This is a genomic window from Xenorhabdus poinarii G6 (assembly GCF_000968175.1).
In the GTDB taxonomy this organism is placed as follows: domain Bacteria; phylum Pseudomonadota; class Gammaproteobacteria; order Enterobacterales; family Enterobacteriaceae; genus Xenorhabdus; species Xenorhabdus poinarii.
The window spans coordinates 1,730,146-1,845,488 of sequence record NZ_FO704551.1; the positions used below are offsets into that span (position 1 = coordinate 1,730,146).

Annotated in this window: 100 protein-coding genes, 1 tRNA gene and 5 pseudogenes (2 of these 106 only partly in view); 53 read left to right on the forward strand and 53 right to left on the reverse strand. The window is 43.0% G+C overall.

The window, feature by feature from the left end:
• From XPG1_RS07975 to pntA, 4 genes are all read right to left on the reverse strand, one after another.
• A protein-coding gene (locus tag XPG1_RS07975; protein ID WP_045958615.1) for a hypothetical protein crosses the window boundary here: on the reverse strand, positions 1-202 show its 5' end (the start). It extends 1,043 nt beyond the left edge of the window; 202 of the gene's 1,245 nt are visible here — the first part of the coding sequence; its start codon is at positions 200-202; its stop codon lies beyond the left edge, outside the window.
• Positions 199-399: a hypothetical protein gene (locus XPG1_RS07980; protein ID WP_045958616.1), complete on the reverse strand. Its 201-nt coding sequence runs from the start codon at positions 397-399 to the stop codon at positions 199-201. The genes XPG1_RS07975 and XPG1_RS07980 overlap by 4 nt, the downstream gene beginning before the upstream one ends.
• A gap of 704 nt (positions 400-1,103) precedes the next feature.
• Positions 1,104-2,492, reverse strand: coding sequence for a Re/Si-specific NAD(P)(+) transhydrogenase subunit beta (gene pntB / locus XPG1_RS07985; protein WP_045960573.1), 1,389 nt, complete (start codon positions 2,490-2,492; stop codon positions 1,104-1,106).
• Positions 2,493-2,517: 25 nt separating this feature from the next.
• Positions 2,518-4,053, reverse strand: a complete 1,536-nt coding sequence (gene pntA / locus XPG1_RS07990) for a Re/Si-specific NAD(P)(+) transhydrogenase subunit alpha (RefSeq protein WP_045958617.1) — start codon at positions 4,051-4,053, stop codon at positions 2,518-2,520.
• A gap of 367 nt (positions 4,054-4,420) precedes the next feature.
• Between pntA and ydgH the strand changes: the two genes are divergently transcribed.
• The 6 genes from ydgH (at position 4,421) to XPG1_RS08020 (ending at position 13,095) form a co-directional block, all read left to right on the forward strand.
• Complete coding sequence (ydgH, locus tag XPG1_RS07995) at positions 4,421-5,374, forward strand: DUF1471 family protein YdgH (RefSeq protein ID WP_045958618.1); 954 nt, start codon at positions 4,421-4,423, stop codon at positions 5,372-5,374.
• Between the two features lie 372 nt (positions 5,375-5,746).
• A complete protein-coding gene (locus XPG1_RS08000) occupies positions 5,747-7,138 on the forward strand; it encodes a basic amino acid/polyamine antiporter (RefSeq protein ID WP_045960576.1) in 1,392 nt (463 codons plus the stop codon).
• An 841-nt stretch (positions 7,139-7,979) separates the two neighbouring features.
• Positions 7,980-8,498: a fimbrial protein gene (locus XPG1_RS08005; protein WP_045958619.1), complete on the forward strand. Its 519-nt coding sequence runs from the start codon at positions 7,980-7,982 to the stop codon at positions 8,496-8,498.
• A 172-nt stretch (positions 8,499-8,670) separates the two neighbouring features.
• Positions 8,671-9,357 carry a fimbrial biogenesis chaperone gene (locus XPG1_RS08010; RefSeq protein WP_045958620.1) on the forward strand — a complete coding sequence of 229 codons (687 nt, stop codon included), beginning with the start codon at positions 8,671-8,673 and terminating at the stop codon, positions 9,355-9,357.
• An 88-nt stretch (positions 9,358-9,445) separates the two neighbouring features.
• Positions 9,446-12,028, forward strand: coding sequence for a fimbria/pilus outer membrane usher protein (locus XPG1_RS08015; RefSeq protein WP_045958621.1), 2,583 nt, complete (start codon positions 9,446-9,448; stop codon positions 12,026-12,028).
• Between the two features lie 53 nt (positions 12,029-12,081).
• Positions 12,082-13,095, forward strand: coding sequence for a fimbrial protein (locus XPG1_RS08020; protein ID WP_045958622.1), 1,014 nt, complete (start codon positions 12,082-12,084; stop codon positions 13,093-13,095).
• A gap of 79 nt (positions 13,096-13,174) precedes the next feature.
• On the opposite strand, the gene XPG1_RS08025 is transcribed toward XPG1_RS08020, so the two are convergent.
• Genes XPG1_RS08025 through XPG1_RS08040 form a run of 4 tightly spaced genes read right to left on the reverse strand, consistent with a single transcriptional unit; the run spans position 13,175 to position 17,827 of the window.
• Positions 13,175-14,425, reverse strand: coding sequence for an HlyD family secretion protein (locus tag XPG1_RS08025; RefSeq protein WP_045958623.1), 1,251 nt, complete (start codon positions 14,423-14,425; stop codon positions 13,175-13,177).
• Entirely contained in the window at positions 14,418-15,881 is a 1,464-nt protein-coding gene (locus XPG1_RS08030; protein WP_045958624.1) for a TolC family protein, read from the reverse strand. Before XPG1_RS08030 ends, XPG1_RS08025 begins: the two co-directional genes overlap by 8 nt.
• Positions 15,874-17,097: an ABC transporter permease gene (locus XPG1_RS08035; RefSeq protein WP_045958625.1), complete on the reverse strand. Its 1,224-nt coding sequence runs from the start codon at positions 17,095-17,097 to the stop codon at positions 15,874-15,876. The genes XPG1_RS08030 and XPG1_RS08035 overlap by 8 nt, the downstream gene beginning before the upstream one ends.
• A complete protein-coding gene (locus tag XPG1_RS08040; protein WP_045958626.1) occupies positions 17,090-17,827 on the reverse strand; it encodes an ABC transporter ATP-binding protein in 738 nt (245 codons plus the stop codon). Before XPG1_RS08040 ends, XPG1_RS08035 begins: the two co-directional genes overlap by 8 nt.
• A 353-nt stretch (positions 17,828-18,180) precedes the next feature.
• Between XPG1_RS08040 and XPG1_RS08045 the strand changes: the two genes are divergently transcribed.
• Positions 18,181-18,465 (forward strand): hypothetical protein, encoded by a 285-nt coding sequence (locus tag XPG1_RS08045; RefSeq protein WP_045958627.1) that lies wholly within the window; start codon positions 18,181-18,183, stop codon positions 18,463-18,465.
• 50 nt (positions 18,466-18,515) lie between these two features.
• On the opposite strand, the gene XPG1_RS08050 is transcribed toward XPG1_RS08045, so the two are convergent.
• Complete coding sequence (locus XPG1_RS08050; RefSeq protein WP_045958628.1) at positions 18,516-19,457, reverse strand: helix-turn-helix transcriptional regulator; 942 nt, start codon at positions 19,455-19,457, stop codon at positions 18,516-18,518.
• Between the two features lie 87 nt (positions 19,458-19,544).
• Between XPG1_RS08050 and XPG1_RS08055 the strand changes: the two genes are divergently transcribed.
• Positions 19,545-20,051 (forward strand): carboxymuconolactone decarboxylase family protein, encoded by a 507-nt coding sequence (locus XPG1_RS08055; protein WP_045958629.1) that lies wholly within the window; start codon positions 19,545-19,547, stop codon positions 20,049-20,051.
• Between the two features lie 100 nt (positions 20,052-20,151).
• On the opposite strand, the gene XPG1_RS08060 is transcribed toward XPG1_RS08055, so the two are convergent.
• Entirely contained in the window at positions 20,152-20,739 is a 588-nt protein-coding gene (locus XPG1_RS08060) for a LysE family translocator (protein WP_045958630.1), read from the reverse strand.
• A gap of 433 nt (positions 20,740-21,172) precedes the next feature.
• Entirely contained in the window at positions 21,173-25,093 is a 3,921-nt protein-coding gene (gene hrpA, locus XPG1_RS08065; protein ID WP_045958631.1) for an ATP-dependent RNA helicase HrpA, read from the reverse strand.
• Positions 25,094-25,411: 318 nt separating this feature from the next.
• Here hrpA and XPG1_RS08070 point away from each other — a divergent pair, with 318 nt between their 5' ends.
• On the forward strand, positions 25,412-26,050 hold the full coding sequence (locus XPG1_RS08070; RefSeq protein ID WP_045958632.1) for an FMN-dependent NADH-azoreductase: 639 nt from the start codon (positions 25,412-25,414) through the stop codon (positions 26,048-26,050).
• Between the two features lie 173 nt (positions 26,051-26,223).
• Positions 26,224-27,219, forward strand: coding sequence for a 2-hydroxyacid dehydrogenase (locus tag XPG1_RS08075; RefSeq protein ID WP_045958633.1), 996 nt, complete (start codon positions 26,224-26,226; stop codon positions 27,217-27,219).
• 361 nt (positions 27,220-27,580) lie between these two features.
• On the opposite strand, the gene ghoS is transcribed toward XPG1_RS08075, so the two are convergent.
• The 5 genes from ghoS to XPG1_RS08100 all read right to left on the reverse strand — a co-directional run bounded on the left by ghoS (position 27,581) and on the right by XPG1_RS08100 (position 30,692).
• Entirely contained in the window at positions 27,581-27,892 is a 312-nt protein-coding gene (gene ghoS, locus XPG1_RS08080; protein ID WP_045958634.1) for a type V toxin-antitoxin system endoribonuclease antitoxin GhoS, read from the reverse strand.
• A gap of 216 nt (positions 27,893-28,108) precedes the next feature.
• Positions 28,109-28,546 (reverse strand): cysteine cluster protein YcgN, encoded by a 438-nt coding sequence (gene ycgN / locus XPG1_RS08085; protein ID WP_197541123.1) that lies wholly within the window; start codon positions 28,544-28,546, stop codon positions 28,109-28,111.
• An 18-nt stretch (positions 28,547-28,564) separates the two neighbouring features.
• Entirely contained in the window at positions 28,565-29,221 is a 657-nt protein-coding gene (locus tag XPG1_RS08090; RefSeq protein WP_045958636.1) for a fumarylacetoacetate hydrolase family protein, read from the reverse strand.
• A 51-nt stretch (positions 29,222-29,272) separates the two neighbouring features.
• A complete protein-coding gene (locus XPG1_RS08095; RefSeq protein WP_045958637.1) occupies positions 29,273-30,358 on the reverse strand; it encodes a lytic murein transglycosylase in 1,086 nt (361 codons plus the stop codon).
• A 52-nt stretch (positions 30,359-30,410) separates the two neighbouring features.
• The gene (locus XPG1_RS08100; RefSeq protein ID WP_045958638.1) at positions 30,411-30,692 is read right to left on the reverse strand and encodes a YcgL domain-containing protein; all 282 of its coding nucleotides are present in this window, start codon (positions 30,690-30,692) and stop codon (positions 30,411-30,413) included.
• A gap of 184 nt (positions 30,693-30,876) precedes the next feature.
• Here XPG1_RS08100 and minC point away from each other — a divergent pair, with 184 nt between their 5' ends.
• From minC to minE, 3 genes are read left to right on the forward strand one after another with little or no spacing between them, the layout of a single operon-like run.
• Positions 30,877-31,560: a septum site-determining protein MinC gene (minC, locus tag XPG1_RS08105; protein WP_045958639.1), complete on the forward strand. Its 684-nt coding sequence runs from the start codon at positions 30,877-30,879 to the stop codon at positions 31,558-31,560.
• Positions 31,561-31,583: 23 nt separating this feature from the next.
• Positions 31,584-32,396, forward strand: a complete 813-nt coding sequence (gene minD / locus XPG1_RS08110; RefSeq protein ID WP_045958640.1) for a septum site-determining protein MinD — start codon at positions 31,584-31,586, stop codon at positions 32,394-32,396.
• A 3-nt stretch (positions 32,397-32,399) separates the two neighbouring features.
• Complete coding sequence (gene minE / locus XPG1_RS08115) at positions 32,400-32,669, forward strand: cell division topological specificity factor MinE (RefSeq protein ID WP_045958641.1); 270 nt, start codon at positions 32,400-32,402, stop codon at positions 32,667-32,669.
• Between the two features lie 190 nt (positions 32,670-32,859).
• Here minE and rnd read toward each other — a convergent pair whose 3' ends face one another.
• The 4 genes from rnd to yoaA all read right to left on the reverse strand — a co-directional run bounded on the left by rnd (position 32,860) and on the right by yoaA (position 38,988).
• Positions 32,860-33,984: a ribonuclease D gene (rnd, locus tag XPG1_RS08120; protein ID WP_045958642.1), complete on the reverse strand. Its 1,125-nt coding sequence runs from the start codon at positions 33,982-33,984 to the stop codon at positions 32,860-32,862.
• A 109-nt stretch (positions 33,985-34,093) separates the two neighbouring features.
• Positions 34,094-35,782, reverse strand: coding sequence for a long-chain-fatty-acid--CoA ligase FadD (gene fadD / locus XPG1_RS08125; RefSeq protein ID WP_045958643.1), 1,689 nt, complete (start codon positions 35,780-35,782; stop codon positions 34,094-34,096).
• Positions 35,783-36,267: 485 nt separating this feature from the next.
• Positions 36,268-36,963: a tRNA (adenosine(37)-N6)-threonylcarbamoyltransferase complex dimerization subunit type 1 TsaB gene (gene tsaB / locus XPG1_RS08130; protein WP_045958644.1), complete on the reverse strand. Its 696-nt coding sequence runs from the start codon at positions 36,961-36,963 to the stop codon at positions 36,268-36,270.
• 108 nt (positions 36,964-37,071) lie between these two features.
• On the reverse strand, positions 37,072-38,988 hold the full coding sequence (gene yoaA / locus XPG1_RS08135) for a DNA repair helicase YoaA (protein WP_045958645.1): 1,917 nt from the start codon (positions 38,986-38,988) through the stop codon (positions 37,072-37,074).
• Between the two features lie 100 nt (positions 38,989-39,088).
• Between yoaA and XPG1_RS08140 the strand changes: the two genes are divergently transcribed.
• Positions 39,089-39,433, forward strand: coding sequence for a RidA family protein (locus XPG1_RS08140; RefSeq protein WP_045958646.1), 345 nt, complete (start codon positions 39,089-39,091; stop codon positions 39,431-39,433).
• Between the two features lie 96 nt (positions 39,434-39,529).
• On the opposite strand, the gene mdtI is transcribed toward XPG1_RS08140, so the two are convergent.
• The 3 genes from mdtI to zwf all read right to left on the reverse strand — a co-directional run bounded on the left by mdtI (position 39,530) and on the right by zwf (position 42,218).
• Positions 39,530-39,862, reverse strand: coding sequence for a multidrug/spermidine efflux SMR transporter subunit MdtI (mdtI, locus tag XPG1_RS08145; RefSeq protein ID WP_045958647.1), 333 nt, complete (start codon positions 39,860-39,862; stop codon positions 39,530-39,532).
• 1 nt (position 39,863) lies between these two features.
• Positions 39,864-40,235 (reverse strand): multidrug/spermidine efflux SMR transporter subunit MdtJ, encoded by a 372-nt coding sequence (mdtJ, locus tag XPG1_RS08150; RefSeq protein WP_045958648.1) that lies wholly within the window; start codon positions 40,233-40,235, stop codon positions 39,864-39,866.
• Between the two features lie 507 nt (positions 40,236-40,742).
• A complete protein-coding gene (zwf, locus tag XPG1_RS08155; RefSeq protein ID WP_045958649.1) occupies positions 40,743-42,218 on the reverse strand; it encodes a glucose-6-phosphate dehydrogenase in 1,476 nt (491 codons plus the stop codon).
• 481 nt (positions 42,219-42,699) lie between these two features.
• Here zwf and XPG1_RS08160 point away from each other — a divergent pair, with 481 nt between their 5' ends.
• Together XPG1_RS08160 and pyk are read left to right on the forward strand one after the other, a co-directional pair.
• Entirely contained in the window at positions 42,700-43,548 is an 849-nt protein-coding gene (locus XPG1_RS08160; RefSeq protein WP_045958650.1) for a MurR/RpiR family transcriptional regulator, read from the forward strand.
• 306 nt (positions 43,549-43,854) lie between these two features.
• Positions 43,855-45,297, forward strand: coding sequence for a pyruvate kinase (pyk, locus tag XPG1_RS08165; RefSeq protein ID WP_045958651.1), 1,443 nt, complete (start codon positions 43,855-43,857; stop codon positions 45,295-45,297).
• Positions 45,298-45,375: 78 nt separating this feature from the next.
• Here pyk and lpxM read toward each other — a convergent pair whose 3' ends face one another.
• The 3 genes from lpxM to znuA all read right to left on the reverse strand — a co-directional run bounded on the left by lpxM (position 45,376) and on the right by znuA (position 48,764).
• Entirely contained in the window at positions 45,376-46,344 is a 969-nt protein-coding gene (gene lpxM, locus XPG1_RS08170) for a lauroyl-Kdo(2)-lipid IV(A) myristoyltransferase (RefSeq protein WP_045958652.1), read from the reverse strand.
• A gap of 123 nt (positions 46,345-46,467) precedes the next feature.
• On the reverse strand, positions 46,468-47,790 hold the full coding sequence (gene mepM, locus XPG1_RS08175) for a murein DD-endopeptidase MepM (RefSeq protein WP_045958653.1): 1,323 nt from the start codon (positions 47,788-47,790) through the stop codon (positions 46,468-46,470).
• Positions 47,791-47,810: 20 nt separating this feature from the next.
• On the reverse strand, positions 47,811-48,764 hold the full coding sequence (gene znuA / locus XPG1_RS08180; protein ID WP_045958654.1) for a zinc ABC transporter substrate-binding protein ZnuA: 954 nt from the start codon (positions 48,762-48,764) through the stop codon (positions 47,811-47,813).
• Positions 48,765-48,795: 31 nt separating this feature from the next.
• On the opposite strand from znuA, the gene znuC reads away from it, so the two are divergent.
• Positions 48,796-49,599: a zinc ABC transporter ATP-binding protein ZnuC gene (znuC, locus tag XPG1_RS08185; RefSeq protein ID WP_045958655.1), complete on the forward strand. Its 804-nt coding sequence runs from the start codon at positions 48,796-48,798 to the stop codon at positions 49,597-49,599.
• A complete protein-coding gene (gene znuB / locus XPG1_RS08190; RefSeq protein ID WP_045958656.1) occupies positions 49,596-50,381 on the forward strand; it encodes a zinc ABC transporter permease subunit ZnuB in 786 nt (261 codons plus the stop codon). The genes znuC and znuB overlap by 4 nt, the downstream gene beginning before the upstream one ends.
• A 154-nt stretch (positions 50,382-50,535) precedes the next feature.
• Here znuB and XPG1_RS08195 read toward each other — a convergent pair whose 3' ends face one another.
• The 7 genes from XPG1_RS08195 to aspS form a co-directional block, all read right to left on the reverse strand.
• On the reverse strand, positions 50,536-51,321 hold the full coding sequence (locus tag XPG1_RS08195; protein ID WP_045958657.1) for a class I SAM-dependent methyltransferase: 786 nt from the start codon (positions 51,319-51,321) through the stop codon (positions 50,536-50,538).
• 284 nt (positions 51,322-51,605) lie between these two features.
• A complete protein-coding gene (gene ruvB / locus XPG1_RS08200) occupies positions 51,606-52,613 on the reverse strand; it encodes a Holliday junction branch migration DNA helicase RuvB (protein ID WP_045958658.1) in 1,008 nt (335 codons plus the stop codon).
• Positions 52,614-52,629: 16 nt separating this feature from the next.
• Positions 52,630-53,247, reverse strand: a complete 618-nt coding sequence (ruvA, locus tag XPG1_RS08205; protein ID WP_045958659.1) for a Holliday junction branch migration protein RuvA — start codon at positions 53,245-53,247, stop codon at positions 52,630-52,632.
• A 78-nt stretch (positions 53,248-53,325) separates the two neighbouring features.
• Entirely contained in the window at positions 53,326-53,847 is a 522-nt protein-coding gene (gene ruvC, locus XPG1_RS08210) for a crossover junction endodeoxyribonuclease RuvC (RefSeq protein WP_045958660.1), read from the reverse strand.
• A gap of 119 nt (positions 53,848-53,966) precedes the next feature.
• On the reverse strand, positions 53,967-54,710 hold the full coding sequence (locus tag XPG1_RS08215; RefSeq protein WP_045958661.1) for a YebC/PmpR family DNA-binding transcriptional regulator: 744 nt from the start codon (positions 54,708-54,710) through the stop codon (positions 53,967-53,969).
• A 30-nt stretch (positions 54,711-54,740) separates the two neighbouring features.
• Positions 54,741-55,175, reverse strand: a complete 435-nt coding sequence (gene nudB / locus XPG1_RS08220) for a dihydroneopterin triphosphate diphosphatase (RefSeq protein WP_045958662.1) — start codon at positions 55,173-55,175, stop codon at positions 54,741-54,743.
• Positions 55,175-56,944, reverse strand: a complete 1,770-nt coding sequence (gene aspS / locus XPG1_RS08225; RefSeq protein ID WP_045958663.1) for an aspartate--tRNA ligase — start codon at positions 56,942-56,944, stop codon at positions 55,175-55,177. The genes nudB and aspS overlap by 1 nt, the downstream gene beginning before the upstream one ends.
• A 268-nt stretch (positions 56,945-57,212) precedes the next feature.
• Between aspS and XPG1_RS08230 the strand changes: the two genes are divergently transcribed.
• The 3 genes from XPG1_RS08230 to cmoB all read left to right on the forward strand — a co-directional run bounded on the left by XPG1_RS08230 (position 57,213) and on the right by cmoB (position 59,601).
• Positions 57,213-57,611 (forward strand): MAPEG family protein, encoded by a 399-nt coding sequence (locus tag XPG1_RS08230; protein WP_045958664.1) that lies wholly within the window; start codon positions 57,213-57,215, stop codon positions 57,609-57,611.
• Between the two features lie 236 nt (positions 57,612-57,847).
• On the forward strand, positions 57,848-58,633 hold the full coding sequence (gene cmoA / locus XPG1_RS08235; RefSeq protein WP_045958665.1) for a carboxy-S-adenosyl-L-methionine synthase CmoA: 786 nt from the start codon (positions 57,848-57,850) through the stop codon (positions 58,631-58,633).
• Positions 58,630-59,601 carry a tRNA 5-methoxyuridine(34)/uridine 5-oxyacetic acid(34) synthase CmoB gene (cmoB, locus tag XPG1_RS08240; RefSeq protein ID WP_045958666.1) on the forward strand — a complete coding sequence of 324 codons (972 nt, stop codon included), beginning with the start codon at positions 58,630-58,632 and terminating at the stop codon, positions 59,599-59,601. The genes cmoA and cmoB overlap by 4 nt, the downstream gene beginning before the upstream one ends.
• A 106-nt stretch (positions 59,602-59,707) precedes the next feature.
• On the opposite strand, the gene cutC is transcribed toward cmoB, so the two are convergent.
• Positions 59,708-60,457: a copper homeostasis protein CutC gene (cutC, locus tag XPG1_RS08245; RefSeq protein WP_045958667.1), complete on the reverse strand. Its 750-nt coding sequence runs from the start codon at positions 60,455-60,457 to the stop codon at positions 59,708-59,710.
• A gap of 111 nt (positions 60,458-60,568) precedes the next feature.
• On the reverse strand, positions 60,569-61,123 hold the full coding sequence (locus XPG1_RS08250; RefSeq protein ID WP_045958668.1) for a VOC family protein: 555 nt from the start codon (positions 61,121-61,123) through the stop codon (positions 60,569-60,571).
• Positions 61,124-61,268: 145 nt separating this feature from the next.
• On the opposite strand from XPG1_RS08250, the gene argS reads away from it, so the two are divergent.
• Positions 61,269-62,999: an arginine--tRNA ligase gene (gene argS, locus XPG1_RS08255; RefSeq protein WP_045958669.1), complete on the forward strand. Its 1,731-nt coding sequence runs from the start codon at positions 61,269-61,271 to the stop codon at positions 62,997-62,999.
• A 95-nt stretch (positions 63,000-63,094) separates the two neighbouring features.
• Here argS and murJ read toward each other — a convergent pair whose 3' ends face one another.
• The gene (gene murJ / locus XPG1_RS08260) at positions 63,095-64,630 is read right to left on the reverse strand and encodes a murein biosynthesis integral membrane protein MurJ (protein ID WP_045958670.1); all 1,536 of its coding nucleotides are present in this window, start codon (positions 64,628-64,630) and stop codon (positions 63,095-63,097) included.
• A gap of 86 nt (positions 64,631-64,716) precedes the next feature.
• Positions 64,717-65,208, reverse strand: coding sequence for a GNAT family N-acetyltransferase (locus XPG1_RS17040; RefSeq protein WP_366301110.1), 492 nt, complete (start codon positions 65,206-65,208; stop codon positions 64,717-64,719).
• A gap of 348 nt (positions 65,209-65,556) precedes the next feature.
• On the opposite strand from XPG1_RS17040, the gene XPG1_RS17520 reads away from it, so the two are divergent.
• Positions 65,557-65,847 carry an MFS transporter gene (locus XPG1_RS17520; RefSeq protein ID WP_269450591.1) on the forward strand — a complete coding sequence of 97 codons (291 nt, stop codon included), beginning with the start codon at positions 65,557-65,559 and terminating at the stop codon, positions 65,845-65,847.
• A gap of 297 nt (positions 65,848-66,144) precedes the next feature.
• On the opposite strand, the gene XPG1_RS08275 is transcribed toward XPG1_RS17520, so the two are convergent.
• Positions 66,145-66,951: a Thoeris anti-defense Tad2 family protein gene (locus XPG1_RS08275; protein WP_045958672.1), complete on the reverse strand. Its 807-nt coding sequence runs from the start codon at positions 66,949-66,951 to the stop codon at positions 66,145-66,147.
• 509 nt (positions 66,952-67,460) lie between these two features.
• Entirely contained in the window at positions 67,461-68,270 is an 810-nt protein-coding gene (locus XPG1_RS08280; RefSeq protein WP_045958673.1) for a Thoeris anti-defense Tad2 family protein, read from the reverse strand.
• Between the two features lie 793 nt (positions 68,271-69,063).
• Here XPG1_RS08280 and XPG1_RS08285 point away from each other — a divergent pair.
• The 19 genes from XPG1_RS08285 (at position 69,064) to XPG1_RS08375 (ending at position 95,984) form a co-directional block, all read left to right on the forward strand.
• Positions 69,064-71,238 carry a type VI secretion system Vgr family protein gene (locus XPG1_RS08285; protein ID WP_045958674.1) on the forward strand — a complete coding sequence of 725 codons (2,175 nt, stop codon included), beginning with the start codon at positions 69,064-69,066 and terminating at the stop codon, positions 71,236-71,238.
• A gap of 23 nt (positions 71,239-71,261) precedes the next feature.
• Complete coding sequence (locus XPG1_RS08290) at positions 71,262-73,853, forward strand: DUF2169 family type VI secretion system accessory protein (protein ID WP_045958675.1); 2,592 nt, start codon at positions 71,262-71,264, stop codon at positions 73,851-73,853.
• On the forward strand, positions 73,850-74,917 hold the full coding sequence (locus tag XPG1_RS08295; protein ID WP_045958676.1) for a pentapeptide repeat-containing protein: 1,068 nt from the start codon (positions 73,850-73,852) through the stop codon (positions 74,915-74,917). Before XPG1_RS08290 ends, XPG1_RS08295 begins: the two co-directional genes overlap by 4 nt.
• A gap of 14 nt (positions 74,918-74,931) precedes the next feature.
• Complete coding sequence (locus tag XPG1_RS08300) at positions 74,932-75,552, forward strand: DUF3540 domain-containing protein (protein WP_045958677.1); 621 nt, start codon at positions 74,932-74,934, stop codon at positions 75,550-75,552.
• Between the two features lie 10 nt (positions 75,553-75,562).
• A complete protein-coding gene (locus tag XPG1_RS08305) occupies positions 75,563-75,955 on the forward strand; it encodes a DUF4150 domain-containing protein (RefSeq protein ID WP_045958678.1) in 393 nt (130 codons plus the stop codon).
• Positions 75,956-75,999: 44 nt separating this feature from the next.
• The gene (gene tssJ / locus XPG1_RS08310; protein ID WP_084717354.1) at positions 76,000-76,596 is read left to right on the forward strand and encodes a type VI secretion system lipoprotein TssJ; all 597 of its coding nucleotides are present in this window, start codon (positions 76,000-76,002) and stop codon (positions 76,594-76,596) included.
• Positions 76,589-77,935 carry a type VI secretion system baseplate subunit TssK gene (gene tssK, locus XPG1_RS08315; protein WP_045958679.1) on the forward strand — a complete coding sequence of 449 codons (1,347 nt, stop codon included), beginning with the start codon at positions 76,589-76,591 and terminating at the stop codon, positions 77,933-77,935. Before tssJ ends, tssK begins: the two co-directional genes overlap by 8 nt.
• An 8-nt stretch (positions 77,936-77,943) precedes the next feature.
• Entirely contained in the window at positions 77,944-79,188 is a 1,245-nt protein-coding gene (locus XPG1_RS08320; RefSeq protein ID WP_045960580.1) for a DotU family type VI secretion system protein, read from the forward strand.
• A gap of 3 nt (positions 79,189-79,191) precedes the next feature.
• Positions 79,192-82,905, forward strand: coding sequence for a type VI secretion system membrane subunit TssM (gene tssM, locus XPG1_RS08325; protein ID WP_045958680.1), 3,714 nt, complete (start codon positions 79,192-79,194; stop codon positions 82,903-82,905).
• Between the two features lie 41 nt (positions 82,906-82,946).
• Positions 82,947-84,032 carry a type VI secretion system protein TssA gene (tssA, locus tag XPG1_RS08330; protein WP_045958681.1) on the forward strand — a complete coding sequence of 362 codons (1,086 nt, stop codon included), beginning with the start codon at positions 82,947-82,949 and terminating at the stop codon, positions 84,030-84,032.
• 189 nt (positions 84,033-84,221) lie between these two features.
• Positions 84,222-84,752, forward strand: coding sequence for a type VI secretion system contractile sheath small subunit (tssB, locus tag XPG1_RS08335; protein WP_045958682.1), 531 nt, complete (start codon positions 84,222-84,224; stop codon positions 84,750-84,752).
• 3 nt (positions 84,753-84,755) lie between these two features.
• Entirely contained in the window at positions 84,756-86,258 is a 1,503-nt protein-coding gene (gene tssC, locus XPG1_RS08340; RefSeq protein ID WP_045958683.1) for a type VI secretion system contractile sheath large subunit, read from the forward strand.
• 150 nt (positions 86,259-86,408) lie between these two features.
• The gene (locus tag XPG1_RS08345; protein ID WP_045958684.1) at positions 86,409-86,900 is read left to right on the forward strand and encodes an Hcp family type VI secretion system effector; all 492 of its coding nucleotides are present in this window, start codon (positions 86,409-86,411) and stop codon (positions 86,898-86,900) included.
• Positions 86,901-86,975: 75 nt separating this feature from the next.
• Positions 86,976-88,682, forward strand: coding sequence for a type VI secretion system-associated FHA domain protein (locus tag XPG1_RS08350; protein WP_231853071.1), 1,707 nt, complete (start codon positions 86,976-86,978; stop codon positions 88,680-88,682).
• A gap of 98 nt (positions 88,683-88,780) precedes the next feature.
• Positions 88,781-89,338: a type VI secretion system baseplate subunit TssE gene (tssE, locus tag XPG1_RS08355; protein WP_045958685.1), complete on the forward strand. Its 558-nt coding sequence runs from the start codon at positions 88,781-88,783 to the stop codon at positions 89,336-89,338.
• 27 nt (positions 89,339-89,365) lie between these two features.
• A complete protein-coding gene (tssF, locus tag XPG1_RS08360) occupies positions 89,366-91,240 on the forward strand; it encodes a type VI secretion system baseplate subunit TssF (RefSeq protein WP_045958686.1) in 1,875 nt (624 codons plus the stop codon).
• 9 nt (positions 91,241-91,249) lie between these two features.
• Positions 91,250-92,293 (forward strand): type VI secretion system baseplate subunit TssG, encoded by a 1,044-nt coding sequence (gene tssG / locus XPG1_RS08365; protein WP_436286823.1) that lies wholly within the window; start codon positions 91,250-91,252, stop codon positions 92,291-92,293.
• 68 nt (positions 92,294-92,361) lie between these two features.
• A complete protein-coding gene (gene tssH / locus XPG1_RS08370) occupies positions 92,362-94,995 on the forward strand; it encodes a type VI secretion system ATPase TssH (RefSeq protein ID WP_045958688.1) in 2,634 nt (877 codons plus the stop codon).
• A gap of 23 nt (positions 94,996-95,018) precedes the next feature.
• A complete protein-coding gene (locus tag XPG1_RS08375) occupies positions 95,019-95,984 on the forward strand; it encodes a serine/threonine protein kinase (RefSeq protein WP_052708274.1) in 966 nt (321 codons plus the stop codon).
• A 5-nt stretch (positions 95,985-95,989) separates the two neighbouring features.
• Here XPG1_RS08375 and rimJ read toward each other — a convergent pair whose 3' ends face one another.
• Complete coding sequence (gene rimJ / locus XPG1_RS08380; protein ID WP_045958689.1) at positions 95,990-96,577, reverse strand: ribosomal protein S5-alanine N-acetyltransferase; 588 nt, start codon at positions 96,575-96,577, stop codon at positions 95,990-95,992.
• A 203-nt stretch (positions 96,578-96,780) separates the two neighbouring features.
• Between rimJ and XPG1_RS08385 the strand changes: the two genes are divergently transcribed.
• The gene (locus XPG1_RS08385) at positions 96,781-97,341 is read left to right on the forward strand and encodes a lipoprotein (protein WP_045958690.1); all 561 of its coding nucleotides are present in this window, start codon (positions 96,781-96,783) and stop codon (positions 97,339-97,341) included.
• An 87-nt stretch (positions 97,342-97,428) separates the two neighbouring features.
• Here XPG1_RS08385 and XPG1_RS08390 read toward each other — a convergent pair whose 3' ends face one another.
• Both XPG1_RS08390 and ghrA read right to left on the reverse strand, forming a co-directional pair.
• Positions 97,429-97,971, reverse strand: a complete 543-nt coding sequence (locus XPG1_RS08390) for a TorD/DmsD family molecular chaperone (protein WP_045958691.1) — start codon at positions 97,969-97,971, stop codon at positions 97,429-97,431.
• Positions 97,972-98,049: 78 nt separating this feature from the next.
• Positions 98,050-98,997 carry a glyoxylate/hydroxypyruvate reductase GhrA gene (gene ghrA / locus XPG1_RS08395; protein WP_045958692.1) on the reverse strand — a complete coding sequence of 316 codons (948 nt, stop codon included), beginning with the start codon at positions 98,995-98,997 and terminating at the stop codon, positions 98,050-98,052.
• Between the two features lie 312 nt (positions 98,998-99,309).
• Here ghrA and XPG1_RS08400 point away from each other — a divergent pair.
• The 3 genes from XPG1_RS08400 to XPG1_RS08410 all read left to right on the forward strand — a co-directional run bounded on the left by XPG1_RS08400 (position 99,310) and on the right by XPG1_RS08410 (position 100,675).
• A tRNA-Ser gene (locus XPG1_RS08400) sits at positions 99,310-99,399 on the forward strand.
• Positions 99,400-99,890: 491 nt separating this feature from the next.
• Positions 99,891-100,196, forward strand: coding sequence for a hypothetical protein (locus XPG1_RS08405; protein ID WP_045958693.1), 306 nt, complete (start codon positions 99,891-99,893; stop codon positions 100,194-100,196).
• Positions 100,196-100,675 (forward strand): type 1 glutamine amidotransferase domain-containing protein, encoded by a 480-nt coding sequence (locus tag XPG1_RS08410; RefSeq protein ID WP_052708275.1) that lies wholly within the window; start codon positions 100,196-100,198, stop codon positions 100,673-100,675. Before XPG1_RS08405 ends, XPG1_RS08410 begins: the two co-directional genes overlap by 1 nt.
• A 4-nt stretch (positions 100,676-100,679) precedes the next feature.
• Here XPG1_RS08410 and XPG1_RS08415 read toward each other — a convergent pair.
• Positions 100,680-101,746: pseudogene (locus XPG1_RS08415) on the reverse strand (ISAs1 family transposase).
• A 61-nt stretch (positions 101,747-101,807) separates the two neighbouring features.
• On the opposite strand from XPG1_RS08415, the gene XPG1_RS08420 reads away from it, so the two are divergent.
• Positions 101,808-102,152, forward strand: a complete 345-nt coding sequence (locus tag XPG1_RS08420; RefSeq protein WP_052708276.1) for a type 1 glutamine amidotransferase family protein — start codon at positions 101,808-101,810, stop codon at positions 102,150-102,152.
• 158 nt (positions 102,153-102,310) lie between these two features.
• On the opposite strand, the gene XPG1_RS08425 is transcribed toward XPG1_RS08420, so the two are convergent.
• The 3 genes and pseudogenes from XPG1_RS08425 to XPG1_RS19280 all read right to left on the reverse strand — a co-directional run.
• Positions 102,311-103,216 (reverse strand): LysR family transcriptional regulator, encoded by a 906-nt coding sequence (locus XPG1_RS08425; protein ID WP_045958694.1) that lies wholly within the window; start codon positions 103,214-103,216, stop codon positions 102,311-102,313.
• A 124-nt stretch (positions 103,217-103,340) separates the two neighbouring features.
• Positions 103,341-103,425: pseudogene (locus XPG1_RS18405) on the reverse strand (IS6 family transposase); the annotation flags it as partial.
• Positions 103,426-103,529: 104 nt separating this feature from the next.
• Positions 103,530-103,679, reverse strand: a pseudogene (locus XPG1_RS19280) (IS701 family transposase); the annotation flags it as partial.
• A gap of 167 nt (positions 103,680-103,846) precedes the next feature.
• Between XPG1_RS19280 and XPG1_RS08430 the strand changes: the two are divergent.
• Positions 103,847-105,022, forward strand: a complete 1,176-nt coding sequence (locus tag XPG1_RS08430) for an MFS transporter (protein ID WP_045958695.1) — start codon at positions 103,847-103,849, stop codon at positions 105,020-105,022.
• A 102-nt stretch (positions 105,023-105,124) separates the two neighbouring features.
• Here the strand turns inward: XPG1_RS08430 and XPG1_RS08435 are convergent.
• A pseudogene (locus XPG1_RS08435) lies at positions 105,125-105,316 on the reverse strand (IS1-like element transposase); the annotation flags it as partial.
• A gap of 191 nt (positions 105,317-105,507) precedes the next feature.
• Between XPG1_RS08435 and ribA the strand changes: the two are divergent.
• The 5 genes from ribA (at position 105,508) to XPG1_RS08460 (ending at position 111,080) form a co-directional block, all read left to right on the forward strand.
• The gene (gene ribA / locus XPG1_RS17530; RefSeq protein ID WP_071825353.1) at positions 105,508-105,954 is read left to right on the forward strand and encodes a GTP cyclohydrolase II RibA; all 447 of its coding nucleotides are present in this window, start codon (positions 105,508-105,510) and stop codon (positions 105,952-105,954) included.
• A gap of 137 nt (positions 105,955-106,091) precedes the next feature.
• The gene (locus tag XPG1_RS08445) at positions 106,092-107,222 is read left to right on the forward strand and encodes an ISAs1 family transposase (RefSeq protein ID WP_045957846.1); all 1,131 of its coding nucleotides are present in this window, start codon (positions 106,092-106,094) and stop codon (positions 107,220-107,222) included.
• A 126-nt stretch (positions 107,223-107,348) separates the two neighbouring features.
• Positions 107,349-109,067, forward strand: a complete 1,719-nt coding sequence (locus XPG1_RS08450; protein WP_045958697.1) for a WD40 repeat domain-containing protein — start codon at positions 107,349-107,351, stop codon at positions 109,065-109,067.
• A gap of 188 nt (positions 109,068-109,255) precedes the next feature.
• A complete protein-coding gene (locus XPG1_RS08455) occupies positions 109,256-110,491 on the forward strand; it encodes an MFS transporter (protein ID WP_045958698.1) in 1,236 nt (411 codons plus the stop codon).
• The gene (locus XPG1_RS08460; protein WP_045958699.1) at positions 110,484-111,080 is read left to right on the forward strand and encodes an NADPH-dependent FMN reductase; all 597 of its coding nucleotides are present in this window, start codon (positions 110,484-110,486) and stop codon (positions 111,078-111,080) included. Before XPG1_RS08455 ends, XPG1_RS08460 begins: the two co-directional genes overlap by 8 nt.
• 196 nt (positions 111,081-111,276) lie before the next feature.
• On the opposite strand, the pseudogene XPG1_RS17535 reads toward XPG1_RS08460, so the two are convergent.
• The 6 genes and pseudogenes from XPG1_RS17535 to XPG1_RS08485 all read right to left on the reverse strand — a co-directional run.
• Positions 111,277-111,603: pseudogene (locus XPG1_RS17535) on the reverse strand (IS1 family transposase); the annotation flags it as partial.
• Positions 111,588-111,713 (reverse strand): IS1 family transposase, encoded by a 126-nt coding sequence (locus XPG1_RS18935; protein WP_231852983.1) that lies wholly within the window; start codon positions 111,711-111,713, stop codon positions 111,588-111,590. The pseudogene XPG1_RS17535 and the gene XPG1_RS18935, both read right to left, overlap by 16 nt.
• A gap of 562 nt (positions 111,714-112,275) precedes the next feature.
• On the reverse strand, positions 112,276-113,100 hold the full coding sequence (locus XPG1_RS08470) for a VOC family protein (RefSeq protein WP_231852984.1): 825 nt from the start codon (positions 113,098-113,100) through the stop codon (positions 112,276-112,278).
• A 101-nt stretch (positions 113,101-113,201) separates the two neighbouring features.
• Positions 113,202-113,903: a helix-turn-helix transcriptional regulator gene (locus XPG1_RS08475; RefSeq protein ID WP_045958700.1), complete on the reverse strand. Its 702-nt coding sequence runs from the start codon at positions 113,901-113,903 to the stop codon at positions 113,202-113,204.
• Positions 113,904-113,986: 83 nt separating this feature from the next.
• Complete coding sequence (locus tag XPG1_RS18940; RefSeq protein ID WP_045958701.1) at positions 113,987-114,286, reverse strand: hypothetical protein; 300 nt, start codon at positions 114,284-114,286, stop codon at positions 113,987-113,989.
• A 26-nt stretch (positions 114,287-114,312) separates the two neighbouring features.
• On the reverse strand, positions 114,313-115,343 hold the 3' portion of the coding sequence (locus XPG1_RS08485) for a hypothetical protein (protein ID WP_045958702.1). 139 nt of this gene lie beyond the right edge of the window; 1,031 of the gene's 1,170 nt are visible here — the last part of the coding sequence; its start codon lies beyond the right edge, outside the window; it ends in the stop codon at positions 114,313-114,315.

Sequence of the window (115,343 nt, forward strand, 5' to 3'; positions counted from 1 at the left end):
TTTTAGATTCTGTGAGTTTTTCAAACAAGTACTTCAAAATAATTCCAAGAAAGGTTAAGGTGATATCCCATGGTGTGATTGCAAATTGCTTTAATCTAGGGGCTGCGAGGCTTACCTCAGACTGAGGAGGGATCATATTTAATGCTCGTAAAGTCAATATATATAGTGGGAGTTGCTTTGGCTCTGCGGAAGTTTGTTTCATAACATTACTCCTGATAATGATAAGAGGCTTTTATTGTCATTGATGTCTTGAAAAAAAACTTCAACCTCCCCATTCTTATTCTCTATAGTTTCAAAGTTATCGTTTATTTTATATTTATAATGTTTTCCCACATCATAGTTTTTCATGAATTTATTAATAGATGTATAACTATACGCTGATCTTTCTTGTGTAGTCATAATAATACCTCATTTATCCTATTTGTTTTTAAAATTTACTGAGGTTCATTTGCAAATAAAATTAATGTAAAACAACCATTCTGGCAGAAAAATTTTTCTGTTAAAAATAGAGCCTCGGTAGCATAAGTCATCATCGGTATCGATCTGAGCTATGTTATGATCTTATAGTTGAAGAATTCAAGGCTGTCAATAATGATTGTGGCGTTAATTTTAGAAAAGATTAACCAAATGATTATTTGGTTTTTTAATGAATGAATATGATGTCATTGTGTTATTTCGGCTAAATGTAAAGGTTTTTTAATTTACCTTAGAAGATATTGAATTCAATTTGAAAGAGTTTTATTGATTTTAAACACATTTATGATTAAGCATTTATAAATTAAATTTTACCCCCTAATTATTAACTACAATAATATAATTTGAATCGAATTATTTACACATCCCTATTGCAGTTACTTGCATTATCAATCAACGCGATCTTCCACCAAAATTATTTCAAAAGCTCTGCTTAAACAGAGCTGAAATTAATTTAGCAAAGATCAATGAGTTCAGTGAGGAACAGCCATTGAATGTTATGGTAGTTTCTTCGAAAGTAGGTTCACTATTAGTCACATTTAGCGTATTCCTGCGATAAATAAAAAAGAGCCTCATATCATTATGTGAATGATCACTCGAATGATATGAAGCTCTTTGGGTATAGGAAGTTATAAGGCTCGCAGAATGGCTTCTACACTCGCTTTCGCATCACCAAACAACATTTGTGTATTTTCTTTGAAGAACAGCGGATTTTGCACTCCCGCATAGCCTGTGTTCATCGAGCGTTTAAATACGATAACGTTTTGTGCCTGCCAAACGGCTAATACTGGCATGCCGGCGATAGGGCTTGATGGATCTTCCTGAGCGGCAGGGTTGACTGTGTCATTAGCACCAATGACCAAAACCGTATCCGTCTCAGAAAAATCATCATTAATTTCATCCATTTCCAAGACGATATCGTAAGGAACTTTTGCTTCGGCAAGTAGCACATTCATATGACCGGGTAAGCGTCCAGCAACAGGATGAATACCAAAGCGAACACTGATCCCTCTATCACGCAATTTTGCTGTGATGTCATGAACAGGGTATTGCGCTTGTGCGACTGCCATACCGTAACCAGGAGTAATGATCACTGATGTGGAATTCTTCAGCAGTTCAGCAACGTCTTCCGCGGTTGTTTCACGGTATTCCCCCATCTCTTGATCACCACTGGAAGATACGCCCTCTGTACCGAAGCCGCCGGCGATAACACTCATAAAGGAGCGATTCATCGCTTTACACATAATATAAGAGAGAATTGCGCCCGAAGAGCCGACTAAAGCACCGGTCACTATCAACAAGTCATTACTTAGCATGAAACCTGCCGCTGCAGCCGCCCAACCTGAATATGAGTTCAGCATGGAAATAACAACCGGCATATCCGCGCCACCAATGGAAGCAACTAAATGCCAGCCAAAAGCAAGTGCGATAATTGTCATTACTAGTAAGACAATAACTTGTAAGCTAACACTCTCCGTTTTGACAAACGTAAATAAGAGAGCCAGAGAAACAATCAATGCTAACAGGTTAAGTTTATGTCGGTGTGGCAACATGAGTGGCCTGGAAGAGATTTTCCCACGCAATTTACCAAACGCCACAATTGAGCCGGTAAATGTTACAGCACCAATAAATATCCCAAGGAAAACTTCTGTCAGATGAATATTCTCCATAATGGGGGTGATAAAAATATCATGCGTGATAAAACTATTGAACCCGACCAACACGGCCGCTAAACCAACAAAACTGTGCAGAATAGCAACCAATTCTGGCATTTCAGTCATTTCGACTTTTTTGGCGAGACGCATACCAATGATGGCACCCATGATCATTGCTAAAATAATCCAGCTTACTTTCTCTGTCTCTGGTCCTAAAATTGTAGCGATCAGGGCAATCGCCATACCAATGATGCCAAAAATATTACCGCGTTTGGCACTTTCGTGGCGGGAAAGCCCGGCAAGGCTGAGAATGAACAAAAGGGCGGCAATGATATAGGCTGCTGTCACTATTCCGCTTGATATTACTCCGTTCAACATAAGCTACCCCTTATCCTTTACGAAACATTTTCAGCATACGTTGAGTGACAGTAAAGCCACCAAAGATATTAATGCTGGCAATTAACACAGCAATAAATGAGAAGAAACTTACCCATCCCCCTGCCCCCATTTGTAACACCGCGCCAACCACAATAATGCCGGAAATCGCGTTGGTGACAGACATTAAGGGGGTGTGCAATGAGTGACTGACGTTCCAGACAACGTAGTACCCCACCACACAGGACAAGGCAAAAACAGTAAAATGAGATAAAAATGCTTTTGGTGCAACGTGAGCTAGCCAACTATATAGCACGATCGCCAGCACCAATGCCCCATACTTCAGCCACGGAGATTTTTGGGGTACTGCTTGTTGTGCCTCTTTTTTTACGGGGGTGGATTTGGCTGTTACTGGCTGGGCTGAAACCTGAATTGGCGGAGCCGGCCATGTAACCTCACCGGCTTTAATCACAGTGACGCCACGAACAACAACATCAGCAAAATCAATGGTAATTTCTCCGTTCTTTTCTTTGCACAGTAACTTCAACAAATTAACCAGGTTTGTTCCATAGAGTTGTGATGATTGAGTAGACAATCGGCTCGGCAAATCGGTGTAGCCAATAATTTTTACCCCATTTGGTGTCACAACAAGTTTATCTGCCTCTGTATATTCACAGTTACCTCCATTTTGCGCGGCCAGATCGACAATCACACTGCCAGGCTTCATGGTATCCACCATGTCTTTTGTGATAAGTCGTGGCGCTGGTTTACCTGGGATCAAAGCCGTGGTGACGATAATATCGACTTCTTTTGCCTGTGCAGCAAACAATGCCATTTCGGCGTTGATAAACGTTTCTGACATCACTTTGGCATAGCCATCACCACTACCTGCTTCTTCTTTGAAATCTAATTCCAAAAATTCGGCCCCCATGCTTTGCACTTGTTCCTTCACTTCTGGACGTGTATCAAAAGCACGAACGATTGCACCAAGACTACCAGCTGCCCCTATCGCGGCTAATCCGGCAACCCCTGCGCCGATAATCATCACTTTAGCTGGTGGTACTTTACCTGCTGCGGTAATTTGCCCTGTGAAAAAACGACCAAATTCGTGGGCAGCTTCAATGATGGCTCGGTAACCGGCAATATTTGCCATTGAACTGAGGGCATCTAAAGATTGGGCACGAGAAATTCGTGGAACGGCATCCATGGCGAGCACAGTGATGTTACGCTCTGCCAACTTTGCGATTAATTCCGAATTTTGCGCTGGCCAGATAAAACTAATCAGCGTAGTACCTTCTTTCATTAAGGCAATCTCGTCATCTTCAGGAGCATTTACTTTTAAAATAATGTCTGATTGCCAGATTTGGGGAGATTCTGCGATATCAGCGCCTGCGTTTTGATATGCTTGATCATCAAAACTGGCGAGTTGCCCTGCTCCCGTTTCAACGGTGACGTTAAATCCTAATTTACGCAATTGCTCCACGGTTGATGGTGTGGCAGCAACGCGCGCTTCGTTGGAAAGCCGCTCTTTTGGTACACCAATATGCATAATGTTTCCTTCTCTCAGAATGAAATATTGCTGATTATTACCTTGTTGAAGCCTATTTAACGATTCAATTAATTGTATTTCTGCTACCAGTAAAACCTATCAATAGAATACAAAATAGTAACGCAATGAAAATAAAGCCAGAAAAATAAAACGGCCTGTCAGTGTAAATCATTGTCTATTTCATATAACTTACTCTATTTATTAAAATTATCAGCGCCATATACCCAAAATTGGTCATCGTTTATTTAGAGGGCATAATTTCTTGCAGTAATTAGCATTATTACATGTAATAATTGTGGTCTATGTGATACATAACAATGTTCAGCACGTTATAAATATTTAATTGCGCAAGGCGAAAGGATTTTTTATGAAGTTGAAGACAACGATCATCGCTACTGCGGTGTTCTCGTTAACTACGATGACTGCTGCACATGCGGCTAAAGAATTGACCCCGGAACAAGCTGCAGAGCTTAAACCTTTTGAGCGAATTGCCATCACTGGTCGTTTTAATGCAATTTTTGAAGCTGCTAATGCGGTTTCCCGTCAAGCGGATAAAAAAGGCGCTGAAAGTTTTTACATTCAGAGTCTCGACGATCTCAATGGGCGTGGTAACTTACGTGTTGTCGCTGATTTGTACCATAAAGATGCGGAAAAAGCAGATAACACGCTGAATTATCGTATCTATCGTGGCATTAAAGAGTTACCTAAAGCCGAAGCGGTCACGTTAGAACCTTTCGATACTGTCACGGTAAATGGTTATTTCCCTACTGATCCTGATCTGAAAGAAGCCATTGCTAAGGCGGCAAAGAAGAAAGAGGCAGCCTCTTTTTACATTGTTCGTAATATTACGCCAAATAATGGCGGTAACCAAATTGTCACCGCCTATGTGTATAAAGAAAATGCGCCAAAACGGAAGGTTCAGTCCAGTGAAGCAGTCATTCCGGCAGATTCTGACGCGGGACGCCAGGCATTGGCACAAGGTGGTGAAGAAGCTAAAAAAGTTGAAATTCCAGGTGTTGCTTCTTCAACGTCAACCAGTCATGTGATTGGCCGTTTTTTTGAAACTCAGTCATCAAAAAGTGGACGTTACACTGTAACCTTACCCAATGGCACACAAATTCAAGAGTTGAATAAGGCATCCGCAGCTCAAATGGCACCATTTGACTCCATTACTTTCTCTGGTTATTACACAACTTCTCCTGAAGTTTCCTATCAGGTTGCTAAGCGTGCAGCCAAGAAAGGAGCAAAATACTACCATATCACGAGACAGTGGCAGTCTAATGGTGGTAACGTGACGATCAGTGCGGATTTATTCAAATAATCATACGACGGTAGTTTTGCCATTGATGGGAAAGGCACAGAAAATATTTGTGCCTTTTTTTGTGGGTTTATTCAAGCATCTTGCTCCTTATCGAGATTAGTTCTTTTGTCAAAAATAAGGATTAGAAGAATTATTTGTAGTTCATCTTTTCACTCATCAATCCCATTTTATGCATAAAATTTATGTTTTTTTGCATAGTAAACCATTGCATACATGCCTTTCACTCCGTAGAATCGCCCTGTTTTAGATTTATCTACTAAATCTTTTCTGCATTCCATCGCATGGATGCAATAAATGTCCAATATGTGTTCGATATTCAGAGCAGGTGTTCTGGCTAATCGTGTCGATTATATTATTTTTAGGAACGTATCTTTGGAAAAGAAATTAGGCCTCACGTCTCTGACTGCCTTGGTACTCAGCTCCATGGTCGGTGCCGGTGTGTTCAGTTTGCCGCAAAATATGGCGCAGGCGGGTAGCCCTGCAGCATTAATGATTGGTTGGGGGATCACAGGCATCGGTATTCTCTTTTTAGCCGCTTCCTTACTGCTACTTTCACGACTTCGTCCTGATTTGGACAGCGGTATTTTTACTTATGCAAAAGAAGGGTTTGGTGAGTTAGTTGGATTTTGTTCTGCCTGGGGGTATTGGTTCTGTGCCATTATTGCCAATGTTTCTTATTTAGTGATTGTGTTCGCCTCATTGAGTTTCTTCACGGATACGGAGCACACTGTCATCTTTGGTGATGGCAATACTTGGCAATCGTTGATAGGTGAATCCATCTTATTGTGGTTTGTTCATTGGTTAGTTCTGCGTGGTGTACAAACGGCGGCAGGCGTCAATTTACTGGCGACAATAGCAAAATTATTGCCGTTAGGCATATTTGTTATTTTGGCCATTATTGCTTTCAAAATGGATGTGTTTACTTTTGATTTTAGTGGCATTGAAATGGGCGTACCTGTTTGGCAACAAGTTAAAGACACTATGTTGATCACGTTATGGGTTTTCATTGGTGTTGAAGGCGCTGTTGTGGTTTCAGCCAGAGCCAAAAAACGTAAAGATATTGGTATCGCAACCTTATTGGCTGTTATCTCCGCGCTGAGCGTCTATTTGCTTGTTACTCTGCTCTCCTTAGGATTAGTTCCCAGACCTGAACTAGCAGAGATGCGTAATCCTTCAATGGCTACGCTGATGGTAGGATTAATGGGTTCTTCCGGTGAAATCGTCATTATTGCTGGATTGATCATTTCTGTTTGTGGTGCTTATCTGAGCTGGACAATCATGGCGGCAGAGGTGCCATTTATCGCTTCTTTACACGGCTCATTTCCTAAAGAATTTAAGAAGCAAAACAGTCAAAAATCGCCTGCGTCATCACTTTGGATCACAAATATGGCGATTCAGCTTTCTTTGGTCTTAATTTGGTTAAGTGGCAGCAACTACAATACGTTACTTTCTATTGCATCAGAGATGATTCTTGTACCTTACTTTCTTGTTGGTGCATTTCTAATGAAAGTTGCTTTTCAACGCAGTAGCCGCGCGTTATTTGCGATTGCTTTCGGGGCTTGTACTTATGGGTTATGGTTGTTGTATGCATCTGGTTTAATGAATCTTTTACTATCGGTGGTATTGTACGCACCGGGATTATTGGTTTTCTTATATGCCCGCCAACAAAATCAAAAAAGAAGGCCTTTGAACAGAGCAGAAAAATTGTCTATGGTTGCCTTATTTTTGGTTGTTGCCCCATCTACCTGGTTATTGATTCACTAATCATTATCTTCATTTGTTTACATTTTCGTGAGTAAAATAAGAGGGGAAATATATTTCCCCTCTTATTTTTTGTTAAAATTTAGTGAAAGAGTAACCTGAATAAGTTAGTGAGTATCCTTTTTTTTGCTGTTATTTAAGTTTTGATGGGTTTATTTTAAGTTAAAAACTAAAAGTATGTTGTAACTAAATAAAAATAAATATGATTAATTTATAGGCAAAACATAAATATTAATTTTGTTTTCACTTTGATACATTTATGGGAAAGATAGTAATAATTCTTTTTTCGGATTACTCATTACCAACAATAAGTTAACTTTATACAAATATAATCAATGTGAATTTCACTTAATGGCAGATATCCAGCCTAACATAAGATAAATACTTAACAGAAAAACAAAAATTGAAAACATTATTTACAAATGCATAATATTTTTTTAAAAACACAGAGAAGAACAAAATACAGACATGAATATATCTTTATTTTTTACGACCCATCATAAATTAATAATTAATCTTATAAAACAGAATAAAACTTCATTAACGTTCAGAAAAACCATGCACCATAAATAACAATGCTATTTATGATGTCTTTTTAGACTTAAACTCTAAATATCGAGATTAGTCGAGTTATTATTTTGATTTATTCTAATTAATCACTACTATATTCTATACCCCATCTATTGATGAGGGTATGTGGACGATTGTTTTTTTCAACTGAAAACCTAAGCAATCCATTAGTTGGGTGCTTTACGTACAATCGTATAACCTTAAACATTAACTTAATCACTTATTTCTCTGCCGAATAAATTTCAATTTCGTCTGAGATGGGATGTATTAGAAAATGAAAACAACATTACTTATTTCATCTTTATTTGTATCATCGGTATTTATGTCTGCGGCACATGCTATTGATGGTCAAATCAAATTTACAGGAAAAATTACTGATTCTGCATGTAAAGTTGACCCAAGTTCAGCTAACCAAACCGTCAATATGGGAACGATAGCCGCAAATTCATTTGATGGGCCTTCCTCTACGTCTTCCCCTTCCCGCTTTAGCATCAAATTATCCGAATGCCCAAAAAGTAACAAAAGCGTACAGGTCAAATTTGATGGGCAAACAGATGCATCCAGAAAATATTTAGCGCTGGAGGGAGGAAACGCAGCTAAAGGTGTCGCCATCGCACTGTATGAAGACGATAACAATACACCAATCCCTATGTTTAAAAGCTCACGTTCTCAAGATTTATCGGACAGTAAAACACAAGAACTGCATTTTATTGCCAAATACATAGCAACAAGTTCTCCCGTAACGCCAGGTTTAGGTGATGCAGTCACTAACTTTACAATTACCTATAACTAAGTTATCGGTGTATAACTGAGTCACCGATTATCAGGTCGTCACTCATGGAATAAATGGCAAGGAAGCCAAAACAATAATATGGCGATAGTCTTAATATTAAAAATGAAAATAACCTATTGATTATCTTTATTTATTAGTAAACATAAGAATAATATTGTTTGGAGAAGCCATTTTGAAATATTTTCGTATCTTAATTCTTTTTTTCATCTACACGTTTAGCATCCATACAGCTGTTGCCGGTGTCGTCATTGGTGGTACACGGGTTGTTTATATTAGCGATCAAAAAGAAGCATCCATTTCTATTAGTAACCCTGAAACAAGTATTTCCTACCTCATTCAATCATGGGTTCAAGGCGAACATGACGAAACTAAAGTGCCTTTTATCATCACGCCCCCACTTTTTAAGTTGACGGCAGGGAATGAGAATATTTTACGCATTGTTAAAACCGGATTGAATTTACTTGATGATAGAGAATCATTGTTCTGGCTCAACATCAAGTCTATTCCAGCCACAGTCAAATCTGAACAGAACCAGTTACAAATCACCGTAAAATCTCGGTTTAAATTATTCTATCGTCCAGCCTCTTTAGCAGATAATGCCAGCATGGCCCATAAAATGCTGAAATTCAGAATGGCTGGACGTCAGCTCATCGCCGAGAATCCAACACCGTATTACATCTCTTTTTCTGAAGTATTGACCAGTAATGGTACAGAAATGTATGAAGTTCAAACGGCGGGAATGATTCCCCCTTTTCAACAAGCAAGTTGGGATATTCCTATTAAAAACATCCATCAAGTGACTTGGAAAACAATTAATGACTTTGGCGGCGTCACGCCAGAAGAAAAATACACCTTCTAACCGAAAAATTACATCATTTAGATATATCCAATCAATTTTAAGATAAAACGTGAAAGGTAAAGGGTATATCAATAACTAGAAAATCATTATGGATAAATATCGTCATTATCTTCAACAACACATTTCTGATAATCGGGTGTTATTTATCAAGCTAAGCTTGCGCTATTTCTATAGTACTTTTTTTATCTGTGTGTTGTTCCTCACAGAATTTTTAATCCTTACCAATAAAGCTTATGCTGAAGAGTATTTCAATATCAATGCGTTAGAAACGCCTTCAGGATTTCCAAACGATATTGATCTCTCTATTTTTACTCAAGATGATCAACAACCGCCAGGACGTTATTGGGTCGATATCTACCTAAACCGGGAAAAAATAGATGTCGGCAATGTTGATTTTATTCGTGTCAATAATCAGCTTGTCCCCAAACTGAAAATACGGCAACTCAAAGATATGGGAGTCAATATTGATGCATTCCCATTACTGCGCAATCTGACACTAGAAACCGAAATCACTGATCTCGGGCACGCTATTCCATCCGCATCGTCTTCTTTTGATTTTAAGCGTCAACGGCTAGATATCAGCATTCCACAAGCTGCATTGCACTCCCAGAGTAGAGATTATGTTCCTTCTCACCTATGGGAACAGGGATTAACCTCTTTGCTGATCAATTATAACTACAGTGGTTCCAAAACCTGGCAAGATAATCAGCGAGATAATCAATCTGCATCAGCAACGAATCATTTCCTTAATCTTAGAACAGGCGCAAATTGGGATGCATGGCGTTTACGCAATTATTCCACTTACAGTAGCCAGAATAAAAAATGGCAAAGTCTCAATACTTATCTCCAGAGAGATGTACAAGCATTAAAAAGCCAGTTAACACTTGGAGATAGTTATACCCCTTCCCCCATTTTTGAGGGCTTTCAATTTCGAGGAATACAATTAGCTTCCGATGACAAGATGCTGCCCGATAGCTTAAAAGGATTTGCACCAACAATCAGAGGAATAGCACAGAGTAATGCCCAAGTCACTGTGAAACAAAATGGTTACATTATTTATGAAACTTACGTTTCTCCGGGCGCTTTTGTCATTAATGACCTCTATCCGACCAATACCACGAGCAATCTGGAAGTCATTGTCAAAGAAGCTGATGGCAAAGAGTATCGTTCTGTGCAAACGTTTTCTGCTGTACCTATTATGTTAAGGGAAAACAGTCTGCGTCACTCGCTGACGCTGGGAAAGTACCAGTCTCATTCTCAGTATGGTAAGGCCCCCTATTTTATGCAGGGGACGGTCATTTATGGTATTTCCAATCGGGTTACTGCATATGGGGGCGCCATCATGGCAAAAGATTATCAATCCATCGCGTTGGGGACAGGTTACAGCCTCTCGAATTGGGGTTCTCTTTCCTTCGATGCAAACTATGCCAGAACGCATTTTAGTTCCGACGTCGGTGGTACCAACTATGACGGGCAGTCTTATCGTTTTCAGTATGCTAAAGACATCGCTAAAACCGGTACTAACGTCACGCTGGCGGGTTATCGTTACTCGACACGAAATTTTTATGATTTTAAAGAGGCCAATGAGCTGGAAATAACTCACTATGGTCATCACAGTACCAATAAACGCAGTAAATTACAGTTCCATATTAATCAAACTCTGGGAGACTGGGGAAATATTTATCTCTCTGCTTTCCAGCAAGATTATTGGTATCAAAAGGGTTATGAGAGAAATATCAGTGCTGGTTATGGTTCGCGTTATAACACCATCAATTATAATCTGAACTATTCTTACGATACCTTCCCCAATTCAAATCGCCATGAGCAGATTTTATCGTTCAGTATTCAAATTCCTCTTGACCACTGGCTGAAAAACAGTTGGGCAAGCTATAACATGACCCACAGTAAAAACGGTGATACTTCTCATCAGCTCAGTTTAAGTGGCACCACGCTTGAAGATAACAATCTGATTTATAGCATTCAGCAAAATTACGCTAGTCGTCATCACATCCGTGGCGGAAGTCTCAACGCTGAATACAAAGGGCCATATAGCCAGATCAGCGCAGGTTACAATTATGAAAAATACGTCCGTCAATTGCATTATGGGTTAAATGGCGGGATTGTTGTTCACCCTTACGGTATGACTTTTTCTCAATCTTTAGGCGATACGTTGGCGTTGGTGCGTGCTAATGGGGCTTCGGGTATTAAAGTCCAAAATCATACGGGAATTAAAACTGACTGGCGGGGTTACGCTATCGTGCCTTATGTCAGTAGCTATCGAAAAAACCGTATTTCTCTGGATACACATTCAATGGGCAATAACGTTGATATTGATATCAACACACAGACTATTATCCCAACCCACGGATCGCTGAGCCTGGCTAATTTCCAGACTCGCATCGGTCATCGTGTTTTGTTGACACTTTCCCACAATGGTAAAGCGGTTCCATTTGGCGCAACAGCAACACTAGCGCAAAAGAATAAGATAGATGAACCAAATAGCGCGATTGTCAGCCATGATGGACTGGTTTATCTCAGTGGGCTTCCTGAATCCGGTAACCTCAGGGTGAAATGGGGACATAAAGAAGTACAGGAATGTCGTGCCAGTTATCAATTACCTGATGAAGAGCCGGTTTCAGGTTTGTATACAATTGAAGCCACCTGTCATTAACGACATTGGCACATTTATTTGACCTATATTTAAAAAATAATGGGAATTATTCTATGGCCAAGAAATTAAAATTATTATTGGCAAGTACATTTTTCATCGGCACGATGAGTAGCTTTGATAGTTTAGCGAACTTTGATAGTTTAACGAACCGTTATTGCCAATATTCTCCGGGTTTTGCACCAGGCATCACTCCCGTCTCTTTCGGTGCAATTACGATCCCCCGAGACCACCCTATCGGCACAACGATCAAAGAAATACGTCTGGATCAAGTTAACGAAGCAGGTAACATCGCTCTTTGTAATGCGGACATAAAAACAACATGGGACCGACCCTATCTTAGACCTGCAAACTATAACAATGATGCGATTTATGAATCAGGTGTTCCGGGAGTAGGCATCCGTATTAATACGTGGGCTACAGGTTATGATATTGATTGGTTACCCAGAACAGCAGATCATCCCTTCACATGCCGCCCACCGCAAAACGTGTCATGGGCAACACAATATTGCGGAGAATCATGGGGTTATTTGACAGTACAATTAATCAAAATTGCATCGACAACCGGTTCAGGCGCTGTCAGGCGGGCAACGCTAACTCGAGCCAAATTAGGTAATGATCTTGTTCACACTTTTTATTTGTCGGACACCTATATCACGACTAAAGGCTGTACCCTTAGTCAAGGAATAATCCCTGTCCCTATGGGGGACATTAAAAAAAGTGATTTTCGTGGTATTTACAGCACCGCTGGCAGACGAGACTTTAATATCAAGATAAATTGCGACGCTAATGTTAATGTTGGCGTGACATTAGAGGGCACTCCCGCATTTTGGAATCATAAAAATATCTGGGCATTAGATTATAGTGACAACGTCACAGCAAAAGGCGTCGGTTTGCAGATTTTATATCTGAATCGCCCCGTATCAATGCACGACCCGGTTGTGTCTGGTTCCAGCCAGTCAGGTGGAGATATCACTATTCCACTACAAGCTCATTATATTCAGACAGATTCAGAAATTATCCCGGGTCAAGCAAATGCCACCGCGACAGTAACATTAATTTATCAATAAATTGACCCTATCCCCTCACCTTGTCATGATAATGATGCGCCATAACTGCAATATTGAAGTTGTGGCGCGTGATAGCTTTTCAACGGGGTAACGCGATAAATCCCTTTTCCAGCCCGTGAACTTCCATACCTTCCGGCATCGCTTTCCCGACAGTTACCCGACGAGATACCGCCGGGCTTTTTAAATCCGGGCGCCAGGTTATGGTTACTTGTCCATCGCTACTGCGAGTTAATGCTTTTTCCGGCACAACAATGCCCTGTTTATTACGATAAATAACTATATTAACTTTGGCACTCATACCGGGTCTGATAAGGTAATCCTGTTGCATGGGTGAAGTCACTTTAATCATAACGTCATAATAAATCGCCGATCCGGGGTTGTCGTTATTCACGCTTTGCATGGCAATGGTTTCAATTTCGCCATCCAGAAAGTGATCGGAAAATCCTTCCCCATTAATTTTTACTGCCTGTCCTTCTTTGAGTTTGGCGAGATCGGTTTCTTCAACTTTTGCCAATACCTGATACTGTGTTGTGTCCATTACTTCCAGTAAGGGCATGCCATCGGTAACCCGAATGCCTGTCTGAATCGTTAATCGCTTTCCCTTTTCTCCCTGTGCTGCTCTGAGTACAACCCCGGAAAATGGCGCTTTGATTTCTTTATGAGCGTATTGTTCCTGTAGCGTCTGGTAGCGACTGGTTGCATTTTGCAACTCCATCTCTGCAACACGTACATTGCCAGCACTGCCTTTTTGTCGGGTTGATGCAAGATCATCCTTTGCAGAAGCGAGTTCCGTGAGTTGTCGGCGAAGTTGCTGCTCAAGGGTTTCCACTTCCATTCGTGGAACGATGCCCCGTGAAAAAAGTGCCTGTGTTTTTGCCAGATTATTTTTCAATTCCATCACCATATGATTCGCATTTTCGACATTTCTTCTGGCCCGGATGACTTCTTGACTATTTTCCCAATCATGCAATTGTTCAACGGCCGATGAGGCTTTGATCATTTCAACCTGCGCCTGCCGAAGTTCAATATCCAGCTTGCGGGTATCAAGTATCACTAATGTCTGGCCAGCTTTTACTGGTTGCCCTTCTTTGACCAAAACGTGTTTGATAATGGCATCAAATGGCACAGGGATAGTTTCAAGACGCCCGGATTGCAGCTTGCCTACCAGACCTAATTGTTTTTCTATCAGGCTGTGTTTTACTTCAATCCACTGTACTGCTCCCTGATCTGACGATGCTTTTGAGGACAAATACCCTGAAAATAACAGAGCAAAAAAACAGATCACTATTACAAGTATACCAGCGATAGTCCATTGATAACGTTTATTCATTGAGAACAATCTCCCAGCTTTCCAATGTCGTGCCAAGAATTTGATCCAGTTCAGCCTGAGCATTGAGATACTGGATAAGTGTATTCAGGCGTGCATTTTCGGCATTTCTCAAGTCAGTTTCAAAACTCAGAACCTGAAAGTTACTGGATCGCCCTGCCTGTAATTTTTCCTGTTCAATTTCGAGTTTCTTTTGAGAAAGTGAACTGGCTTTTATTGCTAACTGATATTCCTGCCAGCGTGATTCTGTATCCCGGATAGCATTGATGACGCTTTGTTCCAGATTTATTTTGGCTTCTTCCAGATGTAATGTCTGCTTCTGGACATCAACCTTGGCCTGAACTGCTGCTTGTTTCCGGGTCATATCACCGATTGGAATATCCAGTTGTATACCCACATAATTTTCCCAGTTGCGCGTTTCAGAAGAGGATGAACGATACTGGGATGTTCCTCCAACTAATGATAAATCCCAGAGCCGGTTATCTCTGGCCTGCAATAATTGAATATCTGCCGCTTTTGCGGAAAGTAACTGGATAAGATAACCCGGCTGCTGAGCCTGCGCTTTTTTAATGGATTGTTCAACATTCAGACTGACGTGAATTCCTTCCAGCGTTTCGGTCGCCTGGATGGGGGTTTTAAGGCTCAGGGCAAGTAACTTAAGTAATGCCAGCTTTGCGGTATCCACATGATTTTCAGCCTCTTTTGCCGACAGTTCCTGCATGGCCAGATCAGCCTGCGTCTGGATAATATCTGCCTGAGCCATTCTGCCGGCACCAATTAACTCTTTGTTCGTCTCCACTAATTTCTGCATACGTTTAAGGGAAGCGACAGATAATGCTTGTTGCTCCTGAGCACGGAGTAACGCATGGTAGGCCAGAATAATTTGCGTGATGGCATCGGAAATAGTGGCTTTTAAATTCAACCGGTTGGTTTGTTCCCGGAGTTTTGCCAGTAAGATCGGGGCATTATTAATATCGGTTCCTGCCCCCCGTAAAAGAGGCTGTATCACCGTAATACTTGCACCATCATTGTGAAGTTTGTTTATCTTCGATTGATTGTTTTCACGCGTCCAGGAAAGTGTAAAACGCGTTCCCAAAGGCGTGAGCAACGTGGCATTGGGAGAAAGATTAACTTTTCTGAAACTTGCATCCTGGTTTTTACCCGCAATATAACGTCCGCTTAGCTGTAACTTTGGTGTGAATCGGTCCTCGGCCACCCGTAAATCAAATTTTTGGGCGATGCGATCCAGATAAATACTGCGGATTGCGTAGTTATTCCTTAAACCAAGCGATATCGCGTCACTCAACGACAGGCCGATCACTTCTTCAGACGTTTCCCGGCTCAGACTGTCAGCAGGTTTTGCTAAAGCTAATCGTCCCTGTTCAGATGCAGAGATTCCTGTTTGAGAAAAACAGAAGAACAAAGTCAGAGAGCTATAAAGGAAATATTGTTTAATCATCACGTAATGCCTGTACCGGTTCCATTTGAGAGGCTTTATGTGCGGGATAAAAGCCGGAGATAAGTCCTGCCAAGATTGAGCTCCCTATGCCTAACGGCATAGATAAAGGCGCCAGAGAAAATGACCCGCCAGAATAAACAACAAAAAGAAAGGCGACGATGACACCGACTAGTGCACCAAGGATTGCGCCGGCAAACGTCAGTGCCACCGCTTCATACAAAAAAAGACGCCGGATATCCTGAGTTCTTGCCCCTAAAGCCATCCGCAACCCAATCTCTTTTCGCCGGGCCGAAACATTCATCAGCATCACATTTGAAATTGCAATACCGCCGGTGAGCAGCGAAATCCCCGCCAACCCGATCAACATAAAAGAAAAGGTTTTACTTTGTTCTGTCTGCCCTTGCAGTAGTTGTTGAGCAACCTGAACACTCATGTCAACCGCTGGAAACTTGCGCTTGAGCAACGCCAATAAATCTTTCGCATCGGTTTCTGTGGTTGTGGTTGTGGTGGTACGGGCGATGATGCCATTCAGATCAGTATTAAACGATATTTTACGCATGGCCTTAATAGGAGCAACCACGACCGAATCCAGCGAAAAAGGAAAGATGGGGTTTTGCCCTTTTACATCGAAAATGCCAATGACGGTGTATAAATGATTACCAAGCTGGATCTGCTTGCCAAGTACACGGGATGCATCCCCTTCACCAAGGGTAACAGCGACTTCGTTGCCAATGACCAGATAAGGAGAATGCCGATCATAATCAGAAATAAATCGGCCATAACGCAGTCGCAGTTGCATAACGTCTTCAAGTTCCGCAGAAGAACCTATCACAGTAAATGTTTCTGCTTTCCCGTTATATCTCCCGGAAGAAGGAGAATAGATCCACGGTGCTGTTGAAGATAAACTGGGAATAGCCGTTGTCAGATCGGCCATGTTAAGTGACTCACTATCAACCCCATGATTATAGGAGTTCAGGTTTACTGTAATAACGTTGATATCCAGCCCGCTGAACATCTTTAACGCGGCCAGTGTGGCGTTATGTCCGGTATTCACAAATGCCACAATAGACGCACAACCAATAGCAATCCCCGATAAAGCAAGCAAAGAACTTTTCCCTGTTGCCATTAAATTACGCCAGGCTCCTCTCCACATCATTAATGCCGACATGCCGTAGTTTCTACGGGAATAATTACTGAGCTGGCTTTTATCATGCATGCATTGTCATTCCTCTGATTTCATGCAACCGCCCATCAATCATGCGTAATTCACACTGCATATGATTTGCGACCATAGCATCATGGGTGATTACGACCAGCGTCATCGCGTTGTCGGTGTGAAGAGAAGAAAGCAGCAATAAAATTTCTTCTGCTGTCTGTTGATCCAGATTCCCGGTCGGTTCATCAGCCAACAGTAATGAAGGTTCTCCGACTAATGCTCTGGCGAGAGCCACTCGCTGACGCTGCCCGCCGGATAAATCTGCCGGATAATGTCCGGCACGGTGTGAAAGCCCCACCAAATGCAGTTTTTCTCTGGCGATCTTATGAGCTTGTGAGGCACAAATACCACGATAAAGAAGCGGCAGAGCAACATTCTCTGTCGCTGTCATTCCGGCCAATAAATGAAAACTCTGAAAAACAAAACCAATTTCTTTATTGCGCATTCTGGCACGAAGCTCAGCATCTGCTTTTGACATATCAACACCACAAAGAAAATATTTCCCCGAAGTGGGTTTACCCAGCAGACCGAGAATATTCAGTAATGTGCTTTTACCTGATCCCGATGCCCCAACAATAGCACAACTCTGACCGGCAAAAATTTGTGCTGTGATATTTTTCAGAACCGATATTTCGCCCTCCCCTCTAGGTTGATAAACACGGCTTAACCCTTGCATATTGATAACAGGTGATATCGGTATCTTGGGATGAATCAAATTTATAGTATCCATTATTTTTATAATATCCCTTCTTTAATATCTACATTCATCATTATTGAAAAGTCGTTTTCTTATATTTCAATATAATTAATTATTAAACAACATTAAATCAAATTCGTTATAGTGAATTGCGGTTTAATTATAAATAATTTATTTTACTTGCGTGAGAAACAAGAGGGTTATTATTAACCATAAATTATGGTAATAGAAATTAAGTTTCTAATCCAGAATATAAAAACATAGTCAGTTTATAAATTTTAAAATTGTAATATTGCCAAGTAACAATTTAGATTTATCGTGCTTTAGCAATTTTATAATTAATACATTTAATCTGAAAACCCTAAAACCATTAAAGGAAGTTTTTTATGTTTAATAAATCATTTGCAGGTGTAATATTAGCGGCAGTTATTTCATTAACTGGGTGGATTGGAACTGCATCAGCGAACACAGATATCCCCTGGAATAATTGCCATTCTTCTCCTGAACTAGATAATAATGGCATATATACTAAATATCTTGTTAAAGAGGGCATTGTCTTTCTTGATGTACGTAATGAAAATGGCATCAAATGGTATTTAAAAGGCTTTAAAAAACTATATGTCTGTGGCATGAACGTTTATGTTGGTAAGTATGAAGGTAAGAAAATATAAGATTCTAAAAAAAGCCTCTATAAAGAGAGGCTTTTTTCTCAGCAACGCATTTACTTCAACTGATGCAAACGTACTTTAATCTCATCAATATACATGCGCTTCAATTTTTCTGGTTGAATATCAATCAAATGCTGAGAGAATCCATTGATATAATCCAACAGATAGCCAAGCTCTTCCTTATGATAAGGACCCGATATTAACGCACTATTATCATCAGTTAATTGCAGAAAAATATGTGAGAATGGTTTTCCGTGATAATGCTCAATACCTGATTTTTTTATTTTAATCTGAAAATAATGTTGCTGTTCTTTCTGCCTTAGCTGATCGAAACTAAACAGATTAAAATCCGTAAGTCGAACATTTTCAGGAACAATTAATGACTTTGTCGTCGGACGAAATGATTGGATTTCGTTACAACGCAATACCCGTAAATCTTGTTTCTCATAATCAAACAGCGCTAAAAACCATTTTCCGGCTTCAAACCACATTGCAATAGGATAAATAAAAATCGTTTCGTTATGATAAGTTATCTCCAGATTTTCCTGTTGCAGAATATGGTTTAGCAACATATCCAGTTTTCTGATCGGATTGATCTGCTTTACAGTACGTATACCTAAGTGCTTACGCAATTTATCTTCCCTCAATTTTTCATCATGGGGCAGAACCTGCTTTAGCTTTTCCGAAATACTGCGAAATTGCAGGTTGAAAGGCGTGGATTGCAAAACATGCATACCTGAAATAGCAAATAACATCGCATGAATCTCATCCGCACTAAACCTGACCGGAGTTAACCGGTATGTCGGGGCAATAACATAGCCTCCGTTCCTTCCCCGCTCAGAGTATAAAGGAACACCCAGTTCTTCTAAAGCAGATATATAGCGTAAAACACTACTGCGGGATAAATTAAATTCCTGCATAAGTTCATTTAAGGTCACTTTCTGCCTGCCCTGTAAAAAAAGTTGCATCTGTTGCAATAACACAGTTTTTTTCATCGTAGATCCTTAAAAAAGGTGTCAGAAAGTGAAACCTATCTGCTTTATGATAATCCTTACCTAATGAAAAGTTAAAAGGAAAGCATTATGACACGTATTTCTTTAGCAAAAACGTTCCCTGATATTTATCAGCAACTGCTATCAGTCAGTGCTGAAATAGATAAAGCCGCTTTATCTGTCGGAATTACTGAAGGGTTCTGCCATCTATTAAAATTGCGTATCTCTCAGATTAACGGATGTGCATATTGTATCAGATTGCATACCAGAGATGCCCTACAGCAGGATGAATCTATTGATAAAGTTGCCCTGCTTATGGCATGGCAAGAAACAGAATATTTCACAGAAAAAGAACGGGCAGCGCTGATGTTAGTCGAGGCGATAACAGAAATACAAAATGATCATATCCCAGATGATATTTATCAAAAAGCAGCAGAATTATGGAGTGATACGCAGGTCGCTGCAATTGAGTGGTTAACTATTATGATGAATGCACTAAATAGATTAGGAATAGCGTGCCGATATAATGTAGCTCCAATCCACATCAGCAGCCCAACTGAACAACGCAGTCACGATCACACAGGTGCGGTGGTATGAGTATGTGATATGGAAGAAAAAGCCCCCCAGAAGGAAGGCTTTCTTTTGACCCCCCTTGGGTGTACCAAGGGGTTAGTTTAGAAAAAAAGCAGGAAAGTGACTATACCCATAATAATATTATGGCTAGCAATAATAGAACACCAAATATTTTGTCTTGATGATTATTAAAAAAATTATTTTTGTTTCTTAATATCATCTGACTAGTAAAACTCCATGTTAGGTGGGACAGTAAGTTACAAAGAGTTATTATTACTGCCAGGACTATTCCATATAAATGGTTTTCTGCCTCTTTGGAAAAGAGTGAATATACTGTTATTATTATTGTAATGTTCTTAGGGTTTAATGCTTGAGCCATTATCCCATGAAAAAATCCACCCTTAACCTCTTTCCTTCTCTCAATAGAGCCATCTGACCGGATCATGCTGATGGCCAAATATAGCATATATAAACTACCAATTACCTTAGCCACCATCGATATATTGTTAAATTTACTCAGTATTTCCTCTGCACCAATGGCAACTATAAGAGAATAAATAAATGGCAGGACTTGAAGGCCAGCTATAAAATTCAATGTTTTTTTAAAGCCTTGACTCGAAGATAAACTCAGGCAAAGGATGTTAGTTGGCCCGGGAGATAAGGCTAACGGTAAATTTACTAATAAGGCGCTTATAATAAATTTGATATCCATTAAATATCCTTAAATGAGGACGTTAAGTTCATTTTTATGGCCTTAGCTGCCATGAAAAAAGAATCTACATTTATGTTAAAGATGTTTTTCCATTCTCTAAATGAGCGATTATCAAAAGAACATATTTCTCTAACCCTTATTGTTAATTACCTAATCCATTGATTTATCATTAATTGCATAAAAAAAGCAATTGAAATTTGTCAATCCTGCCCGTCACCCCTGGCAAAATGAAAGCTTGCTACTCGCGGAAGTATTTTGGTCGTGGCAAATATTGTAGCATTAAAAGTATGTTGTAACTAATTTTAGTTGTGGTTAATCATGCCTTAAAAAAGCGGCCAATAAAAATATTGGCCGCTTTTTCTCAAAACAAAATTTTCATGCTAAAACATATCATTAAGGCTATAACTCTCATTGGATTACAGCTCTAGACCTATCACGATGCGATATTTTCCATTACCTGTAAAATACGCTTGTCTGATATGGGGTATGCGGTACCTAATTGCTGCGCAAATAAGCTAATCCGAAGCTCTTCAATCATCCAACGCACTTCTTTCACTTCCGGCAGTTGCTTCTGCTGGAGAGAGAGTTTTGCCAGCCAGTGTTGCCATTGGTTTTGAATATGCTCAATCCGGCTCATATGTACCCTATCTTTATTAGGATCTACTGCCAATTTTTCCAATCGCCGCTCAATTCCATTCAAATAACGCAGAACATCCGTCAAACGTTTCCAACCATGGGAAGTGACAAATCCATTGAAGACCAGGCCAGAAATTTGTTCTTTAATATCCGATAATGCCAGTGCAAGAGAGATATCAATCCGCCCTTTCAAGCGCTTGTTGATATTAAAGACCGTTGTCAGGATCTGCTCGACTTGTTTAGCAATTTCAACCACAGCATCATTCAAATCCGCGCGCACGTTATCCTGCAAGCAAGCAAATGTTTGTTCATTCCAAGCCAGCCCCCCATTTTTTGCGATCAACTTATCAACACCACAAACAATACAATCATCAATCAAATCCAACACTTTGCCATATGGATTGAAATACAGCCCAAGTTTGGATTTGTTCGGTAATTTTTCATGCAGGTATTTAATCGGTGATGGAATATTCAGCAATAACAACCGACGAGTTCCTTGCCACATAGCATTGTGCTGTTCAGCTTCTGTTTCGAACAATTTAATTGCAATGCTCTCTTTCTCATCCACCAATGCCGGAAATGCCTTAACGGAATAGCCTCCGCGTTTCTGCTCATAACATTCAGGTAATTCACCAAAGCTCCAGATATGCAATCCACGTTGTTCTATGCCATCGTCTGCAACCGCCGAAAGGGTTTCTTGAACTTTTTCTTTTAATTGCAGTTTCAATGCTGACAGATCCTTGCCTTCCGCTAACGGTTTGTTTTTCTCACCTGTTCTTTTTTCAGCAATAATACGGAATGTGATCTTTAGATGATCAGGAACTTGTTCCCATTGCCAGTCATCTCGTGACACTGTCACGCCCGTCATGCGGCGTAACTCTTTCTCAAGACTATCCAGCAAAGGCATCTGAGGTTGTGTCACCCGCTCCAGAAAGGCTTGCGCATAATTAGGCGCCGGAACAAAATTACGGCGGATTGGTTTGGGGAGTGATTTAATCAACGCCACAACCAATTCATAGCGAATGCCTGGTATTTGCCAATCGAATCCTTCATTCTTAACCTGATTCAATACCGCTAAAGGAATATGCACCGTCACACCGTCCGCATCAGTTCCCGGCTCAAATTGGTAACTCAAGCGGAATTTCAAATTATCCTGATACCAGTAATTCGGATAATCCAACGCACTGACGTTGTTTGCATCACCTTTGATCAACATGCTCTTTTCAAAATTAAGCAATTCCGGTTGATCTTGACTGGCCACTTTCCACCAGCGATCAAAATGACGTGATGAAACAACGTCTTTGCCAATTCGCTGATCATAAAAACTGAACAAAGTTTCATCATCCACCAGGATATCCCGTCGGCGAGATTTATGTTCCAGTTCTTCGACTTCTTCACGCAATTTCAAATTAGCACGGAAAAAAGAATGCCGGGTTTGCCAGTCCCCTTCCACCAGCGCATGACGGATAAACAATTCACGGCACAGCATAGGATCGATTTGGCTGTAATTAACCAGACGCCCTGTCACAATGGGCAAGCCATACAAGGTCACTTTTTCAGTTGCCATCACCGCGCCCTGAGACTTCTGCCAGTGTGGTTCACTATAGTGTTTTTTGACGAGATGAGCAGCCAGCGGCTCTATCCATTCCGGTTCGATCCGGGCAGCAATCCGTCCCCACAGGCGGCTGGTTTCCACTAATTCAGCAACCATCCCCCATTTAGGCGGTTTTTTAAATAAACCGGAACCGGGGAAAACAGAAAAACGCGCATTGCGTGCTCCCGTATATTCCTGTTTATCGGTATCTTTCTGGCCAATATGGGATAATAATCCGGTCAGCAGGGCAAGGTGAATACTGCGATAATCAGCGTCCTGACGGTTAATGGGCAAACCTATTTCTTTTACAACTTGTCTCAACTGAGTGTAGATATCCTGCCATTCTCTCACACGAAGATAGTTCAGGTAATCTTGACGGCAAAGTTTGCGGAATTGAGCGCTGGAAAGCGCTTTTTGCTGTTCTTCCAGAAAATCCCACAATTTCAAGAACGCGATGAAGTCTGAATCCTTGTCCGCAAAACGCCGGTGTTTTTCATCTGAAGCTTGCTGCTTTTCCAATGGCCTTTCGCGTGGATCTTGAATCGATAGCGCGGAAGTAATAACCATGACTTCACGAACGCACCCATGCGCCTTGGCTTCCAACACCATACGAGCCAGACGGGGATCGATAGGCAGTTGAGCCAGTTGTCGTCCCATTGGCGTCAATCGATAGGTTCCAGCGGACAACGACTCGGGATCAATTGCCCCCAACTCTTCCAATAAACGAACTCCATCTTGAATATTGCGTTTATCAGGTGCTTCAACAAACGGAAATGCACTGACATCACCCAATCCGATAGCAGTCATTTGTAAAATAACGGAAGCCAGATTGGTGCGCAGAATTTCAGGATCAGTGAATGCCGGGCGAGATAAAAAATCATCTTCCGAATAAAGACGAATACAAATCCCGTCTGAAACACGACCACAGCGCCCTTTTCGCTGGTTAGCGGAGGCTTGTGATATTGGCTCTATCGGCAAACGTTGCACTTTGGTTCGATAGCTGTAGCGGCTAATACGTGCAAATCCCGTATCGATCACGTATTTGATGCCGGGGACTGTCAATGAGGTTTCCGCCACGTTCGTTGCCAAAATAATACGGCGCCCAACATGAGACTGAAAAATTCGATTCTGTTCACTGTTAGATAACCGGGCAAAAAGTGGCAGAATTTCGGTATGTGGGAAATTTTGTTTACTCAGCGCATCTGCCGTATCACGAATTTCTCGCTCACCACTCATAAACACCAGGATGTCGCCCGCACTTTCACGTCCTAGCTCATCCACTGCATCAATAATGGCTTCGAGCTGATCACGATCACTGTCATTATCATCTCCCGCCACCGGACGATAACGCACTTCAACGGGATAAGTACGCCCTGAAACTTCAATAATCGGTGCATGATGAAAATGACGAGAAAAACGTTCAGGATCAATGGTTGCAGAAGTAATAATAATTTTCAGATCAGGGCGTTTTGGCAGTAACTGACGCAGATAACCGAGGATAAAATCAATATTCAAACTGCGTTCATGGGCTTCATCGATAATTAACGTATCATATTGCAATAACAAACGATCTTGCTGCAATTCTACCAACAAAATACCGTCAGTCATCAATTTGACCAACGTATTTTCACTGACCTGATCATGAAAACGCACTTTATAGCCGACTGTTGAGCCAAGGGGCGTTTCCAGTTCGTCTGCAATACGATTAGCCACTGAACGAGCCGCCAAACGACGAGGTTGGCTATGGCCAATCAGCCCCTTAACCCCTCGTCCCAATTCAAGGCAGATTTTAGGGATCTGAGTCGTCTTACCTGAACCGGTTTCCCCGGCAATGATAACCACCTGGTTATCCCTGATCGCTTTATAAATATCGTCTTTTTTCTGACTGACCGGTAAAGCGTCAGGGTATTGAATCGCAGGACATGCGGCCTCACGAACCCGGACTTTCTGTTTTGCAGCAGTAATATCCGCAGCAATGGTTTGTGCTACAGCCTGCAAAGCGCCCTGATTCTTAATTTTTGCGGCTCCATGCAGACGTTTTCTTAACCGGAACTGATCGCGCAGTGGTAGGTGATCAAGTTCAGCGAATAATTCAGCGATTGGTGCTGTCAAAGATGATTCCACGTGATAAATCCTTGTGACGTTTTTTAACTGAGTAGCGCTGTCTTTGCAGGCTCAGAGGATGGTTCTTTATGATTTAAATCATAGAAGTGTAACATATCTTGTGCAATGCCATGTACTTCCGATCTCGCCTCTGCCTCATCAGATTCTCGCTTTATTGGCTGTTAATCCGAAATTCAGTCCATTTGAATGAATAACTCAAAATATTTAGCTGGTTATTGAACAATAATGCTATTTAAAATCGACTTCACAAACCCGAGGATCGATAAAATGAATCGTCCTTAAGATAGCTCGTGTTACAGCTCACTGAGGAAGTAGAGAATGAGTAAAGTTCTGGTTCTGAAATCCAGCATTCTGGCCCAATATTCCCAAAGTAATAAACTGGCAGATTATTTTGTTGAACAGTACTTAGCAGGCCATTCAGGAAATAATGTCACGATACGTGATCTGGCTGACAACCCGATTCCGGTACTGGATGGGGAATTAGTCAATGCGTTGCGTCCCAGTGGTGCTGCATTAACAGAACGCCAGCAATCAGCATTAGCGCTGTCAGATGCACTGATTACAGAGTTAAAAGCACACGATGTTATTGTGATCACAGCACCAATGTATAATTTTTCTATCCCTACCCAACTCAAAAACTATTTTGATCTGATTGCCCGTGCAGGTGTGACTTTCCATTACACTGAAGCAGGTCCTGAAGGGTTACTGAAAGGCAAACGCGCAATCATTTTGACCAGTCGCGGAGGCATTTATAAAGATAGTGCAACAGATATGATGACCCCTTATTTACGTATTTTCCTCAAATTTATCGGTATTACCGAAGTGGAATTTGTCTTTGCTGAAGGTTTAGCGTTGGGAGCCGAATCCGCCAATCAAACACATCAGAATACCCGTGAAATGTTGGATGAGATGATAGCAAAAATGGCATACACCTCACCAGAAAAGGCCGTAGCTTGATACCAGTTGCAACCACCTGACTGGCCCATTTTTCTCCCGTTATTTCAACCTAAGAATAACTTCCTGTTATGATAATCTCATATCAGGCTTTTATTACAGGCGGTTTTGCAGCAAAGTGGCGTTAATGAATGGCTCGATGATTCTATCGTTATTTGTATAGTGGAGATGTTGTTATGAAGTTGGTTGTTTACAGTACCAAGCAGTATGACCGTAAGCATTTTGAAATGCTCAACCAAAAACTTGGTTTTGGCTATCATATCGAGTTTTTTGATTTTCCCTTAAGTCCCCAAACCGCTAAAAATGCCTCTGGGGCGAATGCCGTCTGTATTTTTGTCAATGATGATGGTGGACGCGAGGTGCTGCAAGAATTGGCAGAAATGGGCATCAAAGTTTTGGCATTACGCTGTGCCGGGTTCAACAATGTCGACCTGGATGCCGCAAAAGAATTAGGCATTCAAGTTGTTCGAGTACCCGCTTATTCACCTGAAGCCGTTGCCGAACACTCTGTTGGATTAATGTTATGCCTTAACCGCCGCATTCATCGTGCTTATCAACGCACCCGTGACGCCAATTTTTCTCTTGAAGGATTAACGGGCTTTAACATGTATAAACGTACCGCCGGTATTATCGGAACAGGGAAAATCGGCCTGGCAACGTTGCGGATCCTGCACGGTTTCGGTATGCATTTACTGGCGTATGATCCTTACCCCAATCCTGATGCCTTGAATATGGGGGTAGAATATGTGGATTTAGATACGTTATATGCTAAATCTGATGTGATTTCTCTGCATTGCCCCATGACACCAGAAAATCATCATTTATTGGATGAAACCGCATTCAGCAAAATGAAAGATGGCGTGATGATCATCAATACCAGCCGAGGTGCCCTGATTGATTCCGTTGCAGCCATTAATGCACTGAAACAACAAAAAATTGGTGCATTGGGCATGGACGTTTACGAAAACGAAAGAGATTTATTCTTTGAAGACAAATCAAATGATGTTATTCAAGATGATATCTTCCGGCGCTTATCTTCTTGCCATAATGTTCTGTTTACGGGTCACCAGGCATTTTTGACTGAAGAAGCATTAACCAGCATCAGTGAAACAACTTTGCAAAATATTCAGCAGTTAATTTCTGGCGAAACGTGCCCGAATATTGTCAGATAATGATCAACCTCCCTGTCTGTGGTGGTAATAATAAAACCTCGCCGAGGCGAGGTTTAGCGTTAATTTTTTCTTATCTTTTTACGACAATATGATGCCAATTGTTAATGTTACGGTCACCCAAACCCCTACAAACGTTACGTAGCTTATCCATCTGTTATTCATTTTACTTTCCCTCATTATCAAACAAACGTCCATAGCTGCACGGTAGTGGCTTTCACTGTCTGACAAGCGAATTGCAAACAGTGTCTCATATATATTGAGTATACAGCCGAAGTTCCATTCCAATATTTATTACAACAGGCATAAAATGAGCAAATCTGCTGTAAAAATAAGATAATGCTTGGGGCGTAAAATGTTAGATTCAGTCACCTGAGCCAGATTCAGTATGCTGTTTTTCGGGGTAGAGCGAAGCACTCCAGTTACTATAGGTACAAACGAATATTGATGGATCACGATTCGAAAAGGGCGTAGCCATAGATTTGACTTTTTCTGCTAACTGAATGGATTCCATCGTCGAATGTCCAACATAAGTCCCGCTGGGTAAGCGGTGCCATTTCCCATTAGGAAAACGGACAGATTGGCTGAATTGATTCGCTGTCATCCTTTTATGCAGTTTTTCATAACCCTCAGAGCCTGTACCATACAGCTCAACGCGAACCAGATAACTTGCCATTTTTCTTTCCTTGTTTTGATTATTGTCTTGTGTTGGCTATTGGACAAACAAGTTATCAGTTTATCTTGACTATTTAAAGTTGGAAAAACGAGAGAAAAATCCGATATTAATGACAATGTCAGCATTCTCGGTAACGGCCAACGTGCATGTGCCTTATTTCCCCCCGCAATGCGAAGGAAAATAAGGCATCTTGAGTCTTCTGATCTTATTTAGGATTTACTCTGGTCTGTTTAAGATATGATCTTCCCAACTCACCACATCTGTTTCACGCACAGCAATATGCCTGACCGAAATGCGTTCCGAATGCATTGCTGATTTTGAACCGCTGATCAATGGATGCCACGGAAGAAGCCGCTTTCCCTCACCAATCAGACGATAAGCACAGGTTTTGGGCAACCATTCAAACGTATTCATATTTTCGCGGGTTAATTTAATGCAATCAGGCTCGTATCTGAAACGATCTTCATAATTCTTGCACTGGCAGGTTTTAATATTCAGTTGATTGCAGGCAACATTAGTGAAATAAATTTCATCCGTATCTTCGTCCATCAACTTATGCAGGCAGCATTGGCCACAGCCATCGCATAATGCTTCCCACTCTTGGTCTGTCATTTGTTCTAAGGTTTTTGCCTGCCAGAAAGGTTGAGACATAATTTCTGTCATTCCTCGAGGTTAAATCACTCTGGTGGTCAAAACATGTTCATTGAGCGAAACGTTTAATACATCACCAGATTGTAATGGCCCTACACCTTCGGGCGTTCCCGTTAAGATGATATCGCCCGGACGTAAGGTAAAAAAACGCGACATATAGCCAATCAGCGAGATGATAGGCGTTAGCATGTCACTCGTATTGCCGTTTTGGCGCAATTCGCCATTGACGGCCAAAGAAAGCCGGGCATTTTGTGGATCACCAAAAACATTTACGGGAATAAACCCCGATATCGGGCATGATCTATCAAATGCTTTACTTTTCTCCCAGGGTTGACCCGATTGTTTGAATCCTCGCTGCAAATCACGCAATGTCAAATCCAGCGCAACGCCAAAGCCTGCAATAGCCTGACTGACTCGCTCTTCATTGGCATTTTTGAGGGACGAACCAATCAAAACGGCCAATTCTATTTCGTGGTGCACCGCACCCAATTCCTGTGGGATGAAAATAGGCTGACACAAATCACACAGTGCGGTTTCAGGCTTGATGAATATCACCGGTTCTGCCGTCGACGGGGTATCCATCTCTTGCCTATGTTTGTCATAATTACTGCCAACACAAACGACTTTATTCGCAGGAAAATCCAACAATACGCCTTGCCAATCCCGATGCTGGTACATAGCAGTTCACCTTTCTCTTGTTTTCAAACCCGATGCTTCAAACCTTAATGTTCAATGCGCGAGGAAATGAGTGCGTTGCATCACACCGTCTGCCATCATACCAACACTCAGTGCAAAATAGTAAGAACGATTCCAGTGCATGATAGTCCGGAAATTTTGTGTCACCCAAAATACCCGTTGTGCCGGATCATCAGGGATAACGATCCAACCTTTGGTTTTTTCAGACAGGTTGGCAAAATAGGGGGATGAAACCCCTAATGCCTGCCATTGCGCAATGGTTTTTCCCTGTTCAGTCTTAATACCTTCCCATGCGGGATCAAATCCCTCAGGTAATGAAATGGCATATCCCCAGGGCAAGCCGGGTTGCCACCCTTCTTTATGCAGATAATTGGCTGTTGAGGCAAAAACATCTTCTTTATTGCTCCAAATATCAATTTTTCCATCGCCATCGCCGTCAGCGCCATACGTTAAGTAAGACGTTGGCATGAATTGATTTTGCCCCATTGCGCCAGCCCAAGAGCCTTTGAGCGTTTGATCGTCATTAATATATTGATTCTCAAGGATGACTAACGCTGCCAATAGCTGCTTGATAAAAAACGCTTCCCGACGCCCTTCAAACGCCAGCGTTGATAATGCCGAAATACTGTCTTCTTTTCCCTGAATTTTACCAAAGCTACTTTCTAATCCCCACAAAGCCACAATATAGGCGGCGGGCACACCATATTCACGACCGATTTTGTCTAATAATGGTTTATTATCTTCATATTGCCTGATGCCCTGTTCAATCTTCCAGGCTGGCAAGACACGTTTCAGGTAATCATCCAGTGTGACTTTTTTTTCAGGCTGATTACGATCAGCATTAATGACACGCGGAATAAAATGGATATTGGCAAATGCCCGATCCAAGGTTTCTTTGCTGATCCCCTTCTCCTCGGCTTGCTGTTTCAGTAAAGTGACGTAAGCAGGAAACTGTGATGGCTCACGGGAACTCAGTGGAAAATCATGTTCCAGTGTTCTGACTTCAATTTGGGATAATGAAGTCAGAACGGGTTGATTGTACAATGGTTTACCACTTGATGTACTGCACCCTACCAACAAGGCTGCTGCCAATAAAGTGAGCCCAGTGATGAATTTCATAAATCAGCCTCAATTCAAAATCTGCTTAGGATCAGGCAATTGCCCGCTATTTTTATTGACCAGATGGTTTGCTTGAAGCCAGATGTTCATTAATCAGGCTTTCCACTGGCGGGGGGACTTGCAGATAAAAACCTTGCTCACTCAATGCGATTTTTACTTTTTCAATATCAGCGTTAGCCAATTTTTTTCTTTCCGATAATGAAATCATCATTGAAAATTGAGGTTCGCCAAATGTTTTTAACAGCGCTTCAGGAACGTGCGAAAAATCACCTTTTTTTTCGATATATAGATATGTTTGGTCACGTTTTGGACTTCTGTAGATTGCACAAATCATTGTCATAAACTCTTTTAAATTAACTCTGCGACTTGCTTGAATAATTCTCTAACTATAACATGCTTATTATATTTAAGAATATCGTCTCCCAGAGACTGTTTTCGGAAAATGTTTATCTAAGTTACTCACAACCACTTTGGGAAATCTACTTTGGAAAACTTAACCTTGCTGAGTCAGAATATCGATGTCACAGTCGCCAATTGAGCTAAAAGGCAGTAATTTTACGCTTTCGGTCGTTCATTTGCATGATGACCAGCCGGAAGTTATTCATAAAGCTATGCAGGAAAAAATGGAACAAGCGCCTGAATTCCTGAAAAATGCGCCCGTTGTTCTCAATATCTCTGCACTCCCCATTGATGCGGATCTTGCCGCACTCCACCGGGCTATTGAGTCAGTTGGGTTGCGCATTGTGGGTATCAGCGGTTGTCAAGCAGACGAACAACGCAAAATTGCGTTAACATCTGGACTGCCTTTATTAAAAGAAGGTAAAAGTCAGAAGGTTCTTCCTGAGGAAAATAAACCGACTGAACCTATTTTTAAAAAAACTCGTATAATTAATACACCTGTCCGTTCGGGACAAAGAATTTATGCACCAAACAGTGATCTTATTGTGACAAATAATGTGAGTGCTGGTGCAGAATTAATCGCTGATGGAAATATTCATATATATGGTGTGTTGCGTGGACGAGTATTAGCAGGAGCATCTGGCGATCAAGAAAGCCAGATTTTCTGCACCCATTTAAACGCTGAACTCACCTCTATTGCCGGTCAATATTGGCTCAGCGAAAAAATTCCAGACCATTTTGTTGGTAAAGCCGCAAAATTACGTCTGGTGAACAATGAATTAACTATTGAAACTTTAGTCTAGCCCTTATAACAAGGAATCGCTTCATGGCACGCATTATTGTTGTTACATCGGGTAAAGGTGGCGTTGGCAAAACCACTTCAAGCGCGGCCATTGCTACCGGCCTCGCCCAAAAAGGAAAAAAAACTGTTGTGATCGATTTTGATATCGGTTTACGAAACCTTGACCTCATCATGGGCTGTGAACGCCGAGTCGTTTTTGACTTCGTCAACGTTATTCAAGGTGATGCCAGTTTGAATCAAGCCCTTATTAAAGATAAGCGCACAGAGAATCTCTACATCCTGCCCGCTTCCCAAACCCGTGATAAAGAAGCCCTCACCAAAGAGGGGGTCGATAAGATCCTAAATGAGCTGGATAAACAGGGATTTGAGTTCATTATCTGTGACTCACCTGCGGGTATTGAGAGCGGCGCATTGATGGCGCTTTACTTTGCCGATGAAGCCATTATTACAACAAACCCGGAAGTGTCTTCTGTTCGTGACTCAGATCGTATTTTAGGCATCCTGGCATCAAAATCACGCCGGGCAGAGCAAGGCATTGAACCTATCAAGGAACATCTCCTGCTGACACGTTATAATCCGGGACGCGTGAATCGCGGTGATATGCTTAGCATGGAAGATGTATTGGACATTTTGCGTATCCCTTTGCTTGGTGTTATTCCAGAAGATCAAAGTGTTTTACGTTCATCCAACCAGGGCGAACCCGTTATTTTGGATCAAGATTCTGACGCAGGTAAAGCATACGAAGATACGGTTTTACGTTTACTCGGTGAAGAACGGCCTTTCCGTTTCATCGAAGAAGAAAAAAAGGGTTTTTTAAAACGCCTGTTTGGGGGGTAACGCATGGCTTTGTTAGATTTCTTCCTGTCGAGAAAAAAATCGACAGCCAATATCGCCAAGGAGCGACTACAAATCATCGTGGCAGAACGACGCCGTGGTGACTCTGAGCCTGCCTATTTGCCGGAAATGAAACGGGATATCTTGGCTGTAATTTGTAAATATGTCCAAATTGATCCAGACATGCTTTCTGTCCAATTTGAACAAAAAAATGATGATATTTCTGTATTAGAACTTAATGTCACCTTACCTGAGATTGAAGAATCGCCAAAATAACCGTATTCAATGAGGCTATTTAATTTAAGAAAGTGATTTTTCAATAATCATCAATCGGGATACCTTCGTATCCCGATTTAATTTTCAGACGTAACTTCCTTTGTTGATCATGTATCTATCAAAAAATTAAACGAACATAACATGTTTTACCTTTATGCATGACTGTAATTATTGTTACGCCCTTATTTTACTACGAATAGTTTGCCAATATGTCAACAATGGGTTCGGCCAGCAACTTACCACGCCACCCCCTGATTAATTCGGGTTGATACGTCGACGATTTTAATTTCCAGTGCCAGCAAAGTAATTGATTAATTTGACGACGGGAAGCCAGTAATTCGGCACTGAGATGATGAGCGCTCCCCACCTGAGTAACCAATGATTTTATTTCCTTGAATGCATTGCGATAGCCAGGATAATCCACCAAGTTTATAATCTGAGGCGGATACTCTTCTTCTGGAATATCTCTGCTTTCTGCCACCATCGCCAGCAATCGACGTCCATGACAACGGATTTCCTGACCACTCAATCCCAACGCATCCAGTTCAGCCAAAGACGTTGGCATATAACGAGCAACCTGCCATAAATTTTCTTCACGGATCACAAAATTGACGGCCAGATTACGTTCACGTGCCTGATTTAAGCGCCATGCAGCCAACCTTTTCAAACAAGCCAATTGATTTGGACGTAATTGCCACGCGTTACCAATAGCTTTATAAGCTGATTCCGGCTTCAGTATTTCTTTGCGACGTTGGGATATTAAATCACTTTCATCCTTTGCCGCATCCAAGTACCCTGCTTGTTCTGCCTTTTCGATCAATATATCGGCCAGTGGTAATAAGTAGTAGACATCCGCCGCCGCGTATTGGCATTGCTTTTCACTTAATGGACGCGCCAGCCAATCAGTACGGGATTCGCTCTTATCCAATTCAACATGCAAATATTGGGCAACCAGCGTTGCAAATCCACATGATATCGGGTGACCAATAAATGCAGCCAGGACCTGAGTATCCATCATGGGTTCCGGCAAGCACTGGAAGCTATGACCAAAAACCTCCAAATCTTCACTGCCTGCATGGATAAGTTTCAATACATCTGGATCAGTCAATAGCGCCTTAAAGGGTTGCCATTGTGAAATTTCAAGGGGATCAATCAGAGAAAGCTGTTCACCATCAAACAGTTGTATCAACCCTAATTGGGGATAGTACGTCCGTGTACGTACAAATTCAGTATCTAGTGCAATGCTTGCGTGTTGCTTTGCCCGTTCACAGATCGACTGCAATTGGGCATCGGTGGTAATCAGCTGATAATTCAAAACATCATTCTCTTAGCCATTCATCAGATATGCACAACAACGCCGGTAAAAACCGGCGCTGTTTAACTGCCTCTATGTAAAATCAGTGGGGATACAGTAACAAACACGATCAACTATGAGTATTATTCACTTTTGCCAATTCTTCATTGCGCAATTCTTTACGCAAGATCTTACCGACATTGGATTTTGGCAATTCATTGCGGAATTCAATAAATTTCGGCACTTTATATCCCGTCAGGTAACGACGACAATGCGTCTTAAGTTCATCTTCAGTCAGGCTGGCATCTTTACGAACAACAAATATTTTGACTGTTTCTCCTGACATTTCACTCGGAACGCCCACTGCTGCCGACTCTAACACTTTAGGATGGGAAGAAACAACATCTTCTACTTCATTTGGATAGACATTAAATCCTGAAACCAAAATCATGTCTTTTTTCCGGTCAACAATGTGGAAAAAGCCATGGTCATCTATTCTGGCAATATCTCCTGTTGCCAGCCAACCGTCTTTCAATACTTCATCTGTTGCATCAGGACGGTTCCAGTAACCTTTCATGACCTGTGGCCCACGAACCCACATTTCCCCCACTTCCCCTTGCGGAACTTCATGACCATCATCCCCAATCAACTTGATTTCTGTTGAAGAAACAGGAAAACCAATGCTACCACTGTAAGTGGTCAAGTTATGCGGGTTCGCTGCAACCAGCGGCGAACATTCTGTCAATCCATAACCTTCCAGTAAATGACAACCGGTCAGATCTTGCCATTTTTCAGCCACGACTTTTTGCACAGCCATACCGCCGCCGACAGACAAACGCAATGAGGAGAAATCTAACTTCTGGAATTCGGGGTTATTCAACCAGGCATTGAATAGCGTGTTAACGCCAGAGAGCGCAGTAAAACGATAACGTGACAACTCTTTGACTGTGCCATTGACATCGCGGGGATTGGTAATCAGCAGATTTTGCCCACCCAGTTCAATGAAAAACAGGCAATTCACTGTCAAAGCAAAGATATGGTACAACGGCAATGCGGTTACTACTATCTCTTGCCCAACCTTCATTAACGGAGAATAACACGCTCTGGCCTGTTCAAGGTTTGCCAACATATTGTGGTGGGTCAACATGGCCCCTTTGGCTACCCCCGTCGTTCCCCCCGTATATTGCAGAAACGCCAAATCCCCGCCTTTGACTTCCGGTTTGACATACTGCATTCGGTAGCCTTGATGCATGGCACGACGAAACGAAATGGCATCCGGTAAATGATATTTAGGAACGAGACGTTTGACGTATTTAACGACAAAATCAACAAGAGTTCCTTTCGGGCGGGAAAGTTGGTCGCCCATGCGTGTTAAAATAACGTGCTTGACCTGGGTATTGAAAACGATCTTTTCCAGAGTATGGGCAAAATTAGAAACAATAACAATGGCCGATGTCCCACTGTCATTCAGCTGATGCTCCAGTTCTCGCGGGGTGTAAAGCGGGTTAACATTTACAACAATCATGCCCGCCCGCAGAATACCAAACAGTGCTACGGGATATTGCAGTAAGTTTGGCATCATCAATGCCACGCGATCTCCTCTTTTCAGACCCAGCCCATTCTGTAAATAAGCAGCAAAGGCACGGCTACGCTCTTCCAGTTTACGGAAAGTGATGACCTCACCCATATTGATAAATGCGATTTGATCGGCATAACGCGCCACAGAATTTTCAAACATTTCAATCAACGACGAATAACGGTCGGGATCGATCTCTGCCGGAACATCTGCCGGATAATGTTTTAGCCAGATTTTTTCCAAGTTGAATACTCCTGAAATCTAATTGCAATGTGATCACTGACCATAAAACAAACCAGATCTATATATTTAACAAATTATTAACTCAGCTGACCAGTTTGAAAAGAGACAATGTTCAGGTTGGCGATACACATCACTAAATTAATATCATCAATGAGAGCAAAAAAATAAGGCAGCTTTTGCCGCCTGTGTGTTTATTGTTATTTATCAACAGATTGCTTAAATTATTAATCATTATATTTATCATTAACTGATGATACATCGGTTTACTAATTTTTGACTTAAAGTCCCACCATTATTCCAAATGGTTATAATAATACCTCAATATGCGACAATGATTAAGAATAGGATTGATACCCGGACTTGGCAGACAAAATAACAATACAAAAAGCATGGTTATTAGCACTGATTCTTATCGGCGTTAATTTGGCAATGGTGGCTTTCTCAGAAGAAAAGGCCTAAATTTTATTTTACCGGACAGAATTCGCTTAACGGCCCGGCAATTTTTTCCAGCTGACTTCATTACGCAGATAAACAGGTTCAGCATGTTCAACCGCCGTCACTTCCCCGGCTTTCCACATCTGAGCGGCCAGTGGCAACATATCTTCTGCATGAGGTAAAGTAATATGGCTTGCAGTCAGCGTTAAATGACTGTCCAATAATTGAGGATAGGCTTCCCACCCGGTTCCAGCAATCGCCCATTCACCGGACAAGGCGTTCATTATCTCACGCACCTGTTCAGGTTTCAAAACAGCTTCCGTTGCATCGCCTTGCCATTCCCCCTGAGAGTCACGGCTGTACTGCCCCCAATAAACTTCTCCCATTCGTGCATCAATAGCAACCAAAACGCTTGTTGCGCCTTGCAGACGAAAGCTTCCCTGCGCCATCGTTTTCAAAGAAGAAACACCGATCATTGGCAACTCAGCCCCTAATGCCAGACCTTGAGCGATACCAACACCAATCCGCACCCCTGTAAAACTGCCCGGCCCGCGCCCAAATGCTAACGCATGCAATTGTTGCAGGCTCACATGACCTTTCGATAATACCTTCTGCACCATGGGCAAAATACGTTGGGTATGCTCTCGTGGGGAAATTTCAAACTGTGCCTCAATAGCACCGTCATTCCAAAGTGCAACAGAACAAGCTTCAGTTGCAGTATCAATAGCTAAAATCCGCGTGGACATGCCTTAACTCCGGCAAGAATAGAATTCGAAACAAGGGGCTATATTACCATAGCCCCAACGTCATCGCCCCGACAATTTCATCCCGACTATTTTCTTGATTCTGCTTATTTATACTGACTTTGATGGCCGTGATTTCAGAAATGCTATCGCTTTTGATAAATCACGGGTGCGAGATGCGGGAGGCAAACTATTCAGAAAAACCTCACCGTATGGGCGCATAACTAACCGATTGTCACAAATCACCACGACACCATAATCATCAATATCGCGGATCAGCCGTCCAACCCCCTGTTTCAAGTCAATCACCGCATCGGGAAGTTGAACTTCGTTAAAAGAATCCCCTCCCTTAATCTGGCAATCCTCGATACGCGCCTTAAGCAAGGGATCATCCGGGGCTGTAAATGGTAATTTATCAATAATAACGCAGGATAACGCATCACCACGAACATCAACACCTTCCCAAAAACTGCCTGTCGCCACCAGCAAGGCATTACCCGCCGAAATAAATTGCGACAGCAGTTGTGTTTTGCTCGTCTCCCCCTGTACCAATACTGGCAATGTCATATTGGCGCGAAATTCTTCAGCCAAACTGCGCATCATTTGATGAGAAGTACAGAGGAAAAAACAACGTCCTTGATTGCTTTCAATTAACGGCTTAAGCATCCGAGCCAACCATTTTGCCCCGCCACTTTGATTCGGTGAGGGTAAATAACGCGGCACACACAATAACATTTGACGTTGATAATCAAACGGGCTGGGCAGGAGTAACGTTCGAGCCTGTTTCAATCCCAAACGTTCAGTGAAATGGTCTAGCTGTTCATTCACCGACAATGTTGCCGATGTAAAAACCCAACAACCCGATTGTTCACGGATCATCTCGCTAAATTTATCAGAGACAGATAAAGGGGTGAGTGCCAACAAAAAATGCCGACCATAACTTTCAAACCAATAACTGTAATCGGGTATGTTAACATCAATCAGACGTTTAAGACGATGACGATAAAGGGTTGCCCGTTCAAAAGCGGCATCCAGCATAGCTGAACGCCCCAACGAGAGCTTCATCACGTCATAACAAAGTTCAAGAGCATCATCCAATCGAACTAACGCCCGTTGAACGGGTTGCTGTCGCAAGGCCTCACGCAAATTGCCCCGATAGCTGCTTTCCCCCAGTGCCAGACGAAAATCTTGGGCACTCTGGCTGAGACGATCGGCACTTTTCTGCAATTGTGCTTGATCACGAACTTCGATACGGTAAGCCATGATGATATCACGCGATAAATCCATCAACTGACGGCTACTTAATTGCTGACCAAAGTATTGACTGGCAATATCGGGAACTTGGTGAGCCTCATCAAAAATCACAACATCAGCCTGCGGGATCAATTCACCAAACCCGCTATCCTTAACGACCCTATCAGCCATAAAGAGATGATGGTTAACAATGACAATATCCGCTTCCAGCGCTTTTCGACGAGCTTTTAAAACGAAACATTCCTGATAACAGGGACAGTCACTACCAAGACAATTGTCATTGGTACTGGTGACCAACGGCCAGACGGTACTGTCCTCCGCCACTTGATGGCAACGACTGATATCGCCATCGTCTGTATGAGCTGACCAATGCTTTAATTTGATGACTTGCGCTAATATTTCCGCTTCCATCTGAGTATGGCCCATTGACTGCTGTTCAAGGCGTTCAAGGCATAGATAATTTGAACGCCCTTTCAATAAGGCCAGATTACCCGTAAAATCTAACGCATTGACAATCGTAGGCAGATCCCGATTGTAGAGCTGATCCTGCAACGCTTTAGAACCCGTGGAAATAATCACTTTTTTACCGGAGCGCAAAGCCGGGACTAAATAAGCAAATGTTTTGCCGGTTCCCGTCCCCGCTTCCACAACCAATTGTTGCTGCTTTTCAATCGCAACAGTAATGGCCGACGACATTTCTCGCTGAGCATCGCGCGGCTTAAAACCGGGTATGGCTTTGGCCAGTAGGCCATTCTTTGCAAAATCGTCTGACACAGACTGTCTCTTTCAATAAAATGTGACAGAATTATGCCAATACTGGGTTGTAATAACTACCCAATTCAGCAAAAAACTGTATAAATTAACAGGAGATTTAATGACTATTGAACGCATTGATCCGGATACCCGTTGGTCAGAAGCGGTCATTCACAATGACACCATCTATTATACCAGTGTGCCGGAAAAACTTGATGGTGATATCATCGAACAAACATCGGATACCCTGGCAGCCATTGACTCTCTGTTATATCGTCTTGGTTCAGATAAAAGTAAGATCTTAGATGCGACGATTTTTCTGGCCGATAAGGCCGATTTTGCCGGCATGAATACCGCCTGGGATGCCTGGGTTGTGGCAGGAAGTGCTCCCGTTCGCTGCACCGTTCAGGCGGCATTGATGGATCCAAAATATAAAGTAGAGATTAAAATCATCGCGGCTTTATAAACAGTCGTCCAAAAGGGCATTGAACACGTTATCGCTCGTTCAATGCCCTTTTGGAAAAAATTCACTCAATGAAATTTAAGGTATGGGGCGCAGAGATTAAGCCATCTTAATCATAATCATACCAATCAATAACAGTATGATACCACCCCATCCCTTAAAATTCAGACGTTGATTAAACATGATCCAGCCTGCGGCAACCGTGGCAATAATCCCGAACGCCCCCCATAATGCATAAGCGACAGAGAGTTCAATGCCTTTCACCGCCTGCGCCAATGCACTGAATGCCCCCAAAACAGCGACCAGGGATAAAAGGCCGATCCAAACGCGCTGAAATCCGTTGGATAATTTCAATAAAATATTGGCCAGAATTTCCAAAACAACCGCGAGAGCCAGAAACGCGCCGTGCCACCATTCGAATTGAGTTAGCATATCATGCCTCCTTGGCTTGCTTGCCGAATGCATTTGTTCCATCGCCTTGCGCTTTCTTCGCCCCCATCTTGATTAAAATAATCCCGGCTATTAATGATGCCAGTCCAGCCATTTTCATCAATGACAGTGACTCGTTGAACCACAATACACTAAAAGTAGTAATAAACAGGATCCCGATCCCTTCCCACAATGCATAAGCCACACCTAATGCGACCTTTTTCACCGCAATGGCCAGAAAAACATAAGAAGTGGTGATCATAGTGTACATCACGATCATGCCTGTAAAATCACCTGAAACGCTGGCTTGTTTCATTGACAGTGTGCCAATCACTTCTGCCACAATCGCCAGTGCAAGAAATATCCAATAAATCATTTTTTTCTCCTGAACATACTGATAAGCATGCCAAGATATCAAGCTATAGATACCAATAAGATCAGCAGCCAATACCGCTGCAAAAGGTCAGAATTAAACTAATGTGTTAGCAAAATATTTTGGCAAAACAAGAATGACCGGTGAAGAACCGGTTAGCAGGAAAAGGCCCTAAAGGGCGCCGCACCAATAGTGCTCACTGGATAAGATAGCTGAGAGGAAAAGAACATGGGTACAACGTTGAATTTTGTTACTATGTCGAATGTTGACGCTTTTGGCGCTATTCATGATGTTTTATTCTTTCATCACACGATGAAACTGTGCGATAGACTAAGAATCCTCATATTTATGTGTAATAGATTAAAGTATTTCTAGCATAAATAGATATAAAAAGCAATTTTCTATTGACAGATAGTGGATGTTGTTAATGACAAAGGTATAAATCCAGATGGGATCTGACCGCAGAACGCGGTCAGATAATCATAGTGAAAAATCGGAAAAGACAGTGTGTTACTCAAATTCGTTCCACGAGCGCCCATCACGGGTAATCATGGCAATAGAAGCCACTGGTCCCCAAGTACCCGCTTGATAAGGTTTTGGCGGTTCATTATCCGCAGCCCATGCATCCACAATGGAATCCACCCATTTCCACGCTTCTTCCACTTCATCACGACGAACAAACAGTGCCTGAATGCCTCGCATTGCTTCTAACAACAACCTCTCATACGCATCTGCAAGGTGCGTTTGATTAAATGTTTCAGAAAAACTCAGATCCAGTTTGGTCGTTTGCAACCGATGTTTATGTTCCAGCCCCGGCGCTTTATTCAGGACGTCAATATCAATACCCTCATCGGGCTGCAAACGAATGGTCAATTTATTCTGGGGCAATTGCTGATAAGATTCAGCAAACAGATTCAAAGAAGGCTCTTTAAAATAGACGACAACTTCGGAACATTTCGCCGGCAAACGTTTCCCTGTTCTCAGGTAAAAAGGCACCCCAGACCAGCGCCAGTCATCAATATCAACCCGAATCGATACAAAAGTATCCGTTTTACTGGCCTTATTGGCGCCCTCTTCTTCCAGGTAACCAGGCACTTTCTTACCATGTACAAAACCTGCGGTATATTGCCCACGAACCGTTTTTTCCCGTACATTGGTGTGATCAATACGGCGTAATGAGCGCAACACTTTCACTTTTTCATCCCGAATGCGATCAGCACTCAGATCAGCCGGTGGTGACATGGCAATCATCGTCAGGATTTGCAGGAGATGATTCTGGATCATGTCACGCATCTGCCCGGCCTGATCGAAATAGCCCCAACGCCCTTCAATTCCCATTTCTTCCGCCACCGTGATTTGCACATGATCAATCGTGCGGTGATCCCAATTATTAACAAACAGTGAATTAGCAAAGCGCAGCGCCAACAAGTTTAATACGGTTTCTTTCCCCAAATAATGGTCAATGCGGTAGATTTGACGCTCATTGAAATATTTTGCAACTTCATCATTAATCGCTCTGGAAGAAGCAAGATCCGTTCCTAGCGGCTTTTCCATCACGACACGATTGGGTTCCGTATTCAGTCCCGCAGCACCCAATCCATGACAGACTGAACCAAACGTACTTGGCGGCATCGCAAAATAGTGGATCGCCGGCAAATTGTCTTTATTCAGTTCTTTTGCCAATTCAGTGAAATGTTCCGTTTCATTGACATCCAAGTTACAAAATTCCAGACGTGAACTGAGCTTTTTCCACAATGCGGGTTCCAGTTTTTCAGACATAAATGTCGTCAACGCGTCTTCAACCACTTTGGTATAAGCTTTTTTATCCCAGTCAGCCCGACCAACGCCGATAATCCGGGTATCAGGATGGATATAACCTGCTTTTTCTAATTGATAAAGGGAAGGCATTAATTTCCGGCGTGCTAAGTCTCCTTTCGCCCCAAAAATTACTAAATTACAAGCCTGAGCTGTAGACGTCACCGCCATGTTGCATCTCCTCAATTACGGGATATTTACGGAATATTGTAATTTTTTTACAAAATCTACGGGTAATGTACTCTTTTGACTATATGCAGTAAACACTATGCAGCCAACACTGATTATTCAGGTCGTTCTTCGCATTTCACGTTACTACGATGTTGATTACAACGTCACGTTATTAATGCAAACGTTCAACACCCTAATCCTCATTGCTATCTATTATTTTCACCATGATGTGAGTGTTATATTCACTCATAATAGGATCACATTTTATCCCTTATGGTGACTATCAACTGAAATTTAATAACGAGTAAGAAATCATCTTACCAAGTTGAAAGTTAGACACTGGTCATATTTCCATAAAAAACTTCAAACTATCCGGTTATTACGACTGCCGACTTTCAGTAACAAGTAGTATATTTTCATAAAAATGACATCGATTTCTCCTGTTAATGAAATCGTTAAAACCGAAGGTAAACTCCGTTTGATGAACATACTGGAACTGCTCCAAAATGGGCTTGATGTTTTGAGTAAGTCAGAGAAAAAGGTTGCGCAGGTCATTCTTGCTTCCCCACAGACTGCTATCCACTCAAGCATTGCCACCCTGGCTAAAATGGCGAATGTGAGTGAACCGACCGTCAATCGTTTTTGTCGCCGCCTCGACACCAAAGGTTTTCCCGACTTTAAATTACTGCTGGCACAAAGCCTTGCCAACGGTACACCTTATGTCAATCGTCACGTGGAAGAAAGTGACAGTGTCACCGCTTATACCAACAAAATTTTCGAATCCGTGATGGCGAATCTGGACACAGTTAAAAACAATCTGGATATTGCCGCTATTAACCGGGCCGTTGATCTCCTGACACAAGCCAGAAAACTGTCATTTTTTGGTCTGGGGGCATCAGCCGCCGTGGCACATGATGCCATGAATAAATTTTTTCGTTTCAACATTCCGGTGACCTATTTTGATGATATTGTGATGCAACGGATGAGTTGCATGAACAGTACCGAAGGCGATGTCGTTGTACTGATATCCCATACTGGCAGAACGAAAAACCTTGTAGAACTTGCAAAACTGGCGCGGGAGAATGATGCAACGGTGATTGCCATTACCTCAACCGATTCTCCTTTAGCGCAGGAAGCAACCCTGCCCATTTTACTTGATGTCCCTGAAGATACCGATATTTATATGCCGATGGTTTCAAGAATTGCCCAATTAACCATCATTGATGTATTGGCAACGGGTTTTACATTACGCCGAGGCACGAAATTCAGGGATAACTTGAAGAGGGTCAAAGAAGCGTTGCGTCATTCGCGGTTTGATAAACATGAATAACAAAAAATAGCAAAAACAGAAGGTAAGCTGTGTTTTTGTTCACTATTTATCAACCCATCAGACTGATAACATAGGGCGATTTTCCCTTCAGCATATTTGCCATACAGGGGGAATAATCGAGATATGAAATGGTTATTTTAAGGTAATCGAAAACACGCAGATACCCAACAGATTTCAAGCTACTGCATAACGGCAAGGAAAAACGCGCCTGAGAACATAGATGACTATGCGGTTAAAAGGAACGTAGCCAGTAAAGTGGTTACTTGAAAAACGAAAGGTATACTTCACAAGTCAACGGAGTAATACATGTCCAGACGGCTCAGAAGAACAAAAATCGTCACTACACTCGGCCCAGCGACGGATCGTGACAATAATCTAGAAAAAGTGATCAGTGCGGGGGCAAACGTCGTCCGCCTTAATTTCTCGCATGGCACAGCGGAAGATCATATCCAACGTGCAAATAACGTGCGCGAAATTGCTGCCCGTTTAGGCTATCACGTGGCAATCCTTGGTGATCTCCAAGGGCCAAAGATACGCGTATCCACCTTTAAGGAAGGAAAAATTTTCCTGAATGTTGGGGATAAATTCCTGTTGGATGCCAATCTGGGTAAGGGAGAAGGAGATAAAGAAAAAGTCGGGATTGACTATAAAGGGTTACCCTCTGACGTGACTGCTGGTGATATTTTGCTATTGGATGATGGACGCGTTCAATTGAAAGTCCTGGAAGTTCAGGGCATGAAAGTTTTCACCGAAGTAACCGTTGGAGGCCCACTTTCCAACAATAAAGGCATCAATAAACAGGGGGGTGGACTCTCCGCCGATGCCCTGACCGAAAAAGATAAGGCAGATATCATCACCGCCGCCAAAATTGGGGTGGATTATCTTGCTGTTTCTTTCCCTCGTTCAGGTGAAGATTTGAATTACGCTCGCCGTCTCGCACGAGATGCGGGTTGCGAAACCCAAATTGTCGCAAAAGTTGAGCGCGCAGAAGCGGTCAGTAGTGACGAAATCATCGACGAAATTATTCTGGCTTCTGATGTTGTTATGGTTGCTCGCGGTGATCTTGGTGTTGAAATCGGTGATCCTGAGCTAGTGGGTGTGCAAAAAAAACTGATTCACCGAGCCCGTCAACTGAATCGTGTCGTCATTACCGCCACGCAAATGATGGAATCCATGATCACCAATCCAATGCCAACACGCGCCGAAGTTATGGATGTGGCTAACGCAGTACTGGATGGCACTGATGCCGTGATGCTGTCTGCCGAAACAGCGGCAGGTCAATACCCCGCAGAAACCGTTGCGGCGATGGCAAAAGTCTGTCTCGGGGCGGAAAAAATGCCAGGCATTAATGTCTCGAAACATCGCCTGGATATGACATTTGATAGCATTGAAGAAGCGATTGCAATGTCTACCATGTATGCAGCTAACCACCTGAAAGGGGTCAAAGCCATTATTGCCATGACCGAATCCGGCCGCACGGCTCGCATAATGTCGCGTATTAGTTCTGGCCTGCCTATCTTCTCCATGTCGCGCCATGAATCAACCTTAAACCGCACCGCCCTTTATCGTGGTGTGACGCCCATTTATTGCAGCTCGCACACGGATGGGATCACGGCAGTCACTGAAGCGGTCGATCGTCTGCGTGACAAAGGCTACCTCACGAGTGGTGATTTGGTGCTGGTAACACAAGGCGATCAGATGAGAACGATTGGCAGCACCAATACCTGCCGCATACTTGAAGTCGAATAATCCATGATTGATAAAAATGATAAGGGGCACAGTATGCCCCTTATCATCATTAAATCGAATTTTGCCATGACGCAATCACTAAAGATCATCCCTTTTATAAGGCTCAATATCCCCTTTCTTCCGAGTCTTGAGCAATTTTAAGATCCAGGTATATTGCTCAGGATTAGGCTTAACTAATTGTTCTAATTCCTCATTCATACGGCGGGCAATGTATACATCGCCCTGCCCGGCAATATCCTCCATCGGTGGACGAATATAAATATCCAACTGATGAGTTTGGCAATTATAAACCGGAAATAACGGGACAACCGTTGCCCGGCAAACTTTCATCAAACGCCCAACGGCTGGTAATGTTGCTTTATAAGTGGCAAAAAAATCGACAAACTCGCTATGTTCTTCACCATGATCCTGATCGGGAAGATAGTATCCCCAAAATCCTTCTCGGATTGTTGAGATAAAGGGTTTAATTCCGGCATCACGGGAATGCAGTCGCCCCCCAAAATGATTGCGCGCTTTATTCCACAAATAATCAGCGACAGGATTGCTTTGATGGTGAAACATAGCCGATACCTTATAACCACGAGACACCAGTAACATCGCAGGAATATCAACCGACCAACCGTGTGGAACCATAAAAATGACATTTTTGCCCTGTGCTTTTAAGGCCTGAATAATCTCTTCCCCATGCCATTGGGTGCGGTTCAGTGTCGATTCAGTCCCTCTGAGGCAAAGTTCCGCCAGCATAACAAATGATTGCGGGGCGGTAGCAAACATTTGGTCAATCAACGCTTCGCGTTGTTGTTCCGTCCATTCAGGAAAACAGTAAACCAAATTAATTTTCGCCCTGCGACGCGCACTTTTCGCTTTTCTGCCCGCCCAACGCCCTATTTTGGCTAAAAATGGATCGCGCCATTTTACAGGGACATAAGCTAACCCCGCCAAAATGCCTACGCCAGCCCACAGTCCCCAATAGCGGGGATGTAAATAAGATCGATGAAACCGAGGGATATATCCCAATTTACTATCTGTATCTTTCTCTTTATGCATGAGCTAACTCTGATGATCCTAACACTCGCTTTCAGTCGGCAAGTTTACAACAAATAACACAAAAGCGGATGATAGCTATCATCCGCTAATATTCATGAAAAATACGGGGCTGAGAACCGCAGATTAATCCAACAACAACTGAGGTTTAATCTCTTTAACCATGGCGATATATTCTGTACGCTCCTTACCATTTAACCCACCGGAACGCGGCAATTTTGCCGTAAGCGGGTTAACCGGCCGCTGGTTATCCCAGAATTCAAAATGCAGATGTGGACCCGTTGAACGCCCTGTACTTCCTGATAACCCAATACGCTCACCCCGTTTCACTTTCTGACCTGGTTTGACCAATAGTTTTCGTAAGTGCATATAGCGGGTTGTATATTGACGACCATGCCGGATAGCAATGAAGTTACCTGCGGCACCATCAAATTTGGAGACGATGACTTCGCCGTCACCCACCGCCAGAACAGGTGTGCCTATAGGCATCGCAAAATCAACCCCCCTGTGCGCGGTCACTCTGCCGGTTACCGGGTTTACCCGATGGGGATTGAAAGAAGAGGATACCCTGAATTGTTTCATTGTCGGATAACGCAGGAAACCACGCTCCAGACCGGAAGCCTGACTATCATAAAAACGGCCATCAGTGGCACGGAAAGCATAATAATCATTATCTCCGTTCTGTAAACGAACACCTAATAACTGGCTCTGTTCACTTTTCCCTGCCAGCATCTCACGGGAGAGCAACACCGAAAAACGATCGCCTTTACGCAATTTGCGGAAGTCTATCTGCCATTGCAGCGCTTTTGTCACTTCTCTGGCTTCGCTGCTGGTTAACCCCGCCGCCAGGGCACTGCCGTTAAAGCTGCCATTAATCACGCCTGTGATGACACTATTTTTCCATTCCCCATTCTGGAAGATTTGCTCCTCTTTAAACGTGTCATTTACGCGGGTATAAGTACGCGTTTCACGACGCGAAACCTCCCAGGTCAGTGTCTTTAAATTACCGTTATCGTCAGTGGTCCACGATAATGACTGCCCCACGCTTAAATTACGTAATACGTGATATTGATTGGCTAATACCGCAATATCGGAGGGATTAATACCAAACTGATTTAAAATTGAACTAAAATTATCGCCACTGGAAACAACATACTTATGTGGGAGATTTGCTGCTGCATCCGTGCCACCCTCTTCATCCTCAATACCTTCATTATTCGGGAGTTGTTCACTATCATCCTCCCCAACATCGTCTGTTGCATCTGGAATACTTGGGGCACTCTCGACCGTTGTTTGAGCAATATTACCCAGCTCTTTTCGCTCATGGAAAACAACCGGCCTCCATATCGCGATAGCCAAAGTGACTAACGTGAGCGATCCCAGCATGATCTTATGGGGTTTGGGCAGGTTGTTGTATACCAGAACGATCGTTTTCGTTATTTGCTGCACTAATAAAATTCCTTATTGTACTAATTCAGGCAGCTCGCATATTGTTGTGATAACTGAGTTATAAATTTTATATAGCTATCTTTGTCCAATACAATGCCGCTCCCTAAAGGGTCCAGTGTTCCAATGCGTACATCAGTACCTTTGGCTATGGCATGAATCACGGCTGGCCTGAATTGTGGTTCAGCAAAAACACACTTTGCTTTCTGCTCAACCAATTGTGTTCGTATATTGTGTAATCGCTGCGCACCAGGTTGTATTTCAGGATTAACCGTGAAAGAACCTAATGGAACCAATTGGTAATGTTTCTCAAAATAACCGTATGCGTCGTGAAAAACAAAATAACCCTGTTTGCGTATAGGCTTCAAAATACTAGCAATTTTCTTATCAGTTTGCGCAAGCTGTCCATTGAATTTACGTAGGTTTACTTCCAATTGCTGCTTGTGCTGTGGATATTGCTCGATAAGCTTGTCATATATTGCCTGAGCGGCTTGCTTTGCAATTTCTGGAGAAAGCCAAATATGCATATTATATTCACCATGATGGTGATGCTCATGATCGGTATCATGGTGATGCGACGCACTACCGGAATCATTGTCCTCTTCACTATTTTTTAACAGCAGGGGCTTGATCGTGGATAATTCAGCCAATGCCAGTTGTTTATTCTGTCCAATTTTCGCTATCGGCTTTGCCAAAAAAGGCTCCATATCCGGCCCCACCCAGACAACCAAATCAGCCTGATTAATTTTCCGTACATCCAGAGGGCGTAACGCGTAATCGTGCGGAGAAGCACCACTTGGCAGGAGTACCTGCGTCTTTGTCACACCATCAGCAATGGCGGCAGCAATAAAACCCAATGGGTGAATAGAGGTCACCACATCTGCTCGTGCTGCGCCATTGATTCCTGCGGCTAATGCTGTCGCTAACACAATCCTGTGGAAAAATTTATGCGCGCGCTTCTGTGATTTATGTAACATAATATGAATAATCCATGCAAAAAAACGAGTAATGTTATATTATAACATTTTAATCATTCTGCAAGACTCTTTTGACACGTCAACGATGATCACCTTAAAAAATATTACGGTTGAATTTAATCACCGCAAAGTATTAAACAATATTTCATTCAATCTCAAACAAGGTCACATCCTCACTCTAATCGGACCGAACGGTGCCGGGAAATCCACCCTGGTTCGTGTCGTTCTTGGCTTAATTCAACCCACCTCAGGCACAATTGAACGCCGTTCTGAACTGAGAATTGGCTATGTTCCTCAGAAAATGAACCTTGACCCGACGCTGCCAATGACGGTTAAACGTTTTATGATGCTAAGACCCAACGTGAAACCCGCTGATATCATGCAGGTACTAAATCGGGTCAAAGCCACCCATTTGCTGGAACAGCCCATGCAAAAATTGTCGGGTGGAGAAACTCAGCGGGTGCTACTCGCCAGAGCCTTACTTAATCAACCCCAGCTTCTGGTGCTTGATGAACCAACACAAGGTGTTGATGTTAATGGTCAGCTGGCACTTTACGATTTAATCAACCAAATCAGAACCGAGCTTAATTGTGCGGTATTTATGGTTTCCCATGATCTGCATTTGGTCATGGCAAAAACAGACGAAGTCTTATGTCTGAATCAACACGTTTGCTGCTCAGGCACCCCAGAAGTAGTGTCAATGCACCCAGAATTTATTGCCATGTTTGGGCATCATGGTGCCGAGCAACTGGCCGTGTATCGTCATCACCACAATCATCATCATGATCTTAGAGGAAAAATTATTTTGAAAAACAAAGGAGAATCACATCGATGATTGAATTATTGCTGCCCGGCTGGTTAGCCGGTGTGTTTTTAGCAATCGCGGCGGGACCGCTTGGTTCTTTTGTCGTCTGGCGCAGGATGTCCTATTTTGGTGACACACTGGCACACGCTTCACTGCTTGGGGTTGCATTCGGTTTCTTACTGAATGTGAATCCATTTTATGCGGTGATTGCCGTCACACTCATCCTGGCCATCATCTTAGTCTGGTTAGAAAAACGTCCGCAATTGGCCGTTGATACACTGTTAGGTATTCTGGCGCATAGCGCCCTATCGCTTGGTTTAGTCGTCGTGAGTTTTATGACCAATGTCAGGGTCGATATGATGGCTTACTTATTTGGTGATTTACTGTCGATGACCTATGAAGATCTCTACTTGATTGCACTTGGGGTCATGATTGTTGCGGGAGTACTAATATGGCAATGGCGTGCTTTGCTATCAATGACCGTCAGTCAGGATCTGGCTTTTGTCGATGGCATTAAAATTCAGCGCTTACGGGTTCTCCTGATGTTAGTGACCGCCTTGACTATTGGGCTGGCAATGAAATTTGTCGGCGCATTAATTATCACGTCCCTGCTGATTATCCCTGCCGCTACCGCCCGCCGTTTTTCCCGCACGCCTGAGCAAATGGCGTTTTTTGCGATGATTTTCGGTATGTTGTCGGTGACAGGCGGTTTAACGTTATCGGCATTTTATAACACACCGGCAGGGCCTTCAGTGGTGCTTTGTTCCGCCATGCTATTTGCCTTGAGTTTAACCTGCCAGGCAAGAAGCTGATATTTATCCCCTACGCTGTTCAATTGCTGACTTTTTATCATCCCTCGTCAAATACGGACGAGGGCGTCAATCAACCACCCAAACATCGTTAACAGGGTGACAATAACATTTAAAAAAATCATATTCATTAAAACGAAATAGCGTTAAATCGAATTTAGGTTTTCCCGGATGCGCCTTGCTTAACAACCATAACCAATTGGCTTTCATATAAAATTGTTAATTTCCCCTCTGATTGATATTTTTTTATTAATACGTTTAACCTTTCAATAAATAATTCCCCGTGAACGGCTAAAGCACGTTGAACTTGAGTTGATGAACGACTCATGCCAACAAATGTTTCACCGGGAATAAGCATATTCCAGTGGGTATTCAGTGTAATGTGCAGGGTATTTTCATGTTCGAAAGCAGTATTTAATTCCTGAGCATAGTCGAAATGTCGATAGTACCGGCTGTAATCAGGGCTCAGTTCCTCCAACAGCGCCTCATAGGCATGAAGAAATTCATTATGCCGATAATCACGGTTATTTTGCAAAATAGCCATGATGCCATTACCTGCCAGACGATGACGTACCAAATCTAATACGATTTCCCGATCCATCCATTGAAAAGACTGCGCAGCCATAATGAGATCCGGCCTCTGTATCGTTGAGAGACACTGCTCAGCCCGGCCATGTAACCACTTTACCCACGGCAGTTTTTGCCTGCCTATCTCAATCATATCCTGTGAAATATCAATTGCGGTGTAATGGTGCTGCTGACCGGATAAACTGGCCAATCCGTCAAGGGCGATCCCTGTTCCCGCACCAATATCAACGATAGACAGGGATCTGTCTTTCGGCATCCAGTGACAAATTTCGCGAAAAAGGGCTTGTGGATAGCGGGGACGGTAGCGATCATACTCTTTAGCCAAACCATCAAATTTTTCTTTATGTTTCGTCATAAGATCTATTATTCCTGTTGTGACATGCTGACGGACAAGAAAGTGACAGGCGGGATGACGAAGATGATGGGATAGACTCACTACCGCCCTGATTAAGACTGACGGAATCGTTTTTTCTCATAGAACGGCGCTATCCTAGATTATTTTCGTTATCCAGAATAGCGTCAAAAGCATTATTTTTATTTATTGTTTAAGCGTTATTGAAAAAAGTGCTATTGAAAACAAGAGACAGACCTATGCGCCCGTTCAGAACAAGAGCCTCAATGGGGATGCTGACATGCAGTTTATTCGCTATCCTTGCTCAATCCGAAATGCTGATAAGCATGATGGGTGGCAATTCTTCCTCGTGGCGTTCTCTGGATAAATCCTTGCTGGATTAAGAACGGTTCCAGCACATCTTCGATTGTTTCCCGCTCTTCACCGATTGCCGCAGCCAGGTTATCCAATCCGACCGGCCCTCCCATAAACTTATCGATAATGGATAACAGTAGCTTGCGATCAAGGTAATCAAACCCCGCCGAATCTACATTCAACATATCAAGTGCCTGGGAGGCAATATCGTTATCCACTGAACCATTGCCTTTTACCTGAGCGAAATCACGTACACGACGCAATAATCGATTAGTAATACGAGGCGTACCGCGGGAGCGTATCGCAATTTGTCTGGCTCCGTCCTCTGAAATGGCTAATCCCATATAACGCGCACTACGGGAAACAATACTTTGCAAATCATCGACATTGTAAAATTCAAGGCGTTGTACGATACCGAACCGATCACGTAACGGAGAAGTCAAAGAACCCGCACGCGTGGTTGCACCAACCAACGTAAAGGGTGGAAGATCAATCTTAATTGAGCGAGCCGCAGGCCCTTCACCAATCATAATATCCAGCTGATAATCTTCCATTGCGGGGTAGAGAATTTCTTCTACAACCGGCGATAACCGATGGATTTCATCAATGAATAATACATCATGCGGTTCCAGATTGGTCAGCATGGCAGCAAGATCCCCGGCTTTTTCCAACACTGGCCCTGAAGTTGTGCGGAGATTAACGCCCATTTCATTAGCCACAATATTTGCCAGCGTGGTTTTTCCCAATCCTGGCGGGCCAAAGATCAATAAGTGATCCAACGCATCACCACGTTGACGTGCCGCTTGAATAAAGATTTCCATCTGTTCACAAACATGAGGTTGACCAACATATTCAGACAGAAACTTCGGCCGGATAGCACGATCAATGGCTTCATCATCTTGCAGAACTTCCGCAGAAACCAGACGGTCAGCTTCAATCATCACTTAACTCCTGTGATTACAGAGCCGCACGAAGCGCTTCTCGAATAAGGGTTTCACAATCCGCGCCCGGTTTAGCAACTTTGCTTACCATCCGGCTGGCCTCTTGCAGTTTATATCCTAGAGAAACCAGTGCCGCAGCCGCTTCTGCTTCAATATCCGCCGCGGAGTGTGTTTGTTTAGCGGAGGCAGGCAAATTCATATCACTACTTTGGTTAAACAGATCGCCATTGAGTCCCTTAAAGCGATCTTTCATTTCAACCACCAGTCTTTCCGCCGTTTTTTTACCGACACCCGGTAACTTAACCAATGACGCGATGGCTTCCTGCTCTATTGCCGTCACAAATTGTTGGGCTGACATGCCCGAGAGGATTGCCAGCGCCAGTTTTGGCCCGACGCCATTCACTTTAATCAGTTCACGGAAAAGTGCCCGCTCTTGTTTATCATTAAACCCATATAATAGTTGAGCATCTTCACGCACAATAAATTGTGTAAATAAAATGGCCTCCTGGCCAATTTCAGGCAGTTCATAAAAACAGGTCATTGGCATATGAACTTCATAACCGACACCATGCGTTTCCAATAAAACCAACGGCGGCTGTTTTTCCAACACGGTTCCTCTCAAACGCCCTATCACTGTTTACCCCCTGCAAATAAAATAAATCGTTCCGCTAGCTTATAGCACAAAAAAAACTGGACGTATATCCAGCTTAAACTATTTCAGCCGACCTCGCGTTAAATTTAACCGCACATCCCCGACCCGAAGTAAATTTTGATTGAAATGGCAATGTGTGATAGCAATCGCCAACGCATCAGCGGCATCCGCTTGCGGATTAGCGGATAATTTCAACATTGAACGTACCATATGCTGAATCTGGCTCTTTTCGGCCGCGCCGGTACCTACAACCGTTTGTTTAACCTGCCGGGCGGCATATTCAAAGACAGGGATAAACTGGTTGGATGCGGCGACAATCGCAACACCACGCGCCTGCCCTAATTTCAAGGCGGAATCTGCGTTTTTTGCCATGAAAACCTGTTCTATCGCAAACGCATCAGGTTGGAATTGCGTGATGATTTCAGTCACGCCGGCATAGATCTTCTGCAAACGACTGGGTAAATCATCGACTTTTGTTCGAATACAACCGCTACCGAGATAGATAAGTTGTCGTCCCTGCTGGCGAATGACGCCATACCCCGTGACTCTGGAGCCGGGGTCAATACCAAGAATAATCGCCATATCGAACCATTCGTTTAAATTTCACCCAAATCTGTCCACCTACGATATGGGATGAAAACGTGAGAGAAAGTGCCCTGACAAAAGGAACACTTTCTCTACGCTGTGAACCCTTATGTTAATTACAGCAGGGCTGCAACCTCATCAGAGATTTCACCATTGTGATACACTTCTTGAACGTCGTCAGAATCTTCAAGCATATCGATAAGACGCAGTAACTTAGGCGCTGTTTCTGCATCCAGTTCCGCTTTGGTAGAAGGGATCATCGAAACTTCGGCAGAATCTGCCTTAAAGCCCGCCGCATCTAATGCATCTTTCACATCACCAAAAGCCTCTGGTGTAGTATAGACGTCAATCGCGCCGTCATCGTAAGTTTCAACATCATCAGCCCCGGCTTCCAGTGCGGCTTCCATCAACGCATCTTCATCCAGGCCTGGTGCGTAGGAAATCACGCCCTTCTTGGTGAAAAGATAAGACACAGAGCCATCCGTACCCAAGTTTCCGCCTGTTTTGGTAAACGCATGGCGCACCTCAGAAACAGTACGGTTACGATTATCACTCAGGCATTCAACCATCACCGCGGTTCCCCCCGGGCCATAACCTTCATAAATGATGGTTTCCATATTATCTGAATCGTCGTTACCCATTCCCCGGGCAATAGCCCGATTCAGCGTATCACGCGTCATGTTGTTGGATAGCGCTTTATCGATGGCAGCCCGTAAACGTGGGTTAGACGCTGGATCACCACCACCTAATCGCGCAGCCGTGACCAATTCACGGATAACTTTAGTAAAAATCTTACCGCGTTTTGCATCCTGTGCAGCTTTGCGGTGTTTCGTATTGGCCCATTTACTATGACCTGCCATGAATATATCTCCGATAAAACGTCTTGTAGACTAAATTACAAATTCTTCAATTGCTTGCCGATTGCTCCACGACTTCGTCAATGTTGCAGCCTCGTCCGCCGCCATCCATTGATAAGCCAGATGTTCAGTCAGCAAGATGTCTCGCTCCTCAGGTAACGCCAGAGAGAACCAATGCTCTTTATTCCGCGTCACCCCCGGTGCATAGCGATGTCGTAAGTGAGAGAAAATCTCATAATAAAGACAGCGTTGACAATCTATCAGTTCAAGATTTTCATTGATAATATCAACGCCTGTCTCTTCCTGTACTTCACGTAACGCCGCCTCCCACGGTTTTTCATCCTTTTCAAGGCTACCTGTAACAGATTGCCAGAATTCCGGATCATCCCGTCGTTGTAACATCAGCACCCTTTTGCTGTTAACGGCGTAAATCATGACCAGTACAGATTCAGGGCGCTTATAGGCCATTATTTGCTCTCTTTTTTAACCACTGAAATCGCCAGCTCTTCCAATGCAGACGCACTTGCCTGACTTGGCGCATCCGTCATCAGACAGGCGGCGGCAGTTGTTTTCGGGAAAGCGATAACATCACGAATGTTATCGGTATCAGTCAACAGCATAACAAGGCGATCCAGACCAAAAGCCAGACCAGCATGCGGAGGCGTGCCGTATTTCAGGGCATTCAGTAAGAAACCAAATTTCTCTTGCTGTTCCTGTTCATTAATCCCCAGAATGCGGAAGACTGCCTGCTGCATTTCATTACGATGGATACGGACAGAACCACCACCAACTTCATAACCATTGATCACCATGTCGTAAGCATTTGCAATGGCACTTTCCGGGCTGCTTTCCAGCTCAGATGCCGACATATCACGCGGAGAAGTAAATGGATGGTGCATTGCCGTTAAGCCGCCTTCGCCATTCTCTTCAAACATCGGGAAGTCAACAACCCAAAGCGGTTTCCAGCTTGCCAGATCCGTGATGTTCAAATCGCGCCCCAGTTTCAGACGCAGCGCGCCCATTGCATCCGTGACAACATTCTTCTTGTCAGCACCAAAGAACAGAATATCACCATCTTGCGCCTGAGTACGGGACAACACGCCTTCAACCACGTCTGCGGACAGGAATTTGGCAATCGGACTTTGTACACCTTCCAAGCCGGCGGCACGGTTATTGACTTTCATCCATGCCAGCCCTTTCGCGCCGTAGATGCCAACAAATTTACCATACTCATCAATCTGCTTGCGGCTCAGCTCTGCACCACCAGGAACACAGATTGTCGCTACGCGGCCTTTAGGATCGTTTGCCGGATCAGCAAAAACAGAGAACGCCACATCTTTAACCAGATCAGCGATATCCACCAGCTCCAGAGGATTACGCAGGTCTGGTTTATCTGAACCAAAACGGCGCATGGCTTCTTCGAATGTCATGACGGGGAAATGACCTAAATCGACCCCTTTCACATCCAGCCAAAGTTCACGGATCATTTTTTCCATGATTTCGCGAACTTGTTCAGCGGTCATAAATGAAGTTTCAACATCGATCTGAGTGAATTCTGGCTGGCGATCAGCCCGTAAATCTTCATCACGGAAGCATTTGACAATCTGGTAATAACGGTCAAAACCAGACATCATCAACAATTGTTTGAACAACTGAGGCGACTGCGGCAAAGCATAAAATTCGCCTTTATGCACACGGCTTGGTACTAAATAGTCACGAGCACCTTCCGGTGTTGCTTTTGTCAGCATCGGGGTTTCAACATCGATAAAACCGCTATTATCCATAAAGCGACGCACAAAACTGGTGATTTTGGCGCGTGTCTTCAAACGCTGTGACATCTCAGCGCGACGCAGGTCAAGATAGCGGTATTTCAGGCGCTGTTCTTCACTGTTGTTCTGGTTACTGTCCAGTGGCAATGGCTCTGAGCGGTTAAAAATCATCAGGCTTTCTGCGAAAACTTCAATTTCGCCCGTCGCCATGTCTTGATTGATTTGGTGATCAGGGCGCGCACGTACAATCCCTGTCATTTGGATACAAAACTCATTACGCAGTTCAGAAGCCTGAGCAAAGACTTCTTTCTGGTCTGGGTCAAAAAATACCTGAACGATGCCCTCACGATCTCGCATATCAATAAAGATCAGACCACCTAAATCACGGCGACGATTTACCCACCCACAAAGGGTTACTTTCTGGCCTTCATGGACTCGACTCAACTGTCCACAATAATTAGTACGCATACAATATCCTTTTACTCAGCTCGTTATGCTTTCTGCTGCGGAAATTTTGGCATTGTTCTTTTTAGGAAGAATTGCAAAAAAAGGCTGCCATTATACTGGAAATTCTGACCTGAGATAAGGCCATAACGTCTTTCTTGCCAAGACAATTTTTTGCTATCCGATAACATTCACCGGATTTAGTATCAAATACTATGATTTATAGCGACAGTTTTCTTTTTGCGGTTTATCATCATTTAGCCATATTTTGGGTTAGGCAATGGAGTTAAAAATGGTTAGCTCGCTTTATATCGTACTGGGCGCACTACTGTTAATTAAGCTGTCTCTGGATGTCGTCAAATTAAGAACGCAATATCAGGTAGCCTATGGTGATGGCGGTTTTTATGAATTGCAAACCGCCATTAGGGTGCATGGTAATGCCGTTGAATACATTCCAATTTCAATGTTGTTGTTAATTATGATGGAGATGAATGGCACACCGGTTTGGATGCTGCATATTTGTGGGTTGGTATTACTTTCCGGCAGAGTGCTGCACTATTTCGGCTTACGTCATCGGGAAATACGCTGGCGACGTATGGGAATGGCCGCAACTTACATATCCATGTTCATCATGATTATCACTAACATCTATTATCTACCGTGGGAGCAGATTTTTTCTCTCTATTCATAATTCATCGCAGATAAACGCATTTTACCCTGGACATCATTGGCCTGAATATTACCTGAGCATACTGTTTGCGTGCTGCCGGTATCGCAAGCTCATTTATGATACCCTGACATCATAAATGTCTATTTCCCCACCGCGGCTCACTGCTGCGATGGGGTTATCTATCGATTACCCTTTCTGCCTTCTCCTGCATTCTGTTAGAATCATCATTTTTTATTATTCCCAAAATCAACGCTGTTATGTCTAATCAAGAACCCCATAACCAACGGGATCACCTGTTCTCTGCTCCGATTGCCAATTTAGGCGACTGGCGTTTCGATGAACGTGTTGCCGAAGTTTTTCCTGATATGGTGAAACGCTCAATTCCCGGTTACTCCAATATCATCTCCATGATAGGGATGCTGGCAGAACGTTTTGTCACACCCCACAGCCAAATTTATGATCTCGGTTGTTCCCTGGGTGCAGCCACGCTATCAATCCGTCGGGCCATGAGTGCCGACAATCACCCGACATCTGCCCGTACAGACGGTTGTCGCATTATTGCCATCGACAATTCACCGGCAATGATCGAACGCTGCCGTCGCCATATTGACGCCTTCAAGGCCAGTATCCCCGTTGATGTCATCGAACAAAATATCCTTGATACTGACATTAAAAATGCCTCCATGGTCGTGCTGAATTTTACATTACAGTTCCTGCCTCCCGATGATCGCCAGAGAATGCTGGATAAAATCTATGCCGGCTTAAAGCCCGGTGGCGTCCTGGTTTTGTCTGAAAAATTCAATTTTCAAGATGATCAAATTGGCGAGTTATTATTCAACATGCACTATGATTTCAAGCGCGCTAATGGCTACAGCGAACTGGAGATCAGCCAAAAACGCAGTATGCTTGAAAATGTCATGCGGACAGACTCGGTGGAAACACATAAATCACGCCTTAGAAAAGCCGGATTCCAGCATGTTGAAGTGTGGTTCCAATGCTTTAACTTTGGCTCATTGCTGGCAATAAAAGGAATGGACGCATGATCGATTTCGGTAACTTTTATCAATTGATTGCCAAAAATCACCTGAGTCACTGGCTGGATTGCCTGCCGGCGCAATTAAGCGACTGGCAAAAAAACGCCCTGCATGGCCAGTTCAGTTCATGGGTAAACATCCTGGAGAATCTGCCTGAAATCCATCCTAACCAACTTGATCTGAAAAATGGGGTAATTGCGAATCATGAGCCTGAGCTGTCCAACGGCGAAAAAGCGCGCATTCAAAATATCCTGAAGCTCTTTATGCCGTGGCGCAAAGGCCCTTTTTCGCTGTATGGCGTGGAGATTGATACCGAATGGCGTTCTGACTGGAAATGGGATCGTGTCCTGCCCCATATTTCGCCTTTGGCAGGCAGAACCGTACTTGATGTTGGCTGTGGCAGTGGTTATCACATGTGGCGTATGGTCGGTGAAGGGGCTGATTTAGTGGTCGGTATTGATCCAACCCAACTTTTCCTTTGCCAATTTGAAGCGGTCAGAAAATTATTGGGCAACGATCAACGTGCTCACCTTCTGCCGTTGGGGATCGAACAATTACCCAAATTAAGCGCCTTTGATACGGTGTTTTCCATGGGCGTACTGTACCATCGTCGCTCTCCTCTCGACCATTTATGGCAACTGAAAAACCAGCTTGTTTCTGACGGCGAATTAGTTTTAGAGAGCCTGGTGATCGAAGGTGATGAACATCAATGTCTCATTCCGGGTGAACGTTATGCCCAAATGCGAAATGTTTACTTTATTCCGTCCGCCAAGATGTTGAAAGTCTGGCTGGAAAAGTGTGGTTTTGTTGACGTCAGAATTGTCGTTCATACCGTCACCACACCGGATGAACAACGCCAGACCGCCTGGATGAAGACGGAATCATTGATCGATTTTCTTGATCCAAATGATCACCGTAAAACGGTCGAAGGCTATCCCGCCCCGTTGCGAGCGGTTCTTATTGCCCGCAAACCATAACCTTCTGCCTTTGTCAGGTGACAGACTGAGGCACCCTTTCCCCCGGCCGCATAATTAGCTGATTGATAATGATTAGCTTATTAATCGTTAATTATGCAACCGGGAATTAATCACGGCGAACCAGGCTAATGACCCCTTTCATCGCTTCCACTAACGGCCCATCAACACAATGGTAAGCATATTCATCGACATCACTGTCATCCGAACTCATCGTGACACCGGCTTTTCGATATCGCATGGAAGAAGGCCTTTTCTTGCCGGCTGAACTATGGATTTCCGAGATCCCGATCGCCAGAAATTTACTGATATTACTCATTCTGACTCCCGCTCCCGGCATGATAATCGGTCCCCGACTGGCCTGTAATAACTCTTTTAACAGCGGCAAACCCAATTCCGCATTTTGTTGCTGACCTGAAGTTAAAATACGTTGTACACCCAACTCGGTCAATTGATCCAAAGCAACATGCGGATTGAAACACATATCAAAAGCGCGATGAAACGTGACGGCCATATTCCCTGACAAGGACATCAATTGCCTCATGCGCAACCGATCAATATGGCCTTCTTCGGTTAAAATGCCGAAAACCACACCGGGAAAACCCATGTCACTAATACGGGCAACATCATTTTTCATCACTTCGAAATCAAGGTTGCTGTAACAAAAATCCCCCCCTCTTGGCCGTACAATAGGATACACCGGGATTGATAAACGCTGTCGTGCATGCTGCAATGCGCCGAAGCTAGGTGTTACGCCACCTTCCGACGGGCTTGCACACAGTTCAATCCGATCAGCGCCTGCCTTTTGTGCCACCAACGCACAATTGATGCTATAGCAGCAAATCTCCAGCTTGACCATTCAACGTCCCCCAGACAAATACTTTCAATGATCCCCTTCTCTGCTCTTAAAATAGCTTATTAATGAAGCTATCAACTATGGAAATTAAAGGGGAAACATCATTATTGTCTGTTAGATCTCACTTTTTATGATTTCTTTAAGTGAAAAAGGGTGAAATTTGATTGTTAGTTCACCATTTGTCACTGCCAATGTTGGATTTGGTAGCCTTTCATGCTGACCTTGCGGATGACTCTCTTTCGTTCGACACCCATCCGGCAACGGATCAGGTAAACGTGTATAAGCTTCATGTACAAGTTGTTCCGGGGAAACAGGCAACACCAATTCCACATGTTCCCAACCTTCGTGGACATAGTGCTTGTGACTCGGATAAGGTAACTCCACACAATCAATTTGCCAGTCAAGTACGGTTATTGGCTGCCTTAATTCAAATAAACAGATTGGGCGACCATTAATCACACTTTCAGACAGCAGTTGACCACATTGCAAAAAGCCCTGACGCCAGCGCTCAGCGATTGACGTTTGATGACAACGTAAGGAGATATGATCGGCTGAATATTGCGTCAGATCTAAGCCCAGATCTTCGCCAAACTGTTTTAATTTTTGTTCAAACGGCAACAAATCAGCCGCTAAATCCTGTAATTCAGCTATTGTTGAAAAATATGTCATCGTTTTCCCCTCCAAAGCGGGCTGATGGTAGCATGCAGGATGCTGAATATGATATAAAACCCGTTATTTTCTCATAAACCACACGCTTGAAAGTATTTGCATCATTCAAATGCGGGGGCTTTTATGCGTAACTTAAGGTAACACGGTGAATATTCAGGCAATTCTTTCAGAAAAAATCAGCCACGCGTTGATTGCGGCGGGTGCCCCGGCTGACAGCGAAGCGCATGTCCGTCAATCTGCAAAGGCTCAGTTTGGTGACTACCAGGCGAATGGCGTCATGGCGGCCGCCAAAAAAGTGGGCATCCCCCCCCGACAATTGGCCGAAAAAGTCGTCAGTTTGCTGGATCTGCAAGGGATCGCCAGCAACGTCGAAATCGCAGGCCCCGGTTTTATTAATATTTTTCTGGAGAAAACATGGGTTGCTGCCAATATCGAAACGGCGCTGAAAGATGAAAAACTGGGGATCACACCGGTCAAACCGCAAACCATTGTTATCGACTATTCTGCACCAAATGTAGCCAAGCAAATGCACATTGGCCACATACGTTCCACCATTATTGGCGATGCCGCAGCTCGAACCCTCGAATTCCTGGGACACAACATCATTCGCGCTAACCATGTTGGTGACTGGGGAACACAATTCGGCATGCTGATCGCGTATCTGGAAAAAGTTCAGAATGAAGATGCCAGTGATATGGCACTGGCTGATTTGGAAGCCTTCTATCGTGAAGCGAAGAAAACGTACGATGAAGATGAAGCCTTTGCGGTTCGCGCCCGTAACTACGTGGTCAAACTACAAGGTGGTGATGAATATTGCCGTACCATGTGGCGCAAACTGGTCGATATTACCATGTCGCAGAATCAGGAAACCTATGATCGTCTGAACGTGACGCTGACAGAAAAAGATGTCATGGGTGAAAGCCTGTATAACAATATGCTGCCCGACGTGGTTGCCGATTTGAAACAGCGCGGGTTTGCCGTTGAGAGTGAAGGGGCTACCGTCGTTTACCTTGATGAGTACAAAAACAAAGAAGGCGAACCGATGGGGGTTATCATCCAGAAAAAAGATGGGGGTTACCTTTATACCACCACGGATATCGCTTGTGCCAAATATCGTCATGAAGTTCTGCATGCTGACCGCGTTCTTTACTACATCGATTCACGCCAGCATCAACACTTGATGCAAGCCTGGGCCATCGTACGAAAAGCAGGCTACATTCCTGAATCAATGTCACTTGAACACCACATGTTCGGCATGATGTTAGGTAAAGATGGTAAGCCATTCAAAACCCGTGCAGGTGGTACAGTCAGATTATCTGATTTGCTGGATGAAGCGATTGAACGTGCGGACGCCCTGATCCGTGAGAAAAACCCGGATATGCCAGAAGACGAGCTGAAAAAAGTCGTTAATGCGGTCGGTATCGGTGCCGTGAAATATGCGGATCTATCCAAAAGCCGGACTACCGACTATGTCTTTGACTGGGATAATATGCTCGCCTTTGAAGGCAATACCGCGCCTTATATGCAATATGCTTATACCCGCGTTAACTCTATTTTCAAGCGCGCGGAAGTGGATGAAAGCGAGCTGATACACCCTGTTCTTCTGAACGAAGAACGTGAACAGGCGCTTGCGACGCGCCTGTTACAGTTTGAAGAAACGATCACCACTGTCGCCCGCGAAGGCACGCCTCATGTAATGTGTGCCTACCTCTATGATCTGGCAGGTCTGTTCTCAGGTTTCTATGAACACTGTCCAATTTTGACGGCTGATAGCGAAGCACTACGCCAGAGCCGCCTGAAATTGGCTCTGCTGACAGCCAAGACCCTGAAGCAAGGCCTTGAAACGTTGGGTATCCAGACAGTCGACAGAATGTAATTACCGTGTGCAAAACGGGTATTATTTTTCATACCCGTTTTTCCTCCCTTCTTCATTACCGCCCAATCACGCCTTAAGCGGCCACTGATTAATTACTATAACCCACGCTGAGCGAAATCTTTCAGCCGAAATCCCATTAAAGCCAATACAGCGAAATAACTACTAGCACCCGCAATGACAACTCCCATCAAACGTAGCAGGCGCAATGCCATATTACCCTGCTCCCAGGCAGGCATAACCCATAACATGGCAAATAGCACCGCAACCATGACCACAATTGCCACAGCCAGTTTCAGCAAGAAAACACCCCAGCCTGCCAGTGGTCTAAAAATCTCACGCTTACGCAATTGCCAATAGAGCATACTGGCATTGAAGCAGGCAGCTAAACCGATAGAAAGTGCCAACCCTGCATGTTTCAGGGGGCCAATAAAAGTGAGGTTCATTAACTGAGTCAAGATCAACGTCGCAATTGCAATTTTAACCGGTGTTTTAATATCCTGACGGGCATAAAAACCCGGTGCAAGGATTTTAACGACAATCAATCCCATTAAACCAAAGCAGTAAGCGATTAATGCCCGTTGAGTCATTTCTGCATCAAAAGCAGAAAAATTGCCATATTGAAAGAGTGATACGGTTAAGGGTTTTGCTAAGATCCCTAACGCAACGGCACACGGCAGAGCTAACAAAAAGCAAAGGCGCAATCCCCAATCCATTAAGCGCCGATATTCCTGATGATCCCCATTGGCAAAACTTTTTGCCAATGAAGGCAGCAAAATAGTACCTAATGCGACGCCCAATACGCCCGAAGGCAACTCCATTAATCGGTCAGCGTAATACATCCATGACACGGAGCCAGAAATCAAAAAGGAAGCAAAAATGGTATTAATAATCAATGAAATCTGACTGACTGAAACCCCAAAAATAGCCGGCCCCATCTGGCGCATCACTCGCCATACACCGCTATCACGCAGAGCGATCCGAGGCAATACCAGCATACCTATCTTTTTCAGGTGAGGAAGTTGATAAATCAATTGCAAAAAACCACCGGCAATCACAGCCCAGGCTAATGCCATCACGGGAGGATGACAATAAGGTGCAACAAACAATGAAAAGACGATCATGCTGATATTAAGCAATGTAGGAGCAAAGGCAGGCACAGAGAAGCGATTCCACGTATTAAGCACCGCACCGGCCAAAGAAGCTAATGAGATCAAAAAAATGTAGGGAAACGTAATTCTGAGTAGATCACGGGTTAAGGCGAACTTATCCGGTGTATCGGTAAACCCCGGCGCTGTTACATAGATGATCCAGGGTGCAGCAATGACACCTATCACGGTAACTATCGCTAAAATCAGTGTCAGCATCCCTGATACATACGCGATAAAGGTACGGGTTGCTTCATCTCCCTGCTGATTTTTATATTCAGCCAGAATAGGCACAAAGGCTTGTGAGAAAGCGCCCTCAGCAAAAATACGGCGCAACAAATTAGGCAATTTGAAAGCAACGAAAAAAGCATCTGTCGCCAGGCCAGCACCAAATATACGGGCGATAATGGCATCACGAATAAAGCCCAGGACGCGGGAAAACATCGTCATTGAGCTAACCGCTGCCAGTGATTTCAGTAAATTCATGGTATTTTCTAACATTGATTTTTATGAAATGAACATAAAAGACACACAGATATCAACGCAAAAAATCAAAATAATATCTTTTTATATCAATTAATTACATTCATTTCAAAGTTGAAAAGGTTCAAGGGACAATCTACATACAACCAAATGATTTTACAAGATATTAATTTTTTTGATGACCAGAGGTTACCCACAACCTTCAAGTATACGCGATGATGTACAAACGTGTTACGCTCTAACCTCTGACGGCGTGTGCCATCTTCAATGATGGAGAGGGGTTGATTAAACGCGTAGCGCTCGACCAGTGTCACCGCTTCAGTGATGTACCCTTGGCCTGTTTTTTCTGTGTCCAACCAATACCCTAATTCGAAGTAAGGAACGGCGGCATCCCTTATAATAAACCCCACGACACCGATAAAAGACTGGTTGCGCTTTTCGATGACGTTAAACCAAAACGCCTCGGTAAAATGGTGGTAGTTATCGATGGCGATTTGTATATTGTTTTCCAGCTCTTGCAACGTTAATAACTCAGTCACCCAAGGCAAAAACGTTGCCAGCTCAGTCTGACTATTGGTGATAACTCGCTACATAGATTCGGTGTACTTCTTCGAAGGGGGGAATAACGCTATTCTTGCACTTTCCATGGTAACTCCCATTCAATAGAGTGGAATCGTTATATTTCCTTTATCTGAAAAAGCTGCAATATTAAAATTAATTTAGTCTAAACAGACTTTTTAATTTAGTATTAAAATTAAACTTAATGATTCTTTGGATGAAGTCAAACTAAAATGAGAAAAATAACCCTATACTTGTCAAGCTGATTGCCAACATATTTTTCAATATTTAAATAATGATAATAAGGGGTGAAAGTAATGTCATTGAATGGTGCCATCAAAATCAATGAACACGCAGTATTTCGTCATTAGCTGAAACCCAGTGCAAGCCAACAATTGTGGGTAATTGATGCTTATTCATTGGTATTAGCAGGGCTCTTAGTGTCTATGGGAAGCATAGGTTATCGCGCTTTATTATTGTTTGGTTCGCTAGGATTCACGGTTGTTTCGGTTTTAACTGCGCTATCGACCTCCCCAGCACAGCTGATTGCAGGGCGAGCGATGCTTGGATTTTTCGGTGCGATGTTAATGCCTTCAACATTAGCATTAATCAGCACGCTTTTTAAGAACCGTGAACAACGTTGTTTCTCTGTCGCCATTTAATTAATAGATTCTGCTGCCTATTCTTTTACAAACGCGATCCATATCACCAGTTGGTTAACCGTCGTATTAACGGGTATCGTCGTTTTTATCTCCTGGTATCTACTGAAAGCACAGAAAACCAAATGAACTGAATGTGACTGCATCACCACCGGTCACTGTAATAAATCGGCCAGCTTTATCACATGGACGATATGACGATATAAAGCACGCGACTATCCCCATAATAAAGAAAACCGCTCGCTTTAACGTGAGCGGTTTACACCGAAGCGCAACCTTCGATTCAAAGCAAAATGACTGTTAAACCCATCGGAGGCAAAAAAGCTTAGTTTCGCCGGTTTGTTTTAGTATTTTACCTAGTTTTATCATGTCCTCTACATAACGATGACGAGGATCACTATCAGGCCAGTTAAACCAAGAAACCATACATGTATTATTTCCATGTTTGGTTTTATATCCAGGGGTACCAATATTGAAAGTTTCGTTATCAACAGTAATATACAAATTTTTCTTCAATAATTCATTCACCTCTTGCTCATTACCGATATCAGCAGTCAACACGGCCAAAGTTATTGCCTTTTGCTTTCCTTCTTCCTGCAACATGAACATCTGGATACCAGTAATTCCTATTTTATTTAGAGGCATCTCTATTAATGTACCAAAATAACTCGTGGGACCAGTCCAATCTGATACGCCAACATATCCCCACTGCCAAGGAGTCTCACTATTATTAGCCTTAACGCCTAATTTAATCTCAAAAGCCAGCATACTTCCCCCCGGACATCCCGAGATAGCCCTCACATCTTCCCAGTCGCAGGCCGTCAAATCATCCTGTGTGGGTGTCCACACTTGTTCATTATCTTTATCAACGACCCAAATTTGAGGGGGAATATTTTTTCCATCATTACCAATCGAGCCAGGAATAAGCTTGATATATTCCTCAGAAGAATCCCAGCCCCTACGACTCACCCCCGCCCCCAAATACACCTGAATGATTGCCCACGGAAAAGAACCCACGGGAGCAACACTGTCAATCTTCGTTTGGTATTGATCCGGATCAAACGGACACTGGAGGTCAGTATTGTCCAGCTTATTCGTTTCAGACATAAATCCCTCACTTATTATTTGTTAAAGTTTAAGGTTATTTCATCCTACTAATAAACAGTCCGTTAATATTACTTAAACCAGATTTTTATCGCAATTTAATACCTATACTCGTCATTAATACACAGTAAAATAACTAATTTCGCATAAAATCTGTTTATTGGTCGAATAAGCAATTCACTGAATTGTAAATTTGAAGTTTTGTGCTGGAAAAATAGCTGATGTTCAATAAATTGGATTAGTGACTATTCAGTCACGTTTCAGTCACGTTTCAGTCACGTTTCAGTCACGTTTCAGTCATGACTTTAATTGACTGATAATAATCGGTGTTTAAATAGCGCACAATGATTTTATCATACATTCATAATAAAATCGGAGACTGTAATAAATAACATGACTTTATCATATGGTCGATATAAAGCACACCACTATCCCCATAAAAAGAAAACCGCTCACTTTAACGTGAGCGATTTACCCCGAAGCACAACCTTCGATTCAAAGCAAAATGACTGTTAAACCCACCGGAGGCAAAAAAGCTTAGTTTCGCCGGTTTGTTTTAGTATTTCACCGAGTTTTTTTATGTCCTCTGCATAACGATGACGAGGATCACTATCAGGCCAATTAGTCATATTAGCCCAGTTAACCCAACACGTATTATTTCCAGATTTGAATGTATGTCCATCTGGAGACCCAATATTGAAAGTTTTGTTATCAACAGTGATATACAAATTTTTCATCAATAATTCATTCACCTCCTGCTCATTACTGGTATCAGCAGTCAACACGGCCAAACCTATTATCTTTTCTTCCTGCAACAGAAAATTCTGGATACCAGTAATTCCTATTTTATTTAGAGGCATATCTATTAATGTACCAAAATAATCCGAGGGACGAGTCCAATCTGATACACCAAAATATCCCCACCGCCAAGGAGTCTTTTTATAATTAGTCTGAACGCCTAATTTAATCTCAAAAGCCAGCATACTTCCCTCTGGACATCCCGAGATAGCCCTCACTTCCTCCCAGTCGCAGGCCATCAAATCATCCTGTGTGGGTGTCCACGCTTGTTCATTATCTTTATCAACGACCCAAATTTGAGGGGGAATATTTTTTCCATCATTGCCAATCGAGCCAGGAATAAACTTGATATATTCATCAGAAGAATCCCAGCCCCTACGACTCATCCCCGCGCCCAAATACACCTGAATGATTGCCCATGGAAAAGACCCCACAGGGGCAACACTGTTAGTCTTCACTTGGTATTGATCCGGATCAAACGGACACTGGAGGTCAGTATTGTCCAGCTTATTCATTTCAGACATAAATCCCTCACTTATTATTTGTTAAAATTCAAGGTCATTTCATCCTACTCATAAACAGCCCGTTAATATTACTTAAGCCAGATTTTTATCGCAATTGAATACCTATGCCCGTCATAAATACACAGTGAAATAACGAATTTCGCATAAAACCTGTCTATTGGTCGAATAAGCAATTCGCTGAATTGTAAATTTGAAGTTTTGTGCTGGCAAAATAGCTGATGTTCCATAAAGGGGATTAAGACCAAGGTAACCAAAATTCAACAAAGCGTGCAGAAAATCACATCATTTAAACCCGCCAAGGGTGTAAAAACTCGAGTGAAGACCAGCATATTAATTAGAAACAATAACCATTTTTTATTCTAATGACTCATATGAAAAATGTTTTTCTGATAAAATTTCGCCAACAGATTAAGGTATTTTCCTTATCAGAATACGCAGCGTTTTTGGATTAACTTACCATTTTATTCAATATATATAATAATGAAAATGTTAAGTAAAATACCCATCGCAATACACTTAACCAAATGTATTTTACACACGGAGAGTGTTAGTGAAATTTGTAATTTCAAAACATCTTATTTAAGAACAACATACCATTATAAAGAAAGAAAATAGTAAAAAATTATAAAATAAAATTATACATTTCCTAAACAGGATAGTATCCACACATTGCAAATAATGGCTGTTATGCTTAACTCAATATCAGAGAAATTATCAGATACCCTACCCTTTTTGTATGTTCCTTGCTTTGCAAGGAATGTGCGGTAGCTTTAAACAAAAGTAAGGACATCATATGGAAAGACAATTTATCGCACACAGCTCATTGTCAGGAAAATCTTTACTTTTCAAATCCCTGAAAGGGACAGAAAGATTATCAGAAGCCTACGAATTTGAGGTGCAATTATTAAGTGAGAAACGATTATCAGACCCGATATCTTTGCATAATACGGTACTCACAATAGAAATAAAAAACAAATCCACGCCAACCCGATATTTAAGCGGCTATATAGAAAAAATATCCTATGCGCCATTTTATAAATATGAGGATAGGCTCTATCTCTATACGGCGATAATCAGACCCAAACTATGGGAATTGAAACAAAGACTTGGTTATAGTATTTGGCAAGATAAAACCGTGCCAGATATTATCGCCAAGATATTGCAGGCAGCAGGCGTTTCATTTAAAAATCAACTCGTTGAAAAATATCGCACATGGGAATATTGTGTTAAACATAATGAAACCGACTTTGATTTTATTCATCGTTTAATGGAACATGAAGGGATTTATTATTATTTCAAACATGAGATGGGAAACCATACCCTAATTTTGGTTGATTCGCCTCACGCGCACCAATCTATGCCTGGCTATCAAACGATTAAATATTTCAGCATGGGTCATAACCTGACAAAAACGCTCACTGAATATATCTATAGCTGGAATATCTCCAGTATCACCATACCCAATACCTACAGTATTGATGACTATAATTTCCGTAAACCGAGAGCAAAACTCTATACTGCCGTTCAAACGCCAGCTGTTTCGACGGATAACACAGAAATGTTTATCTGGCCCGGACACTATGTCGAAAATGAGCAAGGGCAATTTTACGCCAAAGTCCGCCAGCAAGCCCACGAAGCGAAAAGTAAGTTGGTTAATGGCGAAGGCAATGTGTTAGGCATGGCACCCGGGTACATTTTCACGCTATCACTCCCGCCGGATATTAAGGGAGACGATCACGGTGACTACCTGATTACAGGGGCGCATTATACGTTTTTTGAAAAACCTTACCTGAACAACTCTACGGGTCAATTGGTTGAAGACCCCTATGATCATCTTTTAGATCTCAATAAAAACAGCATTCAATTCGATGCTATTCCGGCTAATACGCACTGGAAACCGTTGCCAATCACACCCTGGCCAAAAGTCACGGGTCTTGAAACGGCGATTGTCACTGGCCCGAAAAATAAGCAGATATGGACGGATAAATACGGTCGTATCAAAGTGAAATTCCGGTGGGATAAGGACGAAAAAAAAGATGATACCCGCTCTTGCTGGATCCGTGTTGCCACCCAATGGGCTGGCTGGCGTTATGGCAATATCTGCGTTCCTCGCGTAGGGGAAGAAGTGATTATTAGTTTTGTCAATGGCGATCCCGATAAACCCTTAGTCATCGGCAGTACTTACAACAACGAAAATATGCCCCCCTGGGAATTGCCCAAATATGAAACCCGGGTCGGCATCATGTCAAACACCAAAGGCGGAAAACACGAACAGGCAAATTACCTCTTTTTCGATGATGAACCCAAGAAGGAATTATTTGATCTGCATGCCGAGCGGAATATGAATATTTCGGTGGAAAAAGATAAAAATGTCACTATTGATGGCACTCGCACCACTGAAATAAAAAAAGAACAAAAAGACACCGTAAAAGGCAATGCCAGTTTTACTTATCAAGCAAACCATGACACAACCATTAAAGGCAAAGATACCTTAACGATCAACAATAGTCAGCAAGAGACCATTAAGAATGGCCGGAAAACCGAGATCAATGGCGGAGATACCTACAAACTTAAAGGCGATTTAAACGCAAAAATTGACGGCAAATGGGTACAGAACATTACCGGAACGACACTGATCTCAAGCCCTAGCCTGATTACGATTAAAAGTGATACCAATGTGGTGATAGATTGCCCACAGTCTATATTCTCAGCCAAATTCTGCGCTATCTCTTTAACGGCTTTGAATATTGGCCTTACCCAGTTAGCCACTTCCGTCACCAACACCAATGTGGGGATGACGAATCTTAGCGTCGGTACGACGGGGGTTTCTCTCCAGGCAACTAGCCTCGCCGTCAGTAAAACACTCACTGATGTCGCTGACAGTACAGTAAAAATCTCGCAGTCAGCAGTCAGTGTGACCAAAGCAGGGATCAAGTTATTGGCCAGCCAGTTGCATATTCTCAATTAATCAGCGTCTCTATCAGGATTTCAATGAAAATAATCAAACCGCTGCGCCTGAGTGTACTTTATCGACCTTACCGTTGGTTGCAAAAAAATCACCTTGGGATTGCCATTATGGCACTGGCGGATATGGGTCCCACGCCACGCTTGCGCCCGGAAGCGGAGCTTTGGCAACTGGCAGAAAAAGAATTGAAAACCTGTCATGGTATTATCGACTTGGCGATACCCAAACGTTATGCTGAATTTCTGGCGACCGGGAATGTCTATACCCATCATCAGGCCGATAAAACCGCGTGTGCTGCTCGTATTCAAATTGAGCAATTAGATAAGACATTATTTGCTTTCGGTGATCGCTATTGGATTGATGATGCGCCCTCGAAGCCCCAGCCCTTTGCTCAGATGCGATTAGACTGGAGTCGAGCGTTTGGCGGAAAAAATTATGCAGAAAATCCACATGGTATCGGTTTCACCCCGGAAGAGGCGGACAACGGGCTAAAACTTCACCGTTTACCCAATATCGAGGCCATGCCGCAGCGCCTGATGTCACAACGGCAATTAACATCGCAGCAGGCCCCCCCAATTCCGGCCAGTTTTTGTCCTCTGGATTTTCAATGGCCACGCCGTTTTACCCGTATCGGGAAAAAATACGACAAAACGTGGCTGGAACATGAATTTCCCGGCTTTTCTCATGATATCGATTGGCGGTTATTTAATGCCGCCCCGGAAGATCAATGGTGGCCGGGCAATGCCACCCTGCCGGAAGCCGCCGAGTGGCGCATTTGGAATATGCACCCCACCCTTCCCTTGCAAAAAGGGGTGCTGCCATCATGGAATACCCGCTGTTTTATCAAGCGATTGCGCCTTGATGAAGAGATCTTTGAAGAAGTGGTCATGCGCCAGACAACTGTGTGGTTTTTTCCCCATCTGGAACAGATGATTCTCATTTGGCATGGCAGCACGCAAATTAATGAAGATGATGCCAGGGATGTTTTACACATGGTTTCCGCCATCGAGTTACCTGATCATCCACGTCCAGAGAGCCATTATCTGCATGTTCTTGCGCAACGAATGGATAAAGAGAAAGGCGCACTCTACGCATTTCGGGAAAAAGATCTCATTCCTGAAAACATCATCGGTCCATGGGTAGATACCGAGCCGCTCATCAGTGAGACACCGTCGCCCTTACAGCAGAATTTAAAAAATCGTGAAAAACGCCTGCGTGAACAGCAACAAGAGCGACTGACGGAATATGGTCAGGATATTAATACCTTGATCCCCGTTGAAACCGAACAAATTCCCCAGCCCACACTCAGTGAGCTGCCCGAATTTATGGAAAAACTGGAGCAAGTTGCAGCCCAAAAACGGGCTGAAGCGGAGTTAAAAAAGACAGAAGCGCTTGCCAGAGCGAAAGAACAAGGTCTTGATGTTGAATCAACAACCAAGGCTCAGCCCAGAGGGCCAGAAAATCTGCATAAAATGCGGGATGCACTACGCCAGCAACAGCAGCAAATGGCGCTCAGTGATCAGGATCTGGCTCAGATGGAAAAATCCATACACACCATGTACTTATCTTCGGTACAAAAACAATCCCCTGCCCTGCGTTTAACCGGTAACCTGTCACTCATTATTCGAAAACGAGTACAACAAATCATGTTATTAGGGGGGGATTTTACGGGCATGGATTTTACGGGCGCTGATTTGTCAGAGATGGATTTACGTGGTGCCAATTTCACCCGTACTTTATTGGAAAGTGCCTGCTTTAATCACTGTCAACTGGATAAAGCCAATTTCAGTGAGGCTGTACTCGCCAGAACCGAAATTTGCAACGCCTCATTACGCGAAGCCAAATTCGATCATGCAACGCTGGCACTGGCTAAATGTGAGCAAAGCGATTTTTCGTCTGCCAGTTTCGTTGAAACACAGCTACAAGAAACCCGCTTTCATCATTGCCGCTTTAACCATGTCACCTTTAGCGATCTGCTCCTGCAACAGATCTTTATCACACATTGCGATTTCCAGTATTCGCAATGGCAGGATTGCACGTTTATGGAACTCGAACTGCCAGCGCTGACATTCAATCACGCCACGCTGAATAAAGTTGCATTTATTCAATGCAAGCTGCAACACGCGGTTTTTGATCACGCAGCGCTAGAAAGCTGTTCATGGGTGGAAACACAAGCAAAGGGTATCCGCTTTCATTCTGCTAAGTTATTGACCTGCGCATTTGCCATGAACAGTGAGCTGAATCAGGCCGATTTCAGCCACGCGACATTAACAGAATGTAACTTGCGTCAAATGCCGCTGGTTCAAGCCAAATTCTATGCCACCACGCTGAATAACAGTGACTTCAGTGAGGCGAATTGCCAGTTTGCCGATATGCAGTACCTCAATGCAGCAAAAAGTCTCTTTATCAGAACCGATTTTCAGGGCGCTCTATTGAATAACGCCAACCTTATGGGTGCGGTCATGCAAAAATGCAGTTTCAACAACACCGAATTACAGGAAGCGAATCTATTCCGTACCGATATGTCCCAATCCATTATCAGCAATTCGACTTCAATTACGAATGCTTACATTAAACGGACCAAAACCTTACCTAAACGGAATAAGGATGTAGTATGAGCTCACTGACCGCCGATGAATTAATAGACAAAATCAGCCAGGGTGAGATTATTGAAAAAATCAGTTTACGGAATATCTCCCTGATCAGACGTGATTTATCCGGGGGAATTTTCAGAGAAGTGGATTTTTCCGGGGCAGATTTTTCTCATGCGTGCATAAAAGAGTCTGTATTCAGCCATTGCCAGGCAGAAAATGCCCTTTTCAATTCAACCAGACTGGAGCAAACTGTTTTTGAACAGTGCAATCTGGCACGATCCATTTTCAATCAAAGTACCTTAACCGATAACGTATTCAATCAATCTGTTTTGGAAAGAACCCAATTTAAAGCCACAAAACAGAACAATATCCAATTTTCAGCCTGTTCCCTGGAACAGGCTGATTTCAGCCACAGCCATTTTGATCAAATAACCTTTGTTGATTCCGCAATGGCGCAAGCAAAATTGAATCATAGTCAGCTTTCTTTAGTGACCTTTTTTCGTCAGGATTTGCGAACGCTTGATTTTTCCGCCAGTGAATTTATAAAAACGGTTTTTTTTGAATGTGACCTGCGTGAGCAAGATTTTCACCAACAGACCTTTAAAGCCTGTCAATTCACGGGAAGCCAGCTTGATTCCGTCAATTTCAATCACGCCATACTGACGCATTGCAATTTTAAGGGAGCGCATTTAAAAGCCGCTTTACTCTCAAATACCAATGCAACTCAGGCATTATTTATCGAAGCCGATTTAACCCAGGCTTGCTGCAAAAACAGTCAGTTTGAGCAAGCCCTTTTTATCGGTGCCCGCCTGGCATTTGCTGACTTCCGACACAGCAATCTCGGGTTAGCTATCATGCATAAAGTCCAGGCAGAGCATACGCAATTCACCGGCTGTCAGCTGCCTTACGCTGATTTTTCCTATGCAAACGTCAGCCACAGCGATTTTCGCACCGCTGACTTTACGAGAACGCTTTTTCATCGTGCTCAACAGGTTGGAACATTGTTCTCTGATCGCCAGGGTATTCTGGAAAATGATCCTGAACTGTTTGCCGCGGAAGAGTGGAGTATGCACCATAACAAGATTTAATCAGGAGCATCAAAATGACCAAGACTGCTTATGCGCTTCCCTCATCCCCCCTACCCACTGAACCCTTGCAGCAAATGACAGGCCAGATCGTGAATATTCTCCATGATGGCGGCTTTATGGCAGAAAGTGAAAACAAGCGGGGATGGCATTGCCGACAAGCGGCAAGTTGCCTACTGACACCGGGTATCGGGGATACCGTACTCATGACGAAAATCAATCACCAGCTCTGGATATTAGCCATATTAGAACGGACAGAACAACAGCAGGTCGCTGAAATCAACGTCCCCGGTGATCTTTTAATTACCTCACAGGGAAATTTAAGCATGAACAGCGATGGGCTGACTATCACCGCGAATAATGGCAATTGCCATATCCATGAAATGCAGTACAGCGGCGAATCACTGTCGGCCTGGGTTTCCGTTACCCGTCTGGTCGGCAATCAGTTTGAATCGCTCTGGAAAACAGTCACCCAACTGAGTCACCGCCTGTTTCGCCATACGACACAAACAGAGCAGGTTCATGCAGGTCAGTTGGATATGAAGGCCGAAGGCTATGCCCGGTTACATGGTCAACAAACGATTGTGACCGCAAAAGCCATCACCAAAATCGATGCAGAACAAATTCATATCGGATAAGAGGAAAATCATGTTTGCGAATACTCAAAGTGGTGGGATGGATATGGCCGCCCCGGATGTTTGTCTGACCCCGATGTTTTCCATTGTACCCATACCCTATCCCAATATGGCTCAAGGTACGATGGGGGTTAGTAATGCCCTCAGTGTCCTGTTTGCGGGGTGTCCGGCGCATAATATGGCAACCAATATCCCCCTAACAACTGGCGATAATCCCGGTGTCAGCGGAGGGGTCGCTTCCGGTACAGTCATGGGACCCGCCCGTCATGTTATGGGTGCCAATTCTGTTTTGCTCAAAGGAACACCCGCCACTCGGTTATCCAGTTCCACGATGCAAAATTCAACGAACGCAATGGGGTGTCGCATTGTCCCCAGCCAAACTAAGGTGCTTATTCTCTCCTCCTGACACCTGACATCGTGTTGACGTCTGAATATGTCCTGGCGAATATTATGACAATATCCCTTTTATTAAAGGAACGCTGTTTAAAAACAATCAATCCCATCAGATTACGGCGGAAAAGCATTTTTCTATCGACAATATTGATGATTATCGTGATGGCGACAATCACCGGCTGTTCATCATCAGAGGAAAAATTGCCGGCTTATAAATTCATTTTCAATACTGAGTCGACAATAAATGATTCAGCTCCGATAAAAATTGATCTGTTTTTATTGAGAGCAAGTGAAGAATTTATGGCTGCCGATTTTTTTTCGCTGCAAAATAATGCGAAAGATGTATTAGGTGATAAACTGGTTAATGAAGGATCGTTATTTATACGACCTTCCCAATCTACTCACTGTTTATTGAAAAAGAATCTACCGGAGGCCAATTACATCGGACTCGTCGCTGAATATAAAATATTGAACGGTAAGAAGTGGCGTACTTCATTTCCCGTTCCTGTACCGGAAAAACCTTCTTTTTATGAGTTCTGGCGTTCTCCTTCTGACGAATTACATGTGTGCGTAAAAGTCACTCCTCAAGGTTTAACTCTGATTAAAGAATGTAATTTAAGTTGTGCGGCAGGAGTTGAAAAAAATAATGAATAAAACAGAAAAAGTTATCTGGACAGAGGGAATGTTTTTACGCCCTCATCATTTTCAGCAGGCTGAAAATTATCTGGAAGCCTATATTCGTGATTGGGGAAAAGCACAATCGCCTTATTATTGGGGCTTTTTAACCTTGGAATTGGATCAAGAATTACTGAATCAAGGAAAAGTCAGCCTGACCTCGGCCAGCGGTATTTTTCCTGACGGAACACCTTTTAGTTTTGATGCCACCCATGCCCCTACGCCCTTGAAGCTGAGTGACAATCAGTCAGACAGCCGCGTTGTTTTGGCCTTGCCGACATTTCGCCGGGGGAAAGAAGAAGTCATTTTCAGTGAAAAAAGTGACTCTTTGGCGCGTTTTATCAGCGTTGAAGTTGAAGTCAATGATTTTAACGCGATGTCCGTCGGTAGCGCGGCAATCCAGTTCGGAAAAATGCGTTTGCGTCTGATGCTGGAGTCTGACTTAACGCCGGAGTGGACGGCGTTGGACATTGTACATGTTATGAATAAAACGAGTGACAAAAAACTCCACCTTAATTCGCTTTTTATTCCTGCCCTGCTCAATTGCCATGCCAACCCGAAAATCACAGGGTTTATCAATGATATACAGGATTTACTGGAACAACGGCGCCAACAGATCAGCCAGCGTCTGCTCCAGTTGGGGCGCTACAATGATTCTGAGATTATGGACTTTCTCTTACTGTCACTTTTAAACCGCTATAGCGGTCAAGTGGCGCATATACGGCATTTATCATTACTGCATCCAGAACGGTTATTCAGTGAATGGCTCCAGTTTGCGACAGAGCTGGCGACATTCTCCCAAAACCGGGTCCCCGAAGAGCACTTACCGCTTTATGATCATGACAATTTAACCCAGTGTTTTAATCAACTCATGTTCCTGCTGCGTCAAGGGTTATCCATTATCCTGGAAGAACATGCTATCCAGTTGCCATTAACAGAATATTCTCACGGTCTGAATATCGCAACATTACCCGATGCCGGGATGATCTCGATGTTCAGCTTTATTCTGGCCGTCCACGCTGACATCGCCAATGAGATGCTGGCGAGTAATTTTCCGGCACAAATGAAAATTGCGCCCGTTGGCCGCATACGTGAATTGGTTCAGTTGCAATTACCGGGTATTCCTCTGCGGGCCATGCCGTCTGTCCCCAGACAAATTCCCTGGCATTCAGGTTATCTCTATTTCGAACTGGAAAAAGAGGGAGAAATGTGGAAACAGATGGAAAAATCCAGTGGCTTTGCATTACATCTGGCCGGTGAGTTTCCTGGTTTGAATATCGAATTTTGGGCGATTCGTAATCAAGAAAAATCGAGGTAATGAAGCCAATGACGCAGAAGAAAAGGGCTCAAGAAAAGCAGAAAACGGAACATGATGTGCTGACTGGGGAGCCCCATCATAACCCCTTGGTTTCCGCCGCTAATCCACTATTAAATACGATCCCTCAGATTCGGCATTCGGTTTCTCATCCTGATCCTACCAACTTACGTCAGCAACTCATCAACGAAATCCGGCACTTTGAAGTGGCGTGTCAACATGCCAGACTGCCCTATGAAGTGATCATTGGTGCACGCTACTGTTTATGCACCGCATTGGACGAAGCCGCAGCACTCACTCCCTGGGGGCTGCGCAGCGTATGGTCAGGAAGTGGTCTGCTGGTCACGTTTCACAATGAAACCTGGGGCGGCGAAAAATTTTTCCAGCTATTAGCCAAATTGTCACAAAACCCCGGCGATAACTTATTTCTCTTAGAACTGATTAATTTTTGTCTCCAGCTTGGCTTTGAAGGACGCTATCGTGTCATGGATAACGGCCGCACCCAACTGGATACCGTAAAACAACGCTTGTTTCAGTTAATACGTTCAGTCAAAGGAAGTCATTCCATTGCGTTATCAAAAAAAATACAGCCGATTACCCTACCGAGAAAATCCTGGCGTTTTTCTCTGTCAGTATGGATTTCGACGACCATCTTAAGCCTTTTGGTGTGTATCCTGTATATCGGACTCAATTTTCGCTTGAATGACACCCTCAATCCCGTGTTGGCAAAAATCTACCAGACCAATTTACCCAATGTGACCGTCAGTGATCATACGTTGCCCGCGATAACGCCGTCCCTGACGCTGCACCGACTGCTACAAGAGGACATCAATGCGGAATTATTGCATATCACGGAGATGCCGGACAAAAGCGTCATCACGTTAAAAGGCGACGGGTTATTCAAATCCAGTTCGATACGGATCGAAAATCGTTATCTGGCGGTTCTCAAGCACATCGCTGAGGCACTGAATCATTTTGACGGAAAAATTCTGGTGGTCGGATATACTGATAATGTTCCTATCCATTCCGGTTATTCGCGTTTTACCTCCAATTATGCGTTATCGCTGGCCAGGGCGATATCCGTCAAAAAAGCGCTGCAACGTTATCTGAACCAACCTGACAGAATTCAGACAGAAGGAAGAGGTGCCAATGACCCTTTAGTACCCAATAATACTGCCAGTAACCGGGCCAAAAACAGACGAGTCGAAATCACACTGTTAGCTTCCCCACTCAATCACACGATGTCAGGAAACTAAAATATGCTGAATGTCCTGCTCGCTATCATTACCAGCAGATTAACGTGGAGTTTTCTCGGAATAACAGCAACGTCTTTTGCTATCTGGTTTATTGGGCCTCTGGTTTCCGTCAATAAAACAGTGCCTTTGGCATCGCATTTCGCCCGAATCATAACCATTGCTTTTTTCTTTTTGGTTTGGCTTTTAGGTCAGGTGATCCCTCGGTTATATCGTTCATGGCTTAACCGAAAAATCGTTCACCAATTGAATATCACTCAGGATGAGGCGGAGACAGAAAATAAGCAGCATGAGAGTTATATTACATTGGCAGAGCGTTTTTCAGAGGCGGCAAAGTTACTGAAAAAAGCCTATTTTTCGGGTTTATATCACAAAAAAAAACCAGGCTGGCTGAACCTTTTTAACCGCCAATATATTTATCAATTACCCTGGTATCTGGTCATTGGCGCCCCCGGCTCAGGCAAAACAACCGCGCTGGCGAACTCGGGTCTGCATTTTCCATTATCGGATTATTTGGGTAAATCCGCGCTGCACAGTATGAAAGGCATGGATAGCTGCAACTGGTGGTTGACCAATAAAGCGGTTTTACTCGATACCGCCGGTCGCTATATCACACAAAATAGTTTTCCTCGGCAATCGGCTGATGAATGGCAAAATTTTATCCGGTTGCTGAAAAAATATCGGGCACGCCAACCGCTCAATGGGGTCATTGTGACGATCAGTGTGGAAGATTTACTCAATCCTTCGGCTGAAAAACGGGATAAGCAAGCCTATCTGTTACGCAGGCGTCTCTCTGAATTACATGAACAACTTAAGATCCAACTGCCGATTTATGTGATGGTCACTAAAACCGATTTATTGAAAGGGTTTAGTGCTTATTTCGCCCATCTTGACAAAAAGTCCCGGGAGCAAATTTGGGGGTTTAATTTTCCGTGGGATAAAAAGATGGATTTTGATCTGCATAACATTTTTGAACAACAATATCGCCAATTGCAACAACGGTTGGATGCTGAATTGCCCTCAATTCTGTTAAATGGGCACCATGCACGGCAATGTGCTGAAAGTTACCTGTTCCCGCAAGAATTTGCGGCGTTGCGTCCATTAATCACACAATACCTCGACATCGTATTCGCCACATCAGGATTTGAAACCCCCTACTATCCACGGGGACTCTATTTCACCAGCGGAACGCAGGAAGGGGTTCCCTTAGACACGGTGATGACGCAACTGAATCATCGTTTTCAGTTACCCACGGATAATAATAGTGACGCGATGTCATGGGGGAATGATAAAGGCATTATTCACGCCCCCCCACCCCGGGAAACCTATTTCCTGAAAAATTTACTGGAGACGATTTTTCAGGAAGCTGGCATCGCCGGTTATAACCGCTGGTGGATGTATCGAAAATATCTTTTGGATGGCTTAGGCTATATTATTTCAGTTTCGATACTGGTATCAGTGACTAATTTACTTTTAACCAGCTATGAAAATAACAAAAATTATCTGCTGGAAGTAGAAAGCAAAATTCCGCTTATTGTGCAACAGGGCGATGAATTAAATCATCATGCTGATGATATTTATTCCCTGTTACCCATTTTAAATAGTCTGGCTCAGTTAAATAAAAGCGCCTATTTTTCGTTAGACGATCCCCCCTTATCCTATAAGATGGGATTGTATGCCGGTGAGCAGGTCAATGATGCCAGCCAATCGCTGTATCGAAAAGCGCTGCAAACCTTATTGCTGCCTCAAATAGCCACCATCATTACTCACCAACTGCATCAGAATATTGAAAATGACAATAATAATGATGACAGGCAAGATGGCGAAAACAGCGATGATATCGCAGAGGCAGATAATGATAACGCAGGGATAACCTACAATACGTTAAAGGCGTATCAAATGTTATATCAGCCTAAACATTATGATGGCCAATTTTTGCATGACTGGATCATGCAATATTTAAAAACCCACTTAAAAGCCGAAACTACGCAAGAACAATTACAACAAATTGATGAACATATCAGCCAGTTGCTGAATAACCAGGTTGTCACCTCACCCTTTATTCGTGATGATGCTCTGGTCGAAAAAAAACAAGCCTTCATCAGCCGAACGCCACCCGCACAACGTGCTTATAACTATTTAAAATACAAATTAATCAATGATCCCAATTTAACGCCAGTCAATCTGAACACACTGGCGGGATCTCAGGCTGAGCTGGTTTTCTCACGCATCAGCGGCACGCCAATCACAGAAGGGTTACCGGGGATGTTCACCCCGCTCGGTTATCAGACCGGTATCGAAAAAAATCTCAGTACTTTTCTAAAGACATTGTATTCACAAGATAGTTGGGTGCTGGGGGATTATGCCAAAAAACAGACCGATAAGGAGATCAAATCCTTTGTTAAGCAGTTTTATATCAACGATTATATCTACCAATGGGATAAGTTTCTGGCGGATATCCGTTTGAGAAATATCGATAGCTTAGAGCAACGAGCCAATACCGCCCGACTGCTATCTTCTTTTGATTCACCTTTACGCAATCTTCTCATTAATGTCAGTAAAAATGTCGCACTGAGTGAGCAGAATAATAAAGTCGGACAACTCAGTCAGCTCGTGAAAGGCCAATCGGGTAATTTAACCAGATTATCGCCCAAACCGGTGCCACAACAGCTCACTCACCAAATACTGTCAAATGGTACTCAGCCAACGCCTGAGCAAGAAGTTGATACGCATTTTGCCCAAATTATCGCATTGGCGAAACCAGCAAACAAAAACAGTAAAACGATCCCTTTTGATCAAACAATCAATGAAATCAGTCAGCTATATCAATACTTAACGTCGGTACAACATGCCACCGACACCGGGATGCCCCTGCCTGACAATAAAATTATCGAGCAGTTACAAGCAACATCAGAGCGCTTACCTATTCCATTTAACAACATGATTTTTTCCCTTGCCGTCGGTGCCAGCAGCGATACTCAGCTCAGTGATATGACAAATGTCGGTAAACACTTCGACGCTGAAATCGGCAATTTCTGCAATCAGGCGATTGCCAACCGTTATCCGTTAATACCGGTCGCACAACAGGAGATCAAACCTGATGATATGGCGCACATGTTTGCCCCCGGAACCGGTTTAATGGACAGTTTTTTTCAGAAAAATTTAGAAGGTAAAGTCGATACCACACTACCAACATGGCAATTTATGCCCGGCATCAATGGCAAACCGCTGCCGGGCGGCAAGGCGTTGCTCAAGCCTTTTCAGCAGGCTCAGATTATCCGTGATACATTATTTACTCGCGGCACCCCGACACCCTTATTTCATGTCATGGTTCGCCCGATCAGCATGGATAACACGATATTGAGCATGATACTGGATGTCGATGGGCAGACATTAAAATACAGTCATGGCCCATTACTGTCCCAACTGATCGACTGGCCCGGTCCGGCCAAAACGAATCAGGTTCGCATTCAATTAAACTTAAGTGATGGGACAACCGCCAGTTTATCAACATCTGGATTTTGGGCCTTAAACCGACTGGTCAATCGCGCAAAACGGGTCTGGAATAGCCAAATCCATACTGATGATATGGGTTTACAAGCCATGTTTACTGTCAATGGGCATAATGTCGTGCTGGAATTTACCCCGAACAGTGTTTTCAGTCCGTTTCAACTCCCGGCTTTTTTCTGTCCAAATCTGGCACTGTTAAAAGCAGCCTGATAACCCTTTCCTCTGTGAACTGAATATAAGCTGAAAATACCATGAATATTGATGCCTTACTCACCCCAATCAGGGCGGATTCTCCCTGCGGGGAAAACCTCGAATACGATGATGAATTTCTGACATTAGAACAAATATTGATTGAAAAACCAGAACAACAATTTGGTGATCTCCTCATTCCTGCTGAATCGCCTAACTGGATAGAAGTGGAAAAACACGCGATTCACCTCTTGTCCCGCGCCAAAGATCTGCGTGTCATTATCGCCCTAATGCAAGCCTGGCTAAATTTGCGTGGATTGCAGGGGTATGCCGACGGATTAACTTTACTGCGCCAAATCCTGGAACGTTATTGGGAAGAAGTATGGCCAAGGCTAGAATTTAATGGTGAATATGACCATGTATTTCGCCTGAATACGCTGGCAGCCATTGAAGATGGCTCTCCGTGTACGATCAAAGCGCAATACTCGATTATTCTGAAAAGTGCTTCAACAGAATTATCATTGCTGGATGTCTGTTCATTACTTAACGGTACGGTCACAGACGTTAAAGGGTATACCGGCGGACGTTCCAGACTGATCGTTGAACTGGAAAAGCAATCTGATAGTGCTGAGATTCTGGCAATCACCACGATCCGTGAGCAACTGACTGCGCTGAATGATATTATCCGCCATCATTTATCTGACAGTCATGTGCCTGATATGCCGCAGTTTTTAAAACTGCTGGATACCCTCATTGAATTTTATCGGGCGCATACATCAGACATCACGTTACCGGGAAACACGGCAAATTCAGACGTCGCTGGAGAGGCATCGTTTCTCAAACAGAAAACCGCATCAGAACAAACGACAGCAACAACCGCTATCCCTGAACGTACTGACAAGGTCAGGTTGGCTCATTGGTACGAAGCCGATGTCAGTTGCCGTGATGATGCACGTATTTTATTGGAAAAAGCCAAAGATTATTTTCTTAAACATGAACCAAGCCATCCGGCACCGATGATGATTGACCGTATTCTACGGTTGATCGACAGTGATTTTATTAAAATCATCTATGACCTTGTGCCAGAAGGGTTAGATCAGATCGAGAATATTTTCGGTCGCCCCAAGAATACGGATATAGATTCATGAGGTTTTATGTCATCAACCCGTATTCTCATCAGAACCTCTCTTATACCCACGATATACCCAATTAAGTCAGCCTTATTCACCCTCGCTGCGCGGGGATGAATCAACATCGTCTGAAGGATGAAAGGGATAAAAGGGTATCAACTTAAGCTATCGGGTTAGTCATATCTAGCCAGTAACGGAGAATTTGTTATGAAATCCAGTGGACAAAAGTTTATAGCACGGAATCGCGCTCCCCGCGTACAAATTGAATACGATGTCGAACTTTACGGTTCGGATAAAGCGGTTCAATTACCTTTCGTCATGGGCGTTATCGCTGATTTGGCGGGAAAACCTGTAGAAGCCTTACCTGATGTCAATGATCGCAAATTTCTGGAAATTGACGTTGACAACTTTGATGAGCGCATGAGTTCCATAAAACCCCGTGCCGCCTTTCAGGTTGAAAATACGCTGACGGGTGAAGGCAAGCTAAATATCGATTTAACCTTTGACACGATGGAAGATTTTCAACCTGATGCCCTCGCAAAAAAGGTTGAGCCACTCGCTAAATTGCTGGAAGCCCGCACCCAATTGGCAAATCTGCTGTCTTATATGGACGGTAAAAACGGCGCCGAACAGTTGATCGCCGAAATATTGCAAAACCCCGCCCTACTGAAATCCCTGGCAGAAGCGCCAAATCCAGAAAACAACGCTTCAGAAGAAGGCACTGAAGATAAGGAGTAACCGATGAGCTCAACTGAACAAGACACTCAAATTCAACAGGCACCGGTATCAAAAGAGTATACCCCTGATGAACTCAGCACATTGCTGAATAAAGAGTTTCGTCCGCAAAGTGATCATACCCGCAGTGCAGTAGAAAATGCGGTAAAAACACTGGCACAGCAGGCGTTGGAGAATACGGTTACTATCTCGGGTGATACCTATCGCACGATCCAATCCTTGATTGCTGAGATTGATACCAAGATATCGCAACAGATGAACCATATTCTGCATCATGAGGAATTCCAGAAACTGGAAGGCGCCTGGCGCGGTCTGCATTATCTGGTCAATAACACGGAAACCGATGAAATGTTGAAAATCCGGGTTATGTGCCTGTCCAAAAAGGAATTGAGTAACACACTAAAACGCTTCAAAGGGATCAGTTGGGATCAAAGCCCAATTTTCAAGAAAATCTATGAAGCGGAATATGGCCAATTTGGTGGCGAACCGTTTGGCTGTCTGGTGGGAGATTACTATTTCGACCATACGGCGCCGGATGTCGAACTTTTGCGGCAAATGTCGCAAATCAGTGCGGCAGCACATTGCCCCTTTATTTCAGGCGCCTCGCCAAGTGTCATGCAAATGGAATCCTGGCAGGAGTTAGCCAATCCCCGGGATCTCACTAAGATTTTTCAAAACACGGAATATGCTCCCTGGCGCAGTTTACGTGAATCCGAAGATGTTCGTTATATCGGATTAGCCCTGCCACGTTTTCTCTCTCGCCTGCCCTATGGGGCGCTCACCAATCCTGTCGATAACTTCAATTTTGAAGAAAATACAGAAGGCCCGACGCACGGCAATTACACCTGGGCCAATGCGGCTTATGCGATGGCCACCAATATTAATCGGTCTTTTAAGCTGTATGGCTGGTGTACATCTATCCGGGGGGTAGAATCCGGCGGGATTGTCGAAAACTTACCTTGCTACACGTTTCCCTCCGATGATGGCGGCGTGGATATGAAGTGCCCCACGGAAATCGCCATTAGCGATCGCCGTGAAGCGGAGCTGGCGAAGAATGGTTTCATCCCATTACTGCATCGCAAAAACACCGATATGGCTGCCTTTATTGGTGCGCAATCACTGCAAAAACCGGCGGAATATTACGATCCTGATGCGACGGCTAACGCCAATCTCGCCGCCCGGTTACCCTATCTATTCGCCTGTTGTCGTTTTGCTCACTATCTGAAATGTATCGTGCGCGACAAAATCGGGACTTTCCAGGAACGTGCAGATATGGAACGTTGGCTCAACGATTGGATTATTAATTATGTCGACGGCGATCCCGTCAACTCATCACAGGGAACTAAAGCCAGGAAACCGCTGGCAGCCGCCGAAGTGCAGGTAGAAGACGTCGAAGGTAACCCCGGTTACTATCAGGCGAAGTTTTTCCTGCGCCCCCACTATCAGCTGGAAGGGCTGACGGTGTCTCTACGCTTAGTTTCAAAATTACCATCATTAAAAGGAGCATAACACCCACAAATTGAAAAAAATCTTATCTATTTAGTCCCAAAACCCCCTCTTTCACGCTTTCTATTTCAATATGCATAATCTCTTTATGCACAGCCCAATATACAATTATTGGATTATTTTAACCTATGAAACTCTTATAAGGCGAACATTATGTCTACTTCAAGCATTGATGCATTTATTAACTTTACTGATATAAAAGGTGAGTCAGGTGATAGTGCGTTCAAAGACTGGACTTCAGTCAAAACGTTTTCACTGGAACTCGTTAACCGTGTTAACAAGGACACCCAAGGTTCCGGGCTGGGAGCCGGTATTGTAGCCGTTTCCGGCTTGTCGCTGGATCTGCTGTTTGACAAATCAGCTATCACCTTACGCCAGTATCTCGTCAAAGGAACACATATCAAGGAAATAAAACTCAACGTACGCCGACAAGGTGGTAAACAAGAAACCTGGTACACACTAGCGTTGACAAACGCTTTAATAGCCAAGTCCAGCCTGGCATACGGAGAAGAAGGTTTTTATGTTTCCATTCTCGTTGCCTTTCAAAAATACAAAGAAAGCTACTTCTCTCAAGAGTATGCTTCAGGCTCTAAAGGCGCTGAAGTCAGCTATGAGTGGGATTCTTATACCAATCAGGCCGGCTAACTCACCTAAATCACACATCATAACCTTCCTGTGGGCACTCACAGGAAGGTTATCTCTTCAATAAGAACGATAGCCATGATTATGAGATTCACCATTGTTAAAAACTCTGGTTCTAACCGACCCTCTCAACTGAGTTATGACTTTTCTCCTCCGGGCGGCACAATCGGCCGCAGTCCAGAAAATACGTGGCATTTACCGGATGAAAATCTGGCGATTGCCCGATTGCAGGTGATTGTGTCCATTTCTGCCGACGGAGAGTGTCGGATCAACAATCAAGGCTCGTCTTCTGACGTGTTACTGAACACCATCCCTCTGACGCCCGATCGCCAGATTGAAGTCCGTGATGGCGATATACTGAACATCGGTGACTATCAGATTCAGCTTACTGATATCAACAATCATTCATCACAAAACAATCCTTCATCACAACAGAGCACGACACCCGTTTCCCATACTGACCATTCGAACGTGAATCAAACCGGGATCCCCAACGAAGTCTGGGACGGCCTCGAACACATGTTCACGACACCGGATAACCCCTTTTCCGCGGATCCACATCGGTCGACCCAAAACCAGATAAAGCCAGACTTGAATGACAATCATCCTCTGACAAAAGACCAACACGATAAAGAACGCAACCCCATTGATCCTCTGGCGCAAATAGAAACTCCAATCAATCTTGACTCGCTCCAGCTACGGGCAACCGATCCCATTGCCATGTTCAGGTCAGATAGCACGTTTCAACAGGAAAATATCCTCCATGATCCGACGCCGACTGCCTTGTTATCCCGTGAGGAGCCAAGCCATGAGCACGATGATGAAAAACAGGAAACGGACCCACTCAAATTATTTGCCGACAAACATGTGAAGCCGGCACAATCTGTAAAAAATGATGCGCTTCTGAACCAGATACTGGATAACGCTGTCCCTCTAAGCGCCGTCAATGAGGTAGAAATTACCGAACCTCAGACTGAATCTATTTCTCAGCCATCGGCTTCGGTTAAACACGTTGATCTCTTTCAGTCCGTGGCATCACCAGAAACCACGCCTCCGTCAATGACATCCTCCACGGATAACCCGGTTTATTCTGAAACGCCAGCATCACCTTTATCTTCGCGGGATACTTCACGCCATGCGCCAACGCCAACAGAAAGCCCCCCGCAACAAACGAATAATGACAAACTGGAAGGAGCATTACTGGCCGCCTTACTGGAAGGGATGGGGCTAAAAGGGGCAAACCAGTTACAATTTGATGAAGCGCAGATGTATCAGTTAGGGCTATTAATCAGCCAGTTAACTCAGGGCATCATCACACTGAACGCTTCCCGTAACCAACTGAAACACGACACAAACGCAACCGAAACACAATTTCCGACTCACACCAATAATCCCTTTAAATTTTTACCTTCTGGTCAAGCGGTGCTGGCGCTGATGTTTAATGGTCATATCCCGGGACTCATGCCACTTGAACAGGCAACCCGGGATATTCTGCTCGAATTACAAGCTCATCAATCGGGCATGATGGCAGGCGTGCGTGCTGCGGCGGCGGAGATATTGCACCAGTTCCACCCTGCGATCCTTGAACAAAAGGCCCGGGAAGACGATTGCTTGCCACGTTTGTCGTTATTATCCACCAACAAAGCCGCCATGTGGGATTACCTCAGCAAATATTATCAAAAGACAATCCATGAATTTGAGCAAGATTCTGTTCTGTTGAGTGAAAACTTCTTGCAAGCCTATGAAGCCGAAGTTAATCGTTATAAAAACACGCAAAAAAGATAAATCCCCTGATCCGGGCAAGACCATCCTTTTCACTTGCCCCTATTTTTCCTAATGTTATTTCCACCTCTTTCACACGCATAATGGCGAATAGGTAATCCATGAACGACGACAATATCGCTTTATTACATGACGGCTATCACAGTCGAAATAACGCGACACGCGTGACGGCCAAAGACAGGATGCTGCCTTCTCTCTTTGATCGGCTTATCGATAATGAACCCGATAAAAAACAGGAAGCCGTCAACAACTATATGTTATCGCACAGTGTGTTACGACAAAGTGTTCTGAGAGATTTGCAATGGTTATTTAACAATATTAATAGTGAATTTGAACACGATCTCACTCCATTTCCAGCCATTCGCCAGTCCGTTTATAACTTTGGTTTGCCTCCCTTGTCAGGCAAGTGCATCTCCGAAATCGAATGGGGAGATATCCAGCATCGGATCATTAGCGCTATTCACATATTTGAACCCCGTATTATTCCCGATGAACTGGAAGTGCATTGTGTTTCAGATACCCATTCATTGACACTCTACAATACGTTATCTGTAGAAATAAAAGGGTTTTTGTGGTGTGTTCCTCGCCCACTGGAATTCTTGTTCCGTAGTGATATTGATCTGGAAAATGGTTATTTCACCATCAAAGAAGCCGGATAACCTTGAGCTGACCATACGGGAGGAAGGATGGATAACAAACTGCTTGAGTATTATAACCGTGAGCTGGTCTATTTACGTGAAATGGGCAAGGAATTTGCGGAGCTTTACCCAAAAGTTGCCAATCGTCTGGGTATGCATGGCATTGATGTTGTTGATCCCCATGTTGAACGCTTAATGGAAGGTTTTGCTTTTCTGACTTCCCGTATTCAATTAAAAATGGATGCGGAGTTTCCCCGCTTTTCTGAACAATTACTGGAGATGCTGTATCCGAACTATTTGTCTCCCACGCCTTCAATGGCTATCGTCGAACTCCAGCCAGATATCAGTAAAGGCGATATCAGTCACGGGTTTCTCGTGCCCCGTGGCACGATCATGCACTGCCAGACCCTGAAAAAGGATGGTATCAATTTCCACTATTCCACCACGCAAGATGTCACCTTACAGCCACTGTCTCTGAAACACGTTGAACTTGGCCGAATTCCTGCCAATCTTCCGCTGATGGCACTGAATCTTCATCAATATGGGGCGGTCAGTGCTCTGCGTATTCGCATTGGCTGCCAGGGAAAATTTTTTCTCAATGAACTGGATCTCGAGAAACTGGTCTTTTTTCTTTCAGGGCCAGATACTCAATCCCAGCAATTGTTAGAACTGATTATGGAGCATTCTGTCGGCATACTCTGTCAGACACTGGGTGACACCCCCCAATACCACCTCTTACCTGATGTTGCCCCACACCATGAGGGATTTGATGACGACCAGTCATTGCTCCCTAATGATCCCCGCCATTTTAGTGGTTACCGACAACTCCAGGAGTATTTTGCGTTTCCGGCTCGTTTTCAATTTTTCAGTATCAGCCACATGGCATCCTGGTTGAAACAGACAACAGAACAGAGTGAATTTGAACTGGTATTGCTGCTGGATAAAACCGATCCCGATCTGGAACGACTGGTTGATGCCTCTTATCTGGCGCTAAACAGCACACCGGTGATTAATTTGTTTCCCAAAATCACTGAACGTATCTCGGTGGAAGAAAATAGCAAAGAATACCATCTGGTTGTCGATAATACCCGTCCACTGGATTACGAAATTTTCTCAGTGCAACGTCTGCACGGTGCAGATATCAAACGTAAAGAAACCCAAATATTCCGGCCATTCTGGTCGACATTCAGTAATGATAAAAACAATTACGGCGCTTACTTTGCCGTGCGTCGTGAGCCGCGTATTTTATCTGAACATGCTCGTCATTACGGGACACGAACCAGTTATGTCGGCACCGAATCCTTTGTCTCCATTGTTGATGAACACGACTCTCCGTGGTCCAATAAGCTGAAATTCCTGACCGCGGATGTCATGTGTACCAACCGTGATTTATCCGCCATGTTGCGTCAGAAAGATCTCGACAATTTCGCCATGCTGGATTCGATTCCCATCAACCACATTGCCTTTCTCAAAAGACCCTCTATTCCACGCTCAGCGTTGAAACAAGGCGCTGCTTCCTGGAAACTGATCAGTCAACTCCAGCTTAATTATCTCAATTTTATGGATAAAGATGACGAGCAAGGGGCGCAGGCATTGCGGCAATTATTAAGTTTATATGCCAACCTCGCCGAACCCGCCATCGTTCGCCAGATCAATGGCATCCGCCATTGTACATTAAAAACCATTTACCGGCGGGTTCCCGAACCCGGCCCGATCGTTTTCGCCCGTGGTGTCAGCATTCGGCTGGAAGTGAATGAACAAGAATTTGCGGGAACCAGCCCCTGGTTATTGGGCAGTGTATTGGAAAGGCTCTTTGCACGTCTGGTGACGATGAACGCCTTGACAGAAGTGACACTGTATAGCCAGCAACGTGGCAATATCGGTTTTTGGCCTGCCCGCATGGGTAACAAGAAATTGCTATAAAAGAAAAAAATGAATATGAATCAAGAGAATGCTATTTCTATTCATCGTGTTTGTCGTTTGCCAGATGACTTTTGGCAGCAACTGACCCAAACGCCCTGGCAATTCGATTTATTTCAAACCCTGCGCCGTATAGATGCCCAATCCGGGGCATATTACCTGCTAGGATCTGCCCCGCTACCGAAATACGACCTGCTGCGGTTGGGGCAAAAAGCCTCCATGATTTTCGCCCCCTCAACCATTGCCGACGTAAAACCGCGCACAAACACAAAACTGTATGACATGCTTATCTACAGCTTTGGTTTGTTCGGCCCTAACGGTCCGTTGCCACTGCATATCACCGAATTTACCTATTCGCGGCAATACAATTATCAAGACCCGACGTTAAACGCATTCGCCAATTTATTTCATCACCGGTTAATACTGTTGTTCTATCGAGCCTGGGCGAATACCCAACCGACCATATCGCTCGATCGTCAGGATAATCAACGCTTTTGCCATTATCTCGCCTGTTTGGTCGGTATGGGATTACCCGCCCAACAACAGCCGGATACCATCAATGATCATGCCCGTTATGCACTCTCCGGCCATTTATCCCGTCAAGGGCACAGTGCGGAAGGGTTAGAAAAAATCTTGTTCTATTATTTCAATATTCCGCTAAAAATTGTGCAAAATATTCCTCAATGGCTGGCGATCGGCATACAGGATCAGGCTCAATTAGCAGCGGGACGTAACCGGCCTCGTTTAGGAAAATCGGCCTTTTTAGGCAGCGCGCTCTATGATATCCAACATAAATTCCGCATTGAATTAGGCCCACTCAATATGACGGAATACACCCTGTTTTTGCCGGGAGGGTCTAAGTCAAAACAACTCGTTGACTGGGTGCAACAATATCTGGGGATTGAATACGCCTGGGACGTCCGGTTAACGCTCCACCAATCAGATGTCAAAGGTCTTCGTCTATCTGAACCAACGCAACTGGGACTGAACAGTTGGCTTGGTCGCCTTGAACACCCCACTCATCGCGGGGATTTAATTTATACGCCCGCCCCTTAACGGGATTCATGCCGTTAATAACCTTCTCGTTAACAATACCTCATTAATAACACCACGGGATCTATGCTATGTCAGAAATTAGTCGTTCGGTGCTTTTTGGCAAACTTAACCGTACCCTGTTCACCGCGTTAGAGAGTGCTACCACCTTTTGTAAGCTGCGTGGTAATCCCTACGTTGAATTAATTCACTGGCTGCATCAACTGATGCAGCAACAAAATAGTGACCTCCAGCAACTTATCCGTCATTTTTCACTGGATGAAGCCACGCTGACGAAAGACATTGTCATCGCGCTGGATCGTTTACCACGGGGCGCCAGTGCCATCTCTGATCTTTCAGAACATATTGATAATGCGGTAGAACGTGCCTGGGTCTACGGCTCACTTAAATTTGGTGTGAATGAAATTCGCAGTGCGCATTTACTGATAGGGATATTAAAAACGTTTCATTTACGTCATGTACTGCAATCCATTTCTTCTCAGTTTGACCGTATCAATGCCGATACTTTACTCGACAATTTTAATGACATTTGCAGCGATAGTGACGAGGCGCAAACCCGTATCGCTTCAACTGGCGTAGAGGGCGGCACCGCCCAAACAGCGATAAACACACCCTCACAACAATCCTCTTTACAACAATATGGGCAAGAGCTGACTGCCCGTGCACGTCGTGGTGAAATTGATCCTGTATCAGGACGTGATGAAGAAATTCGTCAGATTATTGATATTCTGATGCGTCGCCGCCAAAATAATCCCCTGTTAACCGGGGAAGCCGGGGTAGGCAAAACTGCGGTGATTGAAGGACTGGCCTTAAGAATTGTGGCGAAAGATGTTCCCCCGCCTTTGCAGAATGTCCAGCTTTGGTTATTGGATATCGGTATGTTGCAGGCGGGAGCCGGGGTCAAAGGTGAATTTGAATCTCGTTTACGCAAAGTGATCGATGAAGTGCAGTCCAGTCCAACCCCCATCATTTTGTTTATTGATGAAATCCATACGTTAATTGGTGCCGGCGGCCAGCAAGGAACGGGAGATGCCGCCAATTTGTTGAAACCGGCTCTGGCACGCGGTCAATTGCGTACTCTTGGCGCAACAACCTGGTCTGAATATAAAAAATATATTGAAAAAGATCCTGCCCTGACCCGCCGTTTTCAAGTGGTTCAGATTCATGAGCCTGATGAAACCAAAGCCGTGCTGATGCTGCGCGGCCTGGTCAACGCACTGGAATGCCACCACCATGTGCTTTTACTGGATGAAGCGGTTGAAGCTGCTGTACGTCTTTCACATCGCTACATCCCCGCCCGTCAATTACCAGACAAGGCGATAGCACTGCTGGATACGGCCTGTGCCAGAGTGGCCATCAGCCAGCATGCCGAACCCCCTCAGTTAGAAGATTGTCGTCACCGCATCGAGGCTTTACAGATTGAGCTGGAGATTGTCGAACGGGAAGCCAAAGTCGGTATCGGTGACAAGCAACGTTCGGCAACGATCCTGAACGCACTCTCTGTCCTGGAAACACAGCAAGCACAATTGCAAGAACGTTGGCAGCAAGAGCTTGAGTTGATCGATAAAATCATTTCGCTGCGAACTCAGTTGCACACCGAGCAATATGATGATGTTGAAACAAAACACGCTGAATTGTCCGAATTGCAACAACAATTGAAAGCCCGACAAGGCGACAAGCCACTTATCTTCGCGGCCGTAGACAGCAATATTGTCTCTTCTGTTGTGTCTGACTGGACAGGCATTCCCCTCAATCGCATGGTCAAAGATGAAATCGACGCCGTATTACAGTTAGCGGATACACTGAGCCAGCGTGTCATCGGTCAGCATCATGGATTAGAGTTAATCGCAAAACGTGTCCGCACTTCACGCGCGAAGCTGGATGATCCCAACAAACCGGTCGGCGTTTTCATGTTATGTGGCCCGTCTGGTGTCGGTAAGACGGAAACCGCTCTCGCTCTTGCCGAAACGTTATACGGTGGAGAGCAGAATCTGATCACCATTAATATGAGTGAATTTCAGGAAGCCCACACGGTCTCTACCCTGAAAGGAGCACCTCCCGGCTATGTCGGGTATGGCGAAGGCGGTGTGCTGACAGAAGCGGTGCGTCGCCGGCCTTACAGTGTGGTATTGTTGGATGAAATCGAAAAGGCTCACTCGGATGTACATGAAATTTTCTTTCAAGTTTTCGATAAAGGCTGGATGGAGGATGGTGAAGGACGCCACATCGATTTTCGCAATACCATTATTATTTTGACCTCCAACGTCGGCGCTGATCTGATCAGCGCGTATTGCACTCAACAAGAGACTTATCCCGATCCAGAAAAACTCAGTAATGCGTTGCGTAAACCGTTATTGCAGGTATTTCCGGCCGCCCTGTTAGGGCGATTACTGGTCATTCCTTACTATCCGCTGAGTGATCACGTCATGACAAATATTGTCCATTTACAATTAGACAGAATTAAAAAAAGGCTGTTGGAGAATCACACTATTACAGCCACCTTCGATGATATTATGGTCGAACATATCGTCAGCAGATGCACTGAAATTGAGTCAGGCGGACGGATGGTTGATGCGATTCTGACCAATACCCTGCTACCACAAATCAGCCAGCAACTGCTTTCTGCCAGTGCTCAGGATAAACAGTATCACCAGCTTCAGGTCTCTCTGGTGCAAGGTGAGTTTCAATTTCAATTCACAGATTAGAAGACGACTAAGAGACGATCAATTTGCAGAACATTCATCAAAATCCATCCGATGGCAACTTTAGGCTTATTTATACGCTGCCAATCGGACACTGCCTTAATGGGTTTGAAATCGAAAAAGTCATTGGCAAAAGCGAAGACAGTATTGTATATCGCGTTTGGGATCATCACTGTAAACAATCCATTGCGATCAAAGAATATATGCCCTTCGCTTTTGCCATACGCCGACGGGATATGAAACTCACCTTACGAGAAAAAAAGTCAGAAAAGCCGTTTCAGACGGGATTGCAAAATTTTATCCACGAAGCCCACTTAATGTCCTGTTTTGAACACCCCTGCCTGCCCCGTTTTCTGCATTTCTGGCAACAGAATTGCACAGCCTACATTGCAACGCCCTTTTATCAGGGGGTGACACTCAATAAATTCAGCGTCAGACATGCACATCTCATCAATGAACATTGGCTGTATCAGATGTTGTTTCCTTTATTAAGTGCACTGGATATGCTCCATCAACAAAATTATTTACACTGTGATGTTTCTTTGGACAATATTTTAATCCGGGATAATCAATCACCGATATTGCTGGATTTCGGTACTACGCACAAAACCACGCAATGCTTGTCTGATGAGACCGAAATCACCCTCCGATCCGGCTTTACCCCCATTGAACAATACACAGCCAATGAAGAAAACCAACAAGGCCCCTGGACAGATATCTATACGCTAGGGGCGGTGTTATATACGTTGATTGTGGGCCATCCCCCCCCGGTCAGTATTGTGCGCAATGTTGAGGATCGTTATCAACCTTTGGCCACACTGCGTCCAGCAGGGTACTCTTTGTCGTTCCTGCAGGCGATTGATAAAGCACTGGCAATCAATCCAGCAGAACGCCCGCAATCCATTCCTGAGTTCATCACCCTTTTTTCACCCGTGCTTCAACAATCAAGCTTCAATAATCAAGCAACCCTGTTCAGTTCTGACCCTCGCTAACCCACTCATCTATTCACATTCCCCCATGAGTCATCTGTTAATGATGTCAGTACATGATCTTGCCAGACGCCATCAATCATTAAATATTTTTTGGCATAACCTTCCCGCTCAAAACCGAGTTTCTTCAGTAAATTGCCGCTACGATGATTATGTGGCATATAGTTGGCCATAATGCGATGCATTTTCTGATAACGCTGCATATAACGGATTGCCGGCTGCAGTGCTTCATACATTAACCCTTGCCCCTGCCATTTTTGCCCTAAAGAATAGCCGAGGTAACAAGAATAAAACGCGCCTTGTACAATATTGGTGAAGTTAGCCACTCCCCTAATTTCATTTTCATTAGGATCTAAGAGCAAGAAATGAAATGCAGCCCCCTGCCGTTGTAATTCCGTCATATAACTCAACCTGTTCGTCCATCCAGAAGGCTGATAACAGCTCCCATCCCTTGTCGGCTCCCACGGCTTAAGAAAATCTTTATTTTCTGCATAATATTCAGCCAGCCTATAAGCATCCCGTTCATACACCACACGAATAACCATCCTATCCGTCATAAAGCGAATCTTGGGAGATGTAGAACGATAACCAAACATGCTTGCTCCTGATATTGGCATTGAAAATGTTTAAATAATTTAGCGCCTGTGAAATTTTTTTTCATCATTCGATAATAAAAAATATCATCACCGAGGCTCTTCCTATCTTAATTTTCAAATTACGTTCAAAATGGCAAAAAATTTACCGCTATTTTTGCCTATTTCACCAGTACAAAATGTCATTAGTCATAGAAGGAGACAATATGAGACGGTTTTTCTTAGGGGCGATGTTGATACTAGTTGGATTCATCAGTGGGTGTGATCAATTCAAGGAAGTCAGTATCAATGAAGGTTTACTTAATGAATATTTATTGAAAAAAGTGCATTATCAAAAGCAAATTAGCCTACCCGGTATGACTACAGCCAAGATTACACTCGGGGAATTAACCAGTCAGATTGGGCGTCAGGATCCAGAAAAAATGGAACTTTCGGCGCTTGCCAACGTGCAATTAGTGTCCTTATTTGGAAACGTGCAAGCTGATATGCACTTAACGATGAGAGCCAGACCCATATTTGATCCCCAAAAAGGCGCTATTTTCATTCACGGATTGGAAATCATAAGTTATCAAGCCACGCCCGAAAAAATGACAGCGCCCATTAACGCCCTACTTCCGTATTTGAATACGTCTTTAAGTGAATTCTTTAACACGCATCCGGTTTATACTTTGAACCCTGAAAAAAGCAAAGCAGAAGCTATGGCTGCAAAATTAGCCAAAGGGTTGACCCTTAAACCGGGCAAATTGGTGATTGATTTGACTCAATAATTGTATTGCTAATCAGCAATTATAAAGGCAGATGGTGATCCCATCTGCCTTTATTTTGTATCCGCACCGCCCCTTAACGTGACGTTGTCACTCTGATTCTAATTCCTCACGTAATGCCTGCAACGCTTCGCGTGTTATCACTGCCAGCGTTCGATAAAAACCGCTTGTTGCATGAGCTTCAACTTTACCAAGAAATTGCCCACACCACGGTAACAAGTACTGATCAAACAGAGCAATCTGAGCCTGCACTTCATCTTCTGCGGCCTGATCTTCCAACCAGGATGCTGCCAATAATAAGAAGCCAAATTGATCAGCCGGCGTCTCAGGCAAAGGCATTCCCCGCTCGACTAAAAACTCACGTATTTCGCTTTCATCCTTATCAACATAAGCAGAACGGTAAACGGGCACGCTCGCCGATCCGCCGGTAAACAGAGCCTGGTAATCAGCGGTGATCACCGACAATTCACTGTTTTTCTGCAACCTATCCAACAACGCATCCTGTTCCAAAGGCCATGCCTGCTTTAATTTTCCTTCAGCAATCATGGTGATCACCGGTTGCAAAACAGGATCTTGTGGTGCCCGATTGAATAATGTTCCCAAAATCCGGCACACGATAGAAAATTCATTCATGATCTCATCCATCCCAATAACTTATCTAAATAATGAATATGGGTATTGTCCCTAATCACCGGCCCGGATGTAAAGTCACTAATAACCGAGGGCCATATCCACAAGACCTATCGGCGATTCACCGTTTTCCATGCGCCGAATATTTTCACCAATCATATCCAGCGCGTTATCCGGGATTGTCTGTGCCGCAATATGCGGCGTGATATTAATGCGTGGATGAGTCCAGAAAGGATGGAGATTTGATAAAGGCTCTTCGACAAAAACATCAAGTGTCGCGCCAGCGATATAACCTTTTTCTATCGCAATCAGCAAATCTTGCTCGATAAGTTGAGTCCCTCGTGCCATATTAATCATATATGACTCTGGTTTTAGCTGTTTGAATAAAGAAAGATTTAAAATACCCCGGGTTTCTGGTGTGTCTGGCAAAATATTAATCAATACCTGACATTCAGAAAGAAAATCGCCCAACTGCGCTTTCCCGTAAAAACTCTCGACCTGATCAATCTGTTTTGGCGTCCGGCTCCAGCAGCGAACAGTGAAATCAAATTCCTGCAATTTTTCAATGACTCGACAGCCTAAAACCCCCGCCCCCAACACACCAATTACAAATTCTTTTCGATTATGGGGCGAGACAGGATGCCAAAGACGCTGTGACTGGTATTGTTTATATTCATCCATGCGCCGAAAATAGTGCAATACGGAGTAAAGTGCATATTCCTGCATTTGTCGCGCCATGCCGGTATCTTCAAGGCGGATCAGCGGAACCCCTTCAGGTAAGGTTCCCGGATTTTCCCATTCTTGTTTAAGAATGGCATCAACACCGGCACCCAATAAAAATATCCCTTTGATATCCCTGCGATGCGCTAACATCTCATAGGGCGGTGACCAAACTAAGGCGTAATCAGCCGGTGCGTTATCACCACTCACCCATTGACGAACGTTAGCTTCTGGTAATCTGGCTTGTATTCCCTGAATCCATTGATCGGCATTCAGCGTAAAGGCGGGGTGAAAAAAAATGATCTTCATAAAAGCGTATTCCTTTTTGTTTTTCCGATAGGGTTAACCCATCACTGGCAAGTTGCAAGCGCCCAATAAAAAGACAGGAATGAAAATATTGATAATGCTACCCGGTTAACAAATTTACGATGGCGCATTGCAAAAATGCATTCTTTGCTATCGTGGCTGTTTGCCTGACCCTCAAATTGTTTTTTATTTGTCTAATCAGTCAAAAAGCTTGAAAAAATCCTTATCCGCCTGTTGACGCCTAGGCTGCTTTTCCCTATAGTAGCGCCCCGTTGCAGCGAAGAAGCTTAGAGAAGTCACTGCAACAATAAATTTGGTGAGGTGTCCGAGAGGCTGAAGGAGCACGCCTGGAAAGTGTGTATACGTGAAAACGTATCGAGGGTTCGAATCCCTCCCTCACCGCCATCTTTATATGAAAGAGCCTGAACAAAATGCTCAGGCTTTTTTAATCGCAGTAACGCATTTTTATTAAATGTGGAAAAAACAAAATTTGGTGAGGTGTCCAATCAGGCTGAAGGAGCACGCCACGGAAAGAAAAGCCGCTGTTAATAATCATATAGTCCGTCGATAAGGTCCTGTTCTACCCCGGTATTTGCAACAGTGCCAGGTTAATTGGGTATAATGTTATTGAATTTTTTATGTCTGGTTAAGAAAAAGTGATTTCACATATTGCACTAAATAAGAGTATTCTCAGTCCGCTGTTAACTTCTTAGGTTTTATATGTGGTTATAATTATTGTATTACGCTAGAGGTTATTAATAGATATTCGAAGTCGCTCGCCTAACTTGGGGAACCTAGTTGAAATTTCAAAAATACTGTCAATCACACACAACAATGGAGAGTCATTTGATAAATGACTACCCATTTAAATGACTTGATTGAAAAGCCTTGGGGGTGTGAATACAGAATTTATTGCTATTGAACCCAAAAAAGTTCATGGAAGAATGATTAATAAATATACTGTGCTTAATTCAATTAAATATGATTCTGACAAAAATAAAAAAGGCTTGGTCTTTGTTGATGATAATTTAAATAACGTTATTGATGCAAGTAAGTTAGGTATTCAATCACTATGGGCATTTTGGGGTTTTCATACTCCTGATCACGTAAAAGATGCAGAAAAACTATCGATAAAAGCGATTAACAATCAAGAATTACTTAATTTTATAAAACTCTCTAAAGAAAATGAGGTGAGAATATAATGGTTAATGAAAAGAAAAAAGCGCTTCTGGTTATCACATCTCACGCGGAATTGGGAAGTACTGGCAGGAAGACGGGTTTTTATTATGAAGAGCTAGCTACGCCATATTGGAAGTTGGTTGATGCAGGTTATGATGTTGAAATAGCATCAATCAAGGGAGGTAAAGCACCAGCAGATCCCGGAAGTCTAAATTCGCCAGAGGAACAGCCAGAATCTGTTAAACGATTCTTGGGTGATATTGCGAGCGTAAATAAAATTGACTCTTCACGCTCTATATCCTCGGTAAATCCTGCCGATTATTCAGTAGTTTTCCTACCAGGTGGCCATGGTACCATGTGGGATTTTGCTCAATCTAAAGAACTCGCTAATTTAATTAGTCGTAGTTATGAGTATGGTGCAGTAATTGGAAGTGTATGTCATGGAGCAGCCGGTTTGTTAAATGCTAAAACTGCTGATGGCCACCCTAGGGCAACCGCATGAATGTTCAAATATCATCCAAACCGGAAAACCCTGCTTGTAATACCTGCTCCAAAAAGCCGATTTTCATCCAGGCTCGTTTACGTTTCATTCTGATACTTAATTTAGTCGTTTCTTTTTTTAACATATTTAACGCGACCCGTCTCAATATCGCGATGTTTTCCGCTGCATTTTTACGGTAAATTTTGCAGTCATCTTCCCGAAAGGAGACATCCAGTATCCAGTGAAGATTATTTTCGATCTGCCAGTGGCTACGTATGGCCTGAGCAAACTGTTCTTCTGTTAACTCTGCTGAACTGATGGCGTAATGGTATTCCAGGCTGGCGGATTTTCCTTTTTCTTGCCGGTATCCGACTGTCACGCCAACTGTTTTTAATTCAGGCCATTCCGGGAAATGGGCGACTAATGAACTCGCATCCATGACATGACTTTGCCTAATTTCAATACGTCCATGCCCCTGTTCTATGTGTACTTTTTCTCTTGTCAATGACCCGGAGAGTTGTCCCGCCAGTGCCTCCCTGACTACACGGTGGAGATTTTTCTGATTGTCTTTCACACTCAGCAAATAATCAGCGCCCGCCTCAATAATGTCCCGGGCTATCTGGGTTTGACATCCCATTGCATCAATGGAAATGAGGGCGCCTTTCAGTTCCAATAACTTAATCAGTTCAGGGATGGCAGTGATCTCATTTGACTTACTTTGTGTTCTGACCTGACCAATGACGAGTTGGTTGCAGCGGCGTAAGCACTCACCATGTGGAGAGTTGAATAACGATCTTCACGATGATAAGAGCCACGCAATACTTTACCGTCGATCGCCACTAATTCCCCTTTGGTGAGTTGGTGAACAGAACGCATCCAGTTGATAAAACAGAGATTAAATTGTTCTGGTTTGATGCGAGAAAGGACCCGGGCAATGGTGTCATCAACAGGAACGCCTTCTTTGAACATACCTTGTTTAAGAAACCAGTCATGATGGCCTTCAGTATATTCCTGAATATCACTCCAGCCCTCCGCCCCCGCAATAATCGCGCAAAGGGTGGCAAACAAAATGTCAAATAAAGGATAGGCCACTTTGGCCGTCTGGCGTGGGTCTTCGATATCGGAGAAATGGTCAGTGAAACTGTCAAGGTACATGGTATTGACTCTCAAAAGAGAGTATAAGATCACAGCTATTTACTCGAATCAACTTAATTTACCGTTGGCTAAAAAACATTCGCGATCTTGCCCTGATGGCCACCCTTTAGTTGAAAATAAGCGCATTAATTCTTTTACTGCTAATGAAGAAATTGCAGTTGGCTTAGATCAAGTGGTTCCTTTCATATTGGAGACTGAATTTAAAAAGCTTGGAGCAAAATACGAATGTGCTGAAAACTTTAAACCTTATGTGGTTACAGATGGCCGTTTAGTCACTGGTCAAAACCCAGCTTCCTCAGCTTTAGTGGCAGATGCAGTAGTTCAGGCAGCTAAAGTAGCTTAAAAGAAGATGATAATTATTTGCAAAGGATTATTTGAAATGGAAAAAGCAATTTTAATTGGTGTTGATGCCGGACATGAAATCGGTATTCATAATTATAGCCACGAAAACCCTAAATAGCTAAATTATAAAATACGGCCTTATATAAGGCCGTATTCATATCAGTTCGGTTTAAAAACGCCTGTCTCTGCAACCCTTATAATGTGTTCCTTAACGAACATGACGCTAGGCTGACGTAGAGCTGATTCATTCCATACCAGATAAATATCGTTTTCCGGCATTTGCTCTACAAGATTTATTTTAATAATCCTTCCTGCGTCGATTTCTTCTTGGCACAAATACTCAGGCATAACTGTCCAACCACTATGTTCTCTGATCATTCTTTCAACAATACGTAAGTCGGGGACTGTAATAGAAGCTTGCATGTCGGTAACCATACCAAAAATTTGTTTAAAAACATCGCGAATCAGTGGTAATTGTTCATCATATGCTATTAGGGGTAAACTTTCTAATAATTCAGCAGTAATTGGCTTTCCTTTAAAATTAGCCGCCATTGTCGCTGAGGAAACAATTATAAGTTTTTCCTTCCCTATGATTTGAAATCCAAATTTCTGTGCATCAGGTTGCGATGTAGTAATTGCAATCTGGCTAGTGCCTTCATTCAAGCTTGCATAAATTTTTTTCCTATCGCCAGTGAGTAACTTAAGGCGTAATTCGTTATGAATGACAGGAGAAAATAATTTCGCTGATTTAGCCCAAAGTAATTCTGCTGGCCCAATAATCGTAACAACGCCTGTTATTCGTTTTCTACGACCCCGCATCAAAGTAAGTTTGGTTTCGATAGCATCCAAATTATGACCGATTTGCCTGGCGAGCTCATCAGCTTCAGCTGTCGGTGTAACGCCATGTGAGCGACGGATGAAAAGAACACAACCAGTGAGCGACTCTAGAGAATGGATGTGTGAAGAGACAGCTGGCTGACTTATCCCAAGTCGGTTTGCAGCCTTGGAAATTGACCCTGCGCGGTAAACATCGAGGAAACTCCTTAGTTGAACCAGATAGCTCATTTTTTCATCCTTTGATTAATAAGATCGACACTGTTGCAAAGATTAGTATGGACCTGACCTTTACGCAGGACTCATATTACCTCAATGCCCTTGATTGTCGCATAGGCCGCCTTCATGGATTTGAAACCCAGCGGTAAATTGTGATGTGCTCAACGTTAACGCCCCGTTCGGCCAACATCTTCTGCAAGTTCGCGATAACTGATACCGTATATTGATTTCTGTTTTTGCTTAACTAGCATTATTAATCGAGTTTTCCATGCAAACTGCATGTTGCTGCATGACATATAATGCATTCCTATTCTTCGGGAGCTTAAAAGCGACAGCTTGCCACCTGAGCCAGGATTTTCAGATCCGCCTGTTCTCTGCGCGCATACACGATATAGTAAGCTCGTTCCTGTTTTTCATCCCGGCTGCGCCGAGCCAGCAGATAATGGCCATATTCACGTTCTTTCTCACTTGCCTGCGTTCATGTGACAGAGCCTCCATCTGGAGTTATAAGGGCAAATCCAGTGATATAGTTATTTTTATAACCAATCATAACTTTAATTATTTTACTTATATCACGAGGAGTAATAAATTTGATCGACAAAGCCTGTTTAACAAAATATGTATATATTTTAGGGAATTAATATGCCTCTTGTTATTTATGTCTTTTCTCTTTGTGCTTTTGCATTGGGATTAACGGAATTTTTAGTTATTGGTTTAGTTACAGCAATTTCTAAGGACTTGCATGCTTCGATTGAAGCTGTCGGTATGACTATAACTTCCTATGCTATTGGGGCGACGATCGGAGCCCCATTTTTAACGGCATTGACTTCAAACTGGTCTCGTAAAAGGGTGATGCTGTTAACTATGGTGGTGTTTTCTCTTGGGAGTTTAGCTGCAACTTTATCGACAAATGTTCATATGATGCTCATTGCAAGGTTTGTCGCTGGGTTAGCTCATGGCCTGTTTTTGGCCGTTGCAGCAAGTGTTGCTACACAGATCGTTGCACCAGAAAAAAGAGGAACTGCCGTTGCCTATGTTTTTGCAGGATTAACTCTTGCTTTAGCATTTGGTGTTCCAATAGGGACTTATTTGGGAAGTGTTATTTCCTGGCAACTTAGTTTTATGTCTGTAACAGTATGTGGGCTCGTAGGACTTATAGGATTGATCTTCTTTATGCCTAATACTAAAACTCATAGTACTGAAGATTCCACTCATCCTTTCAAAGCCTTAATGCAGATATTCAATCCCATCTTATTATTTGGAGCGTTAATAACTGTCCTCGGATATACGGGAGCATTTACGCTATATACCTATATTTCACCTTTGCTTTTGGATATTACTAAGGTGAACATACAGACTGCAAGTTCAATGATGCTAATCTACGGCGTTTGTGCGGCAGTCGGAAACATCTTGGGTGGAAAGCTATCCGATAAACTAGGTGTGGATAAAGCCGTTGCATGGATTATGTTTTCCTTGACCCTATCCTTAGTCGGGATTCATTTTTATGGCATGAATGCAACCATGATGTGCATTTTAATCGGTGCAATGGGTGCTATATCATATGCAGCGGTTCCTGCAATGCAGGCACGGGTTATATCCATCGCTCATCGCTATGCGCCAAGAGCAGTACCTGTGGCATCTGGGCTAAATATTGCCGGTTTTAATTCAGGCATTGCATTGGGTTCTTTATTTGGCGGATTTATCATCACAACCGTTGGGATAAATTACCTCGCTATTGGTGGTGCGGTAATCTCTTTCTTTGGGTTATTTATTCTATTGTTTTCCCAAATGTCGAAACGCCAGTCTTCGCATGCATAATGATGAATTTGTATATACCCGTGATCATTGAAGGTGCGACACCATCGGGTAACACCATAAAAAAATACGGGATGTTACCCGACGACGGCTTAATGCGACAAAACCGTTATTCATCGCTATGTCGACAATCCGCTCTTTAACGCCGGGTTTGCAGGCTTGATAAGTGTATTCCAACTGAAAAACCTTACAGCAGGTATAGCAACGATAATGAGGATGCCTGCCATTCCCTTTTCCATGTCCTTTAACATGTTCTGATTTGTGACAATAACGGCAATCGACGTTAACTTTGACCATGCTTTACCCTTAAAAGGTGGGACACATATCACAACAACTCACTATTTAATACATGACCAAACCATCTATCATTTCTAATATTAACAAAGATCAATATCACATATATCCATTATTCATATTGACGCCGAATCACGAGAAATTTACATTACATTAACACAAAAAAACACAACAACAATCAGGTTTATTTTTATATGCCAAAAGTACGTATAAGGAACAGGGTATCAATTCCCTTAAAGGAGCTAAAAAACACCCCAGATTTTATTACTTTTTATGGCCTTTTTGAGAATAAAGAGCATATAGCCTTAGATTTTCGTCATAACAATAATTCTATTGCACCTCTAGTTCGAATACATTCGGAATGTATGACCGGAGATGTATTTCACTCACTGAAATGTGATTGTGGTGAACAGCTAAATGAAGCATTACAACTTATTAATAATGAAGGTGGTATATTGCTTTATATGCGCCATGAAGGAAGAGGAATTGGATTATATAACAAAATTGATGCTTACAGATTGCAGAACGAAGGATTAGATACTTTTCAAGCCAATCTTCAGATTGGTTTCTCTCAAGATGAACGTGAATTTGTTCCCACAGCGCAATGTGATGGGTTTTCGGCTTTCAGAAACACTAACTAGTGAAGGGGTGCTGAGATGAATATTCAAAACCGATTATTAAGACAGGGCAAGATCGCGAATGTTTTTTAGCCAACGGTAAATTAAGTTGATTCGAGTAAATAGCTGTGATCTTATACTCTCTTTTGAGAGTCAATACCATGTACCTTGACAGTTTCACTGACCATTTCTCCGATATCAAAGACCCACGCCAGACGGCCAAAGTGGCCTATCCTTTATTTGACATTTTGTTTGCCACCCTTTGCGCGATTATTGCGGGGGCGGAGGGCTGGAGTGATATTCAGGAATATACTGAAGGCCATCATGACTGGTTTCTTAAACAAGGTATGTTCAAAGAAGGCGTTCCTGTTGATGACACCATTGCCCGGGTCCTTTCTCGCATCAAACCAGAACAATTTAATCTCTGTTTTATCAACTGGATGCGTTCTGTTCACCAACTCACCAAAGGGGAATTAGTGGCGATCGACGGTAAAGTATTGCGTGGCTCTTATCATCGTGAAGATCGTTATTCAACTCTCCACATGGTGAGTGCTTACGCCGCTGCAAACCAACTCGTCATTGGTCAGGTCAGAACACAAAGTAAGTCAAATGAGATCACTGCCATCCCTGAACTGATTAAGTTATTGGAACTGAAAGGCGCCCTCATTTCCATTGATGCAATGGGATGTCAAACCCAGATAGCCCGGGACATTATTGAGGCGGGCGCTGATTATTTGCTGAGTGTGAAAGACAATCAGAAAAATCTCCACCGTGTAGTCAGGGAGGCACTGGCGGGACAACTCTCCGGGTCATTGACAAGAGAAAAAGTACACATAGAACAGGGGCATGGACGTATTGAAATTAGGCAAAGTCATGTCATGGATGCGAGTTCATTAGTCGCCCATTTCCCGGAATGGCCTGAATTAAAAACAGTTGGCGTGACAGTCGGATACCGGCAAGAAAAAGGAAAATCCGCCAGCCTGGAATACCGTTACGCCATCAGTTCAGCAGAGTTAACAGAAGAACAGTTTGCTCAGGCCATACGTAGCCACTGGCAGATCGAAAATAATCTTCACTGGATACTGGATGTCTCCTTTCGGGAAGATGACTGCAAAATTTACCGTAAAAATGCAGCGGAAAACATCGCGATATTGAGACGGGTCGCGTTAAATATGTTAAAAAAAGAAACGACTAAATTAAGTATCAGAATGAAACGTAAACGAGCCTGGATGAAAATCGGCTTTTTGGAGCAGGTATTACAAGCAGGGTTTTCCGGTTTGGATGATATTTGAACATTCATGCGGTTGCCCTAATTATTAAGAGTCTTTTATATTGATAATGAACTTATTTGTTCTGACGTAAAAGGTCGGCTGCATAAATTTGACACTAATCTACACTTACTCAATTCCTCCCCAGCTTTGGGATTCAATAAACCAATAAATGCAGTAGTAGTATATAACGATTATATCTTTACCAAAGATCGCTTCGGAACCGTTGGTAAATGGCTTCGTTCTACTTTAGAACCTTTAGATTTCTATCAAGCAGATAACTTATGCAATAGAGCTAAATTATTTGAAGACGAAGAACCATCACCTTCTCCTAACCGAGCAATAGCAGTATTTAATGGCCGCCTCTACACAAATAACGGTTTTGGTCAAATCGTGGTACTTGATATTGAAAATTTTCGACTTTTGGAAGTACGAGAATCTCCATCTCCCACATTTTTTGATGCTATTTGCGTGGATAATCCAGAAGTGCATCTTTGTTCGGACGTAGATGGTACTGTTTATATTGGAAATATAGAAAAAAACAATTTCCCTATCAGCCGAAAACTTGACAACAATGTAATCCACGGTGTGATTTATGATCTAAAACACAATCGCTTTTGTACAACTCAAGATGGTGGCCTAGGCGATGATGAATGCGTTAATACTGGTATTATTTCGATAGATGTTGATGGTAGTAATGTGCAGGAATATAAGATTTCTCATGAAGATAATGAATTTATTGCAATATCTCACGATAACCAAAAGATTTTCATTGGGGGCTTCAATGGAAAAATTTCGGTGTTTGATAATAGCAATAAAGAGTTCAACCTTGAGAAGGTCTTTGGCCCTTTGGAGTTTCAGATTATTCACGCGGCGATTGATTATGATAATAATATTTATGCACTACTACAAACTGGTGATATTTTTAAATTAAATAACGAAGGAGTAATCGTTCAACGTACCTTCTATCAAAACAAATGTATTTGGATGCTTGAACCTCACCCGCAAGATGAGTACCTCTTATATGCTGGTACAGATTCTGGAGTAGCATTATTTCGTTGGGAAAACTGTATTAACGACAGCATCCAAATCCAACAGTTAGATCATCATCGTCATGGATTTGGGATCATTAAAGATATAAAACCACTTAGTGACGGTTCATATCTCGGTATAAGTCGTAAAGGAGACTTTTTCCGTGCGAGTAAAAACGGTCATATATTGTGGGTCAAGCAAATTTTAGGTGTGCCACGGGGTTTAGGCTTAAATAATGATCAAAGCAAATGCTTACTATCTTCTGATGCTCATGTTGTTTATGAGTACTCTGTTCTTGATGGAAATTTAATCGATACAATCCATTTATCTGGGCCTTCATATGCGTGTGCTTATACACAAGAAGGCAACAGAGCATTTACTTGCGATTTTCATCAACAGATTTTGTTCATGCCACCTGATACTCAACAACTGCTAGGTGCTATCAAGCTAGAGTCACGTTTAAAACGATTAATTACTGATCGCTACGGCCACATGTTTGTTACTGGGCCAGGTGGTGTCTTTGAAATTGATACTCAACATTTCAAAATAAAATCAGAAACAGGTGAATTCTTAGTTAGCACTAAAGAAACATGTGTTTATTGCAATAACTATATTTTTGCAGGTGGTTATGGTTACCAAATTGGAGTATATCAATATAGCGATGGTGAGATTGTTGACCTTGAAGAAAACTTACCTGATTACACTAAAGCATTTGCAGCTTTCCCTAGCACAAATAACGAAGTAATTCTTTTTGTTGGGGGACGTGGTGGGTTTTTAAATTCGTATCGGGTGAAGGGCGGTAAGTTACATAAAATCCGCGAAACCTATTTACGGTAATAACGTTAAGACAACTGTCTTAATATCTACTACCAACTTTGTTGGTTAATTTAACTTGGAGGGCATACAATGACGAAACCTAAACGTCGTATTGTTCAAAGTAAAGGGTAACTCCTACAAATAACTAACCGGCCTTTATTGGCTTACAGAGGTGGTATAAACCACCTCTGTTTAAGAGGTATACCATCATGACTACTATTTTTCAAAACCGAAGATTTATCGCTTGGGCTACTGGTTTAGCTATCGATCGCCTCGGTAACGCGATGTATATGGTAGTGCTACCATTAATGGTCTATCACATGACATCTTCACTAAAAAGCATGGCTATTATTACTGCGTGTCAGTTTATCCCTCGAGTATTCCCTGGTATTTATGTTGGTAGCATAGTCGATATATCCAGTAAACGACGCATCTTTTTTTTCGCCCTTATTTTTCAGTTCGCGATTGGAGTATTAACCGCCATACTATACAGTTTAGATGCACTACCATTCTTGTTACTATGCGTATTTGCGGCAGCAACCAGTGTTGGATTTGAAGTATATCGTACCACTGAAATGACACTTATACCTATCATGTTTACTGATCAACGAATAGAAGCAACAACAATATTAGCCTCTATTCATACAGCAATGTTGATGGGAGGACCTTTACTAGGCGCTGTATTAATTAAGTATTTCAGCTATAGCATACTCTTAATACTTAATGCTATCACCTACCTCGCACCACTGTTAGCCAGTATCTGGAGCAAAATTCCAGATATCAACTCTACAGAGCTAAAAGCCCATAGTGCTCGTACAAAATTGACGCTTACTCATAATGCGTTAAGAGAGGCTCTATCTACGGTATACCAAAGCAAACCTCTACGTCTGCTTCTTTTATTTATTATTTGCGTAACTCTTGCCACTGGTGGCTTAGAATTACTAATCATCTTTTACATTAAAAATCAGTTAAATCTAAGTGATCGTTTTGCTAGTGTGATGTTCGCTGTTGGTGCTGCTGGTATGTTTACAGGTTCTTTGCTTGTAACTCTTTTAAAGCGACTTGTCCGTAAAAAATTCTTATTAATAGTTCTAATTACTACAGGTACTGGGATCTGGTTTTTACAATCAGCTACATTAACAACACTAATCATTGGTCAATTCCTGACATTTGTCGGTATTTTTGCGTGTAGTGTGACCCAAGACCTCATGATCCAAGAGAGTGCCCCAACAGCTATGCTAGGTAGAATTAGCGGGTTATTGCGTATAGTTAACAGTGCTACAATCGCTGCTTCCACTTTTTGTTTAACATGGCTAGCATCTCTACTAAGCTTTCCTTTCATCGCACTGATAGTTATCGTCATAATGTTTGTTGCACTGGCTTTGAGCCAAAACCCTCATTTTTCCGCTACCCACTACAAACATAGTGAGAATTTGAATGAATAATTATGTAATTGTAAGTTCCAGTACCCGTGAAAATAGCCAGTCTATACGTGTAGCACATACGATTAAGAAGCTTTTATCTAATATAGATAACGATGCCAATATTGAGTTAATTGACCTAGCCATTATTCATCATCAGGAATGGAGTAATGAGTTTTGGAAAGAAGCAATCCCCTGTCCAGCCTGGCGAGAAACATCTCGTAAGCTGACATATTGTAACGCTATTATTTTTGTAGTGCCTGAGTGGCACGGTATGATCCCTCCAGCTCTGATGAACTTTCTTGTTTTGATAGAACGCAATGAACTAGCACATAAACCAGCACTTATCGTCAGTATTTCTAGTGGAAATGGTGGCACCTATCCTATAGTGATGCTGAAAGGATTCTGTAGTAAAAATAATCGAATTTGTTTTATTCCCGATCATATTGTGGTCCGTCATGTTAGTGATATTACATTCGAGAATGATCTGGATTGTGACGTCAGTGCACGGCTATGTTACTCACTAGGAATGCTTAAAGCATATATTCCTGCATTAGAGTTAGTTAGACAAAATGCAGTATTGGATTATGAAACTTGGCCATATGGAATGTAATCTAATGATAACAAGAATCATCTTACTTCAAAAAAATAGAAAGTGCTTTTAAAAATCACTACTCCGAACATTCAGATATTTGGACTACAGATATTGGTATGAGAATACTTCCTTTGTTGGTTCAAGGAAAATTACGGCTATCTTCTGATAGCAATATGTTGGATATAGGTTACGGAAGCGATCATGTATTAAATAGTTAGATTGAATACCAAAAATAGTACTCACGTTCAATCAAAGTCCCTATCACCTTATCGTATATTTCTTCGGATTTTGAATAACTGATTGTTTTTCTATTCAGTCTTTTTACTCGAGTACGCTGAGTTAAATTCGTTCTCTCTATACGCTGAGTGAATGTCTTTCCAATCAGGTGATCTTCCTCGGGAAGATTATCATAAACGACATAATCATCTGTGCAGTAAAAACGAATATTAAAGGACGATAAAAGAGTCAGTAGCTTGTCTAACGTTTTTCTACTGCGATCGCCAAAAACAGGGGCCACTCTTCGTTTTAACCGGGGTTCCCAAACCAGCAGGTATAGCAACGATAACGAGGATGCCTGCTATTCTCTTTTCCATATCCTTTAACATGTTCTGATTTGTGACAATAACGGCAATCGACGTTAACTTTGACCATGCTTTACCCTTAAAAGGTGGGACACATATCACAACAACTCACTATTTAATACATGCCAAAATTGCATTCTTCTGATAGATAAAATAAAAAGCATAAAATAATTACATTTTATCTATTATTCCTATAGTAATGCAGAAATAAATTAAGGGTTCCGCCCCAAAAAACACCATCCGACAGACCACAGATAAAACCAAACAGTAAGTTGAAATTAAAAACGTATACTAATTCAGAATGAATACTCATCATGGCGGAAAGAATAAATTTAGCGATAAAAACGATAACAATCATCCCCAATGTCAAAGGCGTTCCCGCCCGGATGATTAAGCCATTTTCATCTTTTTTTCTTAATCTTGGTTGATCACGCCATAAACACCATCCTATCCTCCCTCCTACGAATATCCCTACAATCAGCATCAAAAAGGCATAATTTGAAAATGTCGTTTCATTCGCTACGCTGTAAACCGCCCATTATAGTCCAATGACGTTTTCATGTATCTTCAAGAAAATTGAGGAGATCACATAGGCATAAACCAAACATAAAATATGATCGCCTTTATTGTCCTTAATCCAGCGGGCACACCCGAATAATATGACCATCAGGATCTTTCACCAGGAAAGTACGACCAAAAACATCAGTGTAGGGTGCCTGCTGAATGTCAATTGTTGGATTGTGTTGCCAATGAGCAAAAAGCTGATCGACGTCTTCATTAGTCGGCAACATAATACCTATCTCTGAAAACCGTGGAATTGTGCCATCTGGCCTCATTCCTCCACGCCAAATGGCAAAAATAGCTTCTTTGCCTGCATTAAACGCGACATAACGCGGGCTGGTAAAAATAGGTTCTGCATCAAAAATGGTTGAATAAAAGGTTGTGGAACGTTCAATGTCAGAGACGTAAATCAATTGCAAATTCGGTTTCACAGAAATGGATTTTCCTGCGCCTGTTTCCTTTATTACCGAATTCTCAACGACAGCCTTAAGCCTTGAAAGTGTTTCAACCAGATCTTGCGTTATTTGCGTGAAAAAGCTGACCACCTGTGTATGAAGAATATGCTTTTCAGGTTCTAAAGAAACGCAAACCTGAATACGATTTGCCATATTACTTTCATCGGTCAAGATTTGGTGACAGAAAGTTAACACCCCCATCTGTGGTAAAATGACCTGATCGGTAAACGTCTTGTTGACTTCAATATTGACAAGATAGAAACGTATTTCCGGCATCCCCTTTAATGCCATTCTTCCATATTGCCCTGTTTTTACCTCACCTTCGAATTCAATATATTCAAGATCAATTTCCCATTTTTTACGCAGATTGCCGTCAACATAATGTTCCCAAATCTGAGAAGGCTGTGCATTGACCGATGTAGAGAAAATTAGGGTTAACATGAAAAACTCCAACAGCCGGATGGCTGACGCTGAAAATTAAGGGCGTTCAGCGTAACAAACCGGTGTGACAGTTTTTGTCAGTAGTTATTTCAACACGGATTTTACCTTCCCTTCACTGCCCTCATTATTTTCTCTGTCTCCCGCCACTCTTTCAGCAATGCTTGCCTTGAGCGGGGATAACATTGTGATTCGATCTGCAAATCACTCATTCTGTCTGATCTGAAATGACGAAATGTATTTCTTAATTCACACCATCCCATCACAATACTGATATTTTCAAAATATCCCAATGCAAATGGCCATATTGTTCTCGTTGATTGCTGACTTTTCAGATCCAAATAAGTAAAGGTAATTTTATGCCTTTTACTCATCGCCTGCCGTATCTGTGGAATATCAACAGAGATTGTTATTGGCGTCGCGGCTGGCCCAATTAATAACGAGTTCGCTTCAAAATATTGTTTCAGTTCTACGGGGATCACGGCCGCAATTTTATTGATTGCGCTATTTGCGGAAGCTTGCAATTGTGGGTCAGTACGTCTGGCCACCCAACTTGCCCCTAATGCCAGCGCTTCTATTTCATTTTGTGTCAACATCAAGGGCGGTAAAACAAATCCCGGTTGTAATACATAACCGATGCCTGCTTCTCCTTCAATATTTGCACCTTGCGCCTGTAAGGTCGCAATATCCCGATAAAGTGTTCTTAAGCTAATATCCAACTGCTGCGCCAGTACCTTTCCTGGTACGGGAAAGTGATAACTGCGCAATAGTTCCATCAGGGATAACAAACGCTGTGCTCTAGACAATTGACTATTTCCTTTTATCAACCAAGTCATGATGAGAAAGTGTCGGTAAGGCTGGCAGACGGCACATCGACGGTATGCCGTCATCAAAATTCTACTGAGAAAATCGACGAAAATTGAGCCATATTAACCCGGCAACGACCAGAAGGGATATGATGGCGATTTCTCATTATTGCAATACCTAAACCACTACCAAGTTCATAAGAAACTTCTTCAATAGAAGCAGCCATACCTGCCCGATTCGGGGGAGTGGCTTGCATAATCGTATTAGAAGCAGCGGTTATTGTTGCGCCAATACAAATACCCAACACAAATAAGCACAATATCTGAATAGAGAGATGTCCAAAAAAGATGAACATCAGCGCAATGATGGCGCAAGCATACATTAATAGTTGGAATACGCAACTATAAATCAGTGTATGTTAATTTTTTTCTCTCTATTAACAGTGAATATGAAAGCAATGGAATTTATTACAGACAGAACTAATAATAAAGCAAATACAATAATGACATCTTCTAACCTGATATCCATAATGACCGTATAAAAGAGAATAATTGCTGTTATAAAAACATAAACTCCTGATTGCATTCCTAGTGTATAAAGAGAATTCTTAGCATATAACCCTAAGCAGGAGAAAAAAATAGGTTGCAGGATCATATTTGCTAAAAATACCAACAGAATAAAAAACACAAATAATACACCAGAGCCTATATACATAGAAATTAAGCATAAGCCAAGAGAAAGCAATTGCATCGTATTTCCCATCATGATTTTTCTTTCAATTTTGGTGGCCTTAGTTAGCTTTATACTAAAAAGTGCACAAGGAAACCATATTGTTAATAACATTATATACATTTGAATCATGTCAATGTAATTGAAATACATCACTCGTATTGCTGGCATAATCATTAATAGCAAAAATAAATAGACATTTATTATGACTAAGTTTAAGAAAGAGAGAGTAACTATAGGCCTATTTTTTAAGTATAGTGATGGTGCCGTCATTTTTTTAATGAATGCATTCTTACTCCAAAGAAAATAAACAACAAGGGATACTATGTATATCATTGAGGAGAAGAGATCTGCAGATGTACGATGATTGAGGTTAAATAGAGAAAATATAATTGGGATTAAAAACGGAAAACACAATAAAGCAAGACTTAAAATGGAGAATCTTTTATTTGTCTGCTTTTCATTTTCTGCTGTGATGAGAATATTCCTTCCTAATATAACAGTGAATCCGCTCATCAGCCCCCCTATAATCCGATGAATAGCATCAGTCCAAACGGATATAACAACCCATTCTTTTGAAAAGAGAAGACAGTTTATTGTTGCCACTAGTAATGAATACATAAAAATATTTTTCTTTAACCGCGTACTTTTGGCAATTCGAATAAGAAAAGATATTGTCATGCAACCTATGGATAACCCGATCAAATAAG

Coding starts and splice junctions, on each gene's coding strand:
- XPG1_RS07980 (WP_045958616.1), bottom strand. CDS start 399: ATGACTACACAAGAAAGATCAGCGTATAGTTATACATCTATTAATAAA.
- pntA (WP_045958617.1), bottom strand. CDS start 4,053: ATGCATATTGGTGTACCAAAAGAGCGGCTTTCCAACGAAGCGCGCGTT.
- ydgH (WP_045958618.1), top strand. CDS start 4,421: ATGAAGTTGAAGACAACGATCATCGCTACTGCGGTGTTCTCGTTAACT.
- XPG1_RS08005 (WP_045958619.1), top strand. CDS start 7,980: ATGAAAACAACATTACTTATTTCATCTTTATTTGTATCATCGGTATTT.
- XPG1_RS08015 (WP_045958621.1), top strand. CDS start 9,446: ATGGATAAATATCGTCATTATCTTCAACAACACATTTCTGATAATCGG.
- XPG1_RS08020 (WP_045958622.1), top strand. CDS start 12,082: ATGGCCAAGAAATTAAAATTATTATTGGCAAGTACATTTTTCATCGGC.
- XPG1_RS08025 (WP_045958623.1), bottom strand. CDS start 14,425: ATGAATAAACGTTATCAATGGACTATCGCTGGTATACTTGTAATAGTG.
- XPG1_RS08030 (WP_045958624.1), bottom strand. CDS start 15,881: ATGATTAAACAATATTTCCTTTATAGCTCTCTGACTTTGTTCTTCTGT.
- XPG1_RS08035 (WP_045958625.1), bottom strand. CDS start 17,097: ATGCATGATAAAAGCCAGCTCAGTAATTATTCCCGTAGAAACTACGGC.
- XPG1_RS08040 (WP_045958626.1), bottom strand. CDS start 17,827: ATGGATACTATAAATTTGATTCATCCCAAGATACCGATATCACCTGTT.
- XPG1_RS08045 (WP_045958627.1), top strand. CDS start 18,181: ATGTTTAATAAATCATTTGCAGGTGTAATATTAGCGGCAGTTATTTCA.
- XPG1_RS08050 (WP_045958628.1), bottom strand. CDS start 19,457: ATGAAAAAAACTGTGTTATTGCAACAGATGCAACTTTTTTTACAGGGC.
- XPG1_RS08055 (WP_045958629.1), top strand. CDS start 19,545: ATGACACGTATTTCTTTAGCAAAAACGTTCCCTGATATTTATCAGCAA.
- XPG1_RS08060 (WP_045958630.1), bottom strand. CDS start 20,739: ATGGATATCAAATTTATTATAAGCGCCTTATTAGTAAATTTACCGTTA.
- XPG1_RS08070 (WP_045958632.1), top strand. CDS start 25,412: ATGAGTAAAGTTCTGGTTCTGAAATCCAGCATTCTGGCCCAATATTCC.
- XPG1_RS08075 (WP_045958633.1), top strand. CDS start 26,224: ATGAAGTTGGTTGTTTACAGTACCAAGCAGTATGACCGTAAGCATTTT.
- ghoS (WP_045958634.1), bottom strand. CDS start 27,892: ATGGCAAGTTATCTGGTTCGCGTTGAGCTGTATGGTACAGGCTCTGAG.
- XPG1_RS08090 (WP_045958636.1), bottom strand. CDS start 29,221: ATGTACCAGCATCGGGATTGGCAAGGCGTATTGTTGGATTTTCCTGCG.
- XPG1_RS08095 (WP_045958637.1), bottom strand. CDS start 30,358: ATGAAATTCATCACTGGGCTCACTTTATTGGCAGCAGCCTTGTTGGTA.
- XPG1_RS08100 (WP_045958638.1), bottom strand. CDS start 30,692: ATGATTTGTGCAATCTACAGAAGTCCAAAACGTGACCAAACATATCTA.
- minC (WP_045958639.1), top strand. CDS start 30,877: ATGTCACAGTCGCCAATTGAGCTAAAAGGCAGTAATTTTACGCTTTCG.
- minD (WP_045958640.1), top strand. CDS start 31,584: ATGGCACGCATTATTGTTGTTACATCGGGTAAAGGTGGCGTTGGCAAA.
- minE (WP_045958641.1), top strand. CDS start 32,400: ATGGCTTTGTTAGATTTCTTCCTGTCGAGAAAAAAATCGACAGCCAAT.
- tsaB (WP_045958644.1), bottom strand. CDS start 36,963: ATGTCCACGCGGATTTTAGCTATTGATACTGCAACTGAAGCTTGTTCT.
- XPG1_RS08140 (WP_045958646.1), top strand. CDS start 39,089: ATGACTATTGAACGCATTGATCCGGATACCCGTTGGTCAGAAGCGGTC.
- mdtI (WP_045958647.1), bottom strand. CDS start 39,862: ATGCTAACTCAATTCGAATGGTGGCACGGCGCGTTTCTGGCTCTCGCG.
- mdtJ (WP_045958648.1), bottom strand. CDS start 40,235: ATGATTTATTGGATATTTCTTGCACTGGCGATTGTGGCAGAAGTGATT.
- zwf (WP_045958649.1), bottom strand. CDS start 42,218: ATGGCGGTGACGTCTACAGCTCAGGCTTGTAATTTAGTAATTTTTGGG.
- XPG1_RS08160 (WP_045958650.1), top strand. CDS start 42,700: ATGAACATACTGGAACTGCTCCAAAATGGGCTTGATGTTTTGAGTAAG.
- pyk (WP_045958651.1), top strand. CDS start 43,855: ATGTCCAGACGGCTCAGAAGAACAAAAATCGTCACTACACTCGGCCCA.
- lpxM (WP_045958652.1), bottom strand. CDS start 46,344: ATGCATAAAGAGAAAGATACAGATAGTAAATTGGGATATATCCCTCGG.
- znuA (WP_045958654.1), bottom strand. CDS start 48,764: ATGTTACATAAATCACAGAAGCGCGCGCATAAATTTTTCCACAGGATT.
- znuC (WP_045958655.1), top strand. CDS start 48,796: ATGTTATATTATAACATTTTAATCATTCTGCAAGACTCTTTTGACACG.
- znuB (WP_045958656.1), top strand. CDS start 49,596: ATGATTGAATTATTGCTGCCCGGCTGGTTAGCCGGTGTGTTTTTAGCA.
- XPG1_RS08195 (WP_045958657.1), bottom strand. CDS start 51,321: ATGACGAAACATAAAGAAAAATTTGATGGTTTGGCTAAAGAGTATGAT.
- ruvB (WP_045958658.1), bottom strand. CDS start 52,613: ATGATTGAAGCTGACCGTCTGGTTTCTGCGGAAGTTCTGCAAGATGAT.
- ruvC (WP_045958660.1), bottom strand. CDS start 53,847: ATGGCGATTATTCTTGGTATTGACCCCGGCTCCAGAGTCACGGGGTAT.
- XPG1_RS08215 (WP_045958661.1), bottom strand. CDS start 54,710: ATGGCAGGTCATAGTAAATGGGCCAATACGAAACACCGCAAAGCTGCA.
- nudB (WP_045958662.1), bottom strand. CDS start 55,175: ATGGCCTATAAGCGCCCTGAATCTGTACTGGTCATGATTTACGCCGTT.
- aspS (WP_045958663.1), bottom strand. CDS start 56,944: ATGCGTACTAATTATTGTGGACAGTTGAGTCGAGTCCATGAAGGCCAG.
- XPG1_RS08230 (WP_045958664.1), top strand. CDS start 57,213: ATGGTTAGCTCGCTTTATATCGTACTGGGCGCACTACTGTTAATTAAG.
- cmoA (WP_045958665.1), top strand. CDS start 57,848: ATGTCTAATCAAGAACCCCATAACCAACGGGATCACCTGTTCTCTGCT.
- cmoB (WP_045958666.1), top strand. CDS start 58,630: ATGATCGATTTCGGTAACTTTTATCAATTGATTGCCAAAAATCACCTG.
- cutC (WP_045958667.1), bottom strand. CDS start 60,457: ATGGTCAAGCTGGAGATTTGCTGCTATAGCATCAATTGTGCGTTGGTG.
- XPG1_RS08250 (WP_045958668.1), bottom strand. CDS start 61,123: ATGACATATTTTTCAACAATAGCTGAATTACAGGATTTAGCGGCTGAT.
- murJ (WP_045958670.1), bottom strand. CDS start 64,630: ATGAATTTACTGAAATCACTGGCAGCGGTTAGCTCAATGACGATGTTT.
- XPG1_RS08275 (WP_045958672.1), bottom strand. CDS start 66,951: ATGTCTGAAACGAATAAGCTGGACAATACTGACCTCCAGTGTCCGTTT.
- XPG1_RS08280 (WP_045958673.1), bottom strand. CDS start 68,270: ATGTCTGAAATGAATAAGCTGGACAATACTGACCTCCAGTGTCCGTTT.
- XPG1_RS08285 (WP_045958674.1), top strand. CDS start 69,064: ATGGAAAGACAATTTATCGCACACAGCTCATTGTCAGGAAAATCTTTA.
- XPG1_RS08290 (WP_045958675.1), top strand. CDS start 71,262: ATGAAAATAATCAAACCGCTGCGCCTGAGTGTACTTTATCGACCTTAC.
- XPG1_RS08295 (WP_045958676.1), top strand. CDS start 73,850: ATGAGCTCACTGACCGCCGATGAATTAATAGACAAAATCAGCCAGGGT.
- XPG1_RS08300 (WP_045958677.1), top strand. CDS start 74,932: ATGACCAAGACTGCTTATGCGCTTCCCTCATCCCCCCTACCCACTGAA.
- XPG1_RS08305 (WP_045958678.1), top strand. CDS start 75,563: ATGTTTGCGAATACTCAAAGTGGTGGGATGGATATGGCCGCCCCGGAT.
- tssJ (WP_084717354.1), top strand. CDS start 76,000: ATGACAATATCCCTTTTATTAAAGGAACGCTGTTTAAAAACAATCAAT.
- tssK (WP_045958679.1), top strand. CDS start 76,589: ATGAATAAAACAGAAAAAGTTATCTGGACAGAGGGAATGTTTTTACGC.
- XPG1_RS08320 (WP_045960580.1), top strand. CDS start 77,944: ATGACGCAGAAGAAAAGGGCTCAAGAAAAGCAGAAAACGGAACATGAT.
- tssM (WP_045958680.1), top strand. CDS start 79,192: ATGCTGAATGTCCTGCTCGCTATCATTACCAGCAGATTAACGTGGAGT.
- tssA (WP_045958681.1), top strand. CDS start 82,947: ATGAATATTGATGCCTTACTCACCCCAATCAGGGCGGATTCTCCCTGC.
- tssB (WP_045958682.1), top strand. CDS start 84,222: ATGAAATCCAGTGGACAAAAGTTTATAGCACGGAATCGCGCTCCCCGC.
- tssC (WP_045958683.1), top strand. CDS start 84,756: ATGAGCTCAACTGAACAAGACACTCAAATTCAACAGGCACCGGTATCA.
- XPG1_RS08345 (WP_045958684.1), top strand. CDS start 86,409: ATGTCTACTTCAAGCATTGATGCATTTATTAACTTTACTGATATAAAA.
- XPG1_RS08350 (WP_231853071.1), top strand. CDS start 86,976: ATGATTATGAGATTCACCATTGTTAAAAACTCTGGTTCTAACCGACCC.
- tssE (WP_045958685.1), top strand. CDS start 88,781: ATGAACGACGACAATATCGCTTTATTACATGACGGCTATCACAGTCGA.
- tssF (WP_045958686.1), top strand. CDS start 89,366: ATGGATAACAAACTGCTTGAGTATTATAACCGTGAGCTGGTCTATTTA.
- tssG (WP_436286823.1), top strand. CDS start 91,250: ATGAATATGAATCAAGAGAATGCTATTTCTATTCATCGTGTTTGTCGT.
- tssH (WP_045958688.1), top strand. CDS start 92,362: ATGTCAGAAATTAGTCGTTCGGTGCTTTTTGGCAAACTTAACCGTACC.
- rimJ (WP_045958689.1), bottom strand. CDS start 96,577: ATGTTTGGTTATCGTTCTACATCTCCCAAGATTCGCTTTATGACGGAT.
- XPG1_RS08385 (WP_045958690.1), top strand. CDS start 96,781: ATGAGACGGTTTTTCTTAGGGGCGATGTTGATACTAGTTGGATTCATC.
- XPG1_RS08390 (WP_045958691.1), bottom strand. CDS start 97,971: ATGAATGAATTTTCTATCGTGTGCCGGATTTTGGGAACATTATTCAAT.
- ghrA (WP_045958692.1), bottom strand. CDS start 98,997: ATGAAGATCATTTTTTTTCACCCCGCCTTTACGCTGAATGCCGATCAA.
- XPG1_RS08410 (WP_052708275.1), top strand. CDS start 100,196: ATGGTTAATGAAAAGAAAAAAGCGCTTCTGGTTATCACATCTCACGCG.
- XPG1_RS08420 (WP_052708276.1), top strand. CDS start 101,808: ATGGTATTGACTCTCAAAAGAGAGTATAAGATCACAGCTATTTACTCG.
- XPG1_RS08425 (WP_045958694.1), bottom strand. CDS start 103,216: ATGAGCTATCTGGTTCAACTAAGGAGTTTCCTCGATGTTTACCGCGCA.
- XPG1_RS08430 (WP_045958695.1), top strand. CDS start 103,847: ATGCCTCTTGTTATTTATGTCTTTTCTCTTTGTGCTTTTGCATTGGGA.
- ribA (WP_071825353.1), top strand. CDS start 105,508: ATGCCAAAAGTACGTATAAGGAACAGGGTATCAATTCCCTTAAAGGAG.
- XPG1_RS08445 (WP_045957846.1), top strand. CDS start 106,092: ATGTACCTTGACAGTTTCACTGACCATTTCTCCGATATCAAAGACCCA.
- XPG1_RS08455 (WP_045958698.1), top strand. CDS start 109,256: ATGACTACTATTTTTCAAAACCGAAGATTTATCGCTTGGGCTACTGGT.
- XPG1_RS08460 (WP_045958699.1), top strand. CDS start 110,484: ATGAATAATTATGTAATTGTAAGTTCCAGTACCCGTGAAAATAGCCAG.
- XPG1_RS18935 (WP_231852983.1), bottom strand. CDS start 111,713: ATGGTCAAAGTTAACGTCGATTGCCGTTATTGTCACAAATCAGAACAT.
- XPG1_RS08470 (WP_231852984.1), bottom strand. CDS start 113,100: ATGTTAACCCTAATTTTCTCTACATCGGTCAATGCACAGCCTTCTCAG.
- XPG1_RS18940 (WP_045958701.1), bottom strand. CDS start 114,286: ATGTATGCTTGCGCCATCATTGCGCTGATGTTCATCTTTTTTGGACAT.